General features: G+C 65.6%; 101 protein-coding genes (2 of these 101 cut by a window edge). 61 read left to right on the top strand and 40 right to left on the bottom strand.

All coding sequences use genetic code 11. From position 1 onward, the window contains the following. Both ACSLUQ_RS05625 and ACSLUQ_RS05620 read left to right on the top strand, forming a co-directional pair. A protein-coding gene (locus ACSLUQ_RS05625) for a hypothetical protein (protein ID WP_417774391.1) crosses the window boundary here: on the top strand, positions 1-852 show its 3' portion. The gene continues 339 nt to the left of window position 1, outside the view; 852 of the gene's 1191 nt are visible here — the last part of the coding sequence; the start codon falls outside the window, past its left edge; the stop codon is at positions 850-852. A 169-nt stretch (positions 853-1021) separates the two neighbouring features. Further along, positions 1022-3121 (top strand): hypothetical protein, encoded by a 2100-nt coding sequence (locus tag ACSLUQ_RS05620; protein ID WP_461807927.1) that lies wholly within the window; start codon positions 1022-1024, stop codon positions 3119-3121. 161 nt (positions 3122-3282) lie between these two features. On the opposite strand, the gene ACSLUQ_RS05615 is transcribed toward ACSLUQ_RS05620, so the two are convergent. Next, entirely contained in the window at positions 3283-5058 is a 1776-nt protein-coding gene (locus ACSLUQ_RS05615; protein WP_461807926.1) for an ABC transporter ATP-binding protein, read from the bottom strand. Between the two features lie 27 nt (positions 5059-5085). Next, the gene (gene aspS, locus ACSLUQ_RS05610; RefSeq protein WP_461807925.1) at positions 5086-6870 is read right to left on the bottom strand and encodes an aspartate--tRNA ligase; all 1785 of its coding nucleotides are present in this window, start codon (positions 6868-6870) and stop codon (positions 5086-5088) included. Between the two features lie 259 nt (positions 6871-7129). On the opposite strand from aspS, the gene rnd reads away from it, so the two are divergent. Continuing rightward, positions 7130-8362, top strand: coding sequence for a ribonuclease D (rnd, locus tag ACSLUQ_RS05605; RefSeq protein WP_417774387.1), 1233 nt, complete (start codon positions 7130-7132; stop codon positions 8360-8362). A gap of 143 nt (positions 8363-8505) precedes the next feature. Here the strand turns inward: rnd and ACSLUQ_RS05600 are convergent, their stop codons facing one another. The 4 genes from ACSLUQ_RS05600 to ACSLUQ_RS05585 form a co-directional block, all read right to left on the bottom strand. Next, positions 8506-10032 carry a Ppx/GppA phosphatase family protein gene (locus tag ACSLUQ_RS05600; RefSeq protein WP_417774386.1) on the bottom strand — a complete coding sequence of 509 codons (1527 nt, stop codon included), beginning with the start codon at positions 10030-10032 and terminating at the stop codon, positions 8506-8508. Beyond that, positions 10025-12244, bottom strand: coding sequence for an RNA degradosome polyphosphate kinase (locus ACSLUQ_RS05595; RefSeq protein WP_417774385.1), 2220 nt, complete (start codon positions 12242-12244; stop codon positions 10025-10027). Before ACSLUQ_RS05595 ends, ACSLUQ_RS05600 begins: the two co-directional genes overlap by 8 nt. A 115-nt stretch (positions 12245-12359) precedes the next feature. Next, the gene (locus ACSLUQ_RS05590) at positions 12360-13052 is read right to left on the bottom strand and encodes an HdaA/DnaA family protein (protein WP_461807924.1); all 693 of its coding nucleotides are present in this window, start codon (positions 13050-13052) and stop codon (positions 12360-12362) included. Next, on the bottom strand, positions 13045-14151 hold the full coding sequence (locus tag ACSLUQ_RS05585) for an AI-2E family transporter (protein WP_461807923.1): 1107 nt from the start codon (positions 14149-14151) through the stop codon (positions 13045-13047). The genes ACSLUQ_RS05590 and ACSLUQ_RS05585 overlap by 8 nt, the downstream gene beginning before the upstream one ends. Positions 14152-14418: 267 nt before the next feature. Here ACSLUQ_RS05585 and purM point away from each other — a divergent pair, with 267 nt between their 5' ends. Both purM and purN read left to right on the top strand, forming a co-directional pair. Continuing rightward, positions 14419-15498, top strand: coding sequence for a phosphoribosylformylglycinamidine cyclo-ligase (gene purM, locus ACSLUQ_RS05580; RefSeq protein WP_461807922.1), 1080 nt, complete (start codon positions 14419-14421; stop codon positions 15496-15498). Then, entirely contained in the window at positions 15495-16160 is a 666-nt protein-coding gene (purN, locus tag ACSLUQ_RS05575) for a phosphoribosylglycinamide formyltransferase (protein ID WP_461807921.1), read from the top strand. Before purM ends, purN begins: the two co-directional genes overlap by 4 nt. 36 nt (positions 16161-16196) lie before the next feature. Here purN and ACSLUQ_RS05570 read toward each other — a convergent pair whose 3' ends face one another. Further along, complete coding sequence (locus ACSLUQ_RS05570) at positions 16197-16919, bottom strand: helix-turn-helix transcriptional regulator (RefSeq protein ID WP_461807920.1); 723 nt, start codon at positions 16917-16919, stop codon at positions 16197-16199. Positions 16920-17013: 94 nt separating this feature from the next. Between ACSLUQ_RS05570 and ACSLUQ_RS05565 the strand changes: the two genes are divergently transcribed. Beyond that, positions 17014-17760, top strand: coding sequence for a glutathione S-transferase family protein (locus ACSLUQ_RS05565; protein ID WP_461807919.1), 747 nt, complete (start codon positions 17014-17016; stop codon positions 17758-17760). A 13-nt stretch (positions 17761-17773) separates the two neighbouring features. On the opposite strand, the gene ACSLUQ_RS05560 is transcribed toward ACSLUQ_RS05565, so the two are convergent. The 3 genes from ACSLUQ_RS05560 to ACSLUQ_RS05550 all read right to left on the bottom strand — a co-directional run bounded on the left by ACSLUQ_RS05560 (position 17774) and on the right by ACSLUQ_RS05550 (position 21394). Beyond that, positions 17774-19855: a molybdopterin-containing oxidoreductase family protein gene (locus ACSLUQ_RS05560; protein ID WP_461807918.1), complete on the bottom strand. Its 2082-nt coding sequence runs from the start codon at positions 19853-19855 to the stop codon at positions 17774-17776. Between the two features lie 185 nt (positions 19856-20040). After that, complete coding sequence (ndk, locus tag ACSLUQ_RS05555; protein ID WP_417774377.1) at positions 20041-20463, bottom strand: nucleoside-diphosphate kinase; 423 nt, start codon at positions 20461-20463, stop codon at positions 20041-20043. 241 nt (positions 20464-20704) lie between these two features. Continuing rightward, on the bottom strand, positions 20705-21394 hold the full coding sequence (locus tag ACSLUQ_RS05550) for a glutathione S-transferase family protein (RefSeq protein WP_461807917.1): 690 nt from the start codon (positions 21392-21394) through the stop codon (positions 20705-20707). A gap of 286 nt (positions 21395-21680) precedes the next feature. Here ACSLUQ_RS05550 and ACSLUQ_RS05545 point away from each other — a divergent pair, with 286 nt between their 5' ends. The 3 genes from ACSLUQ_RS05545 (at position 21681) to ACSLUQ_RS05535 (ending at position 26634) form a co-directional block, all read left to right on the top strand. After that, on the top strand, positions 21681-23357 hold the full coding sequence (locus ACSLUQ_RS05545) for a methyl-accepting chemotaxis protein (RefSeq protein ID WP_461807916.1): 1677 nt from the start codon (positions 21681-21683) through the stop codon (positions 23355-23357). A 276-nt stretch (positions 23358-23633) separates the two neighbouring features. Continuing rightward, positions 23634-25307, top strand: coding sequence for a methyl-accepting chemotaxis protein (locus ACSLUQ_RS05540; RefSeq protein WP_461807915.1), 1674 nt, complete (start codon positions 23634-23636; stop codon positions 25305-25307). A gap of 205 nt (positions 25308-25512) precedes the next feature. Further along, positions 25513-26634, top strand: coding sequence for a M20 family metallopeptidase (locus ACSLUQ_RS05535; protein WP_461807914.1), 1122 nt, complete (start codon positions 25513-25515; stop codon positions 26632-26634). An 83-nt stretch (positions 26635-26717) separates the two neighbouring features. On the opposite strand, the gene ugpC is transcribed toward ACSLUQ_RS05535, so the two are convergent. The 4 genes from ugpC to ugpB form a co-directional block, all read right to left on the bottom strand. Further along, complete coding sequence (gene ugpC, locus ACSLUQ_RS05530; protein WP_417774121.1) at positions 26718-27776, bottom strand: sn-glycerol-3-phosphate ABC transporter ATP-binding protein UgpC; 1059 nt, start codon at positions 27774-27776, stop codon at positions 26718-26720. Positions 27777-27782: 6 nt separating this feature from the next. Beyond that, complete coding sequence (ugpE, locus tag ACSLUQ_RS05525; protein ID WP_417774193.1) at positions 27783-28619, bottom strand: sn-glycerol-3-phosphate ABC transporter permease UgpE; 837 nt, start codon at positions 28617-28619, stop codon at positions 27783-27785. 8 nt (positions 28620-28627) lie between these two features. Next, on the bottom strand, positions 28628-29509 hold the full coding sequence (ugpA, locus tag ACSLUQ_RS05520) for a sn-glycerol-3-phosphate ABC transporter permease UgpA (RefSeq protein ID WP_417774122.1): 882 nt from the start codon (positions 29507-29509) through the stop codon (positions 28628-28630). Between the two features lie 118 nt (positions 29510-29627). Further along, positions 29628-30947, bottom strand: a complete 1320-nt coding sequence (ugpB, locus tag ACSLUQ_RS05515) for a sn-glycerol-3-phosphate ABC transporter substrate-binding protein UgpB (protein WP_417774123.1) — start codon at positions 30945-30947, stop codon at positions 29628-29630. A 665-nt stretch (positions 30948-31612) separates the two neighbouring features. On the opposite strand from ugpB, the gene ACSLUQ_RS05510 reads away from it, so the two are divergent. The 7 genes from ACSLUQ_RS05510 to ACSLUQ_RS05480 all read left to right on the top strand — a co-directional run bounded on the left by ACSLUQ_RS05510 (position 31613) and on the right by ACSLUQ_RS05480 (position 40717). Further along, positions 31613-33085, top strand: a complete 1473-nt coding sequence (locus ACSLUQ_RS05510; protein WP_417774124.1) for a replicative DNA helicase — start codon at positions 31613-31615, stop codon at positions 33083-33085. 14 nt (positions 33086-33099) lie between these two features. Continuing rightward, on the top strand, positions 33100-34245 hold the full coding sequence (alr, locus tag ACSLUQ_RS05505) for an alanine racemase (RefSeq protein WP_461807913.1): 1146 nt from the start codon (positions 33100-33102) through the stop codon (positions 34243-34245). Next, a complete protein-coding gene (gene radA / locus ACSLUQ_RS05500) occupies positions 34245-35636 on the top strand; it encodes a DNA repair protein RadA (protein WP_417774126.1) in 1392 nt (463 codons plus the stop codon). Before alr ends, radA begins: the two co-directional genes overlap by 1 nt. A 174-nt stretch (positions 35637-35810) precedes the next feature. Beyond that, positions 35811-36461: a CvpA family protein gene (locus ACSLUQ_RS05495; RefSeq protein ID WP_417774127.1), complete on the top strand. Its 651-nt coding sequence runs from the start codon at positions 35811-35813 to the stop codon at positions 36459-36461. A 167-nt stretch (positions 36462-36628) separates the two neighbouring features. Beyond that, a complete protein-coding gene (gene purF / locus ACSLUQ_RS05490; RefSeq protein ID WP_417774194.1) occupies positions 36629-38116 on the top strand; it encodes an amidophosphoribosyltransferase in 1488 nt (495 codons plus the stop codon). Positions 38117-38140: 24 nt separating this feature from the next. Next, entirely contained in the window at positions 38141-38884 is a 744-nt protein-coding gene (locus ACSLUQ_RS05485) for an SDR family NAD(P)-dependent oxidoreductase (protein ID WP_417774128.1), read from the top strand. A 372-nt stretch (positions 38885-39256) separates the two neighbouring features. Beyond that, a complete protein-coding gene (locus tag ACSLUQ_RS05480; RefSeq protein WP_461807912.1) occupies positions 39257-40717 on the top strand; it encodes an autotransporter outer membrane beta-barrel domain-containing protein in 1461 nt (486 codons plus the stop codon). Positions 40718-40926: 209 nt separating this feature from the next. On the opposite strand, the gene der is transcribed toward ACSLUQ_RS05480, so the two are convergent. From der to ACSLUQ_RS05460, 4 genes are all read right to left on the bottom strand, one after another. After that, positions 40927-42360 carry a ribosome biogenesis GTPase Der gene (der, locus tag ACSLUQ_RS05475; protein ID WP_461807911.1) on the bottom strand — a complete coding sequence of 478 codons (1434 nt, stop codon included), beginning with the start codon at positions 42358-42360 and terminating at the stop codon, positions 40927-40929. A gap of 151 nt (positions 42361-42511) precedes the next feature. Beyond that, positions 42512-43837 carry an outer membrane protein assembly factor BamB family protein gene (locus ACSLUQ_RS05470; RefSeq protein ID WP_417774131.1) on the bottom strand — a complete coding sequence of 442 codons (1326 nt, stop codon included), beginning with the start codon at positions 43835-43837 and terminating at the stop codon, positions 42512-42514. Beyond that, positions 43834-44511, bottom strand: a complete 678-nt coding sequence (locus ACSLUQ_RS05465) for a tetratricopeptide repeat protein (RefSeq protein ID WP_461807910.1) — start codon at positions 44509-44511, stop codon at positions 43834-43836. Before ACSLUQ_RS05465 ends, ACSLUQ_RS05470 begins: the two co-directional genes overlap by 4 nt. A gap of 241 nt (positions 44512-44752) precedes the next feature. Further along, positions 44753-45328 (bottom strand): NnrU family protein, encoded by a 576-nt coding sequence (locus ACSLUQ_RS05460; protein ID WP_461807909.1) that lies wholly within the window; start codon positions 45326-45328, stop codon positions 44753-44755. A 251-nt stretch (positions 45329-45579) separates the two neighbouring features. On the opposite strand from ACSLUQ_RS05460, the gene ACSLUQ_RS05455 reads away from it, so the two are divergent. From ACSLUQ_RS05455 to ACSLUQ_RS05435, 5 genes are all read left to right on the top strand, one after another. Continuing rightward, positions 45580-45852, top strand: coding sequence for a PilZ domain-containing protein (locus ACSLUQ_RS05455; RefSeq protein WP_417774134.1), 273 nt, complete (start codon positions 45580-45582; stop codon positions 45850-45852). Between the two features lie 217 nt (positions 45853-46069). After that, complete coding sequence (gene ltnD, locus ACSLUQ_RS05450; RefSeq protein ID WP_417774135.1) at positions 46070-46969, top strand: L-threonate dehydrogenase; 900 nt, start codon at positions 46070-46072, stop codon at positions 46967-46969. Between the two features lie 97 nt (positions 46970-47066). Further along, complete coding sequence (gene otnK / locus ACSLUQ_RS05445) at positions 47067-48338, top strand: 3-oxo-tetronate kinase (RefSeq protein ID WP_461807908.1); 1272 nt, start codon at positions 47067-47069, stop codon at positions 48336-48338. Further along, a complete protein-coding gene (otnC, locus tag ACSLUQ_RS05440) occupies positions 48335-48985 on the top strand; it encodes a 3-oxo-tetronate 4-phosphate decarboxylase (protein ID WP_461807907.1) in 651 nt (216 codons plus the stop codon). Before otnK ends, otnC begins: the two co-directional genes overlap by 4 nt. Beyond that, positions 48985-49746: a hydroxypyruvate isomerase family protein gene (locus ACSLUQ_RS05435; protein ID WP_461807906.1), complete on the top strand. Its 762-nt coding sequence runs from the start codon at positions 48985-48987 to the stop codon at positions 49744-49746. Before otnC ends, ACSLUQ_RS05435 begins: the two co-directional genes overlap by 1 nt. Positions 49747-49798: 52 nt before the next feature. Here ACSLUQ_RS05435 and ACSLUQ_RS05430 read toward each other — a convergent pair whose 3' ends face one another. Both ACSLUQ_RS05430 and ACSLUQ_RS05425 read right to left on the bottom strand, forming a co-directional pair. Next, positions 49799-50428 (bottom strand): pyridoxamine 5'-phosphate oxidase family protein, encoded by a 630-nt coding sequence (locus tag ACSLUQ_RS05430; RefSeq protein WP_461807905.1) that lies wholly within the window; start codon positions 50426-50428, stop codon positions 49799-49801. 68 nt (positions 50429-50496) lie between these two features. After that, positions 50497-51042, bottom strand: coding sequence for a carboxymuconolactone decarboxylase family protein (locus tag ACSLUQ_RS05425; RefSeq protein ID WP_461807904.1), 546 nt, complete (start codon positions 51040-51042; stop codon positions 50497-50499). A gap of 120 nt (positions 51043-51162) precedes the next feature. Between ACSLUQ_RS05425 and ACSLUQ_RS05420 the strand changes: the two genes are divergently transcribed. Continuing rightward, a complete protein-coding gene (locus ACSLUQ_RS05420) occupies positions 51163-52077 on the top strand; it encodes a LysR family transcriptional regulator (protein WP_417774141.1) in 915 nt (304 codons plus the stop codon). 92 nt (positions 52078-52169) lie between these two features. Next, on the top strand, positions 52170-54020 hold the full coding sequence (recQ, locus tag ACSLUQ_RS05415) for a DNA helicase RecQ (protein WP_461807903.1): 1851 nt from the start codon (positions 52170-52172) through the stop codon (positions 54018-54020). Positions 54021-54028: 8 nt separating this feature from the next. Here recQ and ACSLUQ_RS05410 read toward each other — a convergent pair whose 3' ends face one another. Then, positions 54029-56743, bottom strand: coding sequence for a cation-transporting P-type ATPase (locus ACSLUQ_RS05410; protein WP_461807902.1), 2715 nt, complete (start codon positions 56741-56743; stop codon positions 54029-54031). 303 nt (positions 56744-57046) lie between these two features. Between ACSLUQ_RS05410 and ACSLUQ_RS05405 the strand changes: the two genes are divergently transcribed. The 4 genes from ACSLUQ_RS05405 to pdxR all read left to right on the top strand — a co-directional run bounded on the left by ACSLUQ_RS05405 (position 57047) and on the right by pdxR (position 60986). Next, entirely contained in the window at positions 57047-57724 is a 678-nt protein-coding gene (locus tag ACSLUQ_RS05405) for an AraC family transcriptional regulator (protein ID WP_461807901.1), read from the top strand. Between the two features lie 47 nt (positions 57725-57771). Further along, positions 57772-58539, top strand: coding sequence for a sulfite exporter TauE/SafE family protein (locus tag ACSLUQ_RS05400; protein WP_461807900.1), 768 nt, complete (start codon positions 57772-57774; stop codon positions 58537-58539). 125 nt (positions 58540-58664) lie between these two features. Further along, positions 58665-59444, top strand: a complete 780-nt coding sequence (locus ACSLUQ_RS05395; protein WP_461807899.1) for a 2OG-Fe dioxygenase family protein — start codon at positions 58665-58667, stop codon at positions 59442-59444. A gap of 102 nt (positions 59445-59546) precedes the next feature. Then, positions 59547-60986, top strand: a complete 1440-nt coding sequence (gene pdxR, locus ACSLUQ_RS05390; protein ID WP_461807898.1) for a MocR-like pyridoxine biosynthesis transcription factor PdxR — start codon at positions 59547-59549, stop codon at positions 60984-60986. A 71-nt stretch (positions 60987-61057) separates the two neighbouring features. On the opposite strand, the gene ACSLUQ_RS05385 is transcribed toward pdxR, so the two are convergent. The 3 genes from ACSLUQ_RS05385 to ACSLUQ_RS05375 are packed head-to-tail and all read right to left on the bottom strand — an operon-like array spanning position 61058 to position 62228. After that, entirely contained in the window at positions 61058-61378 is a 321-nt protein-coding gene (locus ACSLUQ_RS05385) for a PhzF family phenazine biosynthesis protein (RefSeq protein WP_461807897.1), read from the bottom strand. A 15-nt stretch (positions 61379-61393) separates the two neighbouring features. Then, positions 61394-61603 carry a hypothetical protein gene (locus tag ACSLUQ_RS05380; protein ID WP_461807896.1) on the bottom strand — a complete coding sequence of 70 codons (210 nt, stop codon included), beginning with the start codon at positions 61601-61603 and terminating at the stop codon, positions 61394-61396. 34 nt (positions 61604-61637) lie between these two features. After that, positions 61638-62228: a TetR family transcriptional regulator C-terminal domain-containing protein gene (locus ACSLUQ_RS05375; protein ID WP_461807895.1), complete on the bottom strand. Its 591-nt coding sequence runs from the start codon at positions 62226-62228 to the stop codon at positions 61638-61640. Between the two features lie 84 nt (positions 62229-62312). Here ACSLUQ_RS05375 and ACSLUQ_RS05370 point away from each other — a divergent pair, with 84 nt between their 5' ends. Next, complete coding sequence (locus tag ACSLUQ_RS05370) at positions 62313-63260, top strand: DMT family transporter (RefSeq protein ID WP_461807894.1); 948 nt, start codon at positions 62313-62315, stop codon at positions 63258-63260. A 303-nt stretch (positions 63261-63563) separates the two neighbouring features. Beyond that, positions 63564-64550: an alpha/beta hydrolase family protein gene (locus ACSLUQ_RS05365; RefSeq protein ID WP_417774151.1), complete on the top strand. Its 987-nt coding sequence runs from the start codon at positions 63564-63566 to the stop codon at positions 64548-64550. A 27-nt stretch (positions 64551-64577) separates the two neighbouring features. Here ACSLUQ_RS05365 and ACSLUQ_RS05360 read toward each other — a convergent pair whose 3' ends face one another. Further along, entirely contained in the window at positions 64578-65384 is an 807-nt protein-coding gene (locus ACSLUQ_RS05360) for a sulfite exporter TauE/SafE family protein (RefSeq protein WP_461807893.1), read from the bottom strand. A gap of 109 nt (positions 65385-65493) precedes the next feature. On the opposite strand from ACSLUQ_RS05360, the gene ACSLUQ_RS05355 reads away from it, so the two are divergent. Then, a complete protein-coding gene (locus ACSLUQ_RS05355; RefSeq protein ID WP_461807892.1) occupies positions 65494-66312 on the top strand; it encodes an AraC family transcriptional regulator in 819 nt (272 codons plus the stop codon). Here ACSLUQ_RS05355 and ACSLUQ_RS05350 read toward each other — a convergent pair. Together ACSLUQ_RS05350 and ACSLUQ_RS05345 are read right to left on the bottom strand one after the other, a co-directional pair. After that, the gene (locus tag ACSLUQ_RS05350) at positions 66288-67316 is read right to left on the bottom strand and encodes a fatty acid desaturase (RefSeq protein ID WP_417774154.1); all 1029 of its coding nucleotides are present in this window, start codon (positions 67314-67316) and stop codon (positions 66288-66290) included. The genes ACSLUQ_RS05355 and ACSLUQ_RS05350 overlap by 25 nt on opposite strands. 340 nt (positions 67317-67656) lie before the next feature. Next, entirely contained in the window at positions 67657-67866 is a 210-nt protein-coding gene (locus ACSLUQ_RS05345; RefSeq protein WP_417774155.1) for a cold-shock protein, read from the bottom strand. Between the two features lie 512 nt (positions 67867-68378). Between ACSLUQ_RS05345 and ACSLUQ_RS05340 the strand changes: the two genes are divergently transcribed. The 8 genes from ACSLUQ_RS05340 (at position 68379) to ACSLUQ_RS05305 (ending at position 79452) form a co-directional block, all read left to right on the top strand. Further along, on the top strand, positions 68379-68771 hold the full coding sequence (locus tag ACSLUQ_RS05340) for a hypothetical protein (RefSeq protein ID WP_417774156.1): 393 nt from the start codon (positions 68379-68381) through the stop codon (positions 68769-68771). A gap of 99 nt (positions 68772-68870) precedes the next feature. Beyond that, complete coding sequence (locus ACSLUQ_RS05335) at positions 68871-69089, top strand: hypothetical protein (RefSeq protein ID WP_417774157.1); 219 nt, start codon at positions 68871-68873, stop codon at positions 69087-69089. Between the two features lie 28 nt (positions 69090-69117). Next, positions 69118-69267 (top strand): hypothetical protein, encoded by a 150-nt coding sequence (locus ACSLUQ_RS05330; protein ID WP_417774158.1) that lies wholly within the window; start codon positions 69118-69120, stop codon positions 69265-69267. A 143-nt stretch (positions 69268-69410) separates the two neighbouring features. Then, positions 69411-69665 carry a DUF1488 family protein gene (locus tag ACSLUQ_RS05325; protein WP_461807891.1) on the top strand — a complete coding sequence of 85 codons (255 nt, stop codon included), beginning with the start codon at positions 69411-69413 and terminating at the stop codon, positions 69663-69665. A 59-nt stretch (positions 69666-69724) separates the two neighbouring features. Next, on the top strand, positions 69725-70003 hold the full coding sequence (locus ACSLUQ_RS05320) for a hypothetical protein (protein ID WP_417774159.1): 279 nt from the start codon (positions 69725-69727) through the stop codon (positions 70001-70003). A 6-nt stretch (positions 70004-70009) separates the two neighbouring features. After that, on the top strand, positions 70010-70315 hold the full coding sequence (locus ACSLUQ_RS05315; protein WP_417774160.1) for a hypothetical protein: 306 nt from the start codon (positions 70010-70012) through the stop codon (positions 70313-70315). Between the two features lie 150 nt (positions 70316-70465). Further along, complete coding sequence (locus tag ACSLUQ_RS05310) at positions 70466-78967, top strand: GH36-type glycosyl hydrolase domain-containing protein (RefSeq protein ID WP_461807890.1); 8502 nt, start codon at positions 70466-70468, stop codon at positions 78965-78967. 98 nt (positions 78968-79065) lie between these two features. Then, positions 79066-79452 (top strand): DUF302 domain-containing protein, encoded by a 387-nt coding sequence (locus ACSLUQ_RS05305; protein WP_461808468.1) that lies wholly within the window; start codon positions 79066-79068, stop codon positions 79450-79452. A 73-nt stretch (positions 79453-79525) separates the two neighbouring features. Here ACSLUQ_RS05305 and ACSLUQ_RS05300 read toward each other — a convergent pair whose 3' ends face one another. Then, positions 79526-79855 (bottom strand): hypothetical protein, encoded by a 330-nt coding sequence (locus ACSLUQ_RS05300; protein ID WP_417774162.1) that lies wholly within the window; start codon positions 79853-79855, stop codon positions 79526-79528. Then, on the bottom strand, positions 79852-80799 hold the full coding sequence (locus ACSLUQ_RS05295; RefSeq protein ID WP_461807889.1) for a DnaJ C-terminal domain-containing protein: 948 nt from the start codon (positions 80797-80799) through the stop codon (positions 79852-79854). The genes ACSLUQ_RS05300 and ACSLUQ_RS05295 overlap by 4 nt, the downstream gene beginning before the upstream one ends. A gap of 334 nt (positions 80800-81133) precedes the next feature. Here ACSLUQ_RS05295 and ACSLUQ_RS05290 point away from each other — a divergent pair, with 334 nt between their 5' ends. From ACSLUQ_RS05290 to ACSLUQ_RS05195, 20 genes are all read left to right on the top strand, one after another. Beyond that, complete coding sequence (locus tag ACSLUQ_RS05290; protein ID WP_461807888.1) at positions 81134-82177, top strand: efflux RND transporter periplasmic adaptor subunit; 1044 nt, start codon at positions 81134-81136, stop codon at positions 82175-82177. Then, on the top strand, positions 82177-83382 hold the full coding sequence (locus ACSLUQ_RS05285) for an ABC transporter permease (protein ID WP_461807887.1): 1206 nt from the start codon (positions 82177-82179) through the stop codon (positions 83380-83382). Before ACSLUQ_RS05290 ends, ACSLUQ_RS05285 begins: the two co-directional genes overlap by 1 nt. After that, positions 83379-84056, top strand: coding sequence for an ABC transporter ATP-binding protein (locus tag ACSLUQ_RS05280; protein WP_461807886.1), 678 nt, complete (start codon positions 83379-83381; stop codon positions 84054-84056). Before ACSLUQ_RS05285 ends, ACSLUQ_RS05280 begins: the two co-directional genes overlap by 4 nt. Positions 84057-84166: 110 nt before the next feature. Beyond that, positions 84167-85633, top strand: a complete 1467-nt coding sequence (gene atpD, locus ACSLUQ_RS05275) for a F0F1 ATP synthase subunit beta (protein ID WP_461807885.1) — start codon at positions 84167-84169, stop codon at positions 85631-85633. Then, the gene (locus ACSLUQ_RS05270; protein ID WP_417774168.1) at positions 85630-86040 is read left to right on the top strand and encodes a F0F1 ATP synthase subunit epsilon; all 411 of its coding nucleotides are present in this window, start codon (positions 85630-85632) and stop codon (positions 86038-86040) included. The genes atpD and ACSLUQ_RS05270 overlap by 4 nt, the downstream gene beginning before the upstream one ends. Next, entirely contained in the window at positions 86037-86330 is a 294-nt protein-coding gene (locus ACSLUQ_RS05265) for an AtpZ/AtpI family protein (RefSeq protein WP_461807884.1), read from the top strand. Before ACSLUQ_RS05270 ends, ACSLUQ_RS05265 begins: the two co-directional genes overlap by 4 nt. After that, positions 86312-86617, top strand: a complete 306-nt coding sequence (locus ACSLUQ_RS05260) for an N-ATPase subunit AtpR (RefSeq protein WP_461807883.1) — start codon at positions 86312-86314, stop codon at positions 86615-86617. Before ACSLUQ_RS05265 ends, ACSLUQ_RS05260 begins: the two co-directional genes overlap by 19 nt. After that, positions 86614-87327 carry a F0F1 ATP synthase subunit A gene (locus ACSLUQ_RS05255; RefSeq protein ID WP_461807882.1) on the top strand — a complete coding sequence of 238 codons (714 nt, stop codon included), beginning with the start codon at positions 86614-86616 and terminating at the stop codon, positions 87325-87327. Before ACSLUQ_RS05260 ends, ACSLUQ_RS05255 begins: the two co-directional genes overlap by 4 nt. Beyond that, positions 87327-87572 carry a F0F1 ATP synthase subunit C gene (locus ACSLUQ_RS05250; RefSeq protein ID WP_417774172.1) on the top strand — a complete coding sequence of 82 codons (246 nt, stop codon included), beginning with the start codon at positions 87327-87329 and terminating at the stop codon, positions 87570-87572. Before ACSLUQ_RS05255 ends, ACSLUQ_RS05250 begins: the two co-directional genes overlap by 1 nt. A gap of 4 nt (positions 87573-87576) precedes the next feature. After that, positions 87577-88314 carry a F0F1 ATP synthase subunit delta gene (locus tag ACSLUQ_RS05245; RefSeq protein WP_417774173.1) on the top strand — a complete coding sequence of 246 codons (738 nt, stop codon included), beginning with the start codon at positions 87577-87579 and terminating at the stop codon, positions 88312-88314. Then, a complete protein-coding gene (locus ACSLUQ_RS05240) occupies positions 88304-89827 on the top strand; it encodes a F0F1 ATP synthase subunit alpha (protein ID WP_461807881.1) in 1524 nt (507 codons plus the stop codon). The genes ACSLUQ_RS05245 and ACSLUQ_RS05240 overlap by 11 nt, the downstream gene beginning before the upstream one ends. Further along, a complete protein-coding gene (locus ACSLUQ_RS05235) occupies positions 89824-90678 on the top strand; it encodes a F0F1 ATP synthase subunit gamma (protein WP_461807880.1) in 855 nt (284 codons plus the stop codon). The genes ACSLUQ_RS05240 and ACSLUQ_RS05235 overlap by 4 nt, the downstream gene beginning before the upstream one ends. 152 nt (positions 90679-90830) lie before the next feature. After that, positions 90831-92324 (top strand): PHA/PHB synthase family protein, encoded by a 1494-nt coding sequence (locus ACSLUQ_RS05230; protein ID WP_461807879.1) that lies wholly within the window; start codon positions 90831-90833, stop codon positions 92322-92324. Then, positions 92213-92977 carry an enoyl-ACP reductase FabI gene (gene fabI / locus ACSLUQ_RS05225; protein ID WP_461807878.1) on the top strand — a complete coding sequence of 255 codons (765 nt, stop codon included), beginning with the start codon at positions 92213-92215 and terminating at the stop codon, positions 92975-92977. The genes ACSLUQ_RS05230 and fabI overlap by 112 nt, the downstream gene beginning before the upstream one ends. 22 nt (positions 92978-92999) lie before the next feature. Beyond that, a complete protein-coding gene (locus ACSLUQ_RS05220; RefSeq protein ID WP_461808467.1) occupies positions 93000-94394 on the top strand; it encodes a bifunctional enoyl-CoA hydratase/phosphate acetyltransferase in 1395 nt (464 codons plus the stop codon). Positions 94395-94514: 120 nt separating this feature from the next. Further along, complete coding sequence (locus ACSLUQ_RS05215) at positions 94515-95966, top strand: YfcC family protein (protein WP_461807877.1); 1452 nt, start codon at positions 94515-94517, stop codon at positions 95964-95966. Further along, positions 95963-97186 (top strand): arginine deiminase, encoded by a 1224-nt coding sequence (locus ACSLUQ_RS05210; protein WP_417774179.1) that lies wholly within the window; start codon positions 95963-95965, stop codon positions 97184-97186. Before ACSLUQ_RS05215 ends, ACSLUQ_RS05210 begins: the two co-directional genes overlap by 4 nt. Before the next feature lie 10 nt (positions 97187-97196). Continuing rightward, on the top strand, positions 97197-98198 hold the full coding sequence (gene argF, locus ACSLUQ_RS05205) for an ornithine carbamoyltransferase (RefSeq protein WP_461807876.1): 1002 nt from the start codon (positions 97197-97199) through the stop codon (positions 98196-98198). A gap of 1 nt (position 98199) precedes the next feature. Then, a complete protein-coding gene (locus ACSLUQ_RS05200; protein ID WP_461807875.1) occupies positions 98200-99126 on the top strand; it encodes a carbamate kinase in 927 nt (308 codons plus the stop codon). Between the two features lie 209 nt (positions 99127-99335). Beyond that, positions 99336-99476, top strand: coding sequence for a hypothetical protein (locus ACSLUQ_RS05195; protein WP_417774182.1), 141 nt, complete (start codon positions 99336-99338; stop codon positions 99474-99476). A 56-nt stretch (positions 99477-99532) separates the two neighbouring features. Here ACSLUQ_RS05195 and ACSLUQ_RS05190 read toward each other — a convergent pair whose 3' ends face one another. Further along, a complete protein-coding gene (locus ACSLUQ_RS05190) occupies positions 99533-100276 on the bottom strand; it encodes a Crp/Fnr family transcriptional regulator (RefSeq protein ID WP_461807874.1) in 744 nt (247 codons plus the stop codon). 139 nt (positions 100277-100415) lie between these two features. Between ACSLUQ_RS05190 and ACSLUQ_RS05185 the strand changes: the two genes are divergently transcribed. Further along, positions 100416-100652 carry a hypothetical protein gene (locus ACSLUQ_RS05185; protein ID WP_461807873.1) on the top strand — a complete coding sequence of 79 codons (237 nt, stop codon included), beginning with the start codon at positions 100416-100418 and terminating at the stop codon, positions 100650-100652. 175 nt (positions 100653-100827) lie between these two features. Here the strand turns inward: ACSLUQ_RS05185 and ACSLUQ_RS05180 are convergent, their stop codons facing one another. The 4 genes from ACSLUQ_RS05180 to ACSLUQ_RS05165 form a co-directional block, all read right to left on the bottom strand. Then, positions 100828-101712 (bottom strand): SDR family NAD(P)-dependent oxidoreductase, encoded by an 885-nt coding sequence (locus tag ACSLUQ_RS05180; protein ID WP_461807872.1) that lies wholly within the window; start codon positions 101710-101712, stop codon positions 100828-100830. 82 nt (positions 101713-101794) lie between these two features. Beyond that, positions 101795-102694 carry a LysR family transcriptional regulator gene (locus ACSLUQ_RS05175; RefSeq protein WP_417774186.1) on the bottom strand — a complete coding sequence of 300 codons (900 nt, stop codon included), beginning with the start codon at positions 102692-102694 and terminating at the stop codon, positions 101795-101797. A 201-nt stretch (positions 102695-102895) separates the two neighbouring features. Then, entirely contained in the window at positions 102896-105322 is a 2427-nt protein-coding gene (locus ACSLUQ_RS05170; protein WP_461808466.1) for a YbcC family protein, read from the bottom strand. Positions 105323-105341: 19 nt separating this feature from the next. Next, on the bottom strand, positions 105342-106901 hold the full coding sequence (locus ACSLUQ_RS05165; protein WP_461807871.1) for an NADH-quinone oxidoreductase subunit L: 1560 nt from the start codon (positions 106899-106901) through the stop codon (positions 105342-105344). Positions 106902-107009: 108 nt separating this feature from the next. Between ACSLUQ_RS05165 and ACSLUQ_RS05160 the strand changes: the two genes are divergently transcribed. Continuing rightward, the gene (locus ACSLUQ_RS05160; protein WP_461807870.1) at positions 107010-107885 is read left to right on the top strand and encodes a LysR family transcriptional regulator; all 876 of its coding nucleotides are present in this window, start codon (positions 107010-107012) and stop codon (positions 107883-107885) included. Positions 107886-108193: 308 nt separating this feature from the next. On the opposite strand, the gene guaA is transcribed toward ACSLUQ_RS05160, so the two are convergent. After that, positions 108194-109750 carry a glutamine-hydrolyzing GMP synthase gene (guaA, locus tag ACSLUQ_RS05155; protein ID WP_417774114.1) on the bottom strand — a complete coding sequence of 519 codons (1557 nt, stop codon included), beginning with the start codon at positions 109748-109750 and terminating at the stop codon, positions 108194-108196. A gap of 223 nt (positions 109751-109973) precedes the next feature. Between guaA and ACSLUQ_RS05150 the strand changes: the two genes are divergently transcribed. Further along, the gene (locus ACSLUQ_RS05150) at positions 109974-111146 is read left to right on the top strand and encodes a tetratricopeptide repeat protein (protein WP_461807869.1); all 1173 of its coding nucleotides are present in this window, start codon (positions 109974-109976) and stop codon (positions 111144-111146) included. Positions 111147-111249: 103 nt separating this feature from the next. On the opposite strand, the gene paaE is transcribed toward ACSLUQ_RS05150, so the two are convergent. From paaE to paaA, 5 genes are all read right to left on the bottom strand, one after another. Continuing rightward, positions 111250-112329, bottom strand: coding sequence for a 1,2-phenylacetyl-CoA epoxidase subunit PaaE (gene paaE, locus ACSLUQ_RS05145; RefSeq protein ID WP_417774112.1), 1080 nt, complete (start codon positions 112327-112329; stop codon positions 111250-111252). 61 nt (positions 112330-112390) lie between these two features. After that, on the bottom strand, positions 112391-112906 hold the full coding sequence (gene paaD / locus ACSLUQ_RS05140) for a 1,2-phenylacetyl-CoA epoxidase subunit PaaD (protein ID WP_417774111.1): 516 nt from the start codon (positions 112904-112906) through the stop codon (positions 112391-112393). Between the two features lie 3 nt (positions 112907-112909). Next, positions 112910-113662, bottom strand: coding sequence for a 1,2-phenylacetyl-CoA epoxidase subunit PaaC (gene paaC, locus ACSLUQ_RS05135; RefSeq protein WP_461807868.1), 753 nt, complete (start codon positions 113660-113662; stop codon positions 112910-112912). 20 nt (positions 113663-113682) lie between these two features. Beyond that, entirely contained in the window at positions 113683-113970 is a 288-nt protein-coding gene (paaB, locus tag ACSLUQ_RS05130) for a 1,2-phenylacetyl-CoA epoxidase subunit PaaB (RefSeq protein ID WP_417774109.1), read from the bottom strand. A gap of 131 nt (positions 113971-114101) precedes the next feature. Beyond that, positions 114102-114632 carry the 3' portion of a 1,2-phenylacetyl-CoA epoxidase subunit PaaA gene (paaA, locus tag ACSLUQ_RS05125; RefSeq protein WP_417774108.1) on the bottom strand. The gene runs 471 nt beyond the window's last position, so only the last 531 of its 1002 coding nucleotides appear in the window; the start codon falls outside the window, past its right edge — the gene reads right to left on this strand; it ends in the stop codon at positions 114102-114104.

The raw sequence follows: 114632 nt of genomic DNA, 5'->3' as shown, positions 1-114632 counted from the left end.
GAGACGGTCAGGATCGAGGTCAAGTCGATCTCCATCGACGATCCGGTCATGCCCTCCCCCGAGACAGTGAAGGCCGCCGGCTCGGCGGACGGCATCGCTCCGTCCTATTCGCGCGCCGAGCTCACCGGCATCGTCATCGACGCCAACGAGCAGGGGCTCATCCCGATCGCCAGTGTCGTTGCCACCATCGACGAGATGGACGGCGACCTGCCGACCTCCGGCTCGCTCGCCATCGAAGGCGTCGAGATCTCCGCCGCCTCGCTCGACGACGAGGAGAAGAAGACGCTCACCGACCTCGGCTACGACAAGCTCACCCTGTCGGGCAGCTTCGCGGCCGACTGGGATCCGCAGAGCGGCAAGCTGCTGGTCAGCGATCTGACGGTCGGCGGCACGGAAGTAGGGACCCTCGGCGCCTCGCTTGCCATCGGCGGACTGACCCGCGAGATCGTCAAGAAGCTCGACGCCTCCCAGGACAACCCCGAGCAGGCGATGGCGCTCATGCAGAGCCTCACGCTGGAACGCCTGAGCATGCGCCTCGACAATGATTCGCTCGTCGACCGCCTCCTCGAGAGCCAGGCCAAGTCCTCCGGCGTGTCGCGCGCGGAGTTCGTCGGACAGCTGACCGGCGCGCTGCCGATGCTGCTGTCGGTCGTCAACAACGTCGACTTCCAGAAGAAGATCGCCAGCGCGGCGACAACCTTCCTGAACGAGCCCAAGTCCTTCGCCGCGGTGGCCGCCCCTTCCACGCCGCTCCCCTTCGCCCAGGTGATGGGAACGGCGATGATGGCCCCGCAGATGCTCCCGGACATCCTGAACGTCACGATCACGGCAAACCAGCCGAAAGCCGACTGACAGGCACGTATCCGTTTCGGAAGCCGGTCTTCCGAACATCCCTCCGGGACACGTCGTCCAGGCGCCGCGGCGCCTGGATGACTCAGCACGCAGATACAGGCCGGCGAGCCCCTCGCCGGTCTGGTCGCTGACGTCCCCAAATGAACCTGCAAAACAGGGAAGCGTTCACATGACAGCTTCAACAAAGGGCGCAATTGCCCACACCCCGCGCCGCCGCATCGGCGGACGCCTCGCCCCCGTGACGGCAACGCTCGCCGGAGCTCTGCTGACGACGGTCCAGTTCGCGACGCCGGCGCTCGCCAATCCGGCGCGCGATGCGATCGAGGGGTACTTCGCCTGGATGAAGGCCAATGGGGCAACCCAGGCCGAATACAGCGAAATCGTCGAGACCGCGCCGTCCGACGCGACCGTGCGCGATATCAAGTTCGGCTGGGACCTTGCGTTCAACATCGCCGGCAAGGACATCGACATCGACATCCGCTTCTCTCTTCCCGAGGCCCGTCTGCAGGGCGTCGAGACCCGGAAGAACGGAGTCTTCGTCAACCGCCTCGAGCAGCCCGGCGAGATGACCTTCGAGCTGTCCGGCGGCGTGACGGACGACGGCGCGCGCGAAGCCTTCAAGTTCTCCGGCTCGCAGTTCGACGCGGTGACGACCGGCTACTTCCAGCCCTATGTCACCATCGCCCCGGACGACGCCCATCCTGTCAGCCGCTTCTTCCCGGCGGTCCGCACCATGCTCGGAGCGGTCGTGAAGAGCTCGTCCGCGCGTCTGGTCGAGATGAAGTCGGAGCTTCCCAACGGCGCCTTTTCCAGCGAACGCTATGAGCAGGTCTCGCTGAAGGACATGCTCGACGGTCGGATCGGCGAGCAGCGCATAGAGCGGACCCTCTCGGAAAGCCGGCACGTGTCACCGGCCGGCAGCGGCGATGACACAGAGTTCAAGCTCACCCAGGAGACCGGTCCTTATGTGATCACCGGATCCGACATTCGCCCCATTCTGCGCGCCTTCGCCGTGCTTCCGGCCGACGAGAAGGTCGGCGAGACGATCATCGAGGCCATCTCCATCGACGGCATGAAGATCGATGCGCCCTTCGCCAAGATCTCCGTGGACGCCGTGACCGTGGACGACACGCGCCTGCCGAGCGACGTGACGCCGTTCGACCTCGGCACGTTCCTCGATCAGGCCGCGCTCGGCACGCTCCCGCAGGACGAAGCCGGCGTCATGCCGCTGGTCGAGGGCGCGCTCGGCGTGCTGCAGGAGTTTTCCGTGGCAGGCAGCGAGGTGTCCTCGCTCAAGGTCACCTCGGACGAGGTCAATGGCACGGTTGAAAAGATGTCGCTGAAGGAGGCCTCTTATCGCGGCGTCGGTGCCTTCGGCATCGAGGGCGTCGCCGTCACCAGCAAGCAGCATAACGGCAAGTTTGACCTCGACTCGTTCCACATGACCGACCTGAGGCTTGCGCCGCTGGTATCCTATCTCCGCTTCGCCATCGCCACCAAGATGAGCAAGCCCTCGATCACCGAAATCCTGTCCGTGATGCCGATGCTTGGCGGCATCGACATGAAGGGTCTCGCGATCTCGAGCGACGAAATGCCCGGTCCGGTCCGCCTCGACAGCTACACGCTGGCGATGAGCGATTTCATCGACCCGATCCCGACCAGCATCGAGATCAAGACCGAAGGCGCCAGCCTGCCCCTGGAACTGCTGGACGACGAGACCGCCGAGAAGCTGTTCACGAAGCTCGGCATCAAGCAGATCAACTACGACGACCACATTCGCCTGCACTGGGACGAGGACAGCAAGGACCTGATGCTCGAACCGCTGAAGATGAGCGTCGAAGGTGGCGGAGAGGTCGAGCTGACGGCCGCGTTCGGCGGTATCCCCCGGATCGTCTTCGAGAACCCTGAGCAGGCACAGGCGGCCGTGGCGACCGCGACGCTCAAGCAGGCCCGCCTGAGCATCCGCGACGCCAGGCTGATCGCCGCCTATCTGGAACTGCAGTCGGACGACGTCGGGGTCCCGGCCGAGGCGCTCGCTGGCGCTCTCGCCGATCAGGCGACCGCGAGCCTTGGTCCGATTCAGGGTTCGCCCTTCGCGAAGAGCCTGGACGGTGCGCTGCGCAGCTTCCTCGTCTCGCCCGACGAACTGGTGATCGAGATGACACCCAAGTCGCCCGTTCCGGCGGCCATGATCCTCGGTCTGGCGGCAACGACTCCGGCCTCGCTGCCCGAGGTTCTCGGCCTTTCCGCCAAGGCGAACGGCAACTGATCGGGCATCGGCCGGGTCGCCTGACGGCCCGGCCGATGCACTCTCTGCCCGGTTGCGGGTAAACGACAAACGTGAAAAGGCCCCGCCGGAGCGCTCCGGCGGGGCCTTTTCATGTCTGCGTGCGGCGTGGTGCTGCCCTGCCCGGTCGAAAAGGCGGCGGCTCAGCCGGCGTCGCTGAACTGGAGATCGCAGAGGCGCTTGTAAAGTCCGCCTTGCGCGAAGAGCTCGGCATGGGTGCCGCGCTCGGCAACCTGACCGCGGTTCATGACGACGATCTGGGACGCCTCACGCACGGTGGCGAGCCTGTGGGCAATGACAAGCGTGGTACGGCCCCGCATCAGGCGCGCAAGCGCGGCCTGGATCTTGGCCTCGCTTTCGGAATCAAGCGCCGAAGTCGCCTCGTCGAGCAGCAGGATCGGTGCGTCGCGGAGGATGGCGCGGGCAATGGCGATACGCTGGCGCTGCCCACCGGAAAGACGCCCGCCCCCTTCGCCTACACGTGTGTCGTAGCCAAAATCCAGACCGGCGATGAACTCGTCCGCATTGGCCTCGCGCGCGGCCTGACGGATCTCCTCCTCGCTCGCGCTCGGCCGGCCGATGGCAATGTTGTCGCGCACCGAAAGGTCGAACAGGAACGTGTCTTGCGAGACCAGCGCGATCTGCGACCGCAGCTCCGCGATGGACCCGCCGCGAATGTCCTGCCCATCAATGACGATGCGACCGGCATCGGGCTCGTAGAAGCGCTCGAGAAGCGCGAACACCGTCGACTTGCCGGCGCCCGACGGCCCGACCAGCGCCGTGACCTCACCCGCTCGCGCCTCGAAGTCGAGCCCGTCGAGCGCGGGGGCCTCGCCATAGCGGAAGGCGACCTTCTCGAACCGCACGCGCCCCTCGGTGACCGCGAGGGGCGCGGGGGCTTCCGCCTCGCGCTCCGCCGTCTCGCGGTCGAGCACCTCGTACATCAGGCGAACGCCGACCAGATGCGCGGTGAGGTTGACATTGAGCCGGGCAAGCCGGCGGGCCGGATCATAGGCCAGCAGCAGCGCCGTGATGAAGGCGAAGAACGCCCCCGGATCGCTGCCAAGCTCAATGACGGAATAGCCGCCGTAGACGATGACCAGCGCAATGGCGATGCCGCCGAGCGTCTCCATCACCGGCGAGGTGCGGGCCGAAAGCCGGGTGATCTTGTTGGCCTGGCGCTCCACGTCGGAGATCGCCGCGTCCATCTCCCGACGCATGCGCGCCTCGACGGCGAAGGCCTTGACGATACGAATGCCGGATATCGTTTCCTGGGTGATCGACAGGATGTTCGTCATGGAAACGAACTGCGACTTGGCCACCCGCCGCACGCGGCGCACGAGCTTGCCGACAACCAGGATCGCAGGCGGCATGATCAGCAGCGCGATGGCGCTCATCAGCGGGTCCTGCGCCACCATGACGACGACCAGCGAGATCACCGTCAGCACGTCGCGCCCAAGCGCGGTGACCACGAGGTCGAGGGCGCCGCGCGCCGCGTTGGCGTTGTGTGACAGGCGGGTTCCGAGATCGCCGACGCCGGAGCTCTCGAAGAAGGCGACATCCTGGCTGGTGATCGAGCGGAACAGGCGCTTCTGCGCGGAGGCAACGAGCGCATTGCCGATCTGCCCGAGGAGGACAAGCTGGCCATAGGTGGCCAGCCCCTTCAGCGCGAAGACGGCGAAGACGAAGGCCGCGATGGCCCCGACCATCCCCGCGTCGCGCTCCAGGAACACCTGGTTGATGACGTCGCGCATCACCCAGGCGCTGGCCCCGGTACAGGCGGCGACCAGCCCCATGCAGGCAAAGGCGAGCGCATAGCGCCATGCGAACTGGCGCACGTTCTCCAACACCAGACGACGGATCAGGGAGAGCGCGCCATCAGCATCGGAAAACAGCCAGGCTTCGAGACGCTTGCGCATATCGGCCGCCTCCGCGCCCTCCGGGCCTCAGCCCTTCTCCGGCAGGTTCAGTCGGATGTGAAGCTCGCGGAGCTGCTTCGGATAGACGTCGGACGGCGCGCCCATGAGCAGGTCCTGCGCCTGCTGGTTCATCGGGAACAGGCTGACATCGCGCACGTTCTTCGCGCCCACCAGCAGCATGACGATGCGGTCGACGCCGGCGGCCATGCCACCATGCGGCGGCGCGCCATACTGGAAGGCGCGGTAGAGTCCGCCGAAACGCTCCTCGACGTCGGCCTTCGACAGGCCGACCTTCTCGAAGGCCTTGACCATCAGGTCGGGCGACTGGTTACGGATCGAGCCGGACGCGATCTCGTAGCCGTTGCAGACCAGGTCGTACTGGAAGGCGTTGATCGACAGCGGATCCTTGGTCTCCAGCGCCTCGAGCCCGCCCTGCGGCATGGAGAACGGGTTGTGCGCGAACTCGACCTTCTTCTCTTCCTCGTCCCACTCGAAGAACGGGAAGTCGACGATCCAGGCGAGCGCGAAACGGTCGCGGTCGACCAGATCGAGCTCCTCGCCCGCCCGCGTGCGCGCCTTGCCGGCGAAGTCGGAAAACTTCTTCGGATCGCCCGCAACGAAGAAGCAGGCATCGCCCGCGTTCAGGCCGAGCTGGGTGCGGATCGCCTCGGTGCGTTCCGGACCGATGTTCTTGGCAAGCGGACCGGCGCCCTCGACGCTCTCGCCTTCCTCGCGCCAGAAGATGTAGCCCAGGCCCGGCTGGCCCTCGCCCTGCGCCCAGGAGTTCATCCGGTCGCAGAAGGCACGGCTGCCGCCAGTGGGCGCGGGAATGGCCCACACGGCGTTCTTCTCGTCCTCGAGCATGCGCGCGAAGATCTTGAAGCCGGAGCCGGCGAAATGCTCGCTGACGTTCTGCATCTCGATCGGGTTGCGCAGGTCAGGCTTGTCGGAGCCGTATTTCGCGATCGCCTCCGCATGGGGAATGCGCGGGAACGTCTCGCTCACGGGCTTGCCGTTGGCGAACTCCTCGAAGACGCCGCGCATCACCGGCTCCATCGTGGAGAACACGTCGTCCTGCTCGACGAAGCTCATCTCCACGTCGAGCTGGTAGAACTCGCCCGGCAGACGGTCGGCGCGCGGATCCTCGTCGCGGAAGCACGGCGCGATCTGGAAGTAGCGGTCGAAGCCCGACATCATCAGCAGCTGCTTGAACTGCTGCGGCGCCTGTGGCAGCGCATAGAACTTGCCCGGATGCAGCCTGGACGGCACGAGGAAGTCGCGCGCACCTTCCGGCGAGGAGGCCGTCAGGATCGGCGTCTGGAACTCGGTGAAGCCCCCCTCGCCCATGCGGCGACGCATCGAGGCAATGATGCGCGTGCGCGTCATGATGTTCTCGTGCAGCGTCTCGCGGCGCAGATCGAGGAACCGGTAGGTCAGGCGGATATCTTCGGGATAGTCCGGCTCGTTGAAGACCGGCAGCGGCAGCTCGCGCGCCGCGCCGAGAACCTCGATCTCACGGATGAAGATCTCGATCGCGCCTGTCGGCAGCGTCTCGTTGATCGTCTCATCGGTGCGCTTCTTCACGTCGCCGTCGATGCGGACGCACCATTCGGCGCGCACGCTCTCGGCCTGCTTGAACGCCGGCGAATCGGGATCGACCACGCATTGCGTCATGCCGTAATGATCGCGCAGGTCGATGAACAGCAAACCGCCGTGATCGCGCACGCGATGAACCCATCCCGAGAGGCGCGCGGGCTGCCCCACATGGGTTTCGCGCAGTTCTCCGCATGTGTGGCTGCGATAGCGATGCATGTCGTCCTCGATGGCCGGTCAGATACTCAGGAATGCGCGGATTTGCGTCGTCTGAACGGCGAGATGCCGCCAGCCGCCGCATCAGCGGCGCGCCGTGCACAAGCCACGCCGGCGCGACAAAGTCAAGGTCGCGGCACAGTTTGCACCCCCCACCGGCCTGCTCCACCAAGCCCTCCCCGACGGGAATGCCTGCCACGCGGGTTTCGCGGCGCTTTCGTGGCGACAAGCGGGCAAGCATAAGATATATGTCGCGATCACCATGCATATTATCACAAGCACCAAGGACCTCGCCGACGTCTGTCGGCGCCTCGCCACCCATGACTTTGTCGCGGTCGACACTGAGTTCCTCCGCGAAACCACTTTCTGGCCCAAGCTCTGCGTAATCCAGATCGCAAGCATGGATGAAGCCGTGATCGTCGACGCCTTAGCCGACGGTATTGATCTGGAACCCTTCTTCGAGCTCATGCGCGACGAGACGGTGGTGAAGGTGTTCCATGCCGCACGGCAGGACATCGAGATCATCTATCATCTCGGCGGCTTTATCCCGCATCCGGTGTTCGACACTCAGGTCGCGGCGATGGTGTGCGGCTTCGGCGATTCGATCTCCTACGACCAGCTCGTGCACAGGGTCACCGGCGAGCACATCGACAAGTCGTCGCGCTTCACCGACTGGGCCCGCCGGCCGCTCAGCGACAAGCAGCTGGCCTATGCGCTGGCCGATGTGACGCACCTGCGCGACGTCTACCATTTCCTCAAGGCGAACCTCGCCGAACAGGGCCGCTCCCACTGGGTCGGCGACGAAATGGAGATCCTGACGTCGGAAAGCACCTATCGCACCGACCCCGAGAATGCCTGGAAGCGCCTGAAGCTCAGAGTGCGCAAGCCGATCGAGCTTGCCGTGCTGCAGGAGGTCGCCGCCTGGCGCGAGCGCGAGGCGCACCAGCGCGACGTGCCGCGCAACCGCATCATCAAGGACGACGCGATCTATGAGATCGCCGCCCAGCAACCGGCCAACGCCCAGGCACTGGCCGCGCTGCGCACGATCCCACGCGGCTTCGAGCGCTCGCGCACGGCCGAGGATATCCTCGGCGCGGTGAAGCGCGCCCTGGCGATCCCCAAGGAAGAGCTGCCGGAGGTCCCCAAGGGGCGATCGGCGCCGGACGGCTCGGCCGCGGCCGTCGACCTCCTCAAGGTGCTCCTGAAGCTGACCAGCGAGGCCAATGGCGTCGCCGCCAAGGTCATCGCGACGGTGGAGGATCTGGAGAAGATCGCCGCCAGCGACGAGGCGGATGTCGCAGCCCTCACCGGCTGGCGTCGCGAACTCTTCGGCGAGGCGGCTCTCAAGCTGAAACGCGGCGAGATGGCGCTGGCCTTCAACGGCCGGCGTGTCGTCGCCGTCGAACAGGGCGAGCCGGTGGAGGTGATCCAGCCCGCCAAGGACGGCGGCCGCAAGCGCCGCGGCAACAAGCCCAAGGCCGTCGCCACTCAATAGCGCATCACACTCTTCAACGAAAAAAGCAAAGCCCGCCCGGAACATCCTGGCGGGCTTTGCTTTTTACAGATTACGAAAACCCAATTCGAGGCATGGCCACAAAGTTGGCGCCGGAGAAGGAAGGCGTCGGATGAGCCCCGTCGTCAGGGGCGCGGGTCGATGCGGGCCTTGAGGCCAAGAAGCCTGGCGAACTGGTTCGCCCGCTTCGACAGCCTCTCGCCCTGCAGCGCCACGAGTTCTCCGGGCAGGGTCACCACGACCTCGCCCTTGTCGGCGCTCACGTCGATCTGTGGCAGAATGCCTGCGACGGACGCGCTGAGCACCGAGGCTAGCCGCAACGCGCCACCGAGGATGCGGGCGCGGTCCTTGAGACGCGTGTGGGCGAGCTCGCGGATACCGGGTCCGAGGGCGTCTTCCACCAGTCCCTGATGCCGGTAGAAGACGGAGAGTGCCAGATAGGCGCGCCCGGCATGATCGATGCCGACGAAGGCGGCATTGGAAATGATGTTGAGGCTCTGCTCGCCGCGATAGTCGGGATGGGCGCGCCAGCCGATGTCGGAGAGCAGGCAGGCGGCGGCACGCAGGCGACGCTCGTACTCGGTCTCGTCGATGCCAACCGAGGGAAACAGCCGGTCGGTCCAGGCGATCAGTTCCTCGCCGTAGGCGGGCGAGCGCGAGCGAAGGACCGAAAGCTCGCGCGCCGCCTCGACAAGCGGGTCCTGGCGACGCATCTCCTCCGACATGAGATCGTAGAGAAGCCCCTCGCGCAGACCAAGGGCGGAAAGCACCACGCGCGAGGACTTTGTCCGGCGCAGCACCTTTTCCATCACCGCCGCGCCGTAGGGCAGCAGCGCGCGGCGCGCCCGCGACACGACCTCGATCTTGTCGAGACTGTCGGGATCGCGCCGGCTGACAAGCTGGCAGAACTCGATCGCCTCCTCCGCCGGGATGGCGTAATCGTGCATCACATGCAGCGGATAGCCGTTCTGGAAGAGATGCAGCCGACCGAGAGATCGCCAGGTCCCGCCGACGGCGTAGAAGGACTTGCCCGCACCGATGGGAAGCCAATCCACCTCGGCAAGCGCCTGTTCGGCGAGCTTCTGCGCCTTGGCGACCTTGGCCTCGGCTTCTTCCTGCAGGCGAATACCGCCAAGCGGCAATGTCTGGCCGCGTCCGACCGTGTCGTTCTTAAGCTCGACGAGCTCAAGGCTGCCGCCGCCAAGATCGCCGACGATGCCGTCCGGCTTCCAGATGCCGGAGACGATGCCGAGCGCCGCGAGGCGCGCTTCGTCGCGACCCGAAAGCACCCGCACCTTGGCGCGGCAGGTCCGCTCCACCTCATCGATGAAGCCGGCGCCGTTTTCCGAGTCGCGCGTGGCCGCGGTCGCGAGGATATGCAGGTCGACGACGCCGATCTGGTCGCACAACCGGCGAAAGCGCACGAGCGCGTTCAGCGCCAGCGCCGCAGACCCTTCCGAAAGCCGACCGGTCGCGGCAACGCCGCGACCGAGACCAGCCAACACCTTTTCGTTGAAGAGGACCGTCGGCGAACGCGCGTTGCGCTCATAGACGACCAGCCGGATCGAATTCGACCCGATGTCGATGACTGCGATCGGGCCGCTGCCGTTCAGCCGCCCGCGCACCAGTTCATGCGACAGCGCATCAGCCACGCGACACCGGCTCCGAGAACGATTTTGGACTGTTGCTGCGCAGCGACTTGCCCCGCCCGGAAAGAGACGGGTTGGTCATGAAGTACTGGTGGGCGTTGAACGCCTTCTCGCCGCGGCCGGGACGGATCCGTTCGTGTCCGCCATCCGCGAGAAGCCACCAGCTCTGCTGGTTGTCCTTGAGGCTCGCTACCATGATCTGGTCCAGAACCTGTTCGTGCACCGTGGGCGTGCGCAAGGGTGCAAGGGTTTCCACGCGACGGTCGATGTTGCGCGGCATGAGGTCAGCGGACCCGATATAGACGACCGCCTTCGGCGAGGGAAGCCCGTGGCCGTTGCCGAAACAGAAGATGCGGCTGTGCTCGAGGAACCGGCCGACGATGGATTTGGCGCGGATGTTCTGCGAGAGCCCCGGAATTCCGGGCCTGAGGCAGCAGATTCCGCGCACCACCAGTTCGATCTTCACCCCCGCCTGGCTGGCGTCATAAAGCGCGTCGATAATCTGTGGATCGACGAGCGAGTTCATCTTCATCCAGATCTGCGCGGGACGGCCGGCGCGGGCGTGCTCGGCCTCGGCCGCGATCATGTCCATCATGTCGCGACGCAGCGTCACCGGCGAGACCATCATCTGCTTCAGCTCCACCGGCTCGGCATAGCCGGTGATGTAGTTGAAGATCTTGGCCACGTCCTGCCCGATCTCCGCATCGGCGGTAAAATAGGACAGGTCCGTGTAAATCCGCGCCGTGATCGGGTGGTAGTTGCCTGTGCCGATGTGACAGTAGGTGCGCAACTCGCCATGCTCGCGGCGCACCACCATGGACAGTTTGGCGTGGGTCTTCAGTTCCAGGAAACCGAAGACCACCTGCACGCCGGCGCGCTCCAGATCGCGCGCCCAGCGAATGTTCGCCTCCTCGTCGAAGCGCGCCTTGAGCTCGACCAGCGCCGTCACCGACTTGCCGGCCTCCGCCGCCTCCACCAGCGCCTTGACGATGGGCGAGTTGTTGGAGGTGCGATACAGCGTCTGCTTGATGGCGACGACGTCCGGATCCTGGGCCGCCTGGCGCAGGTACTGCACCACGACGTCGAAGGACTCGTAAGGGTGATGGACGACAAGATCCTTCTGCTGGATCGCCGCGAAACAGTCGCCACCATGCTCGCGGATTCGCTCCGGGAATCGCGGCGTGTAAGGCACGAACTTCAGATCGTCGCGGTCGATGGACACGAGCTGCGAGAGATTGTTGAGCGCCAGCAGCCCATCGACGAGGAACACTTCGTCATTGTCGACATGCAGCGCATCGGCGACGAACTCGCGCAGGGACTGCGGCGTCGAATGCTCGATCTCGAGCCGGATCACCGACCCGCGACGGCGGCGTTTCAGCGCGCTTTCGAACAGCCGCACCAGGTCCTCCGCCTCCTCCTCGATCTCCAGGTCGGAGTCGCGAATGACGCGGAACGCGCCGCGGCCGCGGATCTCGTAGCCGGGGAAGAGACGGGAGGTGAACAGGCCAAGCGCGGTCTCGATGGTGATGAACCGCTCGCCCGCCTCGCCGTCGACGCTCGGCAGCCGCACGAAGCGGTCGAGCTGGGAGGGAATGCGCAGCAACGCGGTCATGCCGCGCCCGCCCTTCTGCGGCGCAAGCTCAAGCACCAGGGAGAAGCCGAGATTGGCGATGAAGGGGAACGGGTGCGCCGGATCGATCGCCAGCGGCGTCAGCACCGGGAAAATATGAGCGAGGAAATAGTCTTCCAGCCAGCGCCGGTCGGCCGCCGAAAGATCTGCCTCGTCAATGATGGTGAAGCCGACGGTTGCCAGCAGGCTGCGCATCTCGCGCCAGACGCTTTGCTGTTCGTTCTGCAGCGTCAGCACCGCCGCGGTGACCCGCTCGAGCTGCTCGCCCGGCGTCAGGCCGTCGATGGAGCGCGCACCGAACCCCTCGCGCAGCTGCGCGCGCAGGCCGGCGACACGCACCATGAAGAATTCGTCGAGATTGTTGGCCGAGATCGACAGGAAACGCAGGCGCTCAAGTACCGGATGGGAGGTGTTTTCCGCCTCCTCCAGAACGCGGCGGTTGAACTGCAGCCACGAGATCTCGCGGTTGATGAAACGGCTCGGATGCCCGGCAAGCGCCTCGGCAGCGTCCCCGGTGTTCGGCACCGGCACCGCCTGGGATTTTCCGCTCTGGGCCGCGGTGTCCTTGGTGCTCGTGTCGTTCATTCCTGCCTCCTGCGTCCGGCGCGCCTCGCCGGCTCCACCTGATTTACAACAGCGGCGACCCTATAGGAATGGTTTGACGGATTTGCATCAGTCGCAAGAGAAACACGAACCCGGCTCAGTTCCCTGCACTCATGGTCTCCAGAACCCGTCCGGCGAGCGGGCGCGTGATCCGGCGGCCGGCCGAAAGCGACGCCCTGTCGAGCCGGTCGACGATATCCTGCGCGGCCGCGACCGAGCGTTCCATGCGCACAACCAGAAACTCCACCACCGTCGCGTCGATATCGATCTGCCGGTCGGCGAAGAGCTTCACCAGCACCCGTCGCAACAGGTCGTCGTCCGGCTCCAGAATCTCGACCGGCGTCGCGGCGCGCAGCCGCGAGGCAAGGTCGGGAAGCGTCAGCCCCCAGGATTGAGGCCAGCTTCGCGCGGTGACGAGCAGATATCCGCCAGCATTGCGGACCGCGTTGACCAGATGAAACAGCGCGGTCTCGTCGAAGCCTGCATGGGCATCCTCGACGACGACCGCCCCGGACGCGGCCAGCGCATCGATGTCGGCCGACCCGAGGTCGCGCGCGGCGATCATCGCCGCACCGCTCGCCTCCTGCCAGACATGGGCCAGATGGGTCTTGCCGGAGCCGACCGGCCCAGCCAGCAGCGCGACCGGCGAAGGCCACCGCGGCCAGTCGTCGATCAGTCCGAGCGCCGCCCGGTTCGAGGCCCCGGGCAGGAAATCGTCGCGCCCGAAAGCAGCCTCGTGCGGCAGCACCAGCGGCAGCTGCTCGGCCTGCGCGTCCTTGATCTCACGCATCGTCGTGCTCCATGTGGCCAGCCTCGCTCGCGGGCGGCCCCTCCTGTCCGTCATAGAGCCGGCTCGCCAGATACTGGGACAATGCGAAGCGGGCGAGCACGCCGATGACGGCCGCGGCCGGAACCGCGATCAGCATGCCGACAAAGCCGAAGAGATAGCCGAAGGCGAACAGGGCAAACATCAGCCATACCGGATGCAGGCCGACGTTGGAGCCAACCAGCTTGGGCTGCAGGATATTGCCCTCGAGGAACTGACCGACGGCAAAGACCGCCAAGACGATGGCGATCATCGGCCAGTCCGGCCAGAACTGGACGGCGGCGACGCCGAGCGAAACAAAAAGCCCCATGGTCGCGCCAACATAGGGAATGAAGCTGATAAGCCCGGCACCGATGCCGATCAGCAGGCCGAAGTTGAGCCCGACCGAGACCAGCCCGACGGCATAGAACGTGCCAAGCAGGAAGCAGACGCTGACCTGCCCGCGTACGAAGCCGGCCACCGCCCTGTCCATGTCCCCCGCCAGCCGGCGCACCGTGTCGCGATGCTGGCGCGGCACCCAGCCGTCGACCCGCTCCACCATGCGGTCCCAGTCGAGCAGCAGATAGAAGGCGACGACCGGTGTTACGACGAAGAGCGAAACGACCGACAGCAGCGCCTGCCCGCCGTTCCACAGCGATTTGGCAAAGCTGGCAATCCAGCCGGCGCCCTCGCCGATGAGGCTGCCGACATTGGCCTTCATCTCCTCCCCGCCGGCACCAAAGAAACCGAGAACCCGGTCGCCGAGATTGTTGGTGACCAGCGTCTGGAGCGAGTTGACCAGGCCCGGAAAGGCATCGAGAAAGGCGGAAAGCTGGTTGCCGAGCATGGGCAGCAGCAGCAGCAGCACGACGATGAACGCGATGACGAAGCTCGTCAGAATGAGGATCGTTGCGGCAAGTCGCGGCAGGCCGAAGGTTTCCAGCCGGTCGGCCACCGGGTCGAGCAGATAGGCGAGCGCCATGCCGGCGACGAAGGGCAGCAGGATCGGGCTGAACAGATAAACAAAGAGGGCAAAGGCAAGGAACGACCCCAGCCAGAAATAGATCTGTCTTTGCAAGGTCACGTTCGGCTCTCCCCAGATCGGAGCATACGGGCGGTGTGCGGCCGCGAGAACCGCAGCGTTCCGCGCCTTTTTCCCTTGTGCAGATACGCAGGGCCGCCGCCGGGCGTCAAGGCGGCCAGCTCCGGTCTTGCCCGCTATCCCTCGTCGACGCCCCCCATCCCCCGCCGGGCGCGCTATTGTGCATCGCGGCGCGGTTTCGCTTGCATTCCGCACTTTCTGTGTTTGTATGCGCGCGCCTTGTGAACGGGATTTTCGGAGACACAGAATATGAGCGCCGCAAGCCAGCCGCCAAGCAATGGTCTGAGCTACGTAGACGCCGGGGTCGACATCGACGCCGGCAACGAACTGGTGCGGCGGATCAAGCCCTTCGTCAAGGCAACGGCCCGTTCCGGCGCCGACAGCGAGATCGGCGGCTTCGGCGGCCTGTTCGACCTGAAGGCGGCCGGCTTCTCCGATCCGGTTCTCGTCGCCGCGAATGATGGCGTCGGCACCAAGCTCAAGATCGCCATCGACAGCGGCGCGCACGCGACCGTCGGCATCGATCTCGTGGCCATGTGCGTCAACGACCTGGTCGTTCAGGGTGCGGAACCCCTCTTCTTTCTCGACTACTACGCCTGCGGCGCGCTCGACGTGGACATCGCCGCAGACGTGGTCAGCGGCATTGCCGAGGGATGCCGCATCGCCGGCTGCGCGCTGATCGGCGGCGAGACCGCAGAAATGCCCGGCATGTACCGCAAGGGCGACTACGATCTTGCCGGGTTTGCCGTGGGCGCGGCCGAGCGCGGCACCCTGCTTCCCAGCGCCGATGTCGGGCCGGGCGACGTGCTGCTGGCGCTCGCCTCCTCCGGCGTTCACTCCAACGGGTTCTCGCTGGTGCGCAAGATCGTCGAGGCCTCCGGTCTCGACTGGTCGGCGCCGGCTCCCTTCGCACAGGGCATGACACTCGGCGAGGCGCTGATGACGCCGACACGCATCTACGTGAAGCCGCTTCTTGCCGCCATCGCCGCAACCGGTGGCGGCATCAAGGCGCTTGCCCATATCACCGGCGGTGGCCTGCCGGAGAACCTGCCGCGCGTGCTGCCCGAAGGCCTTGCCGCGCGCATCGACCTTTCGGCCATCGCCGTGCCGCCGGTGTTCGGCTGGCTCGCGAAGACCGGCGGCGTCGTCCAGTCCGAAATGCTGCGCACCTTCAACTGCGGCGCCGGCATGGTGATTGCGGTCGATGCGGCCGCCGCCGATGCGGTGAGCGCCGCGCTCGCCGAGGCCGGCGAAACCGTCACCCGTATCGGCGCGCTCGAGGCCCGCGACGGCGAGGCGGTGATCTTCGACGGGACGCTGGCGCTGTGAGCGTACCCGCCGTGCGCCGGCGCACCGCCATTCTCGTTTCCGGTCGCGGCTCCAACATGACAGCCCTGCTCGAAGCCGCCGCCGATCCGGCCTACCCGGCCGAAATCTCCATCGTCATTGCCAACAAGCCCGGCGCGCCGGCACTGGAAAAGGCAGCAGCCGCGGGCGTCGCGACCGCGACCGTCGACCACCGCGGCCATGGCGGGCGTCAGCGCTTCGAGGAGCTGCTCGACGAAGAGCTGCGCTCCCGCGATGTGGAACTCGTCGTTCTCGCCGGCTTCATGCGCATCCTGACCCCCTGGTTCGTGGAGCGCTGGAACGACCGGCTGATCAACATCCATCCGGCGTTGCTGCCCTCCTTCAAGGGGCTCGACACCCATGCCCGCGCGCTGGCCGAGGGCTGCAAGCTGCATGGCGCGACGGTGCATTTCGTGCGCCCGGAGATGGATGACGGCCCGATCATCGCCCAGGGCGCGATCGCCGTGCGCGACGACGACACGGAAGAGACGCTTGCCGCCCGCGTGCTTGGCGTCGAACACGCGCTCTATCCACGGGCGCTTGCCCTGGTGGCCTCCGGCGAGCTTCGCGTCGAGGGCATGCGCGTGCTGCGAACCTCCGGCACGGCGGCGGATCCCGCGCCGCTTCTCGTTCCCGGCGACTGACCCAGGCACCACGTATCGCCGCATCGCGTGATACGTTCAGCCTTCCGCCACCTCCCGCTCCGCCGTTTCCTCCCGCGCCGTCGCCATCTCCCTGGACCACCAGTCGCGGTAGAGCCAGCTTCGCGCGCGCGGCGGTCGCGCATCGAGAAACTCCAGCTCCAGAATGCGGTCGCTGCGAAAATTGCGGTAGGCCTTGCGCAGCTCGCACCAGGCGGCGAGCACACGGGCGCGGTCGAAGAAGGCGAGCACGATCGGCCAGACCACCCGCCGCTCCGGGGCGCGCCCCGGGACCTGATACAGGATCTCGATCTTTCGTCCGCACCGCAGCGCCTCGCGCAGGCGCGCCAGCTCGATCCGCTCAGGCGGCAGGGAGGCGGCGGAGGGCGCGTAAAGCGGCGCATCGAGAAACCCGTCGCGCAGCGCCTCCGGCAGCACCGCGGCGATCTTGGCGACGGCATCACGCGCTGTCAGTGCAATGGCCGCATCCCCCCGCCCCTGAGCCATGCGCAGTCCGAGCATGACGATCTCGAGCTCCTCCGCCGTGAACATCAACGGCGGCATGTCGTAGCCGTCCTCGAGCACATAGCCGATTCCGGCCTCTCCGCGCAGCGGCACCCCGGTCGACTGGAGCGCGGCAATGTCGCGATAGACCGTGCGCAGCGAAACCTCGAGTTCGCCGGCGATGGCCGCGCCGCTGACCGGCCCGCGCGCGCGGCGGATGACCTGAAGGATCTGAAGAAGTCTGTCGGCGCGGCGCACTATCCCTCTCCCGCATGGCCTTCCATGCTGACAATATGCTGTCAGGAGCGGTGCGCTACAAGCATTCCGTCAACAACCGGAGGCAAACTTCGCCATGCTCGAACTCGTCGATTTTCCCACGTCGCAAGGCATCCGCAGCCTCTCGCCATTCGGCTACAAGGCTGAGGCGCTCGTGGCCATGACCGGGAAGGATTACCGCAAGATCCCGCCGGATCCCGCGCTGATGCCGCATGGCAAGGTGCCGGTCCTGCGCGATGGCGATGAGATCGTTCCCGACAGCTCGCTGATCCAGCGTCATCTGGAAAAGCACCACGGTCTCGCGGTCGACGCCCGCCTGACCGGCCAGGAACGCGCCGTAGCGGAAGCCTTTCGACGGATGAGCGAGGAGCATCTGCGCTGGGTGCTCGTCTATTCGCGCTGGATCGACCCGGCAAGCGAGGAGGTCATGATCTCGGCGGCCTTCGGCGCTCTGCCCGAGGAGGCCGGCCGCAAGACCGTTCTCGATATTCGAGGACAGGTGACAGGCTATCTCCACACCCAGGGACTGGGGCGGCATGCGCGCGAAGATATCTACCGCTTCGGCGCCGACGATCTCGACGCCATCGCGGCCTGGCTCGATGACAAGCCGTTCCTGATGGGCGACAGCCCGACGAGCGTCGACGCCGCCGTGGTCGGCGTGCTCTACGCGATCCTCGCCTGCGCCAGCGACACGCCCCTCTTCGCCTATGCGCGGGCGCTCCAGACGCTGCCGGCCTATGTCGTGCGCTTCGAAAGGGCGGTCTTCGGCGACAAGGCCAAGATCCCCGCCGACCTCATCGGGATGGCGGAAATCGCGGCCTGAGTTCGCCGGCGCCTCAGGCCTTCTCCACCTTGATGGCGGTGTCGTGGAACGCGGCGCCCCCGAAGGGGGCGATGGCGTCCGCCCCCGTCAGCGTGTTGATGCCGCGCCCGTCCGGATAGGCATCGTTCGGCCAGATGCCCTCGGCGATGACGACGCCGGGCTTCAGTCCCTCGACATGTCTGGCGTGCAGCGTAACGGCGCCACGCCGGTTGGCGATGCGCACGAGGTCGCCGTCGCCGATGGCAAGGCGCGCGGCATCCGCCGGCGAGATCATCAGTTCCGGCCTCCCCTCCTTGTCGCGCGAACCGGCCGTCTCGTTGAAGGTCGAGTTCAGGAAGGAGCGCGCCGGCGCCGTCACCAGACGGAAGGGATGCGTCTCGTCGGCCGCCTCCGTCACCTCCCAGTAGTCGGGCAGCGCCGGGATCTCGGCATGGGGGCCCATCAACCCGTCGTTGGGGGCGGGAACCGCCGGCCACTCGGGGCGGAAACGGAACTTGCCGTCGGGCCAGGCGAAACCGTCGAGATAATGCGCCTTGCGGAAGTTCGGCTGGCAATCGATCCAGCGGTCGCGCTCCAACTGCTCCAGGGAGCCGAAGTTCGAGGCCTTCAACATCCAGTCGATGTGTTCGCGCGCGTCCATTGCGAAGCCGGGATGCTCCGCGGCTCCCACGCGTCGTGCGATTTCGTTGAGAACGTAAAGGTTCTCGCGCGTTTCGCCTGGCCCTTCGGTAAGCTTGGGACCCAGCACGATATACTGATGCCCGCCACCCTTGTAGACGTCGTCATGCTCCAGGAACTGGGTCGCGGGGAGCACGATGTCGGCCATCCGCGCGGTCTCGGTCATGAACTGTTCGTGCACGCAGACGAAGAGATCCCCGCGCGCGAAGCCCTGCTTCACCAGCTCCTGTTCGGGAGCGACCGAAACCGGATTGGTGTTCTGGATCAGCATCGCCGTGACCGGCGGTCCGTGGCGCAAGGCATCAGCATCGGCGGTGAGAACGCGGCCGATCTTGCTCTGGTCGAGAAGCCGCGTCGTCGGATCGATCAGGCTCGTTCCCTCGATCATCGACTTGTCGAGCGTGTAGATCGCGCCGTTGTTGTGGAAGGCGCCACCGCCCTCGTGCTGCCAGGCGCCGGTCACAGCCGCGATGCAGGAGGCGGCGTGCATCGAGATCGTGCCGTTGCGCGAACGCGTGAAACCATAGCCGAGCCGAAAGAAGGTCTTCGGCGTACGCCCGACCATTGCCGCGAAGGTCTCGATTTCCTCGACCGAAAGGCCGGTGATGGCCGCCGCCCATTGCGGTGGGCGGTTCGCCACATGGGCTTCCAGATCGTCCGGGCAGTCGGTGAACGCCGCCAGATAGGCGCGATCGGCATGGCCGTCGCGGAACAGAACATGCATGACGGCGCAGGCAAGCGCGGCGTCAGTGCCCGGCTTCAGCACCAGTCCCAGGTCCGCCTGCTTCACGGTTTGCGTCGGATAGACGTCGATGGCGACGATCTTCGCCCCGCGCGTCTTGCGCGCGGTGATGGCGTGGGTCATCACGTTGACCTGCGTGGAGACAGCGTTGGTGCCCCAGATGACGACAAGATCCGACAGCGCGATCTCACGTGGGTCGGGGCCGGCGAGTTTTCCCGTTCCCGCGATGTACCCGGTCCAGGCCGGATTGGTGCAGATCGTGTCGAACTGGCGCGAATAGCCCTTGGCGTGGCGCAGCCGGTGGATGCTGTCGCGCTGCACCAGTCCCATCGTCCCGGCATAGTGATACGGCCAGACCGTCTCCGCCCCATGCGCGGCCTCGGCCTTGAGAAAGGCCTCGGCAACAATATCGAGCGCATCCTCCCAGGAAACCGGCTCGAAGCGCCCCTCCCCCTTCGCGCCAACCCGGCGCAGCGGACGCGTCAACCGGTCCGGATGATAGAGGCGATCAGCGTAGCGGGCCACCTTGGCGCAGATGACGCCAGCCGTATAGGCGTTCTCTCGCGCCCCCCGCAGCCGGCCGATCCGTCCGTCGGGCCCGACCTCCACATCGAGCGCGCAGGTCGAGGGGCAGTCATGCGGGCAGACGGAAGCCTTGAGAACGGGTGCGTTCATGCGTCACTCTATGGTCGGAACGGGCGGTAGGACCGGAACGGACAGTACACGCCTCAGGCAAAGCCGGAGGCACCGGGCGGGCGGCAAAGGTTGACCGGAGCCTGCCGCCTGTCAAGCGCCGCACAAACGAAGAAGCCGGCCACAAGGGCCGGCTTCAGCAGTGTCTTGCGAAGGATCGGCGTCAATCAGCCGACGATCTCGGTCGCGGAAAACCAGTAGGAGATCTCCTCGGCGGCCGTCTCCGGAGCGTCGGAGCCGTGCACGGAGTTCTCGCCGATGGAGAGCGCGTGGCTCTTGCGGATGGTGCCCTCGGCAGCATCCGCCGGGTTCGTGGCGCCCATGACTTCGCGGTTACGGGCAATCGCGTTCTCGCCCTCGAGAACCTGGACCACGGTCGGGCCGGAGGTCATGGTGTCAACGAGCTCGCCGAAGAACGGACGCTCCTTGTGGACCGCGTAGAAGCCCTCGGCCTCGCGGCGCGACATCCACACGCGCTTGGAAGCGACGACGCGCAGGCCGGCCTCCTCGAGCATCGCCGTGATGGCGCCGGTAAGGTTGCGCTTGGTGGCATCCGGCTTGATCATCGAAAAGGTGCGTTCGATCGCCATTGTTGTTCAATCCCGTTGTTGTCGATGCGCGGTTATCGTCAATGCGCGTTCGCAGCGCACGCGCGCAAATCGGCGGCCGGACCTCGCGATCCTCAGCCGCCGGCTTCGTGAAACTTCTCCGGCCCTCGCCGGCGCGCCTAGCGTATAGCGGGGCTCACGTTCCCCCGCAAGATCGCAACCGGCCATTTCCCGCCGATTTCTGCCGAACCGCACACGTCCGGCCACTGCGAAACGAAGCCGGCTAGGCAGCCTTCACAGCGCGCGCGTGCCCGTCGTAGAGATCGAGGCAGCGCTCGAACCACTGTCCGATCGGGCTTTCCGGATCGATCAGGCTGAACGGGCTCGCCACCCGCGCCCACTGCAAGGTGCCGAAAAGCAGGTAATCGGTGTACATCGGCGCCGCGCCGCCGATGAAGGGCTGGCTCTTGAGCATGAGATGCATCGGCAGCAAAGCGGTGGCCAGGTCTGCAAGCCGGTCCTCGCGCCCTTCCTGCGCGGCCTCGAGCGTCTTGCCCAGGCGCGGCTCGCGCGATGCCCGGAAGTAGGCCTGGTCCTCCGGCGCGAGGATGTCATGGATATCCTTGACGATCATCTGCACGATCCGGCTCGAGATAGCGGCGTTCGCCCAGCTCTCGATGAGCTTCGCCGCCGCGCGCCCGCCGTCGCCGCCGAACAGCGATGGCCGATCCGGATAGGCATCCTCGAGATGGCAGGCAATGGCCCAGCTGTCGCAGATCGTCCTGTCGCCGTCGACGAGGATGGGGACGGTCTTGCCCGCCTCCGGTGCGATCCGCGCAATGCTGGTGAAGGGCGTCGGGCGGCGCTCAAACTCCAGCCCCTTGTGAAGCAGCGCCATGCGCGCACGCCAGGCAAAAGGACTGAAGCAGCGCTCGGCTTCGGCCCCGCAGAGTTCATAAAGGATACGGCTCACGTCAGGCTCCCGATTGTAGGTCTCGGCTTTGGTGGGACAGCCTATCTGCGCGAACATCATACGCCAAGGCGCGACCGCTCGGTCTCCGCCACGGCACACGAAGAGTTCAATGCTGACAACCTGAGATTTTAATTGCGGAAATAAGTATAATCACAGATTGCGATCATTCTAAATTGCCTCAACGGCAAGTGGCAATTTCAAGGCAATTACCGCCCGAATTTACATTCATTTCAGAGGTTCACGCGCTGATGGAGGCATCGCTTGGTTCCAGAGGTCGCTTTCCGCCATGTCCATCAAACAGAAAATGCTCGTGCTGGTTGCCGGCGCGCTTGCAGCCCTGCTGCTTGTCGTCGGTGTCCAGACCTACACATTCTACACCTCCATGATGGAGGCGCGCCGCGACCTGGTCAGAACCCAGGTCGAAACCGCGCTCAGCCTCATCAAGAAGGTCGCAGCCGACGCCGAGGCCGGCAAGATTTCTGTTGCCGATGCTCAGGAGAGCCTGCGCAACTCCCTGCGGCAGATGCGCTACAACGGCAGCGACTACTTCATCGTGATCGATTCAAACTCGGCTCGGCAGGGGGCGGTCATCGTCCATCCGAGCCCGCAGGTCGAGGGCAAGAACCTGTGGACCTCGAAGGACGCCAACGGCATCGAGTTCGTCGTCGGCCAGGTCGAGGCGGCACGGCGCGGCGGCGGTTACACCGAGTTCGAGTTCCCCCGCCTGGGCGAGAGCGAGCCGGCACCCAAGGTGAGCTACACCGCCAGATACGCTCCCTGGGACTGGGCGATCTCCTCCGCGCTCTACGTCGATGACGTCGACAGCGCCTTCTACTCGCAGATGATCTCCACCGCGCTCTGGGTTGTTCCCCTGATCCTGCTGATCGCGGGTGCAGCGCTCTATCTGGCCAACAGCATCTCGCGTCCCATCGCCGCGATCACCGACGCCATGCGCCACCTCGCCGAGGGCGACCTCTCCGTCGCCGTGCCCGGCGCCGGCCGCAAGGACGAGATCGGCCAGATGGCCGACGCCACAGAGATCTTCCGCGATGGTATGCTGCGTGCTCAGGACCTCTCCGCATCCCAGGTCCAGGAGCAGCGCATCCGAGAGGACCGCGCCCGTCGCATCGAGGAGATGACACGCCGCTTCGACGAGAGCGCAACATCCCTCCTCGCTGCCGTCACCTCCTCCGCCGACACCATGGAGCACAACGCCCGCTCCATGGCCGATATCGCCGAAGGCACCAACGCAAGCTCCGCCACCGTCGCCACCGCGGCGCAGCAGGCGGCCGCAAACGTTCAGACCGTCGCCTCCGCGACCGAGGAACTCTCCTCCTCCATCTCCGAGATCAGCTCCCAGGTCTCCAAGTCCTCCCAGATCGCCTCCCAGGCCGTCGGCGAGGCACAAAGGACCGACAGCCAGATCCAGGGTCTGGCCGATGCAGCGGAGAAGATCGGGCAGGTCGTCAGCATGATCGCCGCCATCGCCGAGCAGACCAACCTGCTGGCGCTGAACGCGACCATCGAGGCGGCACGCGCCGGCGACGCGGGACGCGGCTTCGCCGTCGTCGCCGCCGAGGTCAAGGAGCTCGCCTCCCAGACCTCCAAGGCGACCGAGGAGATCACCTCCCAGATCTCCGCCATCCAGAACGAGACGCAGGTCGCCGTCAGCGCCGTTCAGTCCATCGGCAAGACCGTCGAGGAGATGAACGCCATCGCCGCAGCCATCGCCGCAGCCGTCGAGCAGCAGGGCGCGGCAACCGGCGAGATCGCACGCAACGTCGAGGAAGCCTCGCGCGGCACGCAGGAAGTCACCGAGAACATCCTCGGCGTCTCCCACGCAGCCGGTGAGACCAAGACCGCAGCCGGCGACGTGACAACCGCAGCCGCAGCCGTCAACCGCGATGCGACCGCCCTCAAGCGGGAGGTGGAGAGCTTCCTCACCGGCGTCCGCGCCGCCTGAAGCTTCCCCCTTCCTTGCAAGAACAAAACGCCGCCGAAGCAAAACGCTCCGGCGGCGTTTTTCGTTGGTGGAACCAAAACTCCACCCGCTCTCATGCGTGGGGCATCAACGGCAGCCGCCCGTGCATTTCCGTGAGCGGCAGCGGCGCCACGACGGAAATCGAAAATTTTACTTCTCCTGACGCGATTCCTCTCGAAATCCATAGCCTTTTTTACGGATACTTCAAATATTTGGCCTCAAATCCAGCTACCGTGGATCGAGAGGCAACAGCCGGTCATGACTATCAAACAAAAAATGCTTGTCCTTGTTGCAGGAGCGCTGGCCGCCCTGCTTCTCGTGGTCGGCATCCAGACCTACTCCGTTTTCAACACGCTGATGAAGGACCGTCGCGCTCTGATACAGAGCCAGGTCGAGTCCGCCTACAGCATCGTCGAGTCACTCGCCAAGGAAGTCGATGCCGGCAAGATGACGACCGACGAAGCCAAGGAGCGCGCGCGACTGACGATTCGCTCGATCCGCTTCAATGGCGGCGACTACGTCTTCGCCCATGACTACGACCAGTCGAACTACGCCAATACGATCGTTCACCCGAACGACAAGGTCGAGGGTGAAAACAGCTACAAGAAGGATCCGGTGAAGAGCGCCTACATCAAGACGTTCATCGACAACGCCATCAAGGGCGGTGGTTTCACCGACTACGATTATCCGCGCCTCGGCGAGACCGACCCCTCCCCGAAAATCGGCTACTCGAAGGCATTCACGCCGTGGAAATGGTCGATCACCTCCGCGCTCTACATCGATGACATCTACGACGAGTTCCGCTCTTCGGCGATCAAGACCGTCCTCTGGGTTGTTCCGCTGATCCTGCTGATCGCGGGTGCAGCGCTCTATCTGGCCAACAGCATCTCGCGTCCCATCGCCGCGATCACCGACGCCATGCGCCACCTCGCCGAGGGCGACCTCTCCGTCGCCGTGCCCGGCGCCGGCCGCAAGGACGAGATCGGCCAGATGGCCGACGCCACAGAGATCTTCCGCGATGGCATGCTGCGTGCTCAGGACCTCTCCGCATCCCAGGTCCAGGAGCAGCGCATCCGAGAGGACCGCGCCCGTCGCATCGAGGAGATGACACGCCGCTTTGACGAGAGCGCAACATCCCTCCTCGCTGCCGTCACCTCCTCCGCCGACACCATGGAGCACAACGCCCGCTCCATGGCCGATATCGCCGAAGGCACCAACGCAAGCTCCGCCACCGTCGCCACCGCGGCGCAGCAGGCGGCCGCAAACGTTCAGACCGTCGCCTCCGCGACCGAGGAACTCTCCTCCTCCATCTCCGAGATCAGCTCCCAGGTCTCCAAGTCCTCCCAGATCGCCTCTCAGGCCGTCGGCGAGGCACAAAGGACCGACAGCCAGATCCAGGGGCTGGCCGATGCAGCGGAGAAGATCGGGCAGGTTGTCAGCATGATCGCCGCCATCGCCGAGCAGACCAACCTGCTGGCGCTGAACGCGACCATCGAGGCGGCTCGCGCCGGCGACGCGGGACGCGGCTTCGCCGTCGTCGCCGCCGAGGTCAAGGAGCTCGCCTCCCAGACCTCCAAGGCGACAGAGGAGATCACCTCCCAGATCTCCGCCATCCAGAACGAGACGCAGGTCGCCGTCAGCGCCGTTCAGTCCATCGGCAAGACCGTCGAGGAAATGAACGCCATCGCCGCAGCCATCGCCGCAGCCGTCGAGCAGCAGGGCGCGGCAACCGGCGAGATCGCACGCAACGTCGAGGAAGCCTCGCGCGGCACGCAGGAAGTCACCGAGAACATCCTCGGCGTCTCCCATGCAGCCGGTGAGACCAAGACCGCAGCCGGCGACGTGACAACCGCAGCCGCAGCCGTCAACCGCGATGCGACCGCCCTCAAGCGGGAGGTGGAGAGCTTCCTCACCGGCGTCCGCGCCGCCTGAAGCTTCCCCCTTCCTTGCAAGAACAAAACGCCGCCGGGGCAAAACGCTCCGGCGGCGTTTTCGTTGGCGACCGTGCCCGCGGCGGCCTTTGCATGTCCTACCCCGGCTTTGCCACAATCAGGCAATTGCCCCTCGCGCGCCGCCACCTGGCGCGCTATCACTGACATCCCACCCGCTTTTTCTTCCACATCGCACGAGGATCGATATGACGCTGTCGTCAGAGGAGCTGCTTGCCGGTTTGCTGGACTGGGTACGCATCGAAACACACACGCCGGACACCGCCGGACTGAACAGTCTTATGGATCTGGTCGAGAGCCAGGCACGCGCCTTCGGCGCCACCTGCGAGCGCTTTCCCGGCGTCGACGGGCACGGCGATCATCTGCTCGTATCCTCGCCCTGGGGCGATCATTCCAAGCCCGGCGTGCTGCTCCTCAGCCACCTCGACACCGTTCACCCGAAGGGCACAATCGACAAGGATCTGCCGATCCGCATCGAGGGCGACAAGTGCTTCGGCCCCGGCATCTGCGACATGAAGGGCGGCGCCTACAACGGGCTTGCCGCCATGCGTGCTATCGCCGCCTCCGGCGTGACACCGCCGCTCGCCGCACGCATTCTCTTCACCTCCGATGAGGAGGTCGGCAGCCCGACCTCACGCGCGCTGATCGAGAAGATCGGCGACTGGGCGAAATACGCGCTCGTCACCGAACCGGCGCGCAACGGCGGCCACATCGTCACCGCCCGCAAGGGCGTCGGCCGCTTCACGCTCAAGGTCGAGGGCCGACCCTCCCACGCCGGCGCCCGCCATTGGCAGGGCCGCAGCGCGGTTACCGAGCTCGCCCACCAGATCATCGCGCTGGAGGCAATGACGGACTATGACCGCGAGATCACCGTCAACGTCGGCCAGATCACCGGCGGTACAGGCACCAACGTCGTGCCGCAGTTCGCCTCCGCCGAGATCGACCTGCGCGTGCCGACCCTGGCCGCCGCGGACGAAATGGTCGCCCGCATCTCCGGCCTGACGCCGAAGACGCCCGACACGAAACTGATCGTCACCGGCGGTATGAACCGTCCGCCCTTCGAGCAGACGGCGGCAGGCAAGGACCTCTTCGACCGCGCCGAAGTGCTGGCCAGGGAAATTGGTTTCGAGCTTGTCGGAGAGAAGACGGGCGGTGGCTCCGACGGCAACTTCATCGCCCAGAAGGTCGCAACGCTGGATGGCCTCGGCCCGGACGGCGACGATGTGCATACGCTCAACGAGCACATCCTTGTGTCGACGCTGGCGCCCCGCATGCAGCTCCTGAAGCGCCTGATGGAAACGCTCGTCTGATCCTTCCGGTCCGTTCGCCGGGCATGAAAAAAGGCAGGGACGGTGCGCCGCCCCTACCTTTCTCTTTGTCCCGCGCCGTTTTCTCAGGCGTGGTCCGGCAGACGTTTTTCGTCAGCGCCGAAATAGTGCAGGTCCGAGACCGCGCAGGTGAGGTGAAGCCGCGCGCCCTTCTCCGGAATGGCCTCACTCGCCGGGATCCGCGCGATCATCCGCTCGCCGTCGTCGAGACGCAGATGAATGAGCGTCTCCGCACCGAGCGCCTCGGCGATCACGACCTCGCCCGAGAGCACCGCATCCGCTTCCCCGCAAAATGCCAGATGCTCGGGCCGTACGCCGACCGTCACCGCCCCCTTGGAGGGGTCCGCCGTCTCTGCCACCGCCTTCAGCAGACCGTTCTCGCGCAGCCGCTCGACTGACAGGAAGTTCATCGGCGGCGAGCCGATGAAGCTGCCGACAAAGACGCTCGCTGGCTTCTGATAGACCTGAAGCGGCGTGCCGACCTGTTCGGCGATACCACCGTTCATGACAATGATGCGGTCGGCCATGGTCATCGCCTCGACCTGGTCGTGCGTCACATAGAGCGAGGTCACGCCGAGCCGTGCCTGCAAGGTCTTGATTTCGACGCGCATCTGCACCCTGAGCTTGGCGTCGAGGTTCGACAGCGGTTCGTCGAACAGGAACACCGACGGCTTGCGCACGATGGCCCGCCCCATGGCGACACGCTGACGCTGACCGCCCGAAAGCGCGCGCGGCTTGCGCTCCAGATAGGGCTCCAGCTCCAGCATCTTGGCCGCCGTAGCGACCCGGTCGGCTATCTCCGCCTTGGGAAGGCCTGCGATTTTCAGCCCGTAGGCCATGTTGTCGAAGACGCTCATATGCGGATAGAGCGCGTAATTCTGGAACACCATCGCGATGTCGCGCTCGCGCGGCTCCAGCGCGTTGACGACGCGATCGCCAATGCGGATCTCGCCGGAGGTGACCGTCTCGAGTCCCGCGACCATGCGCAGGAGCGTGGACTTGCCGCAGCCGGAAGGGCCGACGATGACGATCAGTTCGCCGTCGGCGATCTCTGCATCGACCCCGTGAATGACTTCCATCGGGCCATAGGACTTGCGGACTTTGGAAAAGGCGATTTGTGCCATGGCTCGTTATTTCTCGCTTTCCACGAGGCCCTTCACGAAGAGCCTCTGCATGAACACGACGACAGCGACCGGCGGCAGCATGGCGAGCAGCGTGGTCGCCATGATCACGGGCCAGTCCGCAATGTCGTCACCGGAGGGGAACATCTGCTTGATGCCCATGACGATGGTGTTCATCTCCGGCTTTGTGGTGATGAGGAGCGGCCAGAGGTATTGGTTCCAGCCATAAAGGAACATGATGACGAAGAGCGCCGCGATGTTCGTGCGCGACATCGGCACCAGGATGTCGACGAAAAAGCGGATGGGCCCTGCCCCGTCGACACGCGCCGCCTCGACCAGTTCGTCCGGTACGGTCATGAAGAACTGGCGGAACAGAAAGGTTGCCGTCGCCGAGGCGATGAGCGGCAGGATCAGTCCGCCATAGGTGTTCAGCATGCCGAACCCGGCCACGACCTCATAGGTCGGGACGATACGCACCTCGACCGGCAACATCAGCGTCAGGAAGATGAGCCAGAAGAACGCCATCCGGAACGGGAAGCGGAAATAGACGATCGCGTAGGCCGACAGGATCGAAATCGAGATCTTGCCGACGGTGATGCCGATCGCCATCACGAAGGAATTGAAGAGCATTGTCAGCACGGGCGCGTTCACGCCCTGCGTCAGCGCCTTTGCGTAGTTCTCGAAGAAATGCCCGCCCGGCAGCAACGGCATGGGCGGACGCGCGATTTCGGGCTGCGTCACCGTCGAGGCCACGAAGGCCAGATAGATCGGGAAGCAGATGAGGAGGATGCCGGCAATAAGCCCAATATGCGTGAGCCAGGTGCTGACACCGCGTTTCTCGACCATGCCGCTCATCAGTAGTGCACCTTGCGTTCGACATACCGGAACTGGACGATCGTCAGGATTCCGACCAGGAACAGCAGGATCACCGACTGCGCCGCCGACGACCCGAGATCCTGGCCGACGAAGCCGTCCGAATAGACCTTGTAGACAAGGATCGTCGTCGCCTGCTGCGGCCCGCCGGCAGTGATCGTGTGGATCACGCCAAAGGTCTCGAAGAAGGCGTAGACGACGTTGACGACGAGCAGGAAGAAGGTCGTCGGCGAAAGAAGCGGGAAGACGATGGTCCAGAACCGCCGCCAGAAACTCGCCCCGTCGATGGCCGCCGCCTCGATGACGCTCTTTGGGATCGCCTGAAGCCCGGCCAGGAAGAACAGGAAGTTGTAGCTGATCTGCCGCCAGGCCGAGGCGACCACCACAAGTCCCATCGCCTCGCCGTCGTTGAGGACGTGATTCCAGTCGTAGCCGATCGCGTTCAGATACCAGGCAACGAGGCCGACGTTCGGGTTGAACATGAACAGCCACAGCACGCCGGCGACGGCGGGGGCGATCGCATAGGGCCAGACCAGCAATGACTTGTAGAGCGTCGCCCCCTTGATGACGCGATCCGCCATCACCGCCAGCCAGAGCGCGGCTCCCATCGAAAGCAGCGTCACCAGCGTCGAGAAGATCACCGTCGTCTTGAAGGAGGCGAGATAATAGGGATCGCTCAGCAGGAACTCGAAGTTCCCGAAACCGACGAACTGGGTGCTGAGGCCGAAGGGGTCGGGAATGAACGCCGACTGATAGATGGCCTGCCCGGCCGGCCAGAAGAAGAAGACCAGCGTCACTGCGATCTGCGGCGCGAGCAGCAGGTAGGGCAGCAGCCGGTCGTTGAAGACGACGCGCTTTTGCATCGGCGGCTCACGATCAGGCGTTGAAACGGAAACGAGACAGGCAGGGCCGCCGGTTTACCCGACCTTCCTGCCTGCCACTGGCGCGGGCGCAATGCCCGCGCCGCTCATGTGCAAAAGGTCAGCGGTTGGCCTGCTCGAAGCGACGCAGCAGCTTGTTGCCACGCTCCACCGCGTTGTCGAGCGCTGCCTGCGCGTCCTTGTCGCCCGACCACACAGCCTCGAGCTCCTCGTCGATGATGCCGCGGATCTGGTCGAAGTTGCCGAGCCGGATGCCCTTGGAGTTCGGCGTCGGCGCCTTGCCCGTCATCTGGATGACGGCAACATCGGTGCCCGGGTTCTCCTTGTAGAAGCCGGCAGCCTTGGTCTGCTCGTAGGCAGCCATCGTGATCGGCAGGTAGCCGGTATCCTGATGCCACTTCGCCTGAATGTCGGCGGAGGACAGGAAGTTCAGGAACTGCGCGACACCCGGATACTCGGTCGCATCATGGCCGGACATGACCCACAGCGAGGCGCCGCCGATGATGGTGTTCTGCGGAGCGCCCTCGACGTTGTCCCAATAGGGAAGCGGGCGAATGTCAAAAGCGAACTCTGCTTCGGACTTCACACCGGCGTAACCGGCCGAGGATTCGGTGAACATGGCGCATTCGCCGGAGCGGAAGCGCGCGCCGCCCTCGTTGCGGCGACCGGAGTAGACAAACTGGCCGTTCTTGGCCCACTCACCCATCTTGCCGATATGCGCAACCTGCACCGGGCCGTTGAACTCGAGCTTGGCGTCGAAGCCGGCAAAGCCGTTCTCCTGCGAAGCGAAGGGTACATTGTGGTAGGCGGAGAGGTTCTCAAGCTGCACCCAGCTCTGCCACGCGGTGGTCAGCGGGCAGCTGGAGCCCGACGCCTTGAGCGCATCGAGCGCCTCCTCGACCTTGCCCCAGGTCGACAGGTCCATGTCCGGATCGAGACCGGCCGCCGACAGGGCGTCGCGGTTCACGTACAGAACCGGCGTGGAGGAGTTGTAGGGCAGCGAAAGCATCTGCCCATCGGTGTTCGTATAGTAGCCGGAAACCGCTGCGAGATAGGCGTCGGGATCGAAATCGCTCTTGGTCTCGGCCATCAGCTCATAGACAGGCTTGATCGCGCCCTTGGCCGACATCATCGTCGCGGTGCCGACCTCGAAGACCTGAAGAATGTGCGGCTGCTCCCCAGCGCGGAAGGCGGCGATGCCGGCGTTCAGCGTCTCGGAGTAATTGCCCTTGAAGGAGGGAACGACGACGTAGTCTTCCTGCGAGGCGTTGAACTTCTCGACCTGCTCGTTGAGCAGCTCGCCGAGGCGGCCGGTGAAAGCGTGCCAGAACTGGATCTCGGTCGCGGCAAGAGCGCTCGAAGCGCTGCCTGCGAGGAAGGTCGCGGCCGCGAGAGCCGCAAGAGTCTTGCGATATGCCATTGTTTTCTCCCTGAAACGGGTTGGTCCCGTTCTTTGGATGCCTCCTGCCGGATCCGGACGATCTGCCGGCAGATGGAAACATCCGCATTTCGTATCGTTTTCATATGAACGCGAAAATTCGCTCACATGAACCCTATATGACGATTTTTAGCCGGTTGTGTACAGGGGGAAATGCCATTCCCCGGATGCGCTTCCGCAGTACAAAGCCGAACCGTCAAATCGCCGCGAATGTGCGAGCCGGTCTTTGCGGCCTCGCCAGCTCGACGCCGCTCCCCATGGATACGGAAACACCGGCCGCCGCCGGCTTCCCGCACCGCGAAGGCGGCACCTGGCAGGCTAGGTAACGTTTTCATATGAATGCGAAATGTCGCTCACATGAACGTTCCGCGACAGTTGCGCCTCGGCTTGGCGCTCCCGTATTGCGATGCCCTGCCGAGCAGGCGAAGACGTCCGCCTCCTGAAGAGAAACTCTTTCACGCGGCAACAAACACCGACACCGGCGACGTTCCGCAAGCGGACAGTGCGGGCCCCGTCAAGCGGCGCGCGGAGTCAAGTGGATATGTCGGCTTTTCCCCCTTACCCAGCGCCTGACGACGCGTTCCGGATCGCCCCTTCCCTCGCCGCAGCGCCTCGGTTAGGACAGAGGAGATCAACGGGGAAGCGAGATGAAGGCAACGGCACCGGCGAACGATGTGAACGCCGCGACGATGCGCGTGTCGCCGCATAACGCGGAGGCGGAGCGCCAACTTCTCGGCGCGATCATCGTCAACAACGAGACCTACTACCGCGTGTCCGATTTCCTGGAGCCGGCGCATTTTTTCATCGCGCCGCACCGGGATGTCTACGAGAAGGCCGGGCAGTTGATCCGTGCCGGCAAGGTCGCCTCGCCGGTGACGCTGAAGACATTCTTTCCTCACGACGCGAAGATCGCCGACATTCCGGCCGCTCAATATGTGCTGCGCCTGGCCGCCGACGCCACCTCGATCATCAACGCGGAGGACTACGGCCGGGCAATCTATGACCTTGCGACCCGGCGGAACCTGATCCGCATTGGCGAGGACATGGTCAACATCGCCTATGACGCGCCGATCGACATGCCGCCGGGCGCGCAGATCGACGATGCCGAGCGGCGCCTGTTCGAGCTTGCCGAGAAAGGCCGCTCCGACGCGGGCTTCGTCTCGTTCGGCGACGCCCTGACGGCGACCATCGAGATGGCCGCGGCCGCCTACCAGCGCGAAGGCGCGCTCTCCGGACTTGCCACCGGCATGCGCGCGCTCGACGGGCTCATGGGCGGACTTCAGCATTCGGACCTGATCGTGCTCGCCGGCCGGCCTGCCATGGGCAAGACCTCGCTTGCAACCAACATCGCCTATAATGTCGCCGAAGCCTATATGGCGGAGGAACAGCCCGACGGCACGATCAAGACGATCAATGGCGGCATCGTCGGCTTTTTCTCGCTGGAAATGTCGGCCGAACAGCTGGCAACCCGTATCATTTCCGAGCAGACGGAGATTTCCTCCTCGAAGATCCGCCGCGGCGACATCCACGAGCATGACTTCGAAAAGCTGGTCGCCGCCTCGCAGACGATGCAAAGCGTGCCGCTTCACGTCGACCAGACGGGTGGTATCTCCATCGCCCAGCTTTCGGCCCGTGCCCGGCGACTGAAGCGACAGCGCGGCCTCGACCTGCTGATCGTCGACTATATCCAGCTTCTCAGCGGCTCATCCAAGAACTCGGGAAACCGCGTCCAGGAGATCACCGAGATCACCACGGGTCTCAAGGCGCTGGCCAAGGAGCTGAACGTCCCGATCATCGCCCTGTCACAGCTCTCGCGTCAGGTCGAATCGCGCGACGACAAGCGTCCGATCCTCTCCGACCTTCGCGAATCCGGCTCCATCGAGCAGGACGCCGACGTGGTGCTCTTCGTGTATCGTGAGGAATATTACCTCGCCAAGGCCATTGGCCAGGAAGCAACGCCGGAAGACATGGAGAAGCTCGACCGCGCCCGCAATCGCGCCGAGGTGATCATCGCCAAGCAGCGTCACGGTCCCACCGGCACCGCCCACCTGCACTTCCAGGGCGAATTCACCCGCTTCTCCGATCTGGCCGAGGCCGACCGGCTCCCGGAACCGCATTGAACGACAAGCCCCGGATGACCACAGACCTCACACAGGCCGGAGACAACGGTCGCATCACCATCGACCTTGCCGCGCTCGGCGAGAACTGGCGGGCGCTCGCAGCCCTCACCGGCCCCGCCACCGAATGCGGCGCCGCGGTGAAGGCCGATTGCTATGGCATTGGCGTCGACAAGGGGTTGCAGGCTCTCTGGCGGGCCGGCGCGCGCACGTTCTTTGTTGCCACGCCGCAGGAAGGCCAGGAGGCGCGTCGCCTTCTGCCCGACGCGACGCTTTACATCCTGAACGGTCTCTACCCGGGAGCCAGCGCCTTCTACGCCGCGCACGGCCTGCGCCCGGTGCTCGGATCCGCCGAGGAACTGCGCGAATGGGCAGGCTTTGCAAGTGAAGCGCTTGCCCCGCTCGAGGCCGCCCTTCATGTCGATACCGGCATCAGCCGTCTCGGCCTGTCGCGCGAGGAGGCGCATGCCGCCGCCGATGGAACACTGACCGGATCGCCCTTCCGGCCCGCCATGGTGATGTCGCATCTCGCCTGCGCGGACACGCCCGCCAATCCGATGAGCGCGCTCCAGCGGCAGCGTTTCCTTGAGCTGTCGGCGCTGTTTCCCGGCGCGCGCCGCTCGCTCGCCAATTCCGCCGGCGTCTTCCTCGGCCCGGACTACCACTTCGAACTCGCCCGCCCCGGCATCGCGCTCTATGGCGCACGCGCGGCGGAGAGCGCGCAAAGCCGTCTGGCGACGGTCGTCACCCTTGAGGCGCGGGTTCTCCAGACGCATCTGCTGCGCAAGGGCGAGACAATCGGCTATGGCGCGACCTACACCGCGACCGCCGATACCCGTGTCGCCATGATCGCCTCCGGCTATGCGGACGGTTATCTGCGCTCCTCGGGCTCGACCGACGACAGGCCGGGCGCGGAGGTCTTCGCCGGCGGCAAGCGTCTCCCGGTCATTGGTCGCGTCTCGATGGACATGCTCGGCATCGACGCCTCGGCGCTGGGAGAACAGGAGCTTGCCCGAGGCGATTTCGTCGAACTCTTCGGCGCGAACCTGCCGGTAGACGATACGGCGGAGCGCGCGGGAACGATCCCTTACGAGTTTCTCACCGGCCTCGGCCACCGCTACGCCCGCCGCTATGTCGGCGCAGGTTCCGAAGAGACCGGCTGATGGCGCGGCGCGGGTCCTCCTTCGTCTGCCAGAACTGCGGCGCGGTCACCTCCAAATGGGCTGGCCGCTGCGAGGCCTGCGGCGAGTGGAACACCATCGTCGAGGAACGCGAAGGCGCGGGCGTCGGCGGATCGCCGAACGCCATCTCGCGCAAGCGCGGCCGCGTGGTCCCCCTTGTCGGCCTGACCGGCGAAAGCGAGGTGCCGGCGCGCATCATCACCAAGGTCGGCGAACTTGATCGCGTGACCGGTGGCGGCTTCGTCCGGGGATCGGCGCTTCTGGTTGGCGGCGATCCGGGCATCGGCAAGTCGACGCTGCTGATCCAGGCCGCCGCCCGCGTCGCCCGGCTGGGCCACAAGGCCGTCTATATCTCCGGCGAGGAAGCCATCGACCAGGTGCGCCTGCGCGCCGCGCGCCTCGGCCTTGCCGACGCGCCCGTGGGCCTTGCCGCAGAAACCAGCGTCGAGGACATTCTCGCAACGCTTTCGGCCGGACCTCCGCCGGCACTGGTCATCATCGATTCGATCCAGACCCTGTGGACGGAAACGGTGGATTCGACGCCGGGCACCGTCACCCAGGTGCGCGCCGCCGCCCAGGCGCTGGTGCGCTACGCCAAGTCCAGCGGCGCGACGGTCATTCTCGTCGGCCATGTCACCAAGGACGGTCAGATCGCCGGGCCGCGCGTGGTCGAGCACATGGTCGACGCCGTGCTCTATTTCGAGGGCGACGGCGCGCACCAGTACCGCATCCTGCGCTCGGTCAAGAACCGCTTCGGCGCCACCGACGAGATCGGTGTCTTCGAGATGACCGACAAGGGTCTGTCGGAAGTCGCCAATCCATCGGCCCTCTTTCTTGGAGAGCGCAACGGCCGCACGCCGGGCTCCGCCGTCTTCGCCGGCATCGAGGGCACCCGTCCGCTGCTGATCGAGATCCAGGCGCTGGTCGCGCCCTCGCCGCTGGGCACCCCGCGCCGCGCCGTCATCGGCTGGGACAGCGCCCGCCTGTCTATGATCCTGGCGGTGCTCGAAGCCCGCTGCGGCGTGCGCTTCTCGCAGAACGACGTCTACCTGAACATTGCCGGCGGCATCCGCGTCACCGAGACCGGAGCCGACCTTGCGGTAGCCGCAGCCCTGATATCCTCGTTGAGCGGGGTTGCCCTTGCAGCCGATTGCGTCTATTTCGGCGAAGTCGGGCTCTCGGGTGCGGTCAGGGCGGTCTCGCAAGCACCAAGCCGCCTCAAGGAAGCCCAGAAGCTCGGGTTTACCTCTGCTTTCGTACCGGAAGCCAATGCGGGCGACGGCAAGGGCGATGCCGGTCTGGTGACGGGCTTGAGCGAACTCTCCGATCTCGTGGCGCGCATCGCCGCCGGATCGGCCGCGCAGGAAACATGAAACGGGGCACGCCCCGACATCGACGCCCCCGCGAGGGGGCCGATTTCCTGACCCGGCTGAGGACGGATCGGGTATGATCTCCGGCCGGTTCAGCCCCGGCAGGACAACGACACCGCATCAGATCCACGCGGATGAAAGTGGATCGACCACGTCGCTCAGGGACCAAGCCGAGCAATGCCGATCACGCTTCTCGACGGAATCCTTCTCGTCATCATGCTTCTGTCGGCCGTTCTGGCCATGATCCGCGGGTTTGTCCGCGAGGTCCTGTCCATCGCGTCCTGGGTGGCAGCGGCGGTGGCCGCCTTCTTTCTCTATGATCAGGCCCTGCCCTTCGTGCAGTCCTATATCAGCAACGAGAAGGTCGCCCTCGGCGTTTCGGTCGCCGGCGTGTTCCTGGTGACGCTGATCATCGTCAGCTACATCACCATGCGCATTTCCGACTTCGTGCTGGACAGCCGCATCGGCGCGCTCGACCGCACCCTCGGCTTCGTCTTCGGCGCCCTGCGCGGCATGCTGCTGGTGGTCGTGGCCATGCTCTTCTTCAACTGGTTCGTTCCCGCGCAGGAGCAGCCGCAGTGGATCGCCAACGCCAAGTCGAAGCCGATGCTCGAGGCAGTGGGCGACAAGCTGATCGCCGCCCTGCCGGAAAATCCGGAAGCCGCGCTGCTTGACCAGATCCGCAAGGCACGCGAACAAGGCGGACAGCCCGCCTCCACGGCTCCGGGCAATTCCGATGCGCCGGCCACCGGCGAGGACAAGGGTTACACCAATCGCGAGAGCCAGGGGCTCGATCAGCTGATCACCTCCGGCTCCAACGCCAACTGAACCGCCCAGGCGGCAGACCCGGACGCGCGCGCGGGGCCAAGGGCGCGCTTGCGTTTCGGAAACGAGCGAACCGGACCGCCCCCGGGATCCGGTCGCGAACGCGATTTGCCACGGGTACTCCCGCCCGTCCGGCAATCAGGAGCAAGGCAATGGCCGACGCTGTGACTATGCACGCAAATCCCCGTCCCAACGTTTCCATCGATTTCTCGCGCGAGGAACTCGACGGCGACACGCTGCGCGAGGAGTGCGGCGTTTTCGGCATTCTCGGACATGACGACGCCGCGGCGATCACCGCGCTCGGTCTGCATGCGCTTCAGCACCGCGGCCAGGAAGCCGCCGGCATCGTCACCTTCGACGGCAACCAGTTCCGCTCCGAGCGCCACCTCGGCCTCGTCGGGGACCATTTCTCCGACGCCGAGACCATCGGCAAGCTGATCGGCCCCTACGCCATCGGCCATGTGCGCTACTCGACCTCGGGCGAAACGATCCTGCGCAATGTTCAGCCGCTGTTCGCCGAACTCGACGGCGGCGGCTTCGCGGTCTGCCACAACGGCCATTTCACCAACGCCATGACGCTTCGCAAGAAGCTGATCAAGGACGGCGCGATCTGTCAGTCCACCTCGGATTCCGAGGTGGTGCTCCAGCTCGTCGCCCGCTCGCGCAAGAGCAAGATCGTCGACCGCTTCATCGAGGCGATCACCCAGATGGAAGGGGCGTTCTCGCTGGTGGCGCTGACCAGCAAGAAGCTCATCGGCGCGCGCGATCCCTTCGGCATCCGCCCGCTGGTGCTCGGCGACCTCAACGGCGCGCCGATCTTTGCCTCCGAGACCTGCGCGCTCGACATCATCGGCGCCAAGTTCATCCGTGAGGTCGAGAACGGCGAGGTGGTGGTCTGCACCCCCGGCGGCATCGAGAGCCACTTCCCGTTTGGCCGCCGTCCGGCCCGCCCCTGCATCTTTGAATACGTCTACTTCTCCCGCCCGGATTCGATCCTCGGCGGGCGCAGTGTCTACAACGTGCGCAAGGAGTTCGGGCGCCAGCTCGCCCTCGAGACCCAGGTCGAGGCCGATGTCGTGGTTCCCGTTCCCGACTCCGGCGTTCCCGCGGCGCTCGGCTACGCCGACGAATCCGGCGTCCCCTTCGAGCTCGGCATCATCCGCAACCACTATGTGGGCCGCACCTTCATCGAGCCGACCCAGCAGATCCGCACGCTCGGCGTCAAGCTGAAGCACTCGGCCAACCGCGCCCAGATCGAGGGCAAGCGCGTCGTGCTTATCGACGACAGCCTCGTGCGCGGCACCACGTCGGTGAAGATTGTGCAGATGATCCGCGATGCGGGCGCGCGCGAGGTGCACTTCCGCCTCGCTTCGCCGCCGATCCGCTTCTCCGACTATTACGGTATCGATACGCCGGTGCGCGAGAAGCTGCTGGCGGCAAAATACAGCCTCGAGGAAATGCGCAACTACATTGGAGCGGACACCCTCGCCTTCCTGTCAGTCGACGGCATCTACAAGGCGATCGGCTACGAGGGCCGCAACGACGAGCAGCCGCAGTTCACCGACCATTGCTTCACCGGCGACTATCCGACGCCGCTGACAGACATGGCCGAGGACGGCGACGTCTCGCACCTGCCGCGCCTCGTCGAGGTCGGCTGATCAGGGAATTGGGATAATCAGGGCATGACCAAGCGTTTCGAAGGACGGGTCGCCGTTGTCACCGGCGCCTCGCGCGGTATCGGCTACTTCACGGCCAAGGCTCTCGCGGCCGAGGGCGCGCATGTGGTGGCGCTCGCGCGCACCGTCGGCGGACTTGAGGAGCTCGACGACGAGATCCGCGCTGTCGGCGGTCAGGCGACGCTCGTTCCCGTGGATCTCTCCGACTACGACGCCATCGACCGTCTGGGTGCTGCGATCTACGAGCGCTGGAAGAAGCTCGACGTGCTGATCGGCAACGCCGGTATCCTTGGCGGACTGTCGCCGCTCGGACATGTCGAACCCAAGACCTGGGACCAGGTCATGGCGATCAACGTCACGGCGAACTGGCGCCTGATTCGCTCGCTCGATCCACTGCTGCGCCAGTCCGACGCCGGTCGTGTGGTGTTTCTGTCCTCGGGCGCCGCGCACAAGTGCAAGGCCTATTGGGGCCCCTACTCGGTCTCCAAGGCCGCGGTCGAGGCTCTGGTGCGCACCTATGTGGCCGAAACCATGCAGACCCCGATCACGGGCATGCTGGTCAATCCGGGTCCGATGCGTACTGCCATGCGCGCGCAGGCAATGCCCGGCGAGGATCCGCAGACGCTTCCCCACCCTTCCGAGATCGCTCCCTTCCTGGTCGACCTGGCGTCCCCGGAGAACACTGCCAACGGACAGCTCTTCGATTTCCCCTCCAGGGAAATTCGCGACTTCGTTCAGGTCGCATCCTGAGCTTGCAGAGGGCGTGCGCCGCCGCACGCCCTCGCCTGTCTCCCCTTCGGTGCGAATCCCCCTTGCACCAAGGGCGTCACCGCGCCCACGCGCCCTCCCTTGCTGTTGCGCCAGATCGACTTCGCCTTGCGAAGGTCGCCAGGCAGCAAAGCGGCATGACGCCCCGCACCCAACACGGCCTCTCCGTCCCCGCAACAGGCGGCCGCTGCTTAAGCTTGTGTCGTTTCTGCCACGAACCGTGACATTTTCCTGCCTCCGCTATTTTTGCCAATACGGTCAACCCGAGAGAACGTATAGCGTTCTCTTTGTGGCGCGCCGCGCGCGCGAAGACGTGAACCGTTGCCCTCCGTATTTTTGATCAGGACGCCTTTCATGATTTCGAGCCGTCACTTTTTCGGATCCATCGCACTCGCGACCGTCGCCTGCGCCGGCTTCGCCCTCTCTTCGACCTCTGCTGGAGCGGCACCGTTTCCCGGCTACTCCTCGCCGGGCTGCACCGCGGTCAATGGCGGGGCGTTCAATCTCAGTGCGAGCCCCGCACAGCAGTCCAGTTTTCACGAACAGAGCGGCTTTGTGGCGGGTGACGAACTGACCTTCAACATCACCATCACCGACCCGGGTTCCGACCAGTGGTGGATCACGGATGAGAAGAGCCAGCTACTCGTGAGCACCAGCAATACCAGCGGCACACGTTCCTACACGGTGACCGGCACGGACGACACCACGCTCACGGAAGTCGTGCGCGTGCAGTCCTTGGCGCCGGTGACGCGAAACATCACCGTGACCGCGAGCTGCGCGCCCGGGCCGCAGCCCGCTGGCACCGGTGACAGCGACAAGCTGACCTCGGTGCAGGCCAACGGTTCGCGCATGGCCGCCAGCACCTCGGGTGCGGCGATCACGGAAGCTGCCTCCGCAGGCACCGCGGCTGCCTTCGGCGGTGCGACGCCCTTCTCCGTCGGACCGAACGGCATCACGCTCAACTTCGCCGCCTCCCAGCCGCGCCGCGACGCCGCGGCCCGCGCCCGTGGCGCCTTCGCGGCGCTCGGCTTCGCCGATGATGGCATGCAACTGCCGGCCGAGGAGCAGCGGATCAACCTGTGGGCCAACGTTCGCGGCAGCTGGCTGACCAACAGCATCGACGGTAGCCACGTCAACGCCACCCTCGGCCTTGGCTACAAGATCACGCCAGACCTGGTGCTGGGCGCCTTCGCCGGCGCGGAGACGTTCGACTACGACTTCAACACCCTGGCCGGCAAGCTCAAGGGCACCGGCGGCACGGTCGGCGCCTATGCGGGCTGGCGGATGCTGCCGGCGCTGCGGCTCGACGGCATGGTCGGCTGGAGCGGGCTGAACTACGATGCGACCGCCGGCACCGCGACCGGCTCGTTCGATGCCTCGCGCTGGATCGTCTCCGGCGGCCTGACGGGCAACCACAGATTCGGTGACGTGGTGCTCGCCCCCTCGGCGAAGCTCTACGTCCTGTGGGAGGACCAGGATGCCTACACGGACAGCCTTGGCGCCGCCCATGCCTCGGTCAACTCCTATGTCGGCCGCGCCTCGCTCGGTGGCCGCGTGAGCCGCGCCTACGCGTTCTCGGACGGCATGAGCATCACGCCCTATGTCGACCTTTACGGCGACTGGCGCTTCTCCGACGACGGCCTGGCCGGCACGCCGGACACGGGCGCCGAGGACGGCCTGTCCGCGCGCACCGGCGCCGGCTTCGCGCTCTCGACCTCGCGCGGCATCGCCGTCTCGCTTGGCGGAGAAGTCGGAGGCCTTGGCCAGGACACACAGATCTGGTCCGCTTCGGGCCGTCTGAGTGTTCCTTTCTAAGCAGGACGAAATCGGAAGATGACAAGGGGCTGGCAGCAATGCCGGCCCCTTTTCTTTTCGGTGTCACACGCCCCTGCGCGGCGGGTCGTGCCGTCCCTCAACCGCACATGACACAAAAGGCCTCGCGCAAGACGAGAAAAGGGCGCCCGTCATCTGACGCGGCGCCCTTCCTGTCCGTTTCTCTTGTGCCGGTTCCGGCGTGACCCCGATTACTGGATCTTGCGCTTGCGCGCCTTCTCCGCATAAGGGTTTTCGCCCTTTCGGTAGCTCAGCCGGATCGGCGTTCCGGGCATGCTGAAGTACTCGCGCAGGCCATTGACCAGATAGCGGGTATAGCTCTCCGGAAGCGCCTCGTGACGCGAACAGAACACGACGAAATGCGGCGGACGCGCCTTCACCTGGGTGAGGTAGCGCAGCTTGATGCGCCGACCGGAAACGGCGGGAGGCGGATGATGGGTGATCACACCATCGAGCCAGCGGTTGAGGCGTGATGTCGAGATGCGCCGGTTCCACATCTCGTTCGCCTGGAACGCCGCCTTCATCAGCTTGTCGATACCCCGCCCGTGCAGTCCGGACATTGTGATGATCGGCACGCCGCGGATCTGGTTGAGATAGCGTTCGTTGGCGTCAGAAATCACCTGCATGGACTCGTCGCGGTCCTCGATCAGGTCCCACTTGTTGATGGCGATGACGACCGCGCGCCCCTCGCGGGCGACAAGATCAATGATCTGCAGGTCCTGCTTCTCGAAGGGGATCGTCGCGTCAAGCGTGACGATCACCACTTCGGCGAACTTGATCGCCCGCAACGCGTCGGCGACGGAAAGCTTCTCGAGCTTCTCCTGGACACGCGCCTTGCGGCGAATGCCGGCGGTGTCGAAGAGCTTCACATGCTTGTCCTGCCACACCCACTCGACGGAGATGGAATCGCGCGTGATACCCGCTTCCGGCCCCGTTAGCAGACGGTCCTCGCCAAGCATGCGGTTGATCAGCGTCGACTTGCCCGCATTCGGCCGGCCGACGACGGCGACGCGCAGCGGTCGGCCGATGCTGCCAGCCTCCGGGCCCTTGACCTCCTCGTCGTCCTCGTCCTCGACCGCGACATCCACATTGGCAACCGCCTCCGCGCCTGCGTGGATCTCTTCCTCGGACGCCTCCACGATGGGCAGCAAGGCGTCATAGAGATCGGAAAGTCCCTCGCCGTGCTCCGCCGACATGGCGATCGGATCGCCGAAGCCGAGGCCGAAGGCCTCGTAGAGCCCGCCTTCGCCAGCACGTCCCTCCGCCTTGTTGGCGATGAGGATCACCGGCGTGTCGCTGCGCCGCAGGATGTTGGCGAAATGCTTGTCGCTCGGGGTAAGTCCGGCGCGCGCGTCGATGACGAACAGAACCGCGTCGGCATCCCGGATGGCCTCGTCGGTCTGCGCGCGCATCCGTCCCTCGAGCGAGCGGGCGTCCGCCTCCTCAAGTCCGGCGGTGTCGAGGATGGTGAAGCGCAGGTCGCCGAGGCGCGCTTCCCCCGCACGCCGGTCGCGCGTCACGCCCGGCGTGTCGTCGACAAGCGCCAACCGCTTGCCGACGAGGCGGTTGAAGAGCGTGGACTTGCCGACGTTCGGTCGTCCGATAATGGCGATGGTAGCTGTCACGGTATCAAGTATCCAAAAACGCGAATGTCCGAAAGCATTAGCACCTTCGCAACATCAGGCAAGAAAGACGTCATCCCGCGCCAGGCTCCGGCCCGACGCGGGATGCGGGTGTTCGGCGGTGCGCCCCGGCCGGAAGCCGGGCGACACGCGATCAGTTGAAGGCGACGACGTCGCCCTTGGACGTGATGACGACCATCCGCCCACCGGCGATAATCGGCGTCACATAGACATCCTCCGACGTCTCGGCCGACCCGAGAAGCCGGCCCGAAGCCGCATCGACGCGCGCCAGTCGCCCGTCGCTCGAGGCCGCGACCAGGACGCCATTGGCGAGAACCGGCCCGGCCCAGTTGATACGGCTCTTCTTACGGCCTTCCACATTCGGCAGAACCGTGCGCCACAGCGGCTCGCCGGTCTTCCGATTGATCGCGACCAGACGGCTCTCGATGTCGATCAGGAAGATTGCATTGCCGGAGACGATCGGCGTGTGCTGCGAGCCGACGTCCTGCTCCCACAGGCGTTCGCCGGTCTTGAGCCTGGAGGCAACCAGGCGGCCGGAAATGCCCGAGGCATAGACCGTATCGCCAGAGATGACGGGGCTTGCCGACACGTCGCTGAGGCCCGACACGGCGCGGGTGCGATAGGAACGCGTCACGCCTTCGATCCACTTCGGCTCGCCGGACTTGATGTCGAGCGCCATCACCTCGCCGGAGGTGAAGGGAACCACGACGGTTCCACCAGCGATGGCCGGATTGGCGAACGCGAGCAGGCCCGCGCTCTCGGCGATGCCGGCATAGACCCAGCGTTCCTCACCATCGGCCTGGGCAAGCGCATGCACCTCGCCGGTCTGGGTCACCGCAAACACCGTGCCGCCGGAGGCTGCCGGGGCCTGACGCGCGGGCGCCGAGATATCCTTGCTCCACAAGACCGCGCCGCTGGCCGCATCGAGAGCGGCAAGCTGGCCATAGCCGGTGGCGGCATAAACACGGCCGTTGTCGACGGCAACGCCGCCGCCGGATGCGACGTCGTTTTCGCCCTCCGGCCGCAGCGAGCGGCGCCACAGGCGTCCGCCGCTGGAGGAAAGCGCCGTCACGTCGCCGTTCTGGCTGTAGATGAAAATGCGGCTGCCGTCCGTGACCGGACGCGCAGCGATGCGCACCGAACCGGAGAACATGCCCCCGCCGCTGCCGCCGACCGAAGCCCGCCAGGCCCGGCCGCCAGTGATGGAGGCCGCCACGTTGCCCGGATCGTTGGCGGCGTTGCCCGCGCCCTGGGTCCAGGTCACGCTCGATGCGGAACCGATGGATGCCGTCCCGCTGGACGCCTCGCGAGCCGCGTCGGTGCTGTCAAACAGCGCCTCGCGCTCACCCGGCAGGACCGTGTCCTTGGAGAAGGGATTGAGATCGGACACCGTCTCGCAGCCTGCGAGCGCCAGTGACCCGGCGAGCAGCGCCGCCCACTTGAAGGTGGATACCGTCATTGCGAATCGGCCTCTTTCTTCGGCGCGCCCTCGGTGGCATCGAGCACCTCGATAAGCGTACGGGCACGCGTCACCACGTCGTTGGGTGCGCCCTCGGCCTCGATGATGCCAGCCGCCCAGTCGCGCGCCGCCTTGAGATCGCCGGCCTTCCACGACGCCAGCGCAAGTCCCTCGCGCGCCAGAAGCCGCCACTCGCCGTCTTCCTTGTCGAGCGGCTCGAGGCGGCTGCGTGCGCCCTCGAAGTCCTGCGCGTCGAGCGCGAGATATCCGGCCCGAAGCCGCGCCACTTCCCGGAAGGCCGCCGGCGCCTTGCCGTCGGCGGCGAAAGCGTCATAGGCGGCAAGCGCCTCGTCCGTCTTGCCAGCCTGCGCGAGCAGCGCCGCGTTGCGCATGCGCGCCAGGACGGGATAGCCGCCAGCTGCGTCGGAAAGCTCCGCGAGCTTGGCCTCGGCGTCGACATATTTCCCGTCGTCGGCGAGTCGCACCGCTTCGACGAAGACGTCGCCGGCCTGCTGGGCTGCCTGCTCCTGCCAGTACAGCCAGCCACGATAGGCGGCCGTACCGACGACGATGAGAACGGCGATTGCGATCAGGTAAGCTCCGAAACGGTCCCAGAGCTTCTTGTACCGCTCGTGCCTGATCTCCTCGTCGACCTCGCGAAAAATGTCCGACATACGCTGAAAATTCCTGACGATGACTGTGATGTGGAGGCCTTGCGCCCGCGCGGCGCCACCATATCCATTTGCCTCTTTACTGGCAAACGGCCTTTCCGCCTCGCAAGGAAGCTATTTTCAGGCAGCCGGCCAAGCGAAACCGGACCGCCCGGCACGCGATCCTCCCCTCGCCTTCCTTCGTGGCGCAAGTGAGGCAGGAGAGGCGCGCCTGCGCGCGCCGCCCCCGGCAGCGCGGCGGCGATCAGATGATCGGCACGCCGATCAGCCATTGGTGCAGGAAGGCGACGAAGAGCCCGTAGATGGTCAGGCCAACCACAATGGCGATCACATCCCATTTGGCGGAAACCATGGTGGCCGCCCCGCCACCAATGTTGCCGCGCCGCTTCAGCGAGATCCGGTCGATAACACCCCAGGCGAGAAATCCGCCGAAAAGCAGCAGGGAGGCGGCGTCGCCGTTGACCAGCAGATGGGACAAAGCCCAGATCTTGACGGCGAGAATCATCGGATGCTTGACCCGCTTCTTGATATGGCCCGCCGGCATTTCGGCGGCGGCCAGAAGCACAAAGACCGGAAGCATGAGCAGCATCACCAGGTGACGCAGCCAGAATGGCGGATCATAGACAACGATCGGGCCCTGCGCCCGCGCCAGGCCGTAGCCGTAGATGACGAGCACAAGCCCCGCGAGCGCGATGACCGAATAGCCAAGCTTGTATGGCATGGCGCCGAACCGCGCGCGCAGCGCGTCCCGCCGCGCGGGAAACGCGGGAAGAAGGTGGATTCCCAGAAACACCACCAACCCGATGATCAACACGCTCATGACTGCAGGTCCTCTCGCTTTCGGCTGGATGCCCTGCCAACGGAATGCCTGTTGCCCGGAAGCGGGTCAAGGTTATTGCGGCACCGCGGCAACCGTCGCAAACCGAGGCCTGCCGGCCACAGTCGGGCCTGGAATGCCGCGACTGCACAAAATGCCAAGAATTGTTCTTATTGCAGCCGCAAGGGGGTGGATTGTTAAGTTCAACCGGTTTTAGTTAGTGCCGGTTGTCGCTTCAAGCGCGGACCTTGGACATGAGCAATATCGACCGGCGCAGCAGCCCTCGCCACCGGACACTGAAGAGCGGGAAGATCGTTCTGGACAACCAGATCAGTGTCTTCGACTGCAGGGTTCGCAATTTGTCCGACGATGGGGCGCTTTTGAAGCTGCCAAGCACCGTCGGCGTACCCGACCGGTTCCTGCTGCAGATCGTCAACGAGGACATCAACGTCCACGCGGTCGTACGCTGGCGGACCGGAACAGAACTCGGCGTGCAATTCGAGCAGCCGATCGAACCCACCACCTGACGCGAGAACGACCTCCTGCGCGTGCCGGGCACCCTGCCGCATGCCGTAGCGCGCGCCTGTCGTTCGCAGCCCTAGCGCAAGATCCCGCCTCAGCCGGCTTGCCGGACGCGCCTGCCGCGATGTAAGGGACGTGAAGGGAGAGAGCCGCGCGACCGGCCGCAACCGTCATGCGCCGCCAGGCCTCGACACGGTGGCAGCGCGGAACCGGGAGGATTTCATGACGACACTGAAAACGGCCGTGGTCGGCCTCGGTTCGATGGGATACGGCATCGCCGCATCGCTGCTACGCGCGGGTATCGTCACCCATGGCATCGACGTCGATGCCGGGCGTGTCGCCCGATTCCAGGACGAGGGCGGAGCCGCAGGCGAGGTTGCGCCTCTTGCCGACACGCTCGACGCGCTTGTTGTCGTCGTTCTCAACGCGCGTCAGGCCGAAACCGTGCTCTTCGGCGATGCGGGGCTCGTTCCATCGATGAAACCCGGCAGCGTCGTTATCGCCTGCCCGACGGTCTCGCCCGAGTTCGCCCGCGAGATGGCGACGCGCTGCGCCGGGCATGGCGTCCACTACCTCGACGCACCGATCTCGGGCGGCGCGGCGAAGGCTGCGGCCGGCAAGCTGTCGATCATGGCGGCTGGCTCACACGACGCCTTTGCCGCCGCCCGTCCCTTTCTCGACGCGATTTCCGAGACCGTGTTCGAGCTGGGCGACAAAGCCGGCGCCGGCTCCGCCATGAAGGCCGTGAACCAGCTCCTGGCCGGCGTTCACATCGCCGCCATGGCCGAGGCTGTCGCCTTCGGCATGACACAGGGCATCACGCCGGAGACCTTCCTGGACGTGATCCCGAAATGCGCCGGCACGAGCTGGATGCTGGAGAACCGCGCTCCTCACATCGTCGAAGGCGACTACGATCCGAAGAGCTCGGTGAACATCTGGCCCAAGGACCTCGGCATCGTGCTCGACATCGCCAGCTCGGCCGGTTTCGACGCGCCGGTCACCAGTGCCGCGCTCGACCGCTTCCGCGCCGCGGCCGACATGGGCCTCGGCAACGAGGACGACGCTGCGGTGGTCAAGGTCTACGCGGCGGCCTCCGGCCTACGGCTTCCCGGCGCGGACTGACCTCCGCCCTTCTCCATGCCCGGCCGACAGGCGGTCTTGCGCGCGCGCCGCGCCGCGTCGGAAGCTTCCGGGCCCATCCTTGAGGACACGGATCCCGATGACCACGGTTCTGGGCTGCATCGCCGACGATTTCACCGGCGCCACCGACCTTGCCGGCCTCCTTGCCCGCAGCGGCGTCAAGGTGAGCCTGCGCATGGGCGTTCCCGAAACACCGCCCGAGGATACGGCCGCCTTCGAGGTGATCGCGCTGAAATGCCGGACATCGCCGGCGGACGAGGCCATCGCCGAATGCCGCGCAGCACTTGCCTGGCTGAAGCAGGCAGGCGCCAAGCGCTTCTTCTGGAAATACTGCTCGACCTTCGATTCCACCCCGGAAGGCAACATCGGCACCGTCGCCGAGGCGCTGATGAAGGACCTCGACACGCCGCAGACGATCTACTGTCCGGCATTTCCCGAAAACGGCCGCTTCGTCTTCATGGGCAATCTCTTTGTCGGTCGCGAGCCACTCGCCGAAAGTCCGATGAAGGACCATCCGCTGACACCGATGCGCGACAGCAACCTGATGCGCCTGTTGGCGCCGCAGGTCACCCGCCCCGTCGGACTCGCGGACAGGAGGATCGTGGCGAAGGGAGCCGCCGCCCTTCGCCACGAGCTGAAATCGCTCGCCGGCGAAGGCGTTGCCCATGTGGTGGTCGACGCGCTGGCCGAGGGGGATCTGGCCATCGTCGCGGAGGCTGCCCGAGACATGGCGCTGATGACCGGCGGCAGCGCACTGGCAGAGGCCCTGCCCCGCCTCTATCTGGAGGACGGCGTGCTGTCCCGCGACTTCGCCCGCCCCTCCCAACCGAGGCTCGAGGCCAAGGCGGTCGTGCTGTCGGGAAGCTGCTCGGCGATGACGCGCGCCCAGGTGAAAGCCTATGAGCAGCGCGCACCGTCCTTCCGGCTCGATCCCCTGGAGCTGGCCGAAACCGGTGCGGACGCGGCTCTGGCCTGGCTCGCGAAGCAACCGCTTGAGGAAGCCCCTCTCGTCTACGCAACGGCGGAGCCAGACGCGGTTCGTGCCGCCCAGCAGAAGCTCGGCGTCGCCCGTGCCGGCGAGATCGTCGAGGAAGCCCTCGCCGCGCTCGCGGTGGCCGCGCGCGAGGCCGGTGCCCGCCGCTTCGTAATTGCCGGCGGCGAGACCTCCGGCGCGGTCACCAGGGCGCTCGGCGTTGACCGGCTGGTGATCGGCGCGGAAATCGCACCGGGCGTGCCCTGGTGCTTTGCCGAAAGCCGCGGCGCTGCAATTGCGATCACGCTGAAATCCGGCAATTTCGGCAAGGAGAACTTCTTCGCCGACGCGCTCGCGAATCTCGAGGCCGGGGCATGAGCGCTGACGCAAGGCTTCGCGAGGACATGTGCCTGCTGGCCAAGTCGCTGTTCGACCGCGGGCTCACCGGCGGATCGACCGGCAACATCTCGGCGCGCACGTCCGACGGGGGGCTGCTTGTGTCTCCAACCGGCACCTCCTTCGGTCGCCTCGATCCCGCGCGCCTATCGCGCTTCGATGCGGACGGCCGGTTGATCGGCGGCGACAAGCCGACCAAGGAGATGCCGTTGCACACGGCCTTCTACGAAACACGTGGCGCCACCGGAGCGGTCGTGCATCTCCATTCATGCCACTCGGTCGCCTGGTCACTGATGCCCGAGGCCGACGAAGACAACTTCCTGCCTCCCCTCACCCCATACGCGATCATGAAGCTCGGCAAGGTGAAGCTGCTGCCATTCTTCCTGCCGGGCGATCCGGCAATGGGCGAGGCGGTGCGCGGGCTTGCCGGCAAGCGCAGTGCGGTGATGCTGGCAAACCATGGCCCCGTCGTCGCGGGCAAGGACGTGGAGGCCGCCTGCAACGCCATCGAGGAGCTCGAGGACACCGCGAGGCTGGCGATCCTGATGCGCGGCTACGACGCGCGCATGCTCAGCGACGCCCAGGTCCGGGCCCTTGTGACGGAATTCAACGTGGAGTGGGACGACTGATGAAATTCTCAGCCAATCTCGGGTTCCTGTGGACCGACCGAATCCTCCCCGATGCCATTCGCGCCGCCCGAGCCGCCGGCTTCGATGCGGTCGAGTGTCATTGGCCCTACGACGTTCCGGCGGCGAAAGTCGGAGCGGCGCTCACCGAAACGGGGCTTTCGATGCTCGGCCTCAACACCCGGCGCGGCGATGTCCCGGCCGGCGAAAACGGCCTCTCCGCCCTTCCCGGTCGCGAGGACGAGGCGCGCGCGGCCATCGATGAAGCGATCGCCTATGCCCGCGCCATCGGCACCGCAAACATCCATGTCATGGCCGGCTTCGCCGAGGGCGATGATGCGCGCCGGGCCTATTGCGCCAACCTCGCCTATGCCTGCGAGAAGGCGGCGCCGCTGGGCATCACCATCCTGATCGAGCCGCTCAACAGCTACGACGCGCCGGGCTATTTTCTCTCCACCACCGACCAGGCGCTGGAGATCATCGCCGAGGTCGGAGCGCCGAACCTGCGCCTGATGTTCGATTGCTACCATGTGCAGCTCATGGAAGGCGACATCACCAACCGGCTGACACGCCTGCTTCCTTCCATCGGGCACGTGCAGATCGCCTCCGTGCCCGACCGGGGCGCGCCCGACCACGGCGAGTTGGACTATGGCCACGTGTTCCGCACGCTGGAGAGCATCGGCTGGCGCGCGCCGGTCGGCGCCGAGTACAAGCCCGGACGTCCCACCGACGAGACACTTGGCTGGCTGACAGCCCGCGGCTGAGCCGGCGACGGCTCGGCAGCGAGACGGTGAGCCGGCGAGCGGGTCGCTTGCCTCAGTCGCTTTCGGTCGCCCCCGCCATAGCTCGCAGCCTGGCGTTTTCACTTTCCAGCTCGGCCAACCGCTGCTGGAGGGGGCGGACCGCCTCGGCGACGTCCGCGTGGGTAAAGCGCGGCGTGATGTGTTGCGGGCAATTCCAGTCGAACGCCTCGACGCGCAAAACGAAGATCCGTTCCGGTCGTGTCCGTTCGCTCTCGATGTGAACACGCGCCAGAAGTTCGGGGTTGTCGTCAATCGCCACCGTCTCGACCCTCGCATAGATCTTGAGACGCGCGCGCTGCGGGTAGTCGACGAGGATCAGGCAGGCGCGGTCGTTGGCCGCGAGATTGCCAAGGCTGATATACTGCCGGTTGCCCCGATAGTCGGCCAGGGCGAGCGTGCCCGGATCCAGCACGTTGAGAAAGCCGACCGGTCCTCCGCGATGTTGCACATAGGGCCAACCGGTCTGCGAGACCGTGGCGATATAGAAGCTGTCACGGCTTTCGATGAACGCCGCGTCCGTATCCGACAGGCGCCCGCCTGTGCGCCGCGCCCGCCCGTTTTCCCAAAGCCCCTCGCTACCCATACCGGCCTGAGCGGCACGAACGCTGGGTGTGATGGCTATGTCGAGAAACCCTTGTCCCATCAGCGTTCTCCTTTCTCATGTGTCGCTACGACGGCGGCCGGAATGCCAGGCGTCCGACCTCGAGCCGATCATGCCGCCTCACAGGCCGCGACGACGGGAAAGTCGATCTCCGTCCGCGCCACCTCGTTGAGGAAGTTCGTGAAGACGTTCTCGGCAACCAGCGCGACGATCTCGACGACCTCGGCATCAGAGAAGCCGGCCTCGCGCACCCTGGCGATGTCGATACCGCTGACGCGACCGCGCTCTCGCGCCACCTTCGCGGCAAAATCCACGGCCGCATGGGCGCGGGTGTCGCCGGAAGCCCCATGACGGTTGAGCTTGATCTCCTCCGCGCTGAGCCCCGCCCGATTGAGCCCGAGATAACTGTGCGCGGACAGGCAATAGTCGCTGCCGTTCACCTGGGCGACGGCGAGCGCGATCCGCGCGCGCGTCTTCGCCCCGAGCGTTCCGGCAAGCCCGGCCTGAAAGGCTGCAAAGCAGGTCAGAACCTCGGGACTGTTGGCGATGAGGCGAAACACGTTCGGTACGAAGCCGAGATTGTCTCGGATCGCGTCCAACACTGGACGAGAGGCGTGTGACGGGTCGTCATGCATGGGGATGGCGATACGGGGCATGAGGTCCTCCTTGATCAGGTCGGCCGGAGACTGGCTCGCTTGAGGGGAACATGCCCTCTCCCGCTCAAAGAGATAATCAACTAGATTTGGCGATCATCTTGCCAGATTCCGGAAAGACGAATGGACCGTTTCGAAGCCATGTCCCTGCTGCTCGCGGTGATCGAGCATGGCAGCCTGTCGGCTGCCGGCCGGGCGCTGCGGGTGCCCGTGACCACGATCAGCCGCAAGCTCTCCGAGCTGGAGACCCTTCTCGGTACACAACTCCTCATCCGCACGACACGCAAGCTGACGCTCACGGACGCCGGCGTCTCCTATATCGCGGCCGCCCGCCGCATCCTCGAGCAGGTCGAGGAGGCAGAACGGGAAGCCGCGGGCGAGTTCGTCGCTCCGAAGGGGGAGCTCGTTGTCACCGCGCCGATCCTCTTCGGCCAACTCCACGTTCTGCCGACAGTGACGCGATTTCTCTCGCTGTTTCCCGAGATCGACATCCGCCTGGTTCTGTCTGATCGCACGATCCATCTGCTCGACGACCATGTCGACATGGCGGTCCGGGTAGGCGCCTTGTCCGACAGCGCCATGATCGCGACCCGTGTCGGTGCACTCCGAAGCGTCATCTGCGCAAGTCCCGCCTTCCTTGCCGCCCATGGCGTTCCCCGGCGACCGGAAGACCTGACGGGAATGCCGGGCGTCGCCTTCGAGGGCCCGTCGCTTCACTGGTCGTTCCACGCAAGCTCGGCCGGCGCAGCCACAGAGATCGCGCTGCGCCGCCGCCTGTCCGTGACAACGGCGCAGGCGGCCGTCAACGCGACGGAGGCAGGCGTCGGTTTCGCCAGGCTGTTCTACTATCAGGTGGCGGAATCAGTAGAGGCCGGCAGGCTCGCGATCGTGCTCGCCGAGTTCGAGCCGCCCCCCTCTCCGGTGAGCCTCGTGCACGTGCCGCGCGGACAGATGCCGCTCAAGATGCGCCACTTCCTGGATTTCGCAGCCCCGAGGTTGCGCGCGGAGATCGCCGCCCTCGCGCCCGCCCCCCGGTGAATTGCAGCGCTTTCGGCCATTTGCCCACAGGGGCTCGCGGCGGAGGGCGGAAGTGTGGCACGTTGCCCTCGCCTTTCCACGAAAGCGATTCCATGCTGCACGTCCAAGACACCGCCGATAGCCGTTCCGCCTCGCCAGCCGCGCCCGATCCGCTTGCCGTCCTCAGCCGCGTTTATGGCTACGATGCCTTCCGGGGCAAGCAGGCAGCCGTCGTCGAGCGCGTGATTGCCGGCGGCGACGCCGTCGTGTTGTTCCCGACAGGCGCCGGCAAGTCGCTGTGCTTCCAGATTCCCGCGCTCTGCCGCCCCGGCGTCGGCATCGTCGTCTCGCCGCTGATCGCGCTGATGCGCGACCAGGTGGAGGCGCTGCGCCAGCTTGGCGTGCGCGCCGCCGCGCTCAACTCCTCGCTGACCCGCGAGGAATTCCTCGACGTCCGCCAGGCGCTCGCCGCCGGTGAGCTCGACCTTCTCTATGTCACGCCGGAGCGCATCGTCACTCCGGCTTTCAAGGACATGATCGGCCAGTCCCGGATCGCGCTATTCGCCATCGACGAGGCCCATTGCGTGTCGCAATGGGGGCATGACTTCCGCCCCGAATACCGGGAGCTCGGCCATCTCGCCGAACGCTATCCCGGCGTTCCGCGTATGGCGCTGACGGCGACCGCCGATCCGCACACCCGCGACGATCTCATCGATCGGCTGGCCCTGCGCTCGGCCGAGGTGTTCACCACGTCCTTCGACCGCCCCAACATCGCCTATGAGATCGTCGAGCGTGACCAGCCGCGCCAGCAGCTTCTGCGCTTTCTCTCGCGCCACAAGGGCTCGAGCGGCATCGTCTACTGCCTCTCGCGTGCCAAGGTCGAGGAAACCGCCGACTGGCTGAACGCCCAAGGGATCCGGGCGCACGCCTATCATGCTGGCATGGACCGGGCGATGCGCGACGCCCACCAGGACGCCTTCCTGAAGGAAGAAGGGCTCTGCCTCGTCGCCACGGTCGCCTTCGGCATGGGCATCGACAAGCCGAACGTGCGCTACGTCGCGCATCTCGATCTGCCCGGCTCCGTCGAGGCCTATTATCAGGAAACCGGACGCGCCGGGCGCGACGGCCTGCCCTCCGACGTCTGGATGGCCTACGGGATGGCCGATGTCATCCAGCGCGGTCGGATGATCGATGGCGGATCCTCCAGCGACGACGTCAAGCGCGTCGAGCGCGCCAAGCTGAACGCATTGCTCGCCATCTGCGAGACCCCCGGCTGCCGGCGCCAGGCAATCCTCGCCCATTTCGGCGAGACGCATGCCGGCAACTGCGGCAATTGCGACACCTGCCTCAAGCCGGTGGAAACATGGGATGGCACCGAAGCCGCCATCAAGGCGCTGGCCGCCGTCTATCGCACCGGCGAGCGCTTCGGCACAGGCCACCTGATCAGCGTCCTGCGTGGCGAGGTCAACGACAAGACCACCCGTTTCGGCCATACCGACATGCCCGTTTTCGGCGTCGGAAAGGATATTCCGACAAAGACCTGGCAGTCGGTTTACCGCCAGTTGCTGGCCGCCGGCCTGGTCAGCGTTGACCATGCCGCCTTCGGCGCCTTGCGCCTGGAGCCCGAGGCGCGCGCCGTCTTTCGCCACGAGCGTCCGGTTCTCTTTCGCAAGGACAGGCCGACAAAGGGCAAGGCGTCGTCCTCCCGCTCCGAAAGCGCAAAATCGGCGCTGGAAGGCGATGACCTGGAGCTGTTCGAGGCGCTTCGGGCCGCCCGCATGTCCATTGCCCGGGAGGCCTCGGTGCCGCCCTATGTCGTCTTTCCCGACACGACACTCGTCGCCCTGGCGATGGAGCGCCCGGCAAGCCACGAGGACATGCTCGGCGTTTCCGGCGTCGGTCAGTCGAAGCTCGAACGCTACGGTGACGCCTTCCTGGAGGTCATCCGCACCCACCCGGCATAGCCGGGCAGCTAGCGGCGGCGGTCGCTCGCGGTCGGCCCCAAGGCAAGGCGCATCTGCTTTTCCGCCTCGATCAGCATGAAGAACACGACGCCGACTGCGACGATGAGAAGCCCCTCGGCGAAAGGCACTGCCTCGGTCCCGAACACGGCCTGCAACGGCGGCAGATAGGTGATCGCGAATTGCGCCGTGGTCACAGCCGCCACGCAAGCCCAGACGACCGGAGTGCCGCGCGCCGCCGCCCAGGTCAGCGACGTTCCGTGAATGTTGCGGATGAAGAACAGGTGGAAGATCTCCAGCACCACCAGCATGTTCATCGCCATGGTCCGCGCCAGCTCCGGCGAATGGTTCCGCCCCGTCGCATAGGCGTAGATGCCGAAGACCGCGAGCAGGAACAGGACCGAGACCAGCGCCACATGCCAGATCAGCGCCCCGTTCAGCAGCGGCTCGTCGCGTGGGCGCGGTGGCCGGCGCATGGTGCCCGGCTCGCTCGGCTCGAATGCCAGCGCCAGCCCCAGCGTTACCGCCGTAATGAGATTGACCCACAGGATCTGCACGGCAGTGATGGGCAGGGCCAGACCCGCGAACAGCGCCACGACGATGGTCATGGCCTCTCCCGCATTGGTCGGCAGCGTCCAGCTGATCACCTTCTTGATATTGTCGTAGACGGTTCGTCCCTCGCGCACGGCGGCGGTGATCGAGACGAAATTGTCGTCCGCCAGAACCAGTTCCGCCGCCTCCTTGGCGGCCTCGCTGCCCTTGCGCCCCATGGCGATGCCCGCGTCAGCCCGCTTCAGCGCCGGCGCGTCGTTGACCCCGTCGCCGGTCATCGCCACGGTCAGCCCCTGCGATTGTAGCGCCGTGACGAGGCGCAGCTTGTGGGCAGGCGACGTGCGGGCAAAGATATCGATCCCGAGAACCGCTTCGGCGAGCGCCGCCTGGTCCATCGCCTCAATGTCTGCGCCGGTCAGCACCTGGACGGAATTCTCCAGCCCGATCCGTGCGCCGATGGCGCGCGCAGTGGCGGCGTGATCGCCGGTGATCATCTTCACCCGGATGCCGGCGGAGCGGCATTCGGCGACGGCCTCCGCCGCTTCCGCACGCGGCGGATCGATGAGCCCGATCAGACCGATCAGCGTCAGGTGACCGTCCAGATCGGCGCCTTTCAGGCCCGCGTGCTCCTCATCGACCTCTCGCAGCGCCACCGCGAGCACGCGCAACCCCTGCGAGGCAAGCTGCTCGACCATCGCGTACCAATAAGCATGATCGAGCGGCTCGACCCCGCCACCGTCCACGCGCTGGTCGCGGCAAAGAGCCAGCAAAGTCTCGGGCGCGCCCTTGGCGTGAATGGCGGCACGCCCGCCACTGCCCTGGTGCAGCACGGCCATGTAGCGGTGCGCCGCGTCGAAGGGGATCACGTCGGCACGCGACCAGTCGCCAACAACCGCTGCATCCGTGCGGGTGATCTTGCCGGCGAGCGCCATGAGCGCGCCTTCCATCGGGTCGCCCTCGACGCGCCAGCCGTCTTCCTCTTCCCGCAAAACCGCGTCATTGCACAGGCAGGCGACCTGCGCGAACTCGATCAGGACCGAATGCTCGGCCGGATCAGCCTCTGCCTCCGCCAGCCGCACCGCCCCCTTTGGCGCATAGCCCTCGCCGGCGACGGAAAAGACGTGCCCGGAGGTGGCAAGCGCCGCCGCCATCATCTCGTTGCGGGTGAGCGTTCCCGTCTTGTCGGAGCAGATAACCGAGACCGAGCCGAGAGTTTCGATTGCCGGCAGGCGGCGGACGATGGCGTTGCGCCGCGCCATCGACTGGACGCCGACCGCCAGCGTGATCGTGAGGACAGCCGGCAATCCTTCCGGGATCGCCGCGACCGAAAGTCCGACCACCGCCATGAAGAGTTCGGCGAACGGCATCCGTCCCGCGACCGACCCATAGAGAAGCAGGCTTGCCGCCACCAGCAGGATGAAGATCGTCAGCCAGCGCGCGAACACATCCATCTGTCGCACAAGCGGTGTGGTCAGCGTTTCCACGTCACTGAGCATGCCGCTGATCCGGCCGATCTGCGTGCGCCCGCCGGTCGCGGTGACAACGCCCTTACCCGTTCCCGTCGCCACGAAGGTGCCGCTGAAGAGCATAGAGGTCCGGTCTCCGAGCGCCGCGTCCGACGCGACCGGGCGTGCCGACTTGTCGACAGGAACGGATTCGCCCGTGAGAATCGCCTCTTCCGCCTTGAGCCCCCTCGCCTCGAGCAGGCGCAGATCGGCCGGCACCCGGTCCCCCGCCTCGACGAGAACGATATCGCCCTGCACAAGATCGGCGGCATCGACATTGTGCCGGCGCCCTTCGCGCAGCACCGAGGAATGCGGCGCGAGCATGCCGCGGATTGCCTCCATCGCCTGTTCGGCCCGACCTTCCTGCACGAAGCCGATCACCGCGTTCACCACCACCACCGCGAGGATCACGCCGGTGTCGATCATGTGTCCCAGCGCGGCTGTGACCACCGCAGCGCCGATGAGCACGTAGATCAGCACGTTGTGAAAGTGCGAGAGGAAGCGCAGCAATGCGCTGCGCCGCGGCCCCTCGGGAAGCTGGTTTGCTCCGAACTCGTCCAGCCGGCGCGCGGCCTCCTCGGACCTCAAGCCTTCGACACGGCTTTGGACCGCCTTGAGCGTCGCCTCCGCCGAGAGCGCGTGAAACTGATGGTCCCGATCCGTCTGCATCGTCTCTCCGGGGAGCCCCGAACTCTCGGCCTCCCGCCCCTTGTTTCCGATCCCGTCTGCGCTGCCGCCACTAGACCACAAAACCCGCGCGCATAAATTACCCTGCCCGTCACAGCAACCCATGCGCGAATATCAAGACCAGGTAATACATTGATTTTATTGAATATAAACGAGCACAACGGGGTCTGCGACTTTCGGTCCCAGGCGTTGCGTGCGGTCATTGGCCGGATATGCGGCAACGATGCGCGATCCCCGCCCCGAGCAGGCTCGATCTTGCGGCAGGCCCCGCCTAGGATAGGGTGATTGGCGAAAGGGAGCGGGACCGGAATGTGGGCTTACCGACGACAGGAGAACGTCGAAATCGCGCGCTGCCGCAGCGCCGACGTCCCGGATATACGTCTTCATTTCCACGAAACCGCGCAGCTTAGCTTTGTTACCGCCGGCCGCAGGTGCCTCGAGACGCCGGATGGCAGCTTCGACATTGCCCCCGGACAGGGGCTCTACATCCCGCCGGGGGTGCTGCATCGGTTTCGCACAACGACCGGACCGGACGGCTGGTGCGTCAACCTCTACGGCGATCTCGATCTCGGACCGCAGGTCCGCTCTCTCGCCGGCACCCTGGAACATTGGCAAGCCGCTTGCCAGGCTGTCCCGCAAGCCGGTGTCGCAACCGGATCGGGTGCCTACCGAAGCTTCGGCGCCTGTCTCACCGGCACCCCCGGCACGATCGGCGACATTGCCAGGAACCTCGGGCTGTCTCGCGAGTATTTCACCCGCAGATTCGTGAAGACGGCGGGCATTCCACCCCACACCTACAGGCTTCTAGCGCGGCTGAACCACGCCCGCCGCGCCCTGCGCGCCGGCGGAGATCCCGCCAGCGTCGCCGCCGAACTGGGCTTCGTCGACCAGAGTCATCTGGGAAGGCATTTCCGCAGGACATTCGGCACCACGCCGGGCGCCTACAGAAAGTCGCGGTCCTGATCACAGCCGTACCAGACCGCCATCCCGACCGCGCCTAAAAGCGGGTCATGGAACATCTCGATCTCGTAACCCTCGCCCTGCTCTCGGTCGGTGTCGTCGGAGGCATCGTGAACGCGGTCGCCGGCGGCGCAACGCTCATCACCTTTCCGGTGCTGATGGCCGTCGGGTTGCCACCGGTGACGGCCAATGCCTCAAATGCGGTCGCGGTATCCCCCGGACACCTGCTCGCAGCGCTCGCCGACTGGCGAAGCATCCCGCCGTTCGACAGGCATCTTTGGACCCTGCTCACGCTCTCGGGACTGGGAGGTCTCGCCGGTGCCGGTCTACTGCTCGCCGTACCGGCGGAGGCTTTCGTGCTCCCCGTCCCGGCCCTGATCGGGCTCGCGACCGCCCTCTTCGCCTTCGCTCCGCGAATTGCCGCGGCAAGCGTTCGCGCCGGCCGGGGAAAAGCGGAGGGACAGGCCCGGGAAAAGGCAGGCCTCGCGGCCGCTGCCGTCTACGGCGGCTTCTTCGGCGCCGGCCTCGGCATCATCCTGACCGCGCTTCTTTCCCTGTCCGAGCCGGACGACATTCGCAAGGTCAAGGTTCTGAAGAACCTGCTTGCAACCATTACCGCCCTGTTCGCGAACGCATTCTTCCTGATCAATGGTGCCGTCTCGTGGCCCGTGACCTGGCCCATGCTGCTGGGGGCGCTGGTCGGCGGATATCTTGGCGGATACCTGATCCGCATCCTGCCTGCCGCCATCATCCGCACAGTCGTCATCCTCGCGGGAAGCGTGATGACCGTCGCCTATGCCTATCGGTTCTGGCTGTAGCCGCTCCGCGTGCCCTTACAACCACGACCAACCGGCCCAGCAGTCTTGAAAAAACTGGCCCATTCAACGGGGCCGGAAAACTCATATGGTTCGCGATATCGAAGTCTCTTGCGGAGTGTCGGGCATTGGAAAGCCGCAGCATCGCCGGTGCGCAGGACGCACCATGTGTCGACCACATGGCGGGCGCAGAAGGAACGGTATCGGAACTTGGCAGGCAGCTGGCGCGGGACGGATTTGCAAGGATCCCCGCCTGGACGTTGGAAAGCCTGCTCACGGACGATGCGCTGCAGGACCGAAATCGTTTCGCCGAGAGCTGGAGCGACCTGCCGCGCGATTCCCACATGGGCGACGGCGGGACATACCGACGTCGCCGCTTTGCCGTTTTCGCAATGAACGGCTCCCCGGAGCGTTTGCCCCACCGGCCGCATTACCAGAGCCGCGACCACAATCCGCTGAACGGCGGCATCGAGCGCTGGTTCGCCCCCGTGACGGACGAAGACGGCCTCTCCCCGTTGTTGCGCGGCCTCCTGCAAACGATGGCCAGCGTCATTTCGGTGGCGGAAGGCGAACGGGAAAGGACGGTCGAGGTGCACCAGTTCCGCATCGAGGCGGAAGCGGCCACGCCAGGCCAACCGACGCCGGAAGGCATGCACCGGGACGGTGTAGACTGGGTCTTCATGATGCTTGTAGACAGGCGCAACGTGACGGGTGGCGAGAGCGAGATCCAGACGCCCGGAGGAGAGGCGCTTGCGCGTTTCACCCTGCGGCAGCCGTTTGAGGCGGTTTTGCTTGATGATCGCCGTCTGGTGCATGGCGCCACGCCGGTTGCCCGGCGCGATCCCGACCTGCCAGCCTCGCGTGACATGCTCGTCGTCACATTCCGTCCCGCGCAGAGCAACACCTGAAACGGTCGCCGGCGCTGCACGACGCTGGCAAGGCGGCAGGGAGTATGCGATCCATAACCGGCCTGCTCACTTTCGGTCGGGCATCGACATTGGACAGGCCGGATGGGCAAGGGCGCGACGCTGGCGATCGAGATAGGACAGGAAGGCCGGGAGCCGGTGTTCCTGGCCCTGGCCCGTTCGATCATTGCCGAGATCGAGAAAGGCCGCCTCAAGCCCGGAGACCCGCTTCCTGGCACCCGTGCCCTGTCGAAGTCCTTGTCGCTCAACCGGAACACCGTCGACGCCGCCTATCAAGAGCTGATCATGCAGGGATGGCTCGCGACCAGACCGTCGCGCGGCACCTTCGTGGCGCGCGACCTGCCCGATTTCGCGACCGAGCGGCACGTCGTCCCCCCTGATGGCACCCATGGACCGACAGCGGCCTGCGCGACGAAACCGCTTCTGAGCCTGTCCGACGGAGCCCCGGATCCGCGCCTCGCGCCGGCCATACCGCTTGGACAGGCCTTCCGCCGGGCCTTGACTTCCCCGTCCTTCCTTTCCGGCAACCTCCATGGCGACCCGCGCGGCGCGCCGTTCCTGCGCGAGGCCCTCTCCTTCTACCTCAAGGATGAACGGGGCCTTGCGGTCGCGCCCGGCGATATACTGATCACCCGCGGCAGTCAGATGGCCCTTTTTCTGGCAGCCGGCACCGTTGCCGGCCCCGGCATGGCGATTGCCGTGGAAATCCCGGGTTATCCGCTGGCATGGTCTGCCTTCCGCGCGGCAGGCGCCCGCATCGTCGGCGTCCCTCAGGACGAAGGCGGCATCGACCTCGACTTTCTGGAGCGGCTGGCCTCATGTGAAAGGCATCTCAAGGCCGTCTATGTGACCCCGCACCACCAGTATCCCACGACCACGACGCTGGGCATGGCGCGCAGGTTGCGGCTGCTTGAACTCGCCAGACGCTTCCGCTTCGTCGTCATCGAGGACGATTACGACCATGAATATCGCTTCGAGGGGCGTCCGGTGCTGCCGCTCGCCGCACGCGGCGAGCCGGATGTCGCCGTCGTGCACATCGGCTCTTTGTCGAAGCTTATCGCGCCAGGCATTCGCGTCGGCTATGCGCTGGCGCCTCCGGCGATCCTGCGCGCAATGGCCGACCGACGCGAGGCCATCGACCGGCAGGGAGACCTGCCGCTGGAGCACGCGCTCGGCGAGATCATCGCCGACGGTACACTTCGGCGGCATACGCGCAAGACGCGTCGCATCTATCACACCCGCAGGAACCACCTCGCCGAGTTGCTGAAAGCCAGGCTTTCGGATCATGCCGAGTTCAGTCTGCCGGCGGGCGGGCTTGCCATCTGGCTGCGCCTTGCCCCGGGTCTCAGTGCGGAGAGCTGGGCATCGAATGCAGGCAGCCTCGGCCTCTCCCTGCTTCCGGGCGCGCGCTTCACGCTCGACACCTCGCATCCACCGGAGGCCTTCCGGCTCGGCTTCGCCACCCACGATGAAACCGGGCTCGAACAGGCGGTGGAGCTTCTCGTCAGATCGATGCCTGCCTGAATCACGCGCCGGCGCGCTCTATCGCCTGCACATTCTGCCGAAAACGCCCTTCGGCTGGCCGCATGCAGTGCTCACCCCTGACGCAGAAGTTCTCCGCGCAACACCGTCACGGCTTGCCCGCCCACCTCGATCTCGAGCGTTTTGCCCTGGCGTTTCCACGAAAGATGGATCGATCCGTCGCGGCAGATCTCGATGCCCTGCTTGACCCTGTAGGCACCCGCCGTCTTGGTCTTGTCGAGATGACGGGCAACATAGGCAGCGATGGCACCGTTCCCCGAGCCGCACACAGGATCCCCTCCGCCGTCCCCTTCGCCCGGCGCGAAGATCCTGGCGCGACAGCCGGCCTCTCCATCGCGCGGACGACAGAGGAAGACCGTTTCAGAGAGGTTCACCTCCTGCGCGATTTTCTACATGGTCTCGCCGCTCATATCGTCCGCGTCGAACACCACAGAAGCCGGATTGCCGAAGAGCGGCCGGTGGGCGAACGCGTCCACCTGAAGAACATCCTTGCGGCAATTCCTCTCCACGATCTTGAACCAACACGCACTCTGTTGTCCGAAAACAGCAAGGGCCAGTGAGGAAACCTGAGGTTCGGAAAAGAAGGCCTCAGACAGCATCGCACGCGCCGCGCCGGGGCCCGCTTCGGCCCGTTCAGCCGGCGGCGCCGAGCAGCCGTTCCAGTGTCACCGCGCGAAACCGGGAGACGGGTGCAATGCTTCCCTCGGCCCGCATCCGCACCAGCGCGCCCTCATAGGAATCGATGATGGCATCGGCGAGCGACCCGATATCCATCACAAAGGTCAAGTCGCCGGCCGCCCTTGCCGCCTCCAGGAGCTTGATCAGATTGGCTCGCCACCTGGCGAACGCCTGCTTGAGGCATTCCCTCAGCACCTCGCTATGCGGCGCGCTGGTCTGCGACAGAACACCATAGAGGCATCCGGCGGATGCTCCGGCGTCGCGCATCTGCTCCTCGAGACGCGCAAAATAGTCGCGAAGCTGTTCGAGTGGCGCGGCGTCTCCCGAGAAACAGTCGGTAACGAAAATCTCGTAGCGACGCTCATAGGCATCGATCACCTCGCGCGCAAAATCCTCCTTGCTTGCGAAGTGATTGTAGAAAGATCCCTTCGGCACCCCGACCCCCGCCAGGATCTGCTGAATGCCGACACCTTCATAGCCTCTGGCCAGAAAGGCCGTTACCCCTTCCTCCACCAGAAGCTCGCGTGTGTTCCGCCGTTTTGTCATTTGACAAAAATAGACCGGTCGTCTTAGCGTGTCAAATCACAACAAAGTAGACCGGTCGTCTTAGAGCGAAATCGTGAGGATCAAATGGATCGCCACCGCACAAAGGGCCTGCTCCTGGTTACGACAGGCACCCTCATGTGGAGCCTTGCCGGCCTCTTTGTTCGCGCCACGGACCTGCCCGTCTGGGATCTGATCTTCTGGCGCTCCGTCTTCGCGAGCCTGTGCCTGGCGGTCTTCGCCGTTGCCCGCCGCCGGGGTCCAAGGGCATTCGGCCTGCCGGGGCTCCTTGGCGCGGTGCTAGCAGCGCTCGCCATGTTCGGCTATGTCGCCGCGCTGAGGCTGACAACGGTCGCCAATGTTCTGGTCATCTACGCCACGCTGCCTTTCATGAGCGCCGGGCTCGCCTGGCTGGTGTCGCGCGAGCAAATCCACCGCCGCGCCCTGATCGCCAGCAGCGCGTCCCTTGCCGGCGTCGTCTGCGTCGCCGGCACGGCACTCCACTCATCCAGCCTGCCGGGGACCGCGCTCGCAGTCGCCATGACCCTCTGTTTCGCAGCACTGCTCCTCGTCGCCCGCAAATTTCCGCGCACCGATATCGCCCTGATCAACGCCGCCGGTTCCGCGCTCTGCGCCCTCGCCACATTGCCGATGACATCCGGCGAGATTCCCGGAGCACGGGACCTCCTTTTGACGCTGGGTCTCGGTGTCTTCACAACGGCGCTTGCATTCCTGCTGTTTCTGATGGGCAGCCGCCGACTTGCCTCCGCCGAAGCGGCGATGATCTGCCTGCTTGACGTCGTCTTCGGTCCGGTATGGGTATGGATCGCCTTTTCTGAATACCCGGGCGCCGGGACCCTTCTCGGCGGAGCGATCGTGCTCGGCTCCGTGGCCTGGTACCTGTGGCCGGCACTGCGGCGGCAACACCCGCCGCCAGCCGAACCCGGCGACCGGCAAGGCGCAGTCCGCACGCGCGCCGGACCGCCTGCCACCGATCGTCGGGACAACGGCCCCGCCACGCTTCGCAACCGCTAGCCGCGCCTAGGGGCCGGCCGAAGCGCGCGCAGCCGCCGTTTTCTTGTCCGGACAATGGCCGCTCAGCAAATCGAGAAGCACAACGAGGACGAAGGCCTTCATTGCCCAATACCTCCGTTTCCTTCGTCAGACGCGCGAAGTGTCGAGGGGGAGTAGCCCGCCTTTCCAGGCCCCGAACAAGTGAGAAGGCTTGAGACCCTTTTGAAACTTCGTCATTGGACAAGCAGCCATGGGGTTTCGGATCCTCGCACGGGGCGGCGCAGGCACCGGCCCGCTGGGTGAAGCAGGAATGACGGAGGTCGAATGCGCTCGGTTCACGCGGATTTCGAGGATGCGCCCTTGCGGGCGGGAGAAGCCTTTCGGGTCGCCGCCGCGGACGGGAACATCACGCTCGGAGGGTTTCTCTGGAAGCATGCGGGCGACTGCGCCGTCCGTCCGGTCGTGGTGATCACCGCCGCCACCTCGGTTCGCTGCCGCTACTATTCGCGTTTCGCCGACTATCTGTTCGCGAACGGCTTCGATGTCCTGACCTTCGACTATCGCGGCATCGGTGAGTCGCGTCCGGCGGCGATGCGCACCTTTCAGGCGGACTGGGTCGACTGGGGTGAACACGATCTGGAGGCTGCGCTGCGCTTCGCCGCCGCGACTTTTCCGGGCCAGCCGGTCCAGGTGGTCGCACATTCGATCGGCGGCTTCGCTGTCGGGCTCGCGCCCTCCAATTCCGGCATCCGCAGCATTCTCACGGTTGGCGCCCAGTTCGCCTATTGGCGCGACTATGGCGTGGCTGACCGAAAACGCATGTTCGTGAAATGGCATGTCTTCATGCCGGCGCTGACGTGGCTGCTTGGTTACTTCCCCGGCAAACGCCTCGGCTGGCTCGAGGATACGCCCGCCGGCGTGGTGCGCGACTGGAGCCGTATGAAGGCCCGCTTCGAGGACACCGTCCGCCCGGGCAGAAGCATCAATGGAGAACCCGAGGGGCTGGCCCTCAAACGCCGCTTCGCGCAGGTGCGCGCGCCGACGCTGGCCATCGGCATTGCCGACGACTCCCATGGCACGACGGAGGCAATCGACCGGCTACTCGGCTATTTCGTCAACAGCCCGCGCACGCATCTGCGCATCGCGCCCTCCGACATCGGCGCGGACAGGATCGGGCATTTCGCCTTCTTCCACGACCGCTTCCGGGCGAGCCTCTGGCCGCTGGCGCTCGCCTGGCTGCGAACTGGACGGATACCCGAGGACGCCCCCGGTCGGATCATCGGCTCACGCGAAGCGGCAAGCCGCATGTGATCTCATCCGTGCGAGCGGCTTTCATCTTCAAACGAGGATCATCACGAGCGTGACCAGCGCCAGCAGAAACAGATAGACGCGGGTGTGGACACGGTCGGGGATACGCCCAACAAAGCGCGAAGCGAGCGAAATCCCCACCCACGAACCGACGGTCAGTGCCAGCAGTGCCCGCAAGTCGACATATCCTGCATAGCCGAGGCTGGCGGCGGAGGCATGGTCCCAGGCGAGCAGAACATAGATCGCCGTTCCGGCGATCGACATCGGCAGCGACAGCGGGCTGGCCATTGCCGTCGCCCCGGTCATGCTCGCGCCGCGTCGGCGCATCAGCGGCACGGTCATCACGCTTCCCCCCACGCCGAGAAACGCGGCGACCAGCCCGATCGGAACCCCGAAGAGGGTCGCGGCCAAAGGTCCAAGCGGCGCCTTGCCGTCCCCCTGCCGCGCCATGAAGCCAGGCCTTGCGAGACTGTCGAGGATGGTAAGACCAAGATAGGCGACGAAAACCCAACGCACCCAGTCGCCACTCAGCGACATCGCCACCCGGGCCCCGGCCGCCGCGCCAATGCAAATGGGAATGATCAAGGGGCGGACCTGTGCCCAGTCGATCGTGCCCTTCCGGTTGTGTCTGAGCGTCCCCATCAAGCTGGCGAAGATCATCGCGCAGGTCGAGGTGGCAACGGCCACATGCATCGCCTCCGCCTGCATCGCCTCGCCAAGCGCACCGGCTGTCAACATCGCGTAGACGAGCGGCACGACGATGAACCCGCCGCCAAAACCGAACAGCAAGGTCGTAACCCCGGCAATCACCCCGGATGCGAGAAGAAGAAGATACATGTCGAACCGCCAGCGTCGTTCATACTGGCGTCTTTCCTAGACTCGCCCGCGTTGGCCGTCTTTCGTAGACTGGCCAAGGATCATCGAGTTCCGGCCAATCGGGAACGCAATGCGCAATATCTCACTGGAAACGGTGGATCGCACGCCACGTGCGGTCCTGCCAATCGCCACCGACCACGCCCCCGGCACGCTGCTGGAAACGCATCGTCATCGGCGGGCACAGCTTCTCTACAGCGCGACGGGATTGATGGAGGTGGAAACACCGGATGGCGCCTGGGTGGTGCCGACCCATGCGGGCGTGTGGATCCCGGCCGGCCAGCCGCACCGCGTGCACATGATCGATGCAAGCACGCGCTCTCTCTATGTCGAGCCTGCGGACGCTCCCCGGCCAGCGCGTCGCTGCGAGGTGCTGGTCGTCAGCCCCCTGCTCCACCAGCTTCTGCTGGCCACCGCAGACATCCCGCCGCTCTACGACGAAACCGGCCGCGACGGCGTCCTGCTGGCCTTGGTCCTTCATGAGATCAGGGAAGCCAGATCGGTTCCGCTCTTCGCACCGCTTCCGCAGGACGACACGCTCGCAGCCTTGTGCAAGGAGTTCCTGCGTGAACCGCACCTGAAGGCCGCCCCGGACGCATGGGCGCGCCGGCTCAACACAAGCCGCCGAACTTTCTCGAGGCATTTCCGTCAGGAAACCGGAATGTCGTTCAGCGTCTGGCGCCGACAGGCCTGCCTGCTCGCCGCGATCCCGCGCCTGTCGGCGGGAGCATCTGTGACCGAGGTCGCGCTCGATCTGGGATACGAAAGCCCGAGCGCCTTCTCGACAATGTTCCATCGCGTCGTTGGCGATCCCCCAACCCGCTTTGTTCGCCAGGACGTCGCCCCGCGTACCGATCCGTACCGGCCTCAGGCAGCAGCCCGAACATCCTGAAACGAAACGAGACGCCTGGAGTTCTCATCCCACAGCACGAGTTTCACGCAACGCAAGCTCTGGCGGAAGGTTATACGGCTCATGTCGTGCAGGTCCGGATGATCCCGCAGCACCTCGGGCAGACGATAGAATGGCACTTTCGCCGCGAGATGATGGACGTGGTGAATTCCGATGTTTCCGGTGAACCAGCGCAGCACGACGGGAAGGTCATAGTGCGAGCTGCCGTGCAACGCCGCATCCTGGAAGTTCCAATCCTCGTTGTCCGACCACTGCGTGTCCTCGAACTGGTGCTGGATGTAGAAAAGCCAGACACCGGCAGTGGCAGCCATCAGCGTGATCGGAAGCTGCACCATGAGAAAGGGCCCGACACCCATCAGCCACATCAGGGCGGCAACCGGAAGGGCAGCGCCTATATTGGTGGCGATCGTCGAGGCCCACGGCTGGACTCCGGCCCGCATCAGGCCGAGCGGCACTCTGTACTGGCAGATGAAAAGCCATGCCGGCCCGAGACCGAACATCACAATTGGATGGCGATAGAGCCGGTATCGCAGACGCCCCCAAGTGGAGAGCGCAAGGTATTCCTTGACTGTCAGCGTCGCCACGTCGCCGATGCCGCGCTTGTCGAGATTACCCGCCGTCGCGTGATGGACGGCATGCGTACGGCGCCAGTAGTCATAGGGCGTGAGGGTGAAGACACCGATCACGCGCCCGGTCCAGTCGTTGAGGCCACGGCGAGCGAACAGCGCGCCATGGCCGCAGTCATGCTGCAGGATGAAGAGGCGGACAAGAAAGCCCGCCGTGGGAACCGTCAGCAGAAGGCCCCACCAGACCCCGTTGACCACGGCCACCGCGGTCAACGCCCACAGCGCGACGAAAGACAGTGCCGTTATGGCGATTTCGACCGTGCTACGGATCGGGTCAGGTTGCCGGTAGGCCGCTAGAATCGCCGTCCAGGAGCGATCCTTGCGGTCGATGGCGACAGCGCCTGCATCTTTGGTTTTCACAAGGCCTCCGAAGGCGGACCCGTTTCGGAGAAAAGCAAAGCACCCGCAAACGAACGATCCCACGCAACACGGATACCTATCGGCCCGCAGGATCACGCTGTCTGCCACCCCTGTTCAGGGCAGTATGCGGCCGGGCGTCTCATCGCCGTCGCGCGCCGTCAAAGCGTCGCGCTGCCACATTCGGTCATGCCTGCCCCATCTCCGGGTCTTGGCTTCAGCCCTGCCGCCGGTCTCCTCCCGACAGGGCTCATAAGGAAAAAGGCCGGGCAAGGCCCGACCTTTCCAGTCGTCTCAAATGACCCGCGGCACCACCGAAGTGGGCGCGGGTCGAAGACGAAACTTATACGGTCTGCAGGTTTTCCGCGGCGCTCTTGCCCGAACGGTTGTCCCTGACGACTTCGTAGCTGAGCTTCTGGCCCTCGACGATGGTGCGCATGCCGGCGCGCTCGACGGCCGAGATGTGGACGAAGACGTCCGCAGCGCCGTCGTCCGGCTGAATGAAACCAAAGCCCTTGGTGGCGTTGAAGAACTTGACGGTACCAGTATTCATGACGATTTCCTTTTCAATCGGACACTGTACGCGACGCGTACCGCGCCGAACGCGGGTTTTATGCATTCAAGTCGATTTTGATAGGGAACATCGCCATAAGCGCGATTGCTCGCGCGGTAACCAAGTCCGACAAACAAGATCGATTTCTATCACATAGATCGTACCGGCGACCAAAACAAGGGTTGATGTAAAAAACTTGGTGCGCGGAATTGTCATACAGAGCGCGGGACATGTCTTTTCCTGAACAAATATTTCCCGGCAAGCCTATGAATTACTCCCCCGCATGCCCATATAAGATATCAGCCCGCCCTGCGCACGGGCCCAGAAAGAACTTTCATGAAAATTCGGCTCCTCCCCACCGCGACGGCGTCCTTCGACGCAGCGGGGGAACACGTGCATCGCACGGCAAGTGTTTTCGCACGCCGAACAGAGAAACCTGGGCGGGACAAGAACGGCCAGCGACGACCTTTTGAAGAACATAAACAGAACAATAGCCAGAAGGGATCGGGATCATGCCAGTACAGGCCAACACAAGGCCATCCGTCGGCCAGCGATGGAACGACTACCATCCGGCGAAATCCACGCTGGTGTGGGCGTGCGTCGTCACGGCGATTGCCACAATGGTCATCGGCTTTAGCTGGGGCGGCTGGGTAACGGCGGGCACCTCGCGCACACTCGCGTCGACTGCGGGAAGCACGGCACGCGGGGAACTGGCCGCACTCATTTGCGTCGAGCGGTTCAATGCTGCCCCTGACTCAACCGCCCGTCTTGTCGAATTCAAGGCTCTCGACGGCTCCTACAAACAACGTCAGTTCGTCGAGGCTGGCGGCTGGGCGACCATGCCAGGCGACGCATCAGCCAACCGCCGTGCGGCTGAGGGCTGCGCCGCCGCGCTTGCCGCCTGAGCAAGCCGCCCCACCGCGCGCGCCGCCTGATGGGGATCAACTCGCGCCGCGGCCATCGTGAACAGGCCGCCGCGCAAAGACATCATCGGAGAGTAGAACATGACAGACCATCGTTTCGTCATCGGGCAGGCAGTCCGGATGAAAAGCCGGTTCGGCCTCTCTCCCTCGATAGGGGATGGCTTTCGCATCATCGCGATCATGCCGGTGAACGAAGACAATTCGCCTCAATACCGCATCCGCAACGACGAAGAGCGCCACGAGCGCGTAACGACCGAAGACGGCATCGAGGAACTGACGGCACGACCCAATTCCGGGTGACGCCGCAAACGGAAATCGGAGTTTGGAAATGGCCAAAGGACAGAAGCGAAGCAACCGCGAAGTGAGAAAGCCGAAGCAGCCGAAGGCGGCCGCGAAGGTGGAGGCGCTGCTCGGCTCCCAGGTCAAGGAGGCGGTCAGCAGCAAGCAGCCGAACAGCAAGGCAAAGAGCCGCGCCTAGGATCGCGCTGCGGCCCATCGCCAAGCGCCAAGAGGGGCACCCCGTCGCCAAAAGGGAACGGGCGCTCCCATCCAGTCCGCGAACGACGGCCAACCGGCGGCGCATTGGGAGCTCACCTCCCGATACCAACAAGGCATTCGATCATGACGCTCAATTTTCCAAACAGAAGCCGCAGCTATGACGAGGCCGGCCGGCGCGTTCGTTTCTCCGGCCATGACGGCATGTTCGAGGTGCCGTTCTTTGTCGAAGCGGATGCGCTCAGCATCACCTCGCCCGGCGAGGAGCAATACCTGGCCGCCTTCGATGAGGCGCGCACCAGGATCTATGACGTCGCGCGCAAAATCTACGGAAGCGCCCGCAAGAATGTATATGTCTTGACGAAATCAGACTTCCACTAATCAAAATTCGTCCAAAGAACTTCCATCAACACAGATCTCCGGAAGAACTGGACCCCGCCATGAATGTCAGGACCACGGATACAAAAGTCACGTTCAGACAATCGTTCATTTTGAGCGCCTTGGACGGTCGGCAACCGGCGGGAACCTACCGCTTGGTAATAGACGAGGAAGAGATCTCCGGGATTTCCTTTGTTGCCTACCGTCGCGTAGCAACAATGCTGCACACTCCGGCGATTGCCGTCCAGAGCGTTCGGCGCGAGGCGGTTGAAATCGACCCGGAGGAACTGGCGGCAGCGCAGGATGCGGATGCGCTCCTGTGTCGGACCGTCGAGGAGTAATGGATCATGCGTCATCTTGGCGGACTTCAAGGAAGCGGCGTTCTGAAATGCGGCAACAAGATATTTGCGCGCGCGGACTACGATCTGGATGGTTTCCTGCGCAAGCCGGGCGAAGTCGTTGGCAGCGGCGACATCCGGATGGATTCCGTCACCCTGCGACAGGTATTCGGCCGCAAGGACCTGCACCTGCTGACGGATGACGGCCGACTGCTCCGCATCCGTTTCTCCGAAACACGCCTACCTGCCGCCAGTGATGCCGCGCATGTCGACGTGGTCGGAGATCTGCCCTTGGCCTCGGAATGGCGACACTGACTGAGTGACTGCTGCCGGCTGCAGCGAGCGCCGGACGATCTGCGAGCCCCCACTCCCAAAGCCCGCGCCCTGCGCGCACCACTGCAGGAGACGCGGACTCAACACCTCAGCCAATCTGTCGCACCTGCGCCCGGGCTGGAAAGGCACTCCTTGAGATCGTTCCCTCGCCTCCTCGGCCTTCGCTCGTCGTCACCACCGTGGAACGACGGGGCACCGGTAAGAGAAGAGCTTTTCAGCGTTGAACGGCTGGAGCAACACGCGCGCAGCCTTGCCACGGCTCAGACGGTGGCCGGGCGGCCGCCGGTCGTGCGCTCCCTGCACAAGAGGCTCAGCGACAACGCCGCTGTTTTGCTCTGCGCCTATCAGTCGAGTGCGGCGGAGCTGGAAAGCGGCAGAGGCGTCGTTCCTGCGGCAGAATGGCTGCTGGACAACTATCATGTGGTCGAGGAGCAGATCCTCGAGATCCGGGACGACCTCCCCCCCGGTTACTATCGCCAGCTCCCGAAACTCAGCGAAGGGCCGTTTGCCGGCTATCCAAGGGTGCTTGGACTCGCCTGGGCCTTTGTCGCACACACCGACAGCCTCTTCGACCGCGAGAGATTGCGGCGGTTTCTGGTGGCCTACCAGGAGGTACAGCCCCTGACGATCGGCGAGCTGTGGGCCGTCGCGATCACGCTACGTTTCGTCCTCATCGAGAACCTGCGCCGACTGGCCGACCAGATTACGGCAGCGCGCGCGGCCCGCACGGAGGCGGCGGCGCTGGCCAAGCGGCTTCTCCTGCCCGGTGAGGCGCGCTCCGCGCTGGATGCGGATATCGCCTCCCGATCGCCAAACCCCTTGCCCGAACTCTTCGCCGCGCATCTGGCCAAGCAGCTGCGAAATCAGGACCCGGCCACGACACCCGCACTCAAGTGGCTGGAGGAGCGTCTCGCCCTGCAAGGCGTTTCCATCGACGACGTCGTGCAACATGCCCAACAGAGGCAAGGCGCGTCCAATGTCACCGTGCGCAACATCGTCACCAGCATGCGGCTTGTCTCCGACATCGACTGGGCGGACCTTTTCGAGAGCGTTAGCCTGGTCGACGAGCGGCTGCGCGCGCGAAGCGCCTTTTCCGACATGGACTTCCCGACCCGTGATCTCTACAGGAACGCGATCGAGCAACTGGCGCGCGGATCGTCCTTTTCCGAGCTCGAGATCGTGGACCACACACTTGTCGCCGCGCGAGAAAGCGCGGCCGAGGCTGACGGCACAGCCGACGCCGAACGTTTCGCCGACCCGGGCTATCACCTGATCGCCCAGGGCCGGCCGGCGCTAGAACGCGCGATCCGGTTTTGCCCGTCCGCGCGGCTGCGGGTCAGCCGCATCAACACGCGGCTTGGCATCGGCGGATACGTAGGGGCGATCCTGCTTGTCTCGGCCGCGGTGCTGGCGCTTGCGCTATGGGCGATGTCGTCCAGCGATCCGGGCACGGGCTGGCTCCTGTGGTTCGCATTTCTGGCCTTTCTCCCCGTCAGCGAGGTGTCGACAGCCCTCGTCAACCGCATCCTGACCTGGAGTCTCGGGGCCACCGCCCTGCCCGGCCTGGCGCTCAAGCAGGGCGTGCCGTCGTCGTTGCGGACGCTCATCGCGGTGCCAACACTGCTCACGAGCGCGGCCGACCTTCTGGAGCAGGTGGAGCGCCTCGAGGTCCACCACCTTTCCGGCTCCGGCGGAGACCTCGTCTTCGCACTGCTTACGGACGGCACCGATGCGGAACAGGAAGTCACCCCGGAGGATGCCGGTCTGCTCGCCGTCGCAGCAGGGGCGATTGACGAACTGAACCGGCGCCATGAGCCGGCCGCCAGCGGCAACCGTTTCCTCCTCCTGCATCGACGCCGCCTGTACAACGCGAGCGAAGGCAAATGGATGGGCTGGGAGCGCAAGCGCGGAAAGCTGCACGAGCTCAATCGCCTCCTGCTCGGCGCCGGCGACACGACCTTCATGCCTGTCGACGGCGTTCCCCCTCAGGTGCCAGCCGGCGTGCGTTACGTCATCACGCTGGACGCCGATACACGGCTACCGCGCGACGCCGCCCACCGCCTCATCGGCAAGATGGCACATCCGCTCAACCGCCCGCGCTTCAGCGATGCGGCGCGGCGCGTGGTCGACGGCTATGGCATTCTCCAGCCGCGCGTCACGCCCTCGCTTCCGGTCGGACGCGAGGGCTCGGTCTATCAGCGCGTTTTCTCCGCCCCCGGCGGCATAGATCCCTATGCGGCCGCCGCCTCGGATGTGTACCAGGACCTCTTCGGTGAAGGCACCTTTACGGGCAAGGGCATCTATGACCTTAACGCCTTCGAGGCCTCACTCTCCGGCCGCGTGCCGGAGAACTCCATGCTCAGCCACGACCTTTTCGAGGGCGTGTTCGCGCGGGCAGGCCTCGCCTCCGACGTCGAGGTGATCGAGGAATTCCCCGCCCGGTACGACGTCGCCGCCAAACGCCTGCATCGCTGGACCCGCGGCGACTGGCAACTCCTGCCCTGGGCCCTGGGCCGGGACAAGGGCCACCTCGCGGTTCCAGCCATCGGGCGCGCGAAGATGCTCGACAATCTTCGGCGTTCGCTTCTGGCGCCGTTCACGCTCCTCGCGCTGGGGCTCACCTGGCTGATGCCTCAGCCGGCGGCCGCGACTGGAACCGCGATCCTGCTTGCCGGCATTGCCCTCCCGGCCTTCCTTTCCGTACTCCTTTCCCTCGTGCCGGCGCGTTCGGGCATTCGCTTGCGCAGTCACGTCGCCACGCTCGCCGCGGATCTGCGTCTCGCCGCGGTCCAGAGCGCGCTCTCGATTGCTTTTCTGGCCGATCATGCGTGGCGAATGGGCGATGCCATCGCAAGGACGCTTGTGCGTCTGGCCTGGACCCGCCGCCACCTGCTGGAATGGACCACGGCAGCTCAGTCGAACAGAAGCCCGCGCCTGAACCTCGCCGGCTTCTACCGTTCCATGGCCTCCGGCACCTTGCTTGGGCTACTCATCGCCGTTGGCGCGACGGTGTTCTCACCTTCCTCCGGGCCGCTGACCATTCCCTTCGCGCTGCTCTGGCTGGCCGCGCCGGCAATCGCCCTGCGGGTCAGCCGCTCGCCCAGCGCCGGACCGCGCCTTGCGATTTCCGATCAGGATGGGCGCGAGTTGCGCCTCATAGCCCGCCGCACCTGGCGCTTCTTCGAGACCTTCGTGACGCCCGCAAGCAACATGCTGCCCCCGGACAACTTCCAGGAAGACCCGCGCCCGGTCATCGCGCAAAGGACCTCGCCCACCAATATCGGGCTCTATCTCGTCTCCTCCATAGCCGCCCGCGACTTCGGCTGGGCAGGCATGATCGAGACGGTGGAACGCCTGGAAGCTAGCTTGAGAACCATGCATGTTCTTTCAAGGCACAAGGGGCATTTCTTCAACTGGTATGAGACCCGCGACCTGCGCGTCCTCGAGCCTGCCTACATCTCCTCCGTCGACAGCGGAAACCTGGCCGGGCATTTGATCGTGGTCGCCAACGCATGCGAATCCTGGGCGGACGAAACCGCAGGGACGCAAGCCCGCCTTGGCATGAGCGACAGCCTCCATCTGGCCCGACAGGCGCTCGAGACACTGTCTATCGCGAAAAACGGACGCGGCGCGCAGCTCCCGCAGATGCTCGACGACATCGAAGACCGGCTGAAGGGGCCGGAAACACTCGACGCGCTGACGCCCGTGCTGACGCGGCTGGCGGAAAAGGCAGCCCTCATGGCGCGCGCCATGATCCCGGCAAGCGTCGACGACGCCTCACCCGACCTCGTCTTCTGGATCGAGTCATTCGGAAAGATCGCGGCCGAACACGCGCGCGACCAGATCGCGCCCCCTGGTTTGAAAGACCGGCTGCGGGCGCTCGCCGCCGACGCGCGCGAAATGGCGGTGGCGATGGACTTCGCCTTTCTTCTCGACCCCGAGCGCAAGCTCTTGTCGATCGGCTATTCCCACGCCGACAATCGTCTCGATACGAGTTGCTACGACCTGCTCGCTTCGGAGGCGCGGCTTGCGAGCCTCTTCGCCATCGCCAAGGGCGATATCGAGACACGGCACTGGTTCCGCCTGGGACGGGCGGCGACGCCGCTTGCGAACGCATCGGCGCTGATTTCCTGGTCTGGCTCCATGTTCGAATACCTTATGCCATCGCTCGTCATGCGCGCGCCCGCCGGCAGCCTTCTCGAGCAGACCAACCGACTGGTGGTGGAGCGCCAGCAGACCTACGCCCGCGCGCTGGACATTCCCTGGGGCATCTCGGAGTCCGCCTATAACGCCCGCGACATGGAACTGACCTATCAGTATTCGAACTTCGGAGTACCCGGCCTTGGCCTGAAACGCGGCCTTTCGGAGAACACCGTGATCGCTCCCTATGCGACCGGGCTGGCGGCGATGGTCGACCCGCATGGCGCCTGCGAGAACTACGCTCTCCTGGCACGGCTGGGAGCCGGCAGCCGCTACGGTTTCTTCGAAGCGCTCGACTTCACCCGCTCCAGGCTTCCCGAAAAGACCTATGTGGCCATTGTCCGAACCACCATGGCGCACCATCAGGGCATGACCATCGTCGCCATCGCCAATACGCTCCACGATGGAGAAATGCGCGCGCGGTTCCACCGCGAACCGATGATCCAGGCCTGCGAGCTTCTGCTGCAGGAACGTATGCCGCGCAATGTCGCGATCGGCCACCCCAGGGCGGAGGAGGTCAAGGTCTCGCCTGCAGCGACAGATGCGGAACCTTCGACGTCGCGCAGGGTCACCACCGCCACGGCCGGCTCGCCGGTAACCCATCTGCTCTCCAACGGCCGCTACGCGGTGATGCTCACGGCTGCCGGGGCGGGTTACAGCCGCTGGCGCGGCATCGCGGTCACGCGCTGGCGCGAAGATGCAACGCGCGACGACTGGGGCTCCTTCATCTTCCTGCGCGACATCGGAAGCGGAGACGTCTGGTCTGTCGGCGCCCAGCCGCTCTGCCAGGAGGCGGCAAAGAACGAGATCGTTTTCGACGAGGACCGCGCCCAGTTCATCCGACATGACGGCCCCCTGACGACCACGATGGATGTGCTGGTCTCCGGCGAGGACGACTGCGAGGTCCGCCGCGTCTGCGTCGGCAACGCCGGAAGGCGGGAGCGCGAGATCGAGATCACGTCCTATGCGGAGATCGTGCTTGCTCCCATGGCTGCCGACACCGCGCATCCGGCGTTTTCCAAGATGTTCGTGCAGACCGAACACGCGGCCGAGTTCGGAGCGCTTATCGCGACGCGCCGCCTGCGCTCGCCCGACGAAACGCATGTCTGGGCGGCTCATCTCGCCGTCGTTGAGGGCGAGATCGTCGCCGACCCGCAATACGAGACCGACCGCGCCCGGTTCATAGGTCGTGGCGGCACTATTGCCACGCCCGACGCGATGCGAGAGGGAGTGTCGCTATCGAACACGGTGGGAACGGTCCTCGACCCCATCTTCTCTCTGCGGCAGCGTGTGAGGATCGCGCCGGGCAAGATCGCCCGCGTCGCCTATTGGACCATTGTCGCCTCTTCGCGCGCCGAGCTTATGGATCTGATCGACAAACACCATGATCGCAGTGCGTTCGACCGCGCTCAGACGCTGGCCTGGACCCAGGGTCAGGTCCAGCTTCGCCATCTCGACGTGGATGCCGGAGAGGCCGCGGACTTCCAGCGCCTGGCCACTCCCATCCTTTACGCCAACCCGCGCTACCGGGCACCATCGGTGCAGATTGTCCGCGGCGCGGGCCCGCAGTCGGGCCTGTGGCACCTCGCCATTTCCGGTGACCTGCCGATCGTCCTACTGAACATCGGTGACCCCCAGGACATGGCCCAGGTTCGCCAGTTGCTGCGCGCCCATGAGTACTGGCGGATGAAGAGCCTCGCCGTCGATCTGGTGATCGTCAACGAGCGGGCGTCCTCCTACACACAGGATCTGCAGGTGGCCATCGAGACGGCCGTGCGCAGCAGCCAGTCGCGTCCCCGCTTCGGACTGGAATTGGCGCAAGGCTCGGTCTTCGTGCTGCGCGCCGACCTGATAAGCGCCGAGGCACGCGCACGACTTCATTCCGTCGCCCGCGTCACGCTGTCCGCGCGCCGTGGCCCGATAGCCGAGCAGTTTCCCGATCTGCCGCCCCTGTCCCATCCTCCCGTCCATCGCAAAGCCGAGCGATCAGCATCGCCGCCCCGCCCCCTCCACCGACCATCGCTTGAGTTCTTCAACGGGCTCGGCGGCTTTGACAGGAATGGCCGCGAGTATGTGACGATCCTGGACCAGGGCGCCGTCACGCCCGCGCCGTGGATCAATGTGATTGCCAACCCCGATTTCGGCTTTCAGGTATCGACGGAAGGAAGTGGATACACCTGGGCGCAAAACAGCCGCGAGAACCAGTTGACGCCATGGTCGAACGATCCCGTGGTCGACCCGAGCGGCGAGGCGTTCTACATCCGCGACGAAGAAACACTCGAACTGTGGAGCCCCACCGCCCAGCCGATCCGGGACCGCGGCTTCTATGTTTCGCGCCATGGCTTCGGCTACAGCCGCTTCGAACACGAAGCCAACGGCGTTGCGCTCGATCTCCTGCAATACGTTCCGCTCAGCGACCCGATCAAGATCTCGCGCCTGACCTTGCGAAACACATCCGGCCGCAGCCGCCGATTGTCCGTCACCAGCTATGCCGAACTTGTGCTCGGCAGCTCGCGCGGCGCCACCGCGCCCTTCCTCGTGACGCAGATCGACGAGACTTCCGGCGCGATGCTGGCGCGCAATCCCTGGAGCATCAGTTCTTCCGGCGGCGTTGCCTTTGCCGATCTCGGCGGACGGCAGTCAACCTGGACGGCCGACCGCACGGAATTCCTCGGCTGCTGCGGACGGCTCTCCGCACCGCTCGCGCTCACCCGCGCACAAGCGCTGTCGGGAAAGACGGGCGCCGGCCTCGACCCCTGCGCGGCCCTGCAGCAGATCGTCGAGCTCGCGGCGGGCCAAACGGTCGAAATCGTCTCGTTTCTCGGACAGTGCGGCACGCAGGAGGAAGTCCGCGCCCTGCTCGCGCGCTACCGGACCGCCGATCTCGACGCCACACTTCAAGAGGTAAGCGATCACTGGAACGACCTGTTGCAAGCGGTTCAGGTCAAGACGCCGGATCGGGCCATGGACATCCTGCTGAACGGCTGGCTCCTCTACCAGACGCTGGCCTGCCGCATCTGGGCGCGTTCGGCCTTCTATCAGACAAGCGGTGCCTATGGCTTCCGCGACCAGCTCCAGGATGGAATGGCACTGACCCTCATGCGCCCCGAGGAAACGCGACGCCATCTCCTGCGTGCGGCCGGACGGCAGTTCGTCGAAGGCGATGTCCAGCATTGGTGGCTGCCCGGCTCCGGGCAGGGCGTGCGAACGCGCATTTCGGACGACCGTGTCTGGCTCGCCTTTGCGGCGGCGACCTATGTGAAGACGTCGGGCGATAACGCGGTACTCGACGAGAGCGTCCCCTTCCTCGATGCCCCGCCCCTGCTCCCTGGCGAACATGACTCCTTCACCCATCCGACCACGGCAGCTGAATCCGCCTCCCTGTTCGAGCATTGCGCCCGCGGTCTCGACCAGTGCCTGGACCTGACCGGACAGCTCGGCCTTCCATTGATGGGCACCGGAGACTGGAACGACGGCATGAACCGTGTCGGCGAGGGTGGCAAGGGCGAGAGCGTCTGGCTTGGCTGGCTTCTGCTGCGTGCCATCGAGCTTTTCAGCCCCCTTTCGGAGGGGCGCGACCCGGTGCGCGCCGAACGCTGGCGCTCTCATGCGAATGCGCTGCGACTGGCGCTTGAAGAGCATGCCTGGGACGGCGAGTGGTATCGCCGCGCGACATTCGACGACGGCGCGAACCTTGGCTCGAAGGCCAACACAGAATGCCGGATAGACTCTATCGCACAGTCCTGGGCCGTGCTCTCGGAAGCTGCCGAGCCGGCCCGGGCAGCAACGGCCATGGCTTCGCTGGACCGGCACCTCATTCGCCGCGACGAAGGCCTGGCGCTTCTGTTCACCCCTCCGTTCGACAAGACCCCGCGCGATCCGGGCTACATCAAGGGCTATCCGCCGGGCTTGCGCGAGAACGGTGGTCAATACAGCCATGCCGCCATGTGGGCGATCCTGGCCTTTGCCAAGTCGGGCGCGCGCGACAAGGCGCATGAGCTGTTCGCGATGCTCAACCCGATCAACCACGCGCGCACGCCCGAGGAGGTCGAGCGCTATAAGGTTGAGCCCTATGTCGTCGCGGCTGATGTCTACTCCGTCGCGCCGCACGCCGGCCGGGGCGGCTGGACCTGGTACACGGGTTCGGCCGCCTGGATGTATCGCGCCGGCCTGGAGGGCATCCTGGGCATCCGCCGCGAGGGGGATATGCTCATCGTCGACCCGTGTATCCCCTCAGACTGGCCGGGTTTCGAAGCCGCCATCAAGGTACAGGCTACGAGCTTCGCCATCCGCGTGGACAATGCACCCCCGGGCAACGGGCGGCTTGTCTGGCAGGCTGTGCTTGACGGCGAACCCATGCGGTCTTCATCAGCCGGAGCCCCCCGCATGCGGCTCGACGGGCTTCATCACACCCTCGACCTGCGACGCTTGTGATGGCGCAGCACGACGGAGCGGCATACCAGGTGCACCGACGTCCAGCCTCAAGCCGCCCGCCATCATCCGAAACGATCAAGAAGGAGAAGACTGTCATGATGACCTACACCATCAACCGAATATTCGACGGCGCGGCATTCGAGGAGGTGGAGGCACGCACCCGCGCCGCTCTTTCCGACCAGGGCTTTGGCGTGCTGACCGAAATCGACGTGACCTCGACGATGAAGAAGAAGCTGAATGTCGAGATGCAGCCCTATGTCATTCTCGGTGCTTGCAATCCTCGCATGGCGCATCGCGCCATCGAACTCGAGCCCCATGTCGGGGCGATGCTGCCGTGCAACGTGATCCTGCGCGCGGTTGACGGCGGCGTCGAGGTTAGCGCGGTCGATCCGGTGGCCTCAATGCAGGCGATCGACAATCCGGAATTGCACGCGGTCGCAAGCCAGGTGCGCGACCTGATGACCAAGGCCGTCGCGGCCATATGACATCCGCCGCCGGCGGCAGCGCGTCGGCGGCCTCTTCGAAGCCTTTGGCTTGCACTTCCAGAGAAGGCCTTGCTCAGGCGCGCTTGATCGCGTCCGTGACTTGCGCGCGCAGATCGGCAGGCAATGCATCTATCGCACGCGCGACGACCGCCAGATCCTGCCGCGCGGCATGCAACTGGTCGATGAGAGAGAGCACGATGCCAAGTGCGGTCTCATCCAGATCGAGATCCAGCGACAGATCGCACAGAAGTTCGAGCCGCGCGATGTCGATGCGGCGAAAGACATATCCTCCGGCATCGCGCTGCGGCCTGACGAACTCGCCCTCGATGAAGCGGACGAGCTGGACCCGGGTGAGCCGTGTGACGGTCGCGATGATATCGTCTTCGGAAAATCGGTCCGTCATGTCCCGGCCCCTTTCAGCAGGTCGGCCCGCGGGTCGAAGGCATGGGTCTCGCGCCATTGGGACAGGAAATCCCGCAAAGCCGGGTCCGTTTCGGGCGGAACGACAATCTTCAGTTCGACCTTCTGGTCACCCTTGGTCTTTTGCCCTGCCCGCTCCACGCCGCGGCCACGCAGGCGCAGGACCCGGCCCGAGCTGACACCGGGAGGGATCGTCAGGCCCACCGGCCCGTCGATGGTCGGCGTCGTCACCTTGCCGCCGAGGACGGCTTCATCGATGGTGATGGGAAGCGTCAGCAATATGTCGTCGCCATCGCGGCGAAAAACCGGGTGCGAGCGCACGGAAACGGTGATCAGCGCATCCCCGGCCGCACCTCCGCCATAGCCAGGCATCCCTTTGCCGCGCAGCCGCAAGGTCTGGCCATCCTCGGTACCCCGCGGGATCGTGACCGCAAGGCCCTGGCCGTCGGGCAGTGTGATACGGGTCCTGGCTCCCCTTACGGCATCCAGAAACGGCAGCTCGAGGGAATAATGCGCATCCGGTCCCGAAGCCGAAAACCCGTAATCGTCGAAGTCACCGCCGCCGGACGGGCGCCGCCGATTGCGCAGGATGTCGGCAAAGACGTCCGCGGGATCGGCATCCGCGCCAAACCCGCCCCCTTGCCGGTAGACGTTGTCCGAGGCTTCCGCGAAATCGCGATAATACCGGCGCTGCGGGCGCTCGGCACCCAGCCCGTCAACCTCTCCGGCGTCGTAGCGCGCGCGGGTTTCCGGGTCCTTCAGAACGGCATAGGCTGCGGAAATCGCCTTGAACCGCGCTTCGGCACCGGGGTCGTCGGGATGAAGGTCCGGATGGCTGGTGCGCGCCAACTTCCGATAGGCCTTCTTGATGTCCTCCGCCGTGGCCGCCTTGGTCAGCCCAAGGGCCTCGTATGGATCGTTGAGCATCCAGGATCCTTCTTGTCGTCCATGGCGTCGCGCATGTGCTGATGGCGCGCATGAAATGGCTGCTTCTGCATGCCATGGCCCACCCGGCGATGTCGCTGATCCATATCAAGGCAGAAACGACGCGCGCGCCTATCCTGCGCAAGATCGAACGGGGCGGATTGCGTCCTCCGTTTGGCCCCTGTCGCAACCTCGGAAGGAGGCCACGTTGGCCGCGGCTGAATACAAACCTACCGGGAAAGACAGTTCGACGGCGTTGCAGGTCCGTACGCCCTCGACCTCACCACAGGTCCCTGCCCTGCGCAACATCCCTCCCGCTCCTTCCGGGAAAAGGCGTTTGCGGCTTTGGGCGCTCGCCGGATTGTCGGTCCTCGGTCTGGCAGCGCTGCTCTATGTGCAGCCGTGGGTCGAAAGGCCGCGCTCGGTCGCCGTCGAGATCGCTACACTGGCACCGGTCACGCGCGTTCTGGCCGTCAACGGTCGTGTCGCCGCCGTGCACTCGGTCGATGTGCGCCCCCTCGTCAGCGGCACGCTCGAGACGCTTTCGGTGGCCGAGGGCGACGAGGTGGCCGCCGGTCAGGTGCTGGGCCTGATCGACGCCAAGACTCAGAGCGCCGTCCTGCGGCAGGCAATGGCGGGACGAGACGCCGCTCTCGAGGCCCAACAGCAGGCATCGGAGGCCTACGACCGGTCGGTTTCTCTCGGCAGGACGATTGCAAGATCCGTGCTCGAAACCCGCGCCCACGCGGTCGAGCTTGCGGTTCAGGAGGTTGCCCGCCTGACCGCCTTGGCGGATCAGGCCCGCATCGCTCTACAGAACCACACGGTCCGCGCCCCCATCCCCGGCAGCGTCCTGATCCTGAATGTGGACGAGGGTCAGTTTGTCGACACCTCCACTCTCCTTCTGATCCTCGCCGATCTGCGCGAGCTTGAGGTCGAAACGGATGTGGACGAAGCCTATGCGCGGCAGATCTCGCGGAACCAGACCGCAATCCTGCAACTGGCCGGCGAAACCGGCACCCGCACCGGCCATGTGAACTTCGTCTCGACCCGCGTGGATGTCGCCACCGGCGGCCTTGCCGTGCGGATTTCCTTTGACGACCCGGTCATCGCGCCCGTGGGAATGACCGTCACGACCAACATCCTGGTGGACCAGCAGGCGGCTGCGCTGACCGTGCCACGCACCTCGATGGTGGCCGGCCCTACCGGCACCGCTGTCTTCGTGGTCGAGGACCGCAAGGCCCGCCTGCGACCCATCACCGTGGTGGACTGGCCCGCCACCCGCCTGATCGCGACGGCGGGACTGGCCGAGGGCGACGTGGTGATCGTGGACGCGGCGGGACTTGCCGACGGACAAGCGGTCGAGGCGGTGCAGCCCTGATGCTCTACGCCCTCAAGATCGCGACACGCTACCTGACGGCGAACAAGGCGCAGACGGCCCTGCTGGTGCTGGGCGTCGCCGTGGGTGTTTTCATCTTCATCTTCATGTCGGCGCTGATCGGCGGGTTGGCGGAGTTCATTCTTTCGCGCACCGTTGGCGACATCGCCCACATCACCATCGAGGCCGAGGAGACCGACCCGGTCCTGCTCGTCGCGCCTTCGGGACAGGTGTTGAGCGTGATCGAACGGGGCCGCACGCGGACCGCCACGCTGACAGAAGCCGCCACATGGCTGCCGGTCATTGAGGCGGTCGACGGGGTCAAGGCCGTCTCTCCGCAGATCACCGGATCAGGGTTTCTCGCGCGCGGGGCGCAGACAGCCCAGGTCAGCGTGACAGGCGTCGAGCCCGGGCGGGAATCCGCGATACTGGATCTCGACGGATACATGGTCGAGGGATCGGCGCGGCTGGGCTCGGACATGATCGTCATGGGGCGCAAGCTGGCCGACGATCTGGCGCTGTCACTAGGTCAGACGCTGCGGCTCCAGTCCTCCCTCGGCGCGACGGCGGTCCTGACGCTGGGCGGGATCTACAAGACCGGGAACAGCAGGATGGATGAGGGCCGCGTCTTTGTCAGCCTCTCCCTGGCCCGCACGCTGTTTGCGACGCCACAAGGCGTGACCCAGATCGAGATCAAGCTCTACGACCTGAACGCCGCCGATGCCTCCGCCTTGCACATCCGCGCCCTCACCGGGCTGGACGCCGTTCCCTGGACAGACGGCGCGGCACAGTTGATGGAGGCCCTCAACGCCCAGGCGCAGACCGGGTACTTCCTCAAGAGCTTCGCCCTCATCACCATCGTCATCGGCGTGGCCTCGGCGCTGCTGTTGTCCACCTATCGTCGTCGGCCGGAAATCGGGATCATGCGGGCCATGGGCGCCGGACGCGCCTTCGTCATCTTCGTCTTCGTCACCCAGGGGACCCTGATCGGTCTGATGGGCGGCGTCTCGGGGGCGACCCTGGGCTACCTGGCTCTCCTTCCCTTCCCCTCGCGCGAGGCGTTCAAGGCGGGAACCTTGCCGATAGACATCACGCAAGGGTCCTACGGGCTGGCCATCGCGTTGACGGTGCTCGGCGCCATCCTCGCCTCGATCCTGCCGGCCAGATCGGCCGCTTTGGTCGATCCCGTCACGGCGATCGGCCAATGAGCCCGCTTTTGGAAGTGCGCGATCTGGTCAAGGTATTCGGAACGGGCGAAGCCGCGACCCGCGTGCTGCGTGGTCTGTCGCTGAGCCTGGAGGCAGGAGAAATGGCCGCCCTGCTGGGCCCGTCGGGTGCGGGCAAGAGCACGCTTCTGACAATCCTCGGGACGCTCATGAAACCCACTTCAGGCAGCCATGTCATGCTGGGGCAGGACCTGATCGCGGCGGACGACCGCGAGGTGACCGCTTTTCGCAACCTGCACATCGGCTTCGTGTTCCAGTTCCACAACCTGTTGCCCGACTTCACTGCCCTGGAAAACGTGATTTTCCCCACCGCTGTGCGCGACGGGCGCGAGACCGCCACCGCCCGCGACAGAGGACGCGAGCTGCTGGTACGGATGGGCCTCGCGGATCGCGTCGACTTTCCCTCGGCCAATCTCTCGGGCGGGCAGAAACAGCGGGTTGCCGTCGCCCGCGCGCTGATGAACGCGCCCGAACTCGTTCTGGCGGACGAGCCGACCGGCAACCTCGACCGTGCCTCTGCGATGCAGGTGATGGATCTCATCGGGCAGATCAACCGCGAACAGGGCACAACCTTCCTGATCTCGACCCATGACGAAAAGATCGCAGCGCTCTGCCGGCGACAGATCGTGGTGGGCGATGGTCTGTTGACCGGCTAGGCATCCGCAGGAAGATCCGCGCTAACACCGATCAGTGCGACATCTCCCGTCTCTGTGTAGAGTTGAGTGGCGAGTCGCGAGCAAACGTCCACCGGAAGGACCTCGAGCGCATGCAGAGGCGGGAAGAGTTGGCCGTCGTTGCACCCCTCCCCTGCGAAGGCATCGTGCATGCCGTCAGGGGCGCGGTGGTCGACGTCGTCTTCGAAGGAGCCGAGCTCCCGCAAATCAATTCCGCCCTCATCGTCGAATGGGACAGGCCGACGCCGCTCATTCTCGAAGTCCACAGCCATCTGGACCAGACCACGGTTCGCGCCGTGGCGTTCCAGTCGACCGCAGGGCTTGCGCGCGGGGTCGGGGTGCGCGCAACAGACGGGCCGGTCAAGGTGCCCGTTGGCAATGCCGTCCTCGGACGGCTTCTGGATGTCGTCGGCAATCCGCAGGACAACGGTCCGGCGCTGCCAGACGACACGCCGCGCAGATCGATCCACGCGCGTCCCCCAACCCTGAAATCGCAGACCGGTGCCACGGACGTGTTCGAGACCGGCATCAAGGTGATCGACCTGCTGACACCGATGGCGCAGGGCGGCAAGGCCGCGATGTTCGGCGGCGCCGGGGTCGGCAAGACCGTTCTGGTGATGGAACTGATCCGCGCCATGGTCGAGAAATATGAAGGCATCTCGGTCTTCGCCGGCATCGGCGAGAGATCACGCGAGGGTCACGAGCTTCTGACCGAAATGAAGGGATCCGGCGTTCTTGACCGCACCGTTCTGGTCTACGGCCAGATGAACGAACCGCCCGGCGCACGCTGGCGGGCGCCCCTCACCGCCCTGACCGTTTCGGAGTATTTCCGCGACCAGAAGCACAAGAACGTGCTCCTTCTGATGGACAACGTCTTCCGGTTTGTCCAGGCGGGCGCGGAAGTGTCGAGCCTGCTCGGCCGCCTGCCCTCGCGCGTTGGCTATCAGCCGACGCTGGCAACCGAGGTGGCGGGCTTGCAGGAGCGCATCGCCTCGGTGGCCGGGTCCGCCGTGACCGCCATTCAGGCCGTCTATGTGCCTGCCGACGACTTCACCGACCCGGCCGTCACAACCATCTCCAGCCATATGGATTGCGTCATCGTGCTGTCGCGCGCCCAGGCCGCAGAAGGGTTCTATCCGGCAATCGACCCGCTTGCCTCGTCCTCGATGCTGCTCGACCCTCTGGTGGTTGGCGAGCGGCACTATGAGACAGCCGAAGCCGTCCGCCAGGCGCTGGCGCGTTTCCGCGAGCTGACCGACATCATCTCGCTTCTCGGGGTGGAAGAGCTGGGCGCCGCGGATCGCAAGATCGTCAAGCGCGCGCGGCGGCTGCAACGCTTCCTGACCCAGCCGTTCATGGTGACGGAGGCCTTTACCGGCACACCCGGCGCCAGCGTTGCGCTTGCCGATACGCTGGCAGGCTGCCGCGCCATTCTGGACGGCGAGACCGATGACTGGTCGGAAAGCTCGCTCTACATGGTCGGCACGCTGGAGGACGCGCGCAAGAAGGAAGCCGACGCAAAAGTCTCCGCTGCTCCGAACGCGGGAACCGCGCCATGAGGCTGAGGATCGTGACCCCCCTGTCGGTCGTGGTCGACGAAGACATCGACAGCCTGCGCGCCGAGGATGCCAGCGGCAGTTTCGGCATCCTGTCCGGTCACGCCCCGTTCATGACGGCGCTGGCGGTTTCCATCGTCGGCTGGCGCAAGGGCAAAGAGGAACGGTTCTGCGCCGTACGCGGCGGGGTGATGACCGTGACGGACGGAGCCATCATCGCCATCGCCACGCGTGAGGCGGTGGCCGGCACCGACCTTGCCACACTCGATGCCGAGGTTCTGGCCCGTTTCCGCTCCGATGTCGATGCGGAGCGCACCGAGCACGTCGAGAGCATGCGCCTGCAGTTGAACGCCCTGCGCCAGATGATCGGCCGGCTTCAACCCCGCGCCGGCGCGGGAGAATTCCGGTGACGACGCCGCCCGCCAACGAGCCGGAGGAGGATCCGCTTGTCCGCGAAACCCGCCTGCGCCGTGACCGCCACGAGCAATGGCTGCGCGAGGGAGATATGTCGGTTGGCCGCCGCCTCGCGCAGATCGGCGTGCTGGGCTGGATCTTCGTGGTTCCCGCACTTGGCGGGCTGTTCCTCGGACGCTGGCTCGATGCACGCCTGGCGACGGGCATCTTCTGGAGCGCCCCCGGCATGGTGCTGGGGCTTTGTCTCGGCGGCTGGACCGCATGGAAATGGATGAACGCGCGATGATCGACCTTGCAGCTCTGCCGCTGTCCCTCACCCTGCCGATCTGTTTTCTGGCCGGGCTCGTGCTGGGCTATGCCTATTTCCGCGCCGTGCGCGAGACCGCCGACCTGATCGTCGGTCAAGGACCTCTTCTGCTCGGGCTGGCGCTGACGCTGGGCCGCCTGGCGTTGCTTTGCGCGGGCTTCTATCTCGCCGTCCAGGCGGGCGGCCTTGCGCTTCTGGCGGCACTTGCCGGAGTCCTCTGCGCCAAGACCGTGATGCTGCGTCAGGCGCGAAGGGTCGACGCATGAACTCGCCGCTTGCCTCCATCGCGCTGTTCCAGATCGGACCCATCCCGATCACGCAGGCAATCATCACGACATGGGCGATCATGGTGGTGCTGGTGCTTGGGGCCTATCTGCTGACCCGAAGGCTCGAACTGGTCGCCGGCAGGCGACAGGCTGCTCTCGAACTTCTGGTGACCACGCTCGACACACAGATCCGCGAAACCACGGGAGCGGAACCCGCGCCGTATCGTGATTTCATCGGCACGCTGTTCCTGTTCATCCTCGTGGCCAACTGGTCCTCGCTGGTGCCCGGCGTCGATCCGCCGACCGCCCGGCTTGAAACCGATGCAGCACTTGCCACCCTGGTCTTCCTCTCGGTGATCTGGTTCGGCGTGCGCGGCGCGGGTGTGGGGGGGTATCTCAGGTCCTTCGCCGCTCCCAATCCGGTAATGATCCCGTTGAACATGCTGGAAAGCGTGACCCGGACATTCTCGATGTTCGTTCGCCTATTCGGCAACGTGATGAGCGGGGTTTTCGTCATCGGCATCGTCGCCTCGCTGGCGGGGCTTCTGGTGCCTATCCCGCTGATGGCGCTCGATCTGCTCACCGGTCTGGTCCAGGCCTATATCTTCGCGGTACTGGCGATGGTCTTCATCACCTCGGCGGTCGAGGACGGCCGGCACGGGCCCAAGAGCGCCACATCCCCCTCTTCCCCGACCCAAAAGGAACCCTGATGGATTATCTCAGCCTTGCCAGCATCGTTTGCGCCGCCTTCGCGGTGGCCTTCGGAGCTCTCGGTCCCGCCCTCGCCGAGGGCCGCGCCGTCGCCGCCGCCATGGACGCCATCGCGCGCCAACCCGAAGCAGCGAATACGATCTCCCGCACATTGTTCGTCGGCCTGGCGATGATCGAGACGACCGCAATCTACTGCCTGGTGATTGCGCTTTTGCTGCTCTTCGCCAACCCGCTTCTGGCATGATCCCATGACCGTCGACTTCTGGGGGCTGGGGCTGCAGGCAGTCAATGTCCTGATCCTCGTCTGGCTTCTTTCCCGGGTGTTCTGGCGTCCACTGGCAGCAGCCATTGACCGGCGCCGCGATGCCACCCAAGCCATGCTCGCCGAGGCCAAGGCGGCTCAGACCAAGGCCGACGCGGCCCTGACCGAGGTGACCGAGGCCCGAGCCGGCATCGCCGACGAACGCGCAGCCGTGCTGGCGGAGGCCGCGAAAAGCGCGGAAGCAGCCTCGAAGGCAACGCTTGCCGAGGCGCGAAGCAAGGCAGAGACGCTGCTGGCCGCCGCGCAAACCTCCATCGCCCGCGACACCGAGACGGCGCACAGGCAAAATGCGACCCAGGCCTATGCGCTGTCGGTGGACATCGCCGCCAGGATCCTGGGCCGGATGAACGGCCCTGCGGTCCAGGGTGCCTTTCTTGCCCTGCTGGTAGAGGCCATCGCGAAGATGTCGACCTCCGAGCGCGACGCGCTGGTCGCCGCCAAGGCCGAGATCGAGGTTGTCACCGCCGTGCCTCCGGACGCGGCGCACAAGGCAGAGATCGAAAAAGCCGTCATCGCCGCCCTGGGTGGCGCTCCGATGCTGAACTTCGTCACCGATCCCGACCTGATCGCCGGTCTGGAGCTGCGAAGCGCACATTTTGTGCTGCACAACAGCTGGCGGGCGGATCTTGCCGTGATCCTGCAGGAGATGAAGGATGCCACCTGACGCTCCAGACTGGCTCTCCTCCGCCCAGGACGCGCTGCGACACGCCCCGCTGGGGCCGCGCGCCGAACACAGAGGCCGGGTCGAGAAAATCGGCGATGGCGTCGCGATGATCTCGGGACTGCGCGATGTGCGGCTGGACGAGGTGCTGCGCTTCGAGGGCGGCCAGGTCGGTTTCGCCCGCGTACTGGACTCCGATCTGATCGGCTGCGTCCTTCTCGACGCCGCGAGCGATATCGAGGCAGGCGATGCGGTGTTCGGCTCGGGAGAGGTCGTCCAGGTTCCCGTCGGCGAGGCGCTGCTGGGGCGGATCGTTGATCCGCTCGGGCGTCCGCTCGACGGCAAGGGAGTGATTGAGTCGAAGACGCACTTGCCGATCGAGCGCCCCGCGCCCTCGATCATCGAGCGCGACCTCGTCACCGAGCCGGTGCAGACCGGGGTCGTGGCGTTGGACACGCTGTTCGCGCTCGGTCGGGGCCAGCGCGAGCTGATCGTTGGCGACCATTCCACCGGCAAGACAACGCTCGCGATCGACGCCCTCATCGCGCAGCGCGACAGCGACATGATCTGCATCTATGTCGCTGTCGGCCAGAAGACCTCCAGCGTGCGCCGCGCCATCGACGCGCTGCAGGCGCAGGGGGACTTCTCGCGCTGCATCGTTCTCGTGGCAGGCTCGGCCTCCGCGCCGGGCCTGCAGTGGATCGCGCCCTATGCCGGGATGACGATGGCGGAGTATTTCCGCGACAAGGGCCAACACGCGCTCATCGTGATCGACGACCTGTCCAAACATGCCGCGACCCATCGCGAAATCGCGCTTTTGACGCGGCAATCACCGGGACGCGAGGCCTATCCCGGCGATGTCTTCTATATTCACGCGCGCCTGCTCGAGCGCGCGGCAAAGCTGTCGAAGGATCTCGGCGGAGGCTCGCTGACCGCCCTGCCGGTCGCAGAGACCGATTCAGGCAACCTTTCTGCCTACATCCCGACCAACCTGATCTCGATCACCGACGGACAGATCGTGCTGGATGCAGCGCTGTTCCACCAGGGCCAGAAACCGGCGGTGGATGTCGGGCTGAGCGTCAGTCGGGTAGGCGGCAAGACGCAGGCGCCCAGTTTGCGCGCGGCGGCGGGCACGCTGAGGCTGGACTATGCCCAGTTTCTGGAGCTGGAGGTTTTCACCCGCTTCGGCGGCATGCCGGAAGGCCGGGTGCGAGATCAACTCCGGCGTGGGAAACGGATCCGGGCGATCCTGCGCCAACCCCAGCACGCCCCGTTCCGCCTTGCCGACGAGGTCGCGCTGATGCTGGCCGTGCAGTCGGGGTTGCTGGATCCCCTGCCGCTGGAGGCCGTTGCCGCATTTCGCGCCGGGCTCCCCGCCGCGCTGGACAGGGACGCCGCCGAGGTTCCCCGCACCCTTGCGGAAGCGGGAGAACTGGACGCCAGCGCGCAGGCCGCACTGATCGCCGCGATGACCCGCCTCGCCGCGTCGCTGAAGACGGACGAGCCCGCGCCATGACCGAACGGCTGGCAGACGTCAGCGCCCGGATCGAGGGCGTCCGCCAACTGGGCGCGGTCGTCAACGCGATGAAGGGCATTGCCGCCGCCCGCGCCCGCACCGCGCGGGCGCAAGTCGACGCCGTCGACAGCTATGCCGCGACGATCTCAACCGCAATGGCGCGGATCCTTGTTCCCCACGAGGCGGGACACCCCGCCCCGCGTTCCCGGGCAACCGGTGGCGGCAGAACCGGATTGCTCCTGTTTCTCGCCGAACAGGGCTTTGCCGGGGCATTCAGCGAACGGGTGCTGGACAGCGTCGGCAACGAACTGGAAACGGCGGACCTGCTGCTTGTTGGAACCCGCGGTCTCTCGATCGCCGCCGCACGCGGCCTCGAAGCTGACTGGAGCGCGGCCATGCCCTCCCATTCGCCCGGTATTCCGAAGCTGGCGGACGGGATCACCAGGGCGATCTACCATGCCCTGGATGAAGATCGCTTCGACCGGCTGGACGTTGTCCATGCGAGTTGGAGCTCGGGACGACCGCAGATCGCCCGGCGAACCCTGTTTCCCGTTGACCTTTCGGATGCCCGCCCGGCAACCGGCGAACCCCCGATCACCCAGCTCCCTCCAGAGACGCTGCTGGCCAGTCTCGGAGCGGACTATGTACATGCGCTGGTCTGCAAGGCCGCCCTCCACGCCTTCGCCGCAGAGAACGAGGCGCGCATGAAGGCGATGGCCGCCGCGGGCACCCAGATTGCAAGCGAACTGGAAGTGTTCGAGGCCACGCTCCGCCGGGTCCGCCAGGAAGCGATCACCGCCGAGATCATCGAACTCGGCACGGGCGCCGCATCCGCAAACGTCGAGAGATGACCCGGCCGCCGAGAACAAAGGACTGGCATCGTCCCACGCCGGATGCAGCCCCTCATCCGGGAGGCTGACGGAGATCAATCCAGCGCCTCCGCGACGGTCCTACAGTCACCGACAGAGATGGGGCCCGCGCACCGCCCATCGCAGGAGAAGCCATGTTGGACCAGCCCAAACACAACGCCCCCGCGCATGAAAACCTCATGGCCTTTGCGACAGGGCCCGTGGTCGACACCGCAGCAGCATCCAATTTCGCTGCAACAAATCCCGATGTGATCTCGGCGACGGTTGCCGGGAAGGGACAGAACCTGGTTGGGCGCGCGAAAAAACTGGCCGAGGATCTCGGTCGCCTGAGCGGGGCCCCGCAACCGGCGGGCGCGCGCCCCTTCGAGGCCGGGCGCAATCTGGCAACCGCCCCCGGCAAGGTCGTCTACCGCAACGACCTCATCGAACTCATTCAGTACGAGCCGACGACGGAAACCGTACACCCCGAGCCGATCCTGATCGTGCCGACCTGGATCAGGAAATACTACATCCTCGACCTGTCGCCGGAGAACTCGCTGGTCCGGTTCCTCGTTGGCCAAGGATATACCGTGTTCATGGTGTCATGGAAAAATCCCGACGCCGACGACCGCAATCTCGGCATGGACGACCACCTCCGTCTCGGGGTCATGGACGCAATGGACGCCGTGCAGACAATCACGCATACGCCGAGGATCCATGCGGTCGGGTACTGCCTGGGAGGCACGCTGCTGGCCATAGCGGCGGCTTCCATGGGCCGCGACGGTGACGTTCGCCTTGCGTCGGCGACTTTTCTGGCCGCCCAGATCGACTTCACCGAAGCCGGAGAGCTGCGGCTGTTCATCAGAGATGCCGAAGTCACCATGATCGAGGACATGATGGCGGAAAAGGGCTCTTTGTTGTCGGACCAGATGGTTGGAACCTCTGCCCTGCTGCGCGCTCGCGATCTGGTCTGGGCGCCCGCGATCCGCAACTATCTGCTCGGCCTTCCCACCCGTTCGTTCGGCCTTATGGCTTGGAATGCCGACGCGACGCGAATGCCGACCCGTTTGCATTCGGAGTATCTGCGCCGCCCGTTTCTGAACAACGATCTGGCCGAGGGCCACTATCGCGTCGGCGACAAGGCTGTCAGCGTGACCGACATCAGCGTGCCGATCTTCGCTGTCGGCACGGAGGACGACCACGTCGCCCCCTGGCGCTCGGTCTACAAGCTTCACCTGTTCGTCGACGCCGACACGACCTTCGTTCTGACCAATGGCGGGCACAACACCGGCATCGTGTCCGAACCCGGCCACAAGAACCGGCACTTCCGGATCACCGACACTCCCGCGGATGCCGTGTTCCGCGATCCCGCAGAATGGCTTGCCGAATCCGAGCCGAGGGACGGCTCGTGGTGGCCGGCCTTCTCCGCCTGGCTCGACGAGAGATCGGGCGAGATGGCGCCTCCCCCGCGCATGGGCGCGCGCTCTGGCCGATACACCGCGCTTTGCGATGCCCCCGGCACCTATGTGATGCAGACATGCCCCTTCTCGAGAACAAGATCGCGCTGGTGGTGGGCGTCGCCAACGCCCGCTCCATTGCCGCCGGATGCGCCCAGGCCTTCGCCAACGAAGGCGCCGAGATCGCACTGACCTATGTCAACGAGAAGGCCAAACCCTATGTGCAGCCGGTCGCCGAGGCTGTCGGCGCGGCTCTCTTCATGCCTCTCGACGTGGAAACCGAGGGCGAGATGGAGGCCGTATTCGCAGCCGTCAAGGCACGCTGGGGACGGCTCGACATCCTCGTTCACTCGATTGCCTTTTGCCCGGCCGAGGATCTGCACGGCCGGGTGACGGATTGCTCGCGCGCCGGGTTTGCGCGCGCGATGGACATCTCCGTCCATTCCCTGATCCGCATGGCGCGCCTGGCCGAGCCGTTGATGGAAAACGGCGGAACGATCCTGACCATGACCTACTACGGCGGCGAGAAGGTCGTCGACAACTACAACATCATGGGACCGGTGAAGGCGGCGCTGGAAGGAACCATGCGCTCGCTGGCGACCGAACTCGGCCCCCGGCAAATTCGCGTCAACGCCATCTCGCCGGGACCGCTGCGCACCCGCGCCGGCTCCGGCATCGCGCATTTCGACGAGTTGGTCGACGCCGCAAGGCTGCGCGCGCCGGAACAGACCCTCGTCACCATAGAGGATGTCGGCGACATGGCGGTGATGCTGGCGAGCGATGGCGCGCGGCGGGTCTCCGGCGACATCGCCTATGTCGATGGAGGCCTGCATGTCCGGGCCTGACCCAAACGCCGCCACAGAGAACATGCGCTACATCGAGAACCGCACCTATGACGAGATCTCGGTCGGAGACAGCGCCGAGCTGGTGCGCGTACTGAAGCAGCAGGACATCGAGCTGTTCGCCGTCATGTCAGGCGATGTGAACCCCGCCCATGTGGATGCGGACTACGCAAGAACCGACATGTTCCACGGCGTGATCGCCCATGGCATGTGGGGCGGAGCGCTGATCTCGACCGTCCTGGGCACGGAGCTGCCGGGCCCCGGCACCATCTTCCTCGACCAGAGCCTGAGGTTCGAGGCGCCGGTGAGGCTGGGAGATACGATCACGGTGCGGGTCGAGGTCACGGAAAAACTGGCAAAAGGGCGCCTGACCCTAGCCTGCACCTGCCTCAACCAGAATGGCAAGATGGTGATAGAGGGCGTCTCCAGGGTCATCGCACCGCACGACAAGGTGCGCCGCCCTCGTGTCCTCCTTCCCGAGGTGAAGCTGCATGTACAGGGCGCTCAATACGCCAAGCTCATCGCGGCAACGGAAGCTCTGGCCCCGGTCCGCACCGCCGTCGTGCATCCCTGCGACGTGCTGTCGGTGACCGGCGCGCTTGATGCCGCCCGCCAGGGCATGATCGTGCCGCTTCTGGTCGGCCCAAGAGGCAAGATCGAAGCCGTGGCAAAGGCGGCGCGGCGTAGCCTCGAGGGGATTGAACTCCTCGATGTACCCCACAGCCATGCGGCGGCGGAGGCGGCCGTGGCTCTGGTGCGCGCAGGCAAGGCGGAGGCCCTGATGAAGGGCGCCTTGCACACGGACGAACTGATGGACGCCGTGGTCGACGCGACGCTCGGGCTGAGGACCGAGCGTCGGATGAGCCATGTCTACGTGCTGGATGTGCCGACGTACCCCAAGCCGCTTCTGATCACGGATGCTGCCATCAACATCTCTCCCGATCTCGCCGCCAAGCGCGACATCGTCCAGAACGCCATCGACATGGCCCATGCGCTCGGCATTGCGCAGCCCAAGGTCGCGATCCTGTCGAGCGTCGAGACGGTCAATCCCCGGGTCGCCTCGACGCTCGACGCCGCGGCGCTCTGCAAGATGGCCGACCGGGGACAGATCACGGGCGGGCTGATCGATGGTCCACTCGCCTTCGACAACGCCATTTCTCCCGCGGCAACAGCAGCGAAGGGCATCGTTTCCGACGTTGCGGGCCAGGCGGACATTCTGGTCGCACCCGACCTTGAGGTTGCCAACATGATGGCCAAGCAGCTGATTTACCTTGCCGGAGCCGACGCAGCCGGCATCGTGCTCGGCGCGAGGGTACCGATCATCCTGACGAGCCGGGCCGACAGCCCGGCCTCACGGCTCGCCTCCTGTGCGCTGGCGCAATTATTCCTCAAGGACAAGGCCCGGCCTGCCGGAGCGTGAAAGACCGCCCCGGCCCTTTGCGCTCCCTAACCTCGATCAGCTCGCCCCCGCCGATCCGCACCTAGGCTCGCTGTATCCGGCGCACCGGCTTTCGCCATTCGCGCCGAAAAGGGGGGAACCATGACAACGCCCGTTGCGAAAAAACCTGACCGACAAGCCAGATTCCGGTTTCCCTCGGCCTATACGATCCTCTTCGCGCTGATCGTGATCGTCGCCGCGATGACCTGGATTATTCCCGCAGGCCAGTACGAACGTCAGGCATCGGCAACGCTTGGCAAGGAAATTCCCGTCGCCGGAACCTACGCGCCCACCGAGGCCAATCCTCAGGGCGTGTTCGACATCATCCTTGCCCCGATCGCCGGCTTCTACAATCCCGTCAGCTACGCGGCCAATGCCATCGACGTCGCGCTCTTCGTCCTGATGATCGGCGGCTTCATCGGCGTGGTGACGTCCACCGGCGCGATCGATGCCGGAATCAAGCGCGCCATGACACGGCTGAAGGGGCGGGAAAAATGGATGATCCCGATCCTCATGGCGCTGTTTGCCCTGGGAGGAACGACCGAGGGCATGGCCGAAGAAACGCTGGCCTTCTACGTTCTGCTGACGCCGGTGATGATCGCCGCCGGCTATGATGCTCTCACCGCCGCGGCTGTGGTTCTGCTGGGCGCGGGCGTCGGCGTGCTCGGCTCGACCGTCAATGCGTTTTCGACGGTCATCGCCTCGAATGCGGCGGGCGTGCCCTTCACCGACGGGCTGGCGCTGCGGCTCGTCATCCTCGCGCTGACCTTCGTGGCAACCGTGGCCTACGTCATGCGCTACGCCGAACGGGTCAAGGCCGACCCGTCGCGCTCGCTGGTGTTCGACCGCAAGGCCGAGAACGAGGCCTACTTTCGCAGCGCGAAGGAAACGGACGCGACAGAATTCACCCGCCTGCACAAAATCGTCCTGCTGCTTTTCGGGGCGACGTTTGCCGTGATGATCTGGGGCGTCTCCCTCGGGGGCTGGTGGATGGCCCAGATGAGCGGCCTGTTCATGATCGCGGGCATCGGCATCGGCATCGTCGCGCGGCTGGGGGAAAAGGGACTGGTGGAGGCCTTCGTCGGCGGCGCGCGCGACCTTCTGGGCGTGGCGCTGATCATCGGTCTGGCGCGTGGCATCGTCGTGGTGATGGACGCGGGCCACATCACCGACACGATCCTGCACTGGGCCGAAGGAACGGTGACGGGCCTGAGCCACATCGTCTTTATCAATGCCATGTACTGGATCCAGGTGGCGTTGTCGTTCCTGGTTCCCTCGACCTCCGGCCTTGCCGTTCTGTCGATGCCGATCCTGGCGCCCGTGGGCGACTTTGCCGGCGTGTCGCGCAGCCTTGTCGTCACGGCGTTTCAGTCGGCGGAAGGGGTCGTGAACCTGATCACACCGACCTCCGCCGTCGTCATGGGCGGGCTCGCCATCGCCCGCGTTCCCTACGAGCGTTGGCTGCTCTTTGTCTGGCCGGTGCTGCTCATGCTCACCGTCATCATCATGGCCGCCCTTAGCCTCGGCGTGCTTCTGGGAGGCCCTTCGACATGACCTTGACCTATGGCGTTCATTCCGAAGCGGGCAAGCTGCGCCGCGTTCTCGTTCACAAGCCCGGTGCCGCCATGGCGCGGCTGACGCCCGCCAACTGCGCGGAGCTGCTGTTCGACGATGTCATCTGGGTCAAGCGGGCGCGGATCGAGCACATGACCTTTGTCGATGCGATGCGCAATCGCGGCGTCGAGGTCGTTTTCCTGCGGCAAATGCTGGCCGAGACACTGGTCGACATGGAGGCGCGCCGCTGGCTGCTCGAGGCGCGGATCAGCGACGATGCCGTCGGCGTCGGCCTCGCCGACGACCTGCTGGCGCATCTGATGGAAATCGACGCCGGCTTGCTCTCGACCATCCTGATCGGCGGCATGAGCCGGGCGGAACTGCCGATCCCCGCAAAGGGTGTGCTGGCCCCGATGCTGGAGCCTGCGGATTTCATTCTGCCTCCCCTGCCCAATCACATCTTCACGCGCGACACCACCTGCTGGATCTACGGCGGCGTCACGCTCAATCCGATGCACTGGCCCGCAAGGCGCCTGGAGACACTGAACCTTGCCGCGATCTACCGGTTCCATCCAGATTTCAGGAATGCAGACTTCCCGGTCTGGTGGGGCGACCCGATGCAGGACCATGGACCGGCGACAGCCGAAGGCGGCGACGTCATGCCCATTGGCGGTGGATGTGTCCTGATCGGCATGGGCGAACGCACCACGCCACAGGCGGTTGGACAGATCGCCCGCGGGCTGTTTGCCAACGGTGGCGCCACGCGGGTGATCGCCTGCCAGTTCCCCCGTGCCCGCAGCTCCATGCACCTCGACACCGTCTTCACCTTCTGCGACCGCGACCTGGTTACCGTCTTCACCGAGGTGACCGATGCCATCCGCTGCTACAGCCTGCGCCCGGGAAAGGACACGGACGTCGACGTCGAGGCCGAGACGAAGCCGTTCCTGGAGGTTGTGGCGCACGCTCTCGGCCTGAAGATGCTGCGCACCGTCCCGACCGGCGGCGATTCCTACGAGAGCGCCCGCGAGCAGTGGGACGACGCCAACAATCTTCTGTGCCTCGAACCCGGCGTCGTCGTCGGATACGAGCGCAACGTCTATTCCAACACCCTGCTGCGCAAGGCGGGCGTCGAGGTCATCACCATCCCCGGTTCGGAACTCGGTCGCGGACGCGGCGGGTCGCATTGCATGACCTGCCCGCTGATCCGCGATCCCATCTAAGGAGTGCCCCATGCCACAGAACCTGCGCGGACGCAGTTTCCTGACGCTGCTCGATTTCTCTCCCGACGAGATCCGTCATCTGCTCAAGCTGGCGGCGATCCTCAAGGCCGCCAAGGCCGGCGGCTATGAAGTGCCGCATCTCAGCGGCAAGAACATCGCGCTGATCTTCGAGAAGGACAGCACACGGACCCGCAGCGGGTTCGAGGTTGCCGCCCATGACCAGGGCGCGCATGTCACCTATCTGGGCCCCTCGGGAAGCCACATCGGTCATAAGGAGTCGATGAAGGACACCGCCCGCGTGCTTGGTCGCTTCTATGACGGGATCGAGTATCGCGGCTTCGCCCAAAGCGATGCGCGGGTGCTGGCGGACTGCTCAGGCGTCCCGGTTTTCAACGGTCTGACGGACGATTTCCACCCCACGCAGATCCTCGCGGATCTGATGACCATGCGCGAATTCACCCACAAGCATCTTTCCGATATCTCGGTCTGCTTCATGGGCGATGCGGGCAACAATACGGGCGCGTCACTGATGGTCGGCGCGGCGATGATCGGCATGGACGTGCGGCTTTGCGGTCCGCAGGCGTGCTGGCCCGCCCCTGAGCTTGTCGCGAGATGCAGAGCCATCGCCGAAACCTCGGGCGCCCGCATCACCTTGACCGAGAAGCGCGCCGAAGGGCTGGAAGGGGCGGATTTCATCTACACCGATGTCTGGGTTTCCATGGGCGAGCCCGACGATGTCTGGGAAGAGCGGATCGCGCTGTTGTCGCCCTACCGCGTCACAAGGGCGGTCATGGAAAAAACCGGAAATCCGTACACCAAGTTCCTCCACTGCCTGCCCGCCTTCCACAACCGCGACACCGAAGTGGGCCAAGCCACCTTCGAAAAATTCGGCATCGACTGCATGGAAGTGACGGAGGAGGTGTTCGAAAGCCCCGCCTCTGTGGTCTTCGATCAGGCCGAGAACCGGATGCACACCATCAAGGCCGTTCTGGTCGCCACGATGGGAGCCTGACATGCGCGTTGTGGTCGCCCTTGGCGGGAACGCACTTCTCCAGCGCGGTCAACCGATGACCGCCGTCGCGCAACTTGAAAACGTGCGGACGGCGGCGGTCGCGCTCGCCGACCTGGCGCGTGATCACCAGATCGTCGTGGCGCATGGCAACGGCCCCCAGGTCGGCCTTCTGGCCCTCCAGGGGGCGGCCTTCGATCCGGGCAAACCCTGGCCGCTGGACGTGCTGGGCGCGGAGACCGAAGGCATGATCGGTTATCTCATCGAACAGGAGCTGATGAACGCCCTGCCCGAGGGATCGCATTGCGCCACCTTGCTCAGCCGGGTCGAGGTGGATCCGGACGATCCCGCCTTCGAGGCGCCGAGCAAGCCCATCGGCCCAGTCTACGGGGCGAGCGAGGCAGCAAAGGCGGCAAGCGACCATGGATGGGCGCTGGTAACCGAGGCGTCCGGCGGTCAACGCCGCGTGGTTCCCTCCCCCATACCCAGGAGGATCCTCGGGCTCCAGGCCATCGAGGTGCTTCTTGACGCGAACCATACGGTGATCTGCGCCGGCGGCGGTGGCATTCCGGTTGTGCGAAATGCGGCCGGCGAGATGGAGGGCGTGGAGGCCGTGATCGACAAGGATCGAACGGCGACCCTGCTGGCCCTGGGGCTCAAAGCGGAAGCCCTGTTGCTGTTGACCGATGTGGCCGCCGTCTTTCGGGACTTCGGCGGCCCTGCCCAGCGCGAGATCGGCACGATCACACCGGACGAGCTGGACGGGCTCGAACTGGCGCCGGGCTCGATGGGGCCCAAGGTCGGCGCGGCATCGGCCTTCGTCAGGGCCTGCGGCAAGCTTGCCGGCATTGGCCGCCTGACGGATGCCCGCGCCATCCTCGAGGGACGCGCCGGAACACGGATCCAGCCAGGCGCGGAGGCAAGCCCCTGACACACGGCCGGCCGAGGATTTGAACACCCACGTCGACACAAGGTGATGACTGCGGCGCATGGATGTGACAGGAACGCCGGGTCACCGGTCATGGTGACCGGGTGGTCCTCCACAATCGGTGCAAGGCACGGTGAGTGGATGTGCGCCCGCGACAGGATGCCAAGGCTCGCGGCAGCCCTAAGCTTCGCAAGCCAGCAAGGAACAAGATGATGAACCGGAACTTTCTTCTGATCCTGATTGGAGCGCTCGCGGTTTTGGCCGTCGGGGCCAGCTACATGTATTATCAGGAGCGGCAAAGCGGCATCGACATCAAGATCAACGAGAGCGGCATTTCCATCGACGGCAAGTGAATGCGCAGCCCGAGGCCCGGCCAGATGCAACGTATCGGGCCGGGCCTCGGCTTACGTCAGGCGAGCAGCGGTCCGACCTGATCGAGGTAGGCCGGATCGAACTCCGCAAACTCGGCCAGCCGCTCGTAATCGTCGAAAGAAACGAAGCCATCGCGAAAGGTGACCATTCCCTGTTCGCGCATCTGTCGCAGCACCCGATTGACGTGAACGGCGCTGAGCCCGAGCGCGTCGGCCATAAGGTATTGCGTCAAGGGACACGCATATCCCGCCTTGTTCCCCATGCCGACGAGGGAAAGCCTGGCTCCCAGTTCCAGCAGAAAATGCGCCATGCGTTCAGCCGCATTGCGCCGGCCGATGTCGACCAGATGCTCGACGACCATCGCCTCATCGCGGGATGCGGCCCACAGAACCGCCGTGGCCAGCCGGGGGGTATAGGCGAACGCCTCCATAAGATCGGACGCAAGCACCTCCGTCACCTCGATGTCGGTAACCGGTTCGACGCTTTGATCCGACATCTGCAGCAGCACGCTCCGCAGCCCCAGGAAATCGCCCGGGATTTGGAAGTCGACAATCTGCCGCTGTCCATCGCGCAGGAGCTTGTAGGAGAAGGCCCAGCCAGAGGTCAGGATATAGGCGGACTGCCCCCCCTGCCCCTGGTGGACGATATCGCGCCCGGCGGCAAAGATACGACGGCGCTCGTACAGCGTTTCCAGAACAGAAAGCTCATGCGCCGACAACGCAACAAACGCACCCAGTTTTCGGGCCAACGGTGTGTTTTTCAAATGCGCACCAACCTTCAAGACCAGCCGAATTGATATCACTAAAATACAACCGTCGACTGATGTCGATCAGCTCGCTGTCACAGAATATTTGAAATCCTGCATTGCGCACTGATTGGAAAATCCAAACAGGCGGTCAAGCCCGGAAGGCGACCAAAGCATGTCGGAACAGGACATCTATTCCGGAATCGCGGCGCTCACTCTTTGCGAGTCCCTTCTTCTTGCGCTCAACGATGCAAGGGTCCTGCCTGAAAGCGAGATCATGGGTATTCTGCGCGACGCCGCAGCCACACATGAGAACGCCAGCGGATCGGAGGAGGAGCTCGAAAAGCACAAGGCGGTTGCAGCGCTGATCAACCGCATCATCTCCAGCGGCAACTCCGTCCGCAGAATATGAAGTGCCCGGCCGCCCCCCACCCCCGAAAGGCGGACGCTGCCGGAATTGTCCGACATGACCAAGGTGGGGCGGCCGGTTGAGCGCGTGCCCATTGGTGTCCAGCCAGAGCAGGCATCCCTGGTGTTCTTCCCAGGAACGAGGAAACGCCCAGAACCGCAGCGCCTGCGAAAGCGGCCTAGACGGCGTCTGGCACTGATGCGCGCGTCTCTTTCACCTCAACCGCAATCCGCCTCCACAGCGCCGCAACCTCCTCGACCGTCCCGGCCGATGTGGCCGCAAGATCACGCGGATAGGCGACCTCGGCCGACTCCACGGCCCTGGTGGCGACGAACTGTCCATTGGACGCCCGCAGGACCCAGCCACTGGCGTCGCACACGGGCGCAACCAGATACAGCGCACCTGGCACCACCGCGTCTGGCCGCAGCTCGTCCGCCTCCCCCTCGACGCCCCACATGCGCGTCTTGGCCACCGGCGATATGGCATTGACCGCTATCCCGTGCTCCCGTCCCTCACGCGCCAGAATGTTGACGATCCCGATGGTTGCCATCTTCGCCGCCGCATAGGCGACAAGCCCCTGCTGGGCGTGTTCGGGGTAGATGGCGCGGTCCGACGTTGTAAGCAGGATGCGTCCGTATCCTTGACGGCGCATGGCGGGCCAGGCCGCCTGCGCGAGCCACAACGGTGTTTCGACACCGAGCCCCATCATGCGGTCCAGGAAGTCCGGCCTCAGCGCCTCGATTGCCTGATAGCCGACCCATCCGGCATTGTGGATCAGCACGTCAAGCCGTCCGTGATCGACGACAATCCCGCCGACCAGCGCGGCGCAGTCTTCCCGCGAGGCAATCGCGCCCGACGCGGCGAAGGCCTTGCCTCCGGCCGCAAGGATCCTTGCCGCTGCAGCCTCGGCAACCGTCGGATCGCCGCCCTGGCCAGCCGTATCCGTCCCGCTGTCCTGAACAATGACGGTCGCGCCACGTTCGGCCAGCCCCATTGCATAGGCGAAGCCGAGCCCGCGCCCAGCCCCGGTGACAAGCGCCACACGATTTGAAAAGTCGATCATCGAGCACCTCCTGCCGATCAGAATGAAATCGACCGGTGCCTCGGTCCAATACCGATGACATGACGCCGTGATAGGCGTGGGCTTAGATCAGCAGCGCCGTCTCCAGTTCGGTGGTCGCGGGATCGGGCTCCCCCGCGCGGCGGCACAGCATGAGTGAAAACCGCGCCGCTTCATCCGCTATCTGGCGATACGCGATCTCCTCCGGGCGGATCGAGGCCATGCTGGCCGGCACGATGGCAACACCGACTTCGACCGCGACGAGAGACAACACGGCATGCATGCCATGAGCTTCCTGCACGACGTCGGGGGCAAAACCGGCGACGGCGCACAGCCGCATCGCGCGGTCGAAGAACCCCGCGCCCTGCTCGCGGGGCCAGGACACAAAGGGCTCGGCGGCGAAATCGCCAATTTCAAACTCCCGAGCAGCGGCCAGACGGTGCGCCATCGGCAACGCCATTGCGAGGCGATCCGTATCGAACGGCACAGCGCGAACTCCTCCCGCGTCACCGAGCGGTGGAATTGCGATCGCAAGGTCAAGGTCGTTTGAACGAAGTGCCGCAATTTGCGCGGCGGTCGTCATCTCCCGTAGTTCGACGCGAACGTCGGGCCGCTGTCGCCGGAAGTCTCGAAGGGCCGCCGGCAGGCGGCCATACATCGCACTGCCAACGTATCCCAGCCGTACACGCCCCCGCTTTCCCGCCGCCGCATCGCGCGTTGCCGCCAGCGCGCCCCCCACCACGCTCAGGAGGTGGCGCGCCTGCTCCAGCAGCACACTGCCGGCGGCAGTCAGCTTGATTGTCTTGCGATTGCGATCGATCAGAGTCGCCCCGATTTCCTCCTCCAACCGCCGGATGGCGGCGGTCAACGGCGGTTGCGACATGCCAAGCCGCTCGGCCGCGCGCCGGAAATGCAGCTCCTCGGCAACAGCAACGAATTGGCGCAGCAGACGCAGATCGATACGGGGCAAAGGCTCATGGCTCATGGCGCTGTCGTCATTTGGGTGCTGCTTTCATTTGGATTGCGACCTCTTTGCGCGACGTCGCCCTGCTGCAAAGGCCACGAAACGCCGGCCCGGCCGATACCAGTCTTAAGGCATGTGCGAAACGGCACGGCTGTCCCTCGTGTGGCATCGCCGAATGGCAAACGCCCGCGGTGTCGACACTGCGGGCGTCTGGCGCCCCCCTCAGACAGCGACCTCGAGCCTCTGCTTCGCAGGCGAGGCATCGGCTTCGTACATCGACGTCCAGTTGAGCCCCCCGGCGTAACGCCAGTCCATGCCGCCGTCCTCACCTAGGGCGAAAAGGTGCATCCAGCGATTGTCGAACAGGGCGCGCACCTGCTCATGACGGCTAAGCACATCCGCCATCGCCTGCCGCGGCGCTTCGATGCAGACCGACAGCCGCAACGGGTCATGCGCGTACTGCTCACCGTCATGAACCGATTGCCAGGGAAGCCCGGCCCGCAACAGACCGCCATTGCCCTCGACGACACCGATCCCGCCGGTGACATTGTGCAGGAGCTTGTTGCCTCCGCCAAACACATCAGGCGCCACTGTGGATCCGTAATATTGCAGGCTGATCCAGCTCGCAACGACCGCCGGCGCGGTCAGGATCAGTTCGAGCACGCGGAAGTCTTGGTCCTGCGTCCAGTCGTAGTCATGCAGGAAGGCGCGGCCCTCCAGGCTCTTGCCCGCCGTGCGTGCTCTCGGTGCGGCGATGAACGCCTTGCATCCCGCCAGCGCCCATTCCGGCCGCGTCTCGGCCCAGTCGCGGCTGCGCCGCGCGATCTGCGCTTGTCCCGCCGCGCGCGGCAGCCGCACCGCCCGCTCGGTCCGCGCGATCCGGCCGGCGGCCGCCAACCAGCTCTTCAGCTCGTCGATATCCCGCTTGTGGTCGTCCGAGGGATGATCCTCGACATAGAGCGTCATCCGGTCCGTTGTCGTATCGTGCAGGCCGGCAAGGAACAGCGTGTCCAGCGGTATCTCGATGCCTTTCGCGGCAAGCCCCGCCCTGACATCCGGATCGTTCAGAAGCGCCGCCAGCAGCCGCGCGTTGACCTCGCCCGAGTAGCCCCCGCATGCCCCGCAATGAAGACCGCTGGCGTGCGGATTGTTGACAACACTGGCGCCGTGCCCCGCCAGCAGGACCACCCGTGCGAAGCCGCCGGTCAATGACATCGCCCGAAGCACCGTCTCGGCTGCATTGGTCCGCTCGGCAAGAGCGGGTACGGGGTCGAGCCGCGGCGCCGGATCGTTCGGCGCGGACGCCGCGTGCTGACCCAACGCATCGCCGAGCAATTTGCCGACATAGACCGGTCCCGTAGCCTCGACAAAGGCGAACGAGGAAACGGCCGCGAGCTTGAAGCGCCCCCAGGCGCGCCTGGCCCGCGCCTTGTACCGGGCGGCCCGGTCAGCGGCCATGATGTCGGGTGCACCGGAGCGAGACGTGAGGGCCGGGTTGAGCAACACGGGCAACCGCAGCTCCTCAACATCCGAGGCGAACCGCCGATGCGCCGTGGTCAGGCCAAAAAAGCCCGCGAAGCCGAGTGTCCGGATTGACGGATTCACGCTTTCCAGTGCGCGGCGAAACACCTCCGAGCGAACGTCGATGCAGAACGCGGCCTGTAGCGCCGGGCGATCACCGACCGGCTGCTGCGATGGCTTGGCAAGCGTTGCCGCCAGAGACCGCTGCGCCGCGCGTTCGGCCGCCTCCTGAAGGATCGCGTCGGTGACAAGATCGGCCGTCGGAGCGACTGGCTCGGCGTGCCGCGCGCAAACGTCCGCCCAGCTCTGCGCCAACCGCTCGCCATGATGCAGGAACAGGGCCTCCTCCCAGATCAGCCGGATCGCGAGGAGATCCGTGATCGTGTGGTCGCGCGCGCCCGCCAGGTCCGCCTTCCACAGCTTGTAGCGGGCGTATTGCGCCCAACCGCCCAGCGTCGCCAGCATCTGATGGAAATAGGTCTCCAGCGCTTCGCCGCCGATGCCCAGCCTCCCGGCTGCCCGGGCGATGGCGGCGGCGGCACTGTCGGGCGTCTCGGAGACATGGCGCGCGAAGCCGGTCAATCCGGCAATCTCCGGGGTCAGGTCGTGGGTGGCGACGGCCCGCCAGGCGGCATAGGCGCTGCGGCCGCGCGGTGCCGCCCACAGCGCCTGTCCCTCGTCGAAATATCCGGCCGCCCAGGCGCCGATCCGCTCTGCGATCACGCCTGGCCAATCGATGCCGGACACCTGCGCCGCCAGATCGGCAACAGTCGGCAGTGCGCACGGCGGCGCGACATGCCTGTTCGCCTCCGCCTTCAGATCGGCGGGACTGGCGGGCCTAAGCTGCACCGATGCAGCAGCCCAGGCATCGGCAAGATCGGCCTCGGAAATCACCCCGGCGGCGATCTGCCGCGCATACCAGTGCCGCGGCATCGTGACGGTGACGCCCGCCACCCGTGCCAGCCGCGCGCCGGCTTCCGCCAGGTTATCTCCCGTTTGCCCCAGAAAGGGATTGACCGCGACGCTCGACGCCAACGGCCAGAGCGGCGGAATGGACCGGGCCGCGGCGTCGGCGGCGGCTTCGATGAGCTGCGTGTCGGGCTTCGATGCGGATTGCGATTGTGACATGGTCAGGGCTCCGGATTGTTCAGGACGGGCTGCGGACGGACCAGCCGCCAATGAGCCGGTCGAAGACGGCGTTGAGGTAGAAGCCATTCGACAGATGCACGCGCAGACCGGCGGCGGCGGGGTGGTAGGCCCACAGCGGGAACATGGCTTGCACGATCGCGATGAGGCCGAAGCTGACGACCGCAAGCACGATCAGCGCCCATTCCAGCGGCCCAGGCGCGGGCGTGGCCGGCAAAATGCCGGCGGTCAGCGATGTCGCCCCCGTCTGGAGCGCGAAATAGCCGATGGAGGTCGCCACCGCATAGAAGACCGTGCGGCGGGTCAGCGCCCTTGGCGCTGCATCGGCAAGGCCTTGCGCGAGCATGTAGGCGACGCCGAAGATCAGGATGGCGCCGAGCGCCACGGCCTGCGGAGATTTGTGCGTCAGGCCAAACCCGGTGCCCACCAGCACATAAATGGCGAGCGCCGACAGAAAGGCCGATGCCACGGCTCCGCTCCCCGGCACGGCGATCGGGCCGGGTCTGGCGACCGCCGCGACCCGCTCCACCGCCCCGCCGGAGGCGAGGAAGGAATGCGCCTTGTAGAGCGAATGCGCCACGATGTGCAGCAGCGCCAGAGGGAAGAGCCCCAGCCCACACTCAAGGACCATGAACCCCATCTGCGCGACGGTGGACCAGGCAAGCGAGGTCTTAACCGCCGGCTGGGTCAGCATCACGAGGCTGCCGAACAGCGCGGTGAACCCGCCGACCAGCACCAGGACAGCAAGAACGCCGGGGGCCAGCAGCATGACGTCGGCGAAGCGTACCAGCAGGAACCCACCCCCGTTGATCACCCCGGCGTGGAGAAGTGCTGACACCGGCGTCGGCGTCTCCATTACCTCCGTCAACCAGCCGTGGGTCGGAAATTGTGCCGACTTGAGACAGGCCGCGAGCGCCAGCAGGCCAGCCGCCACAACGGCGAGAGCACCGCCCTGCCCCGTCCGCGCCTCTCCAAGGATCGCTCCGATGTCGAGCGTGTCATAGGCGGCGAAGAGAAACCCGGCAGCACCCAGCAACGCCGCATCGCCGAGCCGCGCGGTGATGAACTTCTTGCGCGCGGCGCGCTGCGCGCTGACGCGACCGGGGTAGAACAGCAGCAGCCGGTGGAGGAACACGCTGGTGGCGATCCAGGCGAGAACCAGTTGCAGGAGATTGCCGGCGGTGACGAGCAGCAGCACCGCGGCGAGCGTCGCGCAGAGCCATCCGGTGAAGGGCCCCTGCCGGGCCTCCCCGTCCAGGTAGGTTCCGGCATAGCGGATGACGATCCAGCCGATGAACGTGACGAGGACCAGCATCACCGCGCTGACCGCGTCCAGCCGAACCGACAGACCGACGCCCTGGATCCCGACGAGCGGACTGACGCCGGGGCCGAAAAAGATCAGCCCAACCGTCGCGGCAAGTCCCGCCGCGAGCGCCACGAGCGCCGCCGCTTCAGCAGCTCTGGCAAAGCCCCTTGGCCTGTTCGCGGTGTTCAGAAAGCCGACCGCGGCGCAGACGAGCAGCGCAACGGGCGCCAGCAACGGCAAGAGATGGATTGGCATGCGATGTCCCCCTTGGACGCACATTTCGGTTCGGGGGATTCGTAATCGAGCGGATCGAACAGAAAAAATTCATTGTTCCGTCAATATCGTTCGTTTTAATAGAACGATATGAGAGACCTGAACTTCAATCACCTGCGCTATTTCTGGGCGGTCGCGCATGAGGGAAGCCTGACGCGCGCCGCCGCGCTGATGAACCTGTCGCAGTCGGCCGTATCGGTTCAGATCCAGAAGCTCGAGCATCAGATGGGCCATCCGCTCTTCGAGCGTATTGGCAAAAAGCTGGTGCTGACGGAAGCCGGGCGTATCGCGCTCGACTATGCCGACACGGTGTTCAAGGCAGGCGACGAACTGATGAGCACCCTGCGCGGCCGACCGCTCGACAGCAGGCAAACCCTCAGGGTCGGTGCGTTGACAACGCTGTCTCGCAATTTCCAGCTCGAGTTCCTGCGCCCGCTGGTGGGTCGCTCCGACGTGGAACTTATCGTGCGCTCAGGAAACATTCGCGACCTTCTCGCGCAACTGGAGGCCCACGCCGTCGATGTGGTTCTGGCCAACAGCGCACCTCCCAGGGACGCCCGTTCATCGCTGCGCAACCACCTGCTGAACGAGCAGCCGGTCAGCCTGGTCGGCCGACCGAGGACCGACAAACGCACGTTCCGCTTCCCCGAAGACCTGCGCAACGAGCCCCTGCTTCTGCCAAGCCTCGACAGCGACATCCGCCTGGCGTTCGACCGGGTGCTCGAATTGGCCGGAATCAGGCCGACCATCCTGGCGGAAGTTGACGACATGGCGATGTTGCGCCTGCTCGCCCGCGAGCGGGAGGGCGTCACCCTCGTGCCCCCGATTGTCGTGCGCGATGAACTGGAATCCGGCGTGCTTGTCGAACACTGGCGCGTTCCCGAGGTCACGGAAAGCTTCTACGCCATCATTCAGGAGCGCCGGTTCCCCAATCCATTGCTGCCGGAGCTTCTCGGCGGGCGATGATGACCTCGCAGCGCGACCGCCCCGGACAACCGCGCGACCATGATGCGGCAAGCCAGACGCCCCGCCCTTGCGCCCCCGCCCAATCGGACCGGCAGGCTGCGGCGACGCCGTTCACGTAGACCCGGCATATGCCGGGAGAGAACTTCACGATCGGGCCAAAACCGGCCGCGTGACCTGCAACGCCTTCACGCAGATCCCGCCGCATGTTGGATCCGACCCGCCGCAGGACTGGATCGCTCTTCCCCCAACGCTCCGCGAGATGCAGGACTGGATGCAAAACTACGACAACCTCCTGATCGCCGCACCGCTCATTCCCACTCAATTGTTCCCGGGGGCTTGGAGGTGATGTCGTAGGTGACGCGGTTGATGCCCTCGACCTCGTTGATGATCCGCGTTGCGGTCTCGCCGAGGAACTCGTGGGTGAAGGGATAATAGTCCGCCGTCATGCCGTCGACAGACGTCACCGCGCGCAGCGCGCAGGCGTAGTCATAGGTGCGGTAGTCGCCCATGACGCCGACGGTGCGCACCGGCAGGATCGCCACGAAGGCCTGCCAGATCTCGTCGTAGAGACCGTGCTTGCGGATCTGGTCGATGTAGACGGCATCCGCCTTGCGCAGGATGTCGAGCTTGTCGCGGGTGATCTCTCCCGGGCAGCGGATGGCAAGCCCCGGTCCTGGAAAGGGATGGCGACCGATGAAGCTTTCCGGCAGGCCAAGCTCGCGGCCAAGCGCGCGCACCTCGTCCTTGAACAGCTCGCGCAGTGGCTCGACGAGCTTCAGGCCCATCTTCTCGGGCAAGCCGCCGACATTGTGATGGCTCTTGATCGTCACCGAGGGGCCGCCGGAGAAGCTGACGCTCTCGATCACGTCGGGATAGAGCGTGCCCTGCGCCAGGAACTCGGCGCCCTCGATCGCGTTGGCATGCTTCTGGAACACGTCGATGAAGAGCTTGCCGATGGTCTTGCGCTTGGTCTCCGGGTCCGAGACACCCTCGAGCGCGCCAAGGAAGAGCTCCTGCTCGTCGGCGTGGATCAGCGGGATGTTGTAGTTGTCGCGGAACATCGACACGACCTCGTCCACCTCGCCCAGGCGCAGCAGCCCGTGGTCGACGAAGACGCAGGTGAGCTGGTCGCCGATCGCCTCGTGGATCAGCACTGCCGCGACAGAACTGTCGACACCGCCGGACAGGCCGCAGATGACCTTCTTGTCGCCGACCTGCTCGCGGATCTTGCGGATCGCCTCCTCGCGATACGCGCCCATGGTCCAGTCGCCGGTGAAGCCGGCCAGCCTGACGAAGTTCTCGTAGAGCTTCCGACCGTTCGGCGTATGGTGGACCTCGGGATGAAACTGCACGGCGTAGAAGTCGCGCGTGAGATCAGCGGTGATCGCGAAGGGCGCATTGGGCGAGGTTCCGAAAACCTCGAAGCCCGGCGCCAGCGCGCTGACGTGATCGCCGTGGCTCATCCACACCTGCTCGCGCTCGCCCTCGAACCAGCCTTCGAGAAGCGCGATGCGCGCCTCGGATGGCTTGACATAGGCCCGGCCGAATTCGGCCGTGTTGTGCCCGCGCTCCACCTTGCCGCCCAGGCAGTGCATCATCACCTGCTGGCCGTAGCAGATGCCGAGGATCGGCACGCCGAGCCCGAAGACGCTTTCCGGCGGCATCGGCGCGCCGTCGGCGAAGACCGAATTGGGACCGCCGGAGAAGATCACGGCCTTCGGCGCGAAGTCGGCCAGGAAGGCATCCGTGACGTTCTGGAACGGATGAATTTCACAGTAGACGTTCAATTCGCGCAGGCGACGGGCGATGAGCTGCGTGACCTGGGAACCGAAGTCGATGATGAGGAGGCGATCATGCTGGGTCATGGCTCGCTTCTAGCGGAGGCATTGACGGATTTGAACCGAAATTTCACGCGCCGCCGCGCCTTGGCCGCAATGGCGATAAAGCCTGCGGATAGGTGGCCGGAGAACCATTGCGGGCTTTGACCCGGAACGGCAAGCCTCCTACGCTTGAAGCGCGGAAGGCTGTGCGAGTCGGACCTGGTCCCTCCCCTGGCCCGTGGCCGCAGAAAAAGGAGCCCTTCGAGGCATGGCCCCTCCCCCCGATACAGTCGGAACCGAAGAAGCGCTCGCCGAGGCGATCGCGCTCGAGGCCGCAGGCGAGCCGGAATCGGCATTGCGCATCTATCTGGCGCTTGCCGCCCGCGACCCGCACGACGCGGACGCGAACTACCGGGCCGGCACCGCGCTGATGCGACGCGGCGATCTGGACGACGCCGTCACCCTGTTGCGCCGGGTCGTATTCTCGCGCCCCGACCACGCGCCGGCGCGCGCCAACCTGGGCAACGCGCTGCTGCTGCTCGGCCGCGACGAACAGGCCCGCGAGGCCTTCATCGCCGTGCTGAAGAACGATCCCGACAACCGCAACGCCCTTTACGGCCTCGCGACGATCCTGATCCGCCTCGGCCGCCATGCGGAGGCGCAGAAGCTCTCCGCCCGGCTGCTCGCCGCCCTGCCCGACAGCGCCGCCGCGCTGACCCTGGATGCCGATGCACGCGGCTCCACCGGCGACGCCTCCGCCGTCGCCCAGTACCGTCACGCGCTGCGGCTCGACCCGGACTACCTCCCCGCGCTGAAAGGGCTTGCCGGGCTGCTCTTCCATCAGGGCCGCACGGCCGATGCCGAGGCCCACGTCCGCCACGCCCTGCGACGCGCGCCGGCGGATGTGGAAACGCGCGCCCTGCTCGGCTCCATCCTGCTTGCCCGCGAGGACTGGCCCGGCGCGCTCGATGCGCTCGGTTCCGCTCACGAGCACGACCCGGACAATCCGGAACATCTCGTCAACATGAGCCTCGCCTGCCGGCGCGCCGGCGATGTGGCGGGTGCGCTCGCCCATGCCCGCGACGCCTGGCAGGTCGACGGCGGGAACAAGGCCGCCGCCAATGCGCTCGGCGCCGCGCTGGCAGCCGCCGGTGCCGGCATCCAGGCCCGCGAGGTGCTCATGGCCGGCGGCAAGGCCGACCATGTCCCCGCCGGCGTCTGGCGCGATGTCGACGCCCTGGTCGTCCACCTGCGCGAGACCCAGGCGCGCGCCGTGGAGGAGCGGGCCCGCGCCCATGCCGCCTCCGAGGAGGATCACAGCGCGCCGCAATCTCCGGCACCCCAGGCTCTCGACGCCGGCGACACCGGCCCGGCTCCGACCACCACGCCGGCGGAGCCCGACGACGAACCCGATACGCTTCCGCTCTTCCCCGAGCACTGAAGCCAGGCGACACGACACGAAAACGGCGGGATCTCTCCCGCCGTTCTTTTTTCCGGGCCGACCATGGCCACCCCGGCATGGGCCGGCTTGGCGCGGGCCAAACTCACATGGCGTCGAAGTCGAGCACCACCTTCTCGCTCACCGGGCGCGACTGGCAGGTCAGCACGAAGCCCGCCTCCACTTCCCAGGGCTCCAGCGAGTAGTTGACGGCCATGTCGACCTCGCCTTCCTCCACCTTGGCGCGGCAGGTGCAGCACATGCCGCCCTTGCAGGAGTAAGGCGCCTCGACGCCGGCGCGCAGCGCCGCGTCGATGATCGTCTCGCCGCGCGCCACCGGCACGCTGATGCGGGTTCCGTCGATGACGAGATCGGCGACCGCGGCATGGTCCGTTGCGGAGCTGTCGCGCGCCGGCTTGGGCGCATGCGGCGCGGAGCCGTCGGCGGGCGTGAAGAACTCGCGGTGAATGCGCGCCTCGTCGAGGCCGAGTTCGGCGAGTGCCCGCGTTGCCGTCTCGATCATCTCGCCAGGACCGCAGAGGAAGATGCCGTCGGCCTCGCGCGCCGGCACCACATGGCTGAGCAGCACCTTGAGCTTCTCCTCGTCCAGGCGGCCGGAGAGCATCTCCACGTCCTGAGCCTCACGCGAAAGCACGTGAAAGACGCCGAACCGCGCCGGAAACAGGTCCTTCAGGTTCTCGATCTCTTCCTTGAAGATGATGCTCTGCGAGGTCTTGTTGCCGTAGAAGAGGTAGAATTCGCTCTCCGCCTCACGGGTCAGAACGGTGCGGATCATGGCCAGCACCGGGGTGATTCCGGAGCCGGCGGCGATCGCCACCAGCGTCCGCCGGCCGCCCTCGTGCCGGGGCAGAATGAAGCGGCCGGACGGCGTCATGACATCGATCTCGTCGCCGGGCTGCACATTCTCGTTGGCGAAGCAGGAGAAGGCGCCGCCGTCGATCTTCTTCACCGCGACACGCAGTTCGCCGTCATCCTCGCCGGCGCAGATCGAATAGGAGCGGCGCACGTCCGCGCCGTCGATGACCGTGCGCAGCGTCAGATACTGGCCGGCGGAAAAGCGATAGGCATCGCGCAGGCTCTCGGGGACCTCGAAGGAGATCGAAACCGCCTCGGCGGTCTCTTTCTTCACGTCCTTGACCTTCAGCGCATGGAAACGCGGCGACATGCGGGTACCTCCCAGTTAGCGGGTCTGGCAGCGGGCGAACGGAGATCCCCGTCCGGCGCCGTCAATGGCATTTGAAATAATCGAACGGCTCGGCGCAGGCGCGGCAGCGCCAGAGCGCCTTGCAGGCGGTCGAGCCGAATTCGGAGACCTTCTGCGTGTCGAGCGAGCCGCATTGCGGACAGGCGACCTCGTCGTCGCCGAAAAGCGCGCGGCGCGAGGCCTTGCCGGCCGGCGGGGCGATGCCGTAGGCGCGCAGCTTCTCGCGCGCCTCCTCGCTCAGCCAGTCCGTGGTCCAGGCCGGAGACAGCACCGTGTTGATCCTCACCGACGCGAAACCCGCCTTGAGAAGCGCGGCCTCAATGTCGAAGGTGAAGACGGCCATCGCCGGACACCCCGTGTAGGTCGGTGTGATGTCGACCTCGACCGCGCCGTCCTCGCCCACCCGCACGTCGCGGAGAACGCCGAGATCGGCGATTGTCAGGACCGGCACTTCCGGGTCGGGAACCTCGGCCGCCACGTCCCAGGCGCGCTTGCGCGTGAGAGCGGCGGCCAGATCATGCGTCTCGGCCGGGCTCATGGCTCACCACCTGAGGCCGGGATAGGCCCGCTGCATGTACTGCATCTCGGTCAGCAGATGGCCGAAGCTCTCCGAATGCCGGCCGCCGCGTCCGCCCGTCTGCATCCAGCCTTCCGGCGGCATGCGCAGCACGGCCTGGTCGAGAACATCGCGGATCGTCGAATGCCATTCATCGCGGATCGATGCCGGATCGACGGCGATCCCCTCGGCGACGAGCCGGGTCACGGCCTCGTCCGCCTCGAACAGCTCGCCGGTGTAGGGCCACAGCGTGTCGATCGCCTCCTGCATCCGCGCGGCGCTCTCCTGCGTGCCATCGCCCAGGCGGATCGTCCATTCGCTCGAGTGGCGCAGGTGATACGTCGCCTCCTTCTCCGCCTTGGCGGCGATGGCGGCGAGCGTCGCGTCCTTCGAGCCCGTCAGCTTGCGCCAGAACGGCAGCATGAAGGCGGAGAAGAAAAGCTGGCGCGCGATCGTATGGGCGAAGTCGCCGTTCGGCTGCTCGACCAGCAGGCAGTTGCCGAACTCGCGCTCCTTGCGCAGGAAGCAGAGTTGGTCCTCATCGCGCCCCTCGCCCTCGACCTCGCCGGCGTAGGTGTAGAGCGTGCGGGCCTGGCCGATGTGGTCGAGCGCCACATTGGCAAGACCGATGTCTTCCTCGAGCGTCGGCGCGTGGCCGCACCATTCTCCGAGGCGCTGGCCCAGGATCGCCGCGTCGTCGGCCAGCCGGAGCGTGTAGGTGAAAAGATCGATGGTCATCGCCTTGTCCTCCGCCCCGCTCACATGTTGCCGACTTCTTCGGGGATCTCATAGAAGGTGGGATGCCGGTAGATCTTCGAGGCGGTCGGCTCGAACAGCTCGTCCTTCTGCGAGGGGTCGGAGGCGACGATCTCGCTGGAGGGTACCACCCAGATCGACAGGCCCTCGCCGCGCCGCGTGTAGACATCGCGCGCCGCCTGCAGCGCCATTTCGGAGTCCGCCGCATGCACCGAGCCGCAATGGCGGTGCGCCATGCCCGTGCGCGAGCGGATGAAGACTTCCCAGAGCGGAGTGGTTTTCTCGGTCATCTGCGTTTCTCCCTCAAGCCGGCGGCGGGCGCATGCGCCCTGCCCCGACCGGCCGTGTCTGTTCTTGAAAGCAAGCAATTCGCGGCCGCGGCGCCGTGCCCGCGCGCCGCGGAAGATCCCTCGCCGCGCCCCTATTCGGCCGCGTGGCGTGCCGCCTCGCGTCGTGCCCGGCGCTTCTCAGCGTGGGCAAGGGCTGCCTCGCGCACCCAGGCTCCAGCCGCATCGGCCTTTTGGCGCGCGGCCAGCCGCTCGCGGTTGCACGGGCCGTCACCGGCGATCACCCGGTTGAATTCGTCCCAGTCGATCTCGCCATACTCCCAGTGCCCGGTCTCCTCATTGAGCCTGAGATCCGCGTCCGGGATCGTCAGTCCGAGGTAGTGGGCCTGCGGCACCGTGGCATCGATGAACTTCTGCCGCAGCTCATCGTTGGTGAAGCGTTTGATCTTCCAGGCCATCGACTGGGCCGAGTGCTTCGAATGGGTGTCGGAGGGACCGAACATCATCAGCGACGGCCACCACCAGCGGTTCAGCGCGTCCTGCACCATCTCCTTCTGCTCCTCGGAGGAGCGGCACATCTCCAGCAGCAGCTCGTAGCCCTGACGCTGGTGGAAGCTCTCTTCCTTGCAGACGCGGATCATGGCGCGCGAATAGGGGCCGTAGGA

This window comes from Stappia sp. ICDLI1TA098 (assembly GCF_054880955.1).
This window is presented reverse-complemented; position numbering and strand designations above follow the sequence as displayed.

What these genes read in the sequence shown, in the direction of transcription:
- ACSLUQ_RS05620 (WP_461807927.1), top strand. Translation starts at nt 1,022, where the DNA reads ATGACAGCTTCAACAAAGGGCGCAATTGCCCACACCCCGCGCCGCCGC.
- ACSLUQ_RS05615 (WP_461807926.1), bottom strand. Translation starts at nt 5,058, where the DNA reads ATGCGCAAGCGTCTCGAAGCCTGGCTGTTTTCCGATGCTGATGGCGCG.
- aspS (WP_461807925.1), bottom strand. Translation starts at nt 6,870, where the DNA reads ATGCATCGCTATCGCAGCCACACATGCGGAGAACTGCGCGAAACCCAT.
- rnd (WP_417774387.1), top strand. Translation starts at nt 7,130, where the DNA reads ATGCATATTATCACAAGCACCAAGGACCTCGCCGACGTCTGTCGGCGC.
- ACSLUQ_RS05595 (WP_417774385.1), bottom strand. Translation starts at nt 12,244, where the DNA reads ATGAACGACACGAGCACCAAGGACACCGCGGCCCAGAGCGGAAAATCC.
- ACSLUQ_RS05590 (WP_461807924.1), bottom strand. Translation starts at nt 13,052, where the DNA reads ATGCGTGAGATCAAGGACGCGCAGGCCGAGCAGCTGCCGCTGGTGCTG.
- purM (WP_461807922.1), top strand. Translation starts at nt 14,419, where the DNA reads ATGAGCGCCGCAAGCCAGCCGCCAAGCAATGGTCTGAGCTACGTAGAC.
- ACSLUQ_RS05565 (WP_461807919.1), top strand. Translation starts at nt 17,014, where the DNA reads ATGCTCGAACTCGTCGATTTTCCCACGTCGCAAGGCATCCGCAGCCTC.
- ACSLUQ_RS05560 (WP_461807918.1), bottom strand. Translation starts at nt 19,855, where the DNA reads ATGAACGCACCCGTTCTCAAGGCTTCCGTCTGCCCGCATGACTGCCCC.
- ndk (WP_417774377.1), bottom strand. Translation starts at nt 20,463, where the DNA reads ATGGCGATCGAACGCACCTTTTCGATGATCAAGCCGGATGCCACCAAG.
- ACSLUQ_RS05545 (WP_461807916.1), top strand. Translation starts at nt 21,681, where the DNA reads ATGTCCATCAAACAGAAAATGCTCGTGCTGGTTGCCGGCGCGCTTGCA.
- ACSLUQ_RS05540 (WP_461807915.1), top strand. Translation starts at nt 23,634, where the DNA reads ATGACTATCAAACAAAAAATGCTTGTCCTTGTTGCAGGAGCGCTGGCC.
- ACSLUQ_RS05535 (WP_461807914.1), top strand. Translation starts at nt 25,513, where the DNA reads ATGACGCTGTCGTCAGAGGAGCTGCTTGCCGGTTTGCTGGACTGGGTA.
- ugpC (WP_417774121.1), bottom strand. Translation starts at nt 27,776, where the DNA reads ATGGCACAAATCGCCTTTTCCAAAGTCCGCAAGTCCTATGGCCCGATG.
- ugpE (WP_417774193.1), bottom strand. Translation starts at nt 28,619, where the DNA reads ATGGTCGAGAAACGCGGTGTCAGCACCTGGCTCACGCATATTGGGCTT.
- ugpA (WP_417774122.1), bottom strand. Translation starts at nt 29,509, where the DNA reads ATGCAAAAGCGCGTCGTCTTCAACGACCGGCTGCTGCCCTACCTGCTG.
- ugpB (WP_417774123.1), bottom strand. Translation starts at nt 30,947, where the DNA reads ATGGCATATCGCAAGACTCTTGCGGCTCTCGCGGCCGCGACCTTCCTC.
- ACSLUQ_RS05510 (WP_417774124.1), top strand. Translation starts at nt 31,613, where the DNA reads ATGAAGGCAACGGCACCGGCGAACGATGTGAACGCCGCGACGATGCGC.
- alr (WP_461807913.1), top strand. Translation starts at nt 33,100, where the DNA reads ATGACCACAGACCTCACACAGGCCGGAGACAACGGTCGCATCACCATC.
- radA (WP_417774126.1), top strand. Translation starts at nt 34,245, where the DNA reads ATGGCGCGGCGCGGGTCCTCCTTCGTCTGCCAGAACTGCGGCGCGGTC.
- ACSLUQ_RS05495 (WP_417774127.1), top strand. Translation starts at nt 35,811, where the DNA reads ATGCCGATCACGCTTCTCGACGGAATCCTTCTCGTCATCATGCTTCTG.
- purF (WP_417774194.1), top strand. Translation starts at nt 36,629, where the DNA reads ATGCACGCAAATCCCCGTCCCAACGTTTCCATCGATTTCTCGCGCGAG.
- ACSLUQ_RS05485 (WP_417774128.1), top strand. Translation starts at nt 38,141, where the DNA reads ATGACCAAGCGTTTCGAAGGACGGGTCGCCGTTGTCACCGGCGCCTCG.
- ACSLUQ_RS05480 (WP_461807912.1), top strand. Translation starts at nt 39,257, where the DNA reads ATGATTTCGAGCCGTCACTTTTTCGGATCCATCGCACTCGCGACCGTC.
- ACSLUQ_RS05470 (WP_417774131.1), bottom strand. Translation starts at nt 43,837, where the DNA reads ATGACGGTATCCACCTTCAAGTGGGCGGCGCTGCTCGCCGGGTCACTG.
- ACSLUQ_RS05465 (WP_461807910.1), bottom strand. Translation starts at nt 44,511, where the DNA reads ATGTCGGACATTTTTCGCGAGGTCGACGAGGAGATCAGGCACGAGCGG.
- ACSLUQ_RS05460 (WP_461807909.1), bottom strand. Translation starts at nt 45,328, where the DNA reads ATGAGCGTGTTGATCATCGGGTTGGTGGTGTTTCTGGGAATCCACCTT.
- ACSLUQ_RS05455 (WP_417774134.1), top strand. Translation starts at nt 45,580, where the DNA reads ATGAGCAATATCGACCGGCGCAGCAGCCCTCGCCACCGGACACTGAAG.
- ltnD (WP_417774135.1), top strand. Translation starts at nt 46,070, where the DNA reads ATGACGACACTGAAAACGGCCGTGGTCGGCCTCGGTTCGATGGGATAC.
- otnK (WP_461807908.1), top strand. Translation starts at nt 47,067, where the DNA reads ATGACCACGGTTCTGGGCTGCATCGCCGACGATTTCACCGGCGCCACC.
- otnC (WP_461807907.1), top strand. Translation starts at nt 48,335, where the DNA reads ATGAGCGCTGACGCAAGGCTTCGCGAGGACATGTGCCTGCTGGCCAAG.
- ACSLUQ_RS05435 (WP_461807906.1), top strand. Translation starts at nt 48,985, where the DNA reads ATGAAATTCTCAGCCAATCTCGGGTTCCTGTGGACCGACCGAATCCTC.
- ACSLUQ_RS05430 (WP_461807905.1), bottom strand. Translation starts at nt 50,428, where the DNA reads ATGGGACAAGGGTTTCTCGACATAGCCATCACACCCAGCGTTCGTGCC.
- ACSLUQ_RS05425 (WP_461807904.1), bottom strand. Translation starts at nt 51,042, where the DNA reads ATGCCCCGTATCGCCATCCCCATGCATGACGACCCGTCACACGCCTCT.
- ACSLUQ_RS05420 (WP_417774141.1), top strand. Translation starts at nt 51,163, where the DNA reads ATGGACCGTTTCGAAGCCATGTCCCTGCTGCTCGCGGTGATCGAGCAT.
- recQ (WP_461807903.1), top strand. Translation starts at nt 52,170, where the DNA reads ATGCTGCACGTCCAAGACACCGCCGATAGCCGTTCCGCCTCGCCAGCC.
- ACSLUQ_RS05410 (WP_461807902.1), bottom strand. Translation starts at nt 56,743, where the DNA reads ATGCAGACGGATCGGGACCATCAGTTTCACGCGCTCTCGGCGGAGGCG.
- ACSLUQ_RS05400 (WP_461807900.1), top strand. Translation starts at nt 57,772, where the DNA reads ATGGAACATCTCGATCTCGTAACCCTCGCCCTGCTCTCGGTCGGTGTC.
- pdxR (WP_461807898.1), top strand. Translation starts at nt 59,547, where the DNA reads ATGGGCAAGGGCGCGACGCTGGCGATCGAGATAGGACAGGAAGGCCGG.
- ACSLUQ_RS05380 (WP_461807896.1), bottom strand. Translation starts at nt 61,603, where the DNA reads ATGCTGTCTGAGGCCTTCTTTTCCGAACCTCAGGTTTCCTCACTGGCC.
- ACSLUQ_RS05375 (WP_461807895.1), bottom strand. Translation starts at nt 62,228, where the DNA reads ATGACAAAACGGCGGAACACACGCGAGCTTCTGGTGGAGGAAGGGGTA.
- ACSLUQ_RS05370 (WP_461807894.1), top strand. Translation starts at nt 62,313, where the DNA reads ATGGATCGCCACCGCACAAAGGGCCTGCTCCTGGTTACGACAGGCACC.
- ACSLUQ_RS05365 (WP_417774151.1), top strand. Translation starts at nt 63,564, where the DNA reads ATGCGCTCGGTTCACGCGGATTTCGAGGATGCGCCCTTGCGGGCGGGA.
- ACSLUQ_RS05360 (WP_461807893.1), bottom strand. Translation starts at nt 65,384, where the DNA reads ATGTATCTTCTTCTTCTCGCATCCGGGGTGATTGCCGGGGTTACGACC.
- ACSLUQ_RS05355 (WP_461807892.1), top strand. Translation starts at nt 65,494, where the DNA reads ATGCGCAATATCTCACTGGAAACGGTGGATCGCACGCCACGTGCGGTC.
- ACSLUQ_RS05345 (WP_417774155.1), bottom strand. Translation starts at nt 67,866, where the DNA reads ATGAATACTGGTACCGTCAAGTTCTTCAACGCCACCAAGGGCTTTGGT.
- ACSLUQ_RS05340 (WP_417774156.1), top strand. Translation starts at nt 68,379, where the DNA reads ATGCCAGTACAGGCCAACACAAGGCCATCCGTCGGCCAGCGATGGAAC.
- ACSLUQ_RS05335 (WP_417774157.1), top strand. Translation starts at nt 68,871, where the DNA reads ATGACAGACCATCGTTTCGTCATCGGGCAGGCAGTCCGGATGAAAAGC.
- ACSLUQ_RS05330 (WP_417774158.1), top strand. Translation starts at nt 69,118, where the DNA reads ATGGCCAAAGGACAGAAGCGAAGCAACCGCGAAGTGAGAAAGCCGAAG.
- ACSLUQ_RS05325 (WP_461807891.1), top strand. Translation starts at nt 69,411, where the DNA reads ATGACGCTCAATTTTCCAAACAGAAGCCGCAGCTATGACGAGGCCGGC.
- ACSLUQ_RS05320 (WP_417774159.1), top strand. Translation starts at nt 69,725, where the DNA reads ATGAATGTCAGGACCACGGATACAAAAGTCACGTTCAGACAATCGTTC.
- ACSLUQ_RS05315 (WP_417774160.1), top strand. Translation starts at nt 70,010, where the DNA reads ATGCGTCATCTTGGCGGACTTCAAGGAAGCGGCGTTCTGAAATGCGGC.
- ACSLUQ_RS05305 (WP_461808468.1), top strand. Translation starts at nt 79,066, where the DNA reads ATGACCTACACCATCAACCGAATATTCGACGGCGCGGCATTCGAGGAG.
- ACSLUQ_RS05300 (WP_417774162.1), bottom strand. Translation starts at nt 79,855, where the DNA reads ATGACGGACCGATTTTCCGAAGACGATATCATCGCGACCGTCACACGG.
- ACSLUQ_RS05295 (WP_461807889.1), bottom strand. Translation starts at nt 80,799, where the DNA reads ATGCTCAACGATCCATACGAGGCCCTTGGGCTGACCAAGGCGGCCACG.
- ACSLUQ_RS05285 (WP_461807887.1), top strand. Translation starts at nt 82,177, where the DNA reads ATGCTCTACGCCCTCAAGATCGCGACACGCTACCTGACGGCGAACAAG.
- ACSLUQ_RS05280 (WP_461807886.1), top strand. Translation starts at nt 83,379, where the DNA reads ATGAGCCCGCTTTTGGAAGTGCGCGATCTGGTCAAGGTATTCGGAACG.
- atpD (WP_461807885.1), top strand. Translation starts at nt 84,167, where the DNA reads ATGCAGAGGCGGGAAGAGTTGGCCGTCGTTGCACCCCTCCCCTGCGAA.
- ACSLUQ_RS05270 (WP_417774168.1), top strand. Translation starts at nt 85,630, where the DNA reads ATGAGGCTGAGGATCGTGACCCCCCTGTCGGTCGTGGTCGACGAAGAC.
- ACSLUQ_RS05260 (WP_461807883.1), top strand. Translation starts at nt 86,312, where the DNA reads ATGGATGAACGCGCGATGATCGACCTTGCAGCTCTGCCGCTGTCCCTC.
- ACSLUQ_RS05255 (WP_461807882.1), top strand. Translation starts at nt 86,614, where the DNA reads ATGAACTCGCCGCTTGCCTCCATCGCGCTGTTCCAGATCGGACCCATC.
- ACSLUQ_RS05250 (WP_417774172.1), top strand. Translation starts at nt 87,327, where the DNA reads ATGGATTATCTCAGCCTTGCCAGCATCGTTTGCGCCGCCTTCGCGGTG.
- ACSLUQ_RS05245 (WP_417774173.1), top strand. Translation starts at nt 87,577, where the DNA reads ATGACCGTCGACTTCTGGGGGCTGGGGCTGCAGGCAGTCAATGTCCTG.
- ACSLUQ_RS05240 (WP_461807881.1), top strand. Translation starts at nt 88,304, where the DNA reads ATGCCACCTGACGCTCCAGACTGGCTCTCCTCCGCCCAGGACGCGCTG.
- ACSLUQ_RS05235 (WP_461807880.1), top strand. Translation starts at nt 89,824, where the DNA reads ATGACCGAACGGCTGGCAGACGTCAGCGCCCGGATCGAGGGCGTCCGC.
- ACSLUQ_RS05230 (WP_461807879.1), top strand. Translation starts at nt 90,831, where the DNA reads ATGTTGGACCAGCCCAAACACAACGCCCCCGCGCATGAAAACCTCATG.
- fabI (WP_461807878.1), top strand. Translation starts at nt 92,213, where the DNA reads ATGCCCCTTCTCGAGAACAAGATCGCGCTGGTGGTGGGCGTCGCCAAC.
- ACSLUQ_RS05220 (WP_461808467.1), top strand. Translation starts at nt 93,000, where the DNA reads ATGCGCTACATCGAGAACCGCACCTATGACGAGATCTCGGTCGGAGAC.
- ACSLUQ_RS05215 (WP_461807877.1), top strand. Translation starts at nt 94,515, where the DNA reads ATGACAACGCCCGTTGCGAAAAAACCTGACCGACAAGCCAGATTCCGG.
- ACSLUQ_RS05210 (WP_417774179.1), top strand. Translation starts at nt 95,963, where the DNA reads ATGACCTTGACCTATGGCGTTCATTCCGAAGCGGGCAAGCTGCGCCGC.
- argF (WP_461807876.1), top strand. Translation starts at nt 97,197, where the DNA reads ATGCCACAGAACCTGCGCGGACGCAGTTTCCTGACGCTGCTCGATTTC.
- ACSLUQ_RS05200 (WP_461807875.1), top strand. Translation starts at nt 98,200, where the DNA reads ATGCGCGTTGTGGTCGCCCTTGGCGGGAACGCACTTCTCCAGCGCGGT.
- ACSLUQ_RS05195 (WP_417774182.1), top strand. Translation starts at nt 99,336, where the DNA reads ATGAACCGGAACTTTCTTCTGATCCTGATTGGAGCGCTCGCGGTTTTG.
- ACSLUQ_RS05185 (WP_461807873.1), top strand. Translation starts at nt 100,416, where the DNA reads ATGTCGGAACAGGACATCTATTCCGGAATCGCGGCGCTCACTCTTTGC.
- ACSLUQ_RS05180 (WP_461807872.1), bottom strand. Translation starts at nt 101,712, where the DNA reads ATGATCGACTTTTCAAATCGTGTGGCGCTTGTCACCGGGGCTGGGCGC.
- ACSLUQ_RS05175 (WP_417774186.1), bottom strand. Translation starts at nt 102,694, where the DNA reads ATGAGCCATGAGCCTTTGCCCCGTATCGATCTGCGTCTGCTGCGCCAA.
- ACSLUQ_RS05170 (WP_461808466.1), bottom strand. Translation starts at nt 105,322, where the DNA reads ATGTCACAATCGCAATCCGCATCGAAGCCCGACACGCAGCTCATCGAA.
- ACSLUQ_RS05165 (WP_461807871.1), bottom strand. Translation starts at nt 106,901, where the DNA reads ATGCCAATCCATCTCTTGCCGTTGCTGGCGCCCGTTGCGCTGCTCGTC.
- ACSLUQ_RS05160 (WP_461807870.1), top strand. Translation starts at nt 107,010, where the DNA reads ATGAGAGACCTGAACTTCAATCACCTGCGCTATTTCTGGGCGGTCGCG.
- guaA (WP_417774114.1), bottom strand. Translation starts at nt 109,750, where the DNA reads ATGACCCAGCATGATCGCCTCCTCATCATCGACTTCGGTTCCCAGGTC.
- ACSLUQ_RS05150 (WP_461807869.1), top strand. Translation starts at nt 109,974, where the DNA reads ATGGCCCCTCCCCCCGATACAGTCGGAACCGAAGAAGCGCTCGCCGAG.
- paaE (WP_417774112.1), bottom strand. Translation starts at nt 112,329, where the DNA reads ATGTCGCCGCGTTTCCATGCGCTGAAGGTCAAGGACGTGAAGAAAGAG.
- paaD (WP_417774111.1), bottom strand. Translation starts at nt 112,906, where the DNA reads ATGAGCCCGGCCGAGACGCATGATCTGGCCGCCGCTCTCACGCGCAAG.
- paaC (WP_461807868.1), bottom strand. Translation starts at nt 113,662, where the DNA reads ATGACCATCGATCTTTTCACCTACACGCTCCGGCTGGCCGACGACGCG.
- paaB (WP_417774109.1), bottom strand. Translation starts at nt 113,970, where the DNA reads ATGACCGAGAAAACCACTCCGCTCTGGGAAGTCTTCATCCGCTCGCGC.